This is a genomic window from Marinobacter shunpengi (assembly GCF_045449715.1).
Taxonomy (GTDB): domain Bacteria; phylum Pseudomonadota; class Gammaproteobacteria; order Pseudomonadales; family Oleiphilaceae; genus Marinobacter.
The window spans coordinates 1-113984 of sequence record NZ_JBJJLA010000015.1 but is presented as its reverse complement, the minus strand read 5'-3'; the positions used below and the strand labels follow the sequence as shown (position 1 = coordinate 113984).

The window sequence follows — 113984 nt, the reverse complement described above, 5'->3', positions numbered from 1 at the left end:
ATAGTAGTCGCGCCAGGTGCCGAACTGCCGGTAACCCAGGCGGCGGTACAGGGCGATGGCGCCGTGGTTGTCGGTGCGTACTTCCAGCCGCATGATGATACGGTCCGCCTCCGCTGCCTGCCGTTCCGATTCCCGGACCAGGGCCTCACCCAGGCCCCGGCCCCGCATGGTCGGTGCCACCGCAATGGAGTAGATCCGGGCCAGGCGGGTATTGGCCTTCATCAATACCAGGCTGTAGCCCACCAGCTCGCCTTCGACTTCTGCGAGGATCACCCGGTCCCGGGGCATGTCGATAAAGCGCCGGAAGCTGCGGCGGGAGATGCGATCCTCCTCGAAACAGCGGTTCTCCAGACGTACCAGGGCATTGGTGTCGGCCAGCGTGGCATTACGAAAGGTCAGGTCAGCCATATCCGTTTACAGCTCGGGCCAGTGGGTGGTGGAAGCGCGCTGATTATGGGGCAAGGGGAACCCGGAGGATAGCGCCCCGTCATGCGTAAAATCACGCACGTGCCGGTGATTGCCGACTTGGGTCCTTGACTATACTGTAGCGCGAATCCGGCGATCCTGTGGCCGGGTAACCTGTCTGGCCGGAGGGCCTTCATGTCACGTCTGCTGCTTGTGGTTGACCATGCCCGGGACTGGGCACCTTATTATCCCAGCGAGGATCTGCTGACCTTCGATCAGTATCTGCAGTTCTCTGCTCCGGCCAACAGTCGGGTACGGGTGATCAACCTGTGCCAGAGTGCCCGCTATCTCAGCCAGGGCTATTACTGCTCGTTGCTGGCGGAGGCCCGGGGGCATCATGTGGTGCCGTCGGTGATGACGCTCAATGACCTGGGGCGGAAGGGGTTGTTCTCCCTGCAACTGGATGAGCTGGATCCGGCGGTGATCCAGTGGCTGGACGGAGCTGCTTCCACTGGTGACAGCAAGGGTAATCGCAGTGTCCGGGTCATGACATTCTTTGGGCACGCGGAAGTCCCGGAACTGAAATCCGTGGCCCGGGCCCTGTTCGAGCGTTTTCCCTGTCCGATTCTGACGGTGGAGTTCCGTCACCGCAAGGGCAAGGGCTGGCAGATCGAATCCATGAAGCCGGCGGCCCCGGCCGACCTGACGGAAGCCCAGCAGGATGCCTTCGCCGCCGCCCTGGACCGGTTCAGCAGCGTTATCTGGCGCAAGCCCCGTACCCGACGTCGCTACCGGTTCGACCTGGCCATGCTGGTCAACCCGGATGAAGAAATGCCGCCCAGCGACCAGGTGGCGCTGGAACGATTTGAAAAGGCGGGCCGCAAGCTGGGCATCAATGTGGAACGGATAGGGCGGCGGGACTATATGCGTCTGCCGGAATACGACGGCCTGTTCATCCGCGAAACCACCGCCATTGACCATCATACCTATCGCTTTGCCCGCAAGGCGGAAGCGGAGGGCCTGGTGGTCATCGATGACCCGGTGTCGATCCTGCGATGCACCAACAAGGTCTACCTGGCAGACCTGTTGCGGACCAACCGGGTGCCGACGCCTAAGACACTGATCCTGTCAAAGGACCAGAAGGACGCGGTTGCCCAGGTGGTCGAGCAACTCGGTTTACCGGTGGTGGTGAAGATCCCCGACGGCGCCTTTTCCAAGGGCGTGCTCAAGGCGAAGGATGAAAAGGAGCTGAAAGAGGCCCTGAAAACCCTGTTCCGTCAGTCCGCGCTGGTGCTTGCCCAGGAATATCTGTACACCGACTACGACTGGCGCATCGGGGTCCTTGGTGGACGGGCAATCTATGCCTGCAAGTATTACATGGTGAAAGGGCACTGGCAGATCTACCAGCATGGCGAAGCCAAGCAGGTCGACAGCGGCGACTTCGATACACTGCCTACCTATGAGGTTCCCCGCAACGTGATCCAGGCGGCACTGAGCGCCACCCGCCTGATCGGTGATGGTCTCTATGGCGTGGACATCAAGCAGTCGGGTAACCGGGTGGCGGTGATTGAAGTCAACGACAACCCCAGCATCGATTCCGGGGTCGAGGACCGCTTCCTGGGAGGCGAACTCTACACCCTGATCATGCAGGAGTTCCTGACCCGGATGGAGGCCAAGAGGCGCTAGTGCGCGGGACGCCAGACTTTCAGGCTCCCAAGCCAGGTCGGGTGTCCGAGCTTCGCCATTATCCGCTCCGGGGAAGGCAAGTGAGTGTCGGGTTCCTCGGTGAACAGTTCCACATGCACCTGATTGCCCAGGTAGTGAAGGCGCAGGTGATGTTTGACGGCGTCCAGCTCCGGCAGGCTTTCCCGGAAATACCCATGGATTTCGCGGCGCGTGGGCAACTGTTGGGTGGTGATGGTGCCACTCTGGTCGTTTTCGGCATCGATGTGGAAATTGATCAGGCGGATGTGGGGCAGGGTGTCGCGCATCCGCCGGATCACCTGCATGCCGATCTGGTGGCCTTCGGAGACGCTGATCTCGGACTTCACCACCAGGTGCACGTCCACCAGTATGTCGCTGCCCATCCGCCGGCTGCGAAGGTCGTGGACATTGAGTACACCCTCGGTGTCGGCAGCCGCCGTCCTCAGGCGGTCGGTATCCTCGTCCGAGAGGCCGGTATCCACCAGCTCCCGAACGCTGGTCCAGGCTAGCTGCCACCCCACGTGAGCGATAATCACGGCGATAACAATGGCAGCCACGGCGTCCAGCCAGGGGAGCCCCGCCATGGCCCCGGCGGCGCCCACCAGCACCACAATGGAGGAGAAGGCATCTGTGCGGCTGTGCCAGGCGTTGGCCACGATCAGCTCGGAGCGGATGTGGTCACCCACGCGGCGGGTGTAGCGGAAGATCCATTCCTTGCTGGCCACGGACACCAGGGCGATGACCAGTACCGGCCAGCCGGGGACGGTCAGCGGCGTGCCCGACAACATCCGCCAGGTATTGTCCCAGGCCAGCGCGCCCCCGATGGCAATCAGGAAGCTGCCCAGGATCATTGTGCCGAGGGTTTCAAAGCGCTGGTGGCCGTATGGGTGGTCGGAGTCCGGTTCGCGTCTGGAGAGCTTCATGACGGCCAGCACAACCAGGTCCGAGATAACATCGGTAAAGGAGTGGATGCCATCCACCAACAACGCCTGGGAATGGAACAGCCATCCGCCGAGGCATTTCAGCACTCCCAGGAGGGCATCCAGTACCATGCCGATAATGGTGACCCGTGACGCGGCCCGGAACTCAGCGTCCAGGCGCTGCTGATGACTGGATGACATGTAAACTCCTGTTAAACGGCACGGAAGGTGTGGTTCGGATCACGGAATCCTGTTCGCTTTATGCACAAGAGTCGTGCATTGCCGGCGAATGACGAAATGGTAGCCTAACCGGGATTTTTATGCTTACACGTTTGCAACTTCATGAAAATAAAGAATAAAATAACTGATCAAAAAATGATCAATCTGCAGAGAGTGGCGTGAGGCAAGGGATCTGATCGGTTGAAAAGGGATTTTCAACAGAGTTATCCACAGATTTCGTGGAAAAGGTCACAAGAGCTTAACCATACAGTCATTTAGGAGTCACTGGTGTGCAACAGAAGCTACTGTGGAAAACTTCCGTTATACTCCCAGCCCCGATTTTTCGGCGCGGAATAATACCAGAAAACTTTCAGATTTAACCTTTGCCGGCGTTCTTTCCGGCAATGACTCCGGGGTTGCCTATGTATACGTTGCTTCGCAGGATTCTGTTCTCCCTGCCACCGGAAACCGCCCACCGGGTTGCCCTGAACGGGCTCGACCTGGCGGCGGGCAGCGGTTTGCTGAAGCCGTTTGTTCAGCCACCGGGGGATCTCCCGGTACGGGTGATGGGTCTGGATTTTCCCAATCCCGTGGGCCTTGCCGCGGGCCTCGACAAGAACGCCGATCACCTGCAGGGGCTGGGCGCCCTGGGCTTCGGTTTTATTGAGGTGGGCACGGTGACCCCTCAGCCCCAGCCAGGCAACCCGGCGCCGCGGATGTTTCGTCTGCCGGAGCACGGCGCCATTATCAACCGGATGGGCTTCAACAATGAGGGGCTGGATCACCTGGTAGGTAAGGTGGTCAACCGTCGTTATACCGGTGTGCTGGGCATCAACGTGGGCAAGAACAAGGTGACGCCGGCGGAGGAGGCGGAGTCGGACTACCGCAAGGGCATTGCCGCCGTGTACGACTATGCCGACTACATTACTGTCAACGTATCTTCTCCCAATACACCCGGCCTGCGGGACCTGCAGTTCGGTGATTCCCTGAAACGGCTGCTGGCCTCGATCAAGCAGGAACAGGCGGCCCAGCACCAGCGAAGTGGCCGCTATGTACCCCTGGCGGTGAAGATTGCGCCGGATATGGATGACGGGGAAATAGTCTTTGTGGCGAATGCCTTGAAGGAAGCCGGTATCGACGGCGTGGTGGCCACCAACACCACCATTGCCCGGGACCGGGTAAAAGGCCACCCCCATGCCGACGAAGCCGGCGGGCTCAGCGGGCAGCCGGTGCGGGAGGCCTCGCTCAGGGTCATTCAGGGGCTATACCGGGAGCTGGGCGAGGAGATTCCCATTATCGGCGTGGGGGGCATCAGCGACGGCGAGAGCGCGGCGGAGAAGATCCGTGCCGGCGCCAAACTGGTTCAGGTCTACACGGGCTTTATCTACCGGGGGCCGGCATTGGTCGGGGAGGCGGTGGAAGCGATCCGGGCACTGGAAAAAGAAAGGGCCCGCTGAGCGGGCCCGTGCGGGGAATAAACCCCGTGGCGACTTGACGTCTTTATGGTTCGGGTCGAGTGGACCCGATTCTGGGTTCCGGCGTTTGGTGGAGGGGGGCCGGTGCACCCCTGTACTCAAGCCAGATTGTCAATGGGTTTTGTCGTCCTGCTGACGACCTTCAAAGTGTCAGTGTTATGTGTCCGCCTGAAAGCGGTTCTGTCTCTGGTGTTGATCGAAAAAACATCCAATTAGAGACATTCTTCCAGCCCGGAGCACGCGGGGTTGGTATCAGGGCAGGTCAGGCCGTTCCGTTGGCGGCCAACCTGTGGATGCCGGAAACGCCGGTCATGCCTTCCCAGTTGTCGGTGCGTCCTTCCCGCCAGCCGCTGAGCCATTCCTGTCTGGCCTCTGGCTGGTCCAGCGGGCAGCTGTCCTTGGATTTTCCGGACACGCCGGCCTGGTATCCCCGCTTGAATGCGCGAGCGTACATGTCTCTTTTCTGTCTTTTCATGCCGTTCCTCACCTACATGGATTTACAGAACAAGCGTGTACACGTCTGTCGTTGCTGGTTTAACAAAATCCCTGTAAGAACAAACCGCTACGGGTTTGGGGATAATGTTCCCGCAAGAACAGTCAGGATCCTGAGATGGGGAAGAACCGAAGGTTTTCCCCTCAAATTTGACGCGTCAATTACACCCTATGATGAATCCGGTGACTGAGTACAGTATTTATTTCATCTATATGACCCGGCCTTTATGTTTATGTGAAATAACCCGCCGTCGGTTACCATGCGCTACCTTTTAAACAGGCGCGCAGGCGCGGGGTCGAACGTCCGGAGGATTTTGTGGCTGAGCAACATGAGTATTTCGTAACCTGCCCCCGGGGCATGGACAACCTCCTGCAGGAGGAACTGGTGTCCTTTGGCCTGCATCCCCTGAAGACGGCCCCGGCGGGCGTCTGGGTCCGGGGCGGGCTGGCGGAGGGCTATCGCGCCTGCCTGTGGTCCCGTCTCGCCAACCGCGTGTTACTTCACCTGGCCACGGTGGACGCACGGTCCAACGAGGCCCTGTATCAGGGCGTCTACGATATCCCCTGGGAAGAGCACCTGAAGGTGACCGGTAAGTTCCGGGTGGTGTTCTCCGGGACCAATGAGCTTATCCGCAACACCCAGTATGGCGCCCAGAAGGTCAAGGATGCGGTGGTGGACCGGTTGCGGGGCAAGGGCACGGTTCGCCCCAGTGTGGACCCCAAGGACCCGGATATCACCGTGTCCGCCCGCCTGCACCGTGGCCAGGTGGAGCTGGCTATCGACCTCAGCGGTGACAGTCTGCACATGCGGGGCTACCGCACCGAGAAGGGCATCGCCCCGGTGCGGGAGAACCTGGCCTCGGCATTGCTGCTGCGGGCCGGCTGGCCGGATATTGCCGGTGACGGTGGTGACTTTGTGGACCCCATGTGTGGCTCCGGCACGCTATTGATCGAGGCGGCCCTGATGGCCCTGGACCAGGCGCCGGGACGCTTGCGCAAGCAGTTTGGCTTCGAGCGCTGGCTGGGGCACCAGCCGGACCTGTGGCTGGAACTGCGCCAGGAAGCCGAGCGCCGTGCCTGGGAGGGCAAGCAGGGACGACTTCCCCGGATTATCGGTTATGACCAGGACAGCCGGGTCATCGCCACGGCCTGGCGTAATATCGCCCGGGCCGGGCTGGAAGGGCTGATTCATGTGGAAGTACGATCGGTGGAGGAGTTCCGCCGTGACGGCCAGTGGGCCAGTGAGGGGCTGGTGCTGGTGAACCCGCCCTATGGTGAACGCCTGAGCGAGCGAAAGGAGTTGGGAGCTCTCTACCAGCAGTTGGGGGAGGGTGTTCGGGAGCATCTCCAGGGCTGGCGGCTGGGGGTGTTCACCGGGGTGCCGGAACTGGGCCATGCCATTGGCCTGCGCAGTCATCGTCAGTACCGTCTTTTTAACGGCAAGATTCCGGCGCAGCTGCTGTTGTTCGACATCAATGACGACAACGCCGTGCGCCCCCGTGAGATGTCGACGCCTGGTGAGGTTCGCCCGAGAATCAGCCATCCCGAGCGTGCGAAGATGCTGGAGAACCGTCTCCGGAAGAACCTGAAATCCCTCGGGCAATGGGCCCGCAAGCAGGATATCCAATGTTACCGGCTCTACGATGCGGATATGCCGGAGTTTGCCCTGGCCATCGATATCTATGGTGACCAGGTGCATGTCCAGGAATACGCGGCCCCCAAGTCCGTCGATGAGAAGAGCGCCCGGGAGCGGCTAGCGGAGGCCATGGCAGTCATTCCGGAGGTTCTGGACGTGCCGGCGGACCATGTGGTCTGTAAGCAGCGTCAGCGCCAGAGTGGTACCCGTCAGTATGAGAAACAGGATGCTACCGGTGAGTTCATGGAAGTGGACGAGCTGGGCAGCCGTCTGAAGGTCAACCTGAGGGACTACCTGGACACCGGTCTGTTCCTGGATCATCGCCCGGTACGCCGGTGGATTCGTGATCACGCATCCGGCAAGCGCTTCCTGAACCTCTTCTGTTACACCGGGGCGGCGACGGTGCAGGCGGTTGCCGGTGGTGCCAGTCGTTCCCTGAGCCTGGATATGTCCAACACCTATGTAGACTGGGCCCGGGACAACCTGGCCCTGAACGGTGCCGATCCGAAGCGACATCTTGTGGAACAGGCGGACTGCACGGCGTGGCTGGCCGGGAAGCCGACCCCGGACCAGCGATTCGACCTGATTTTCATGGACCCGCCCACCTTTTCCAACTCCGCCCGCATGCGGGGCGTGCTGGATATCCAGCGTGACCACGGCAGGCTGATTGAGCAGGCCATGGCCCGGCTGACGTCGGATGGGGTGTTGGTCTTCTCCAACAATTTCCGGCGCTTCAAGCTGGATGAGAATCTGTCGGAGCGTTACGAGGTGAAGGACGTGACGGCCTCAACCCTGGATCGGGATTTCCAGCGTAACCCCAAGATTCACCAGTGCTGGCATATCCGTCACAAGGTGTGACAGTTCACCATTCGTCGGGCCCCTGGTCCGGTTCGACGATCAGGCCTTCCTGGCGGGCGAGCAGGAGCAGGGCGTAGACGCCGTTTTCCGGTAGCTGCGGTTCCAGGCCCTGTTCGAACATGAGGTTCCGCCGGTGATCTTCGAGGGTGTCCCGGTCAATGCCGGGCATCAGGTCTTCCAGGGGCGCGATCTCGAAGGGGACGGGCATATCGACGGCGTCAAAGATGAGGTCGACCAGGGTTTCGTCCGGGTCCAGTCCGTCGGTGTACACCTGCTGGTCGGGCAGGTCTTCATGGAGCGCCCGGGCCAGCTCGATCAGGGGCACGCCCTGTTCCCGGAGGTAGCGGAGTTCTTCCTCGGCCAGTTCGGCGTCGACGGGTAACCAGCTTTCGTCCGGTTCGATTACCACGGTTTTCATGCGGCCGTCGTCGAGGCTCCATGCCATGGCGGTGGGAAAGAACAGGTTGTCGTTCTGGTAGAACTCGATATCTAGAAAGTGGGGGATGCCCTGCGGCATACTGACTCCTAAGCGTTTAACGATCAGCGACTCTGAATGGAAAGTCTACACGAGAGTTAAGGCCCGGTATTGGGTCCCCTTTTCCGGGACCTTCAAAAACATGGGTGGAACGCGACAGCGTTTCACGGGCTGGCCATGGAAGGCCGGCCCTGGACCTTTACGGCGACGCAGGAGCAATTAGCCGTAAAGGTTTTTGAAGAGCGTACAGGGATGTATTTACCGCGTGTCCCGGAAAAGGGTACCCAATGGCGGGCCGCCAGGGTAGCACAGGGTTTGAGATCAAGGTCTGGTCTCAATGTATGTTGTTGGACTGCTAGTTGGGTGCCAGGGTCCAGGTGGCGGTACAATTTTTCGAGACACGCCGTGAATCCGTCCCTGGAGGCTCTTCAAAAACGTCCCTGTTTTTGAAGGTCTCGAAAAATCGTCCCCCCACCTGGCCCCTCCGACTGCAGAGTAGTTCTCGGTGTACTGATTTGAAGGCCCCGGACAATCATCCCGGCTCCAGGCCCTCTACCATCGGAGATAACTCGAATTTGGATCGCCGCCCGTCCCTTAAACCTTTGAGGGACTCGGGATACGCTAAAGCCCTCAGTAGAGAGGGCACCGGTTCTCGTGCGATACTTCAGCCAATTGAATTCCCGTTACGAGTCTTTGAGAACCTATGGAACACACCAGCTTCAACCAGAACCTGCTCGATTTCCTCTCTACCTCTCCGACGCCCTGGCATGCCACCGGGAACATGACCCGGATGCTCGACAAGGCCGGGTTTCAGGCCCTGGACGAGCGTGAGGACTGGAACCTGAAGCAGGGGCAGGGCTATTACGTGGTGCGTAACGGGTCCTCCGTCGTCGCCTTCCGCCCCGGAAAACGGTCGCCGCTGGAAGCCGGCATCCGCATGGCCGGAGCCCATACTGACAGCCCCTGCCTGAAAGTGAAGCCCAACCCCGAACTGCGTCGCAAGGGCTTCTATCAGGTGGGCGTGGAAGTCTATGGCGGGGTTCTGCTCAACCCCTGGTTCGACCGGGATCTGTCGTTGGCAGGGCGGGTCACGCTGTTGGACGGGCAGGGCAAGGTGCAGGATTGTCTGGTGGACTTCCGGCGTCCGGTGGCATTTATTCCCAGCCTGGCCATCCATCTGGACCGGGAAGCCAACAGCAACCGCTCCATCAATCCCCAGACCGACCTGCCGCCGGTGCTCATGCAGGTGGCTGACGATGACAAGACCGCCTTTACGGATCTGGTGGAAGCGCAGATCAAGAAGGAGCACCCGGAGCAGGGGATCAGCAGGATCCTGGGTTACGAGCTGAGTTTCTACGATGCCCAGCCGGCCAGCCTGTCAGGGCTGAAAGACGACTTCATCACCTCCGCCCGCCTGGACAACCTGCTTAGCTGCTACATCGGCCTTCAGGCATTGCTGGATGCCTCCGGCGACGAGCCGGCGCTGCTGGTCTGTAATGATCATGAGGAAGTGGGCAGCATGTCCGCGGAAGGCGCCCAGGGGCCGTTCCTGTCGTCGGTGTTGGACCGCTGGTGTGGTCCGGAAAACCGCAGCCGGGCGGTCGCCCGTTCCATGATGATTTCCGCCGACAATGCCCACGGGGTGCATCCGAACTACATTGACCGCCACGACGAGAACCATGGCCCGCTGCTCAACCAGGGGCCGGTGATCAAGATCAACCACAACCAGCGCTACGCAACCAACAGCCGGTCCGCGGCCCTGTACCGGCACATCAGTGACGAACTGGGCCTGCCCCACCAGAGTTTCGTAGTGCGCAGCGACATGGCCTGTGGCAGCACCATCGGCCCGCTGACGGCCGGTAACCTGGGTGTGACCACCCTGGACATTGGTGTGCCACAGTTCGGTATGCATTCCATCCGTGAGCTCTGCGGCACCCGGGATGGCTATACCCTGTACCAGGTACTCAAGGCCTTTATGGGCTGGCCGGAAGTCAATTAACCGGCCAGTCGGATCCGGGAGGAGAGTTCTGTCGCTTCCCGGGCCATGGTGTCCAGTTCCGGCACACGGCGCAGGTTTTCGTCAGCGCTTTCCCGCATCTTTTCGGCGGTTTCCGCCACGTCGGTGACGTTGCGGTTGATGTCATCGGAGACGTTGGTCTGTTCCTCCGCAGCGGTGGCGACCTGGATGGTGGCTTCGTTGATCTGCGCCATGCGATTGCTGATACCCGTCAATGTTTGCCGCACCGCCTCCACGGCTTCGGAGGTTTCGCTGGCGACGATCTCACTGGCCTTCATGAACTCGGTGGCGTCGTTGGAGCCCCGGGTGATGGTCTCCACGATGCCGTCGATCCGTGTGGTAGCTTCCTGGGTCTTGGCGGCCAGGCTGCGCACTTCGTCGGCCACGACGGCAAAGCCCCGTCCGGCCTCGCCGGCGCGGGCGGCTTCAATGGCGGCGTTGAGGGCCAGCAGGTTGGTCTGGTCGGCGATCTCGCGGATCACTCCCATGACTTCACTGACTTTGCGGCCGTCTCCGGCCAGCTTTTCGACGGTTTCCGCGGACAGGCGAATCTGCTCGCTCAGCCGGCCCATGCTGTGACTTGCCTGTTGGGTGCGTTCGTCCGCCGCCATTGCCTCAGTAGAGGCTTCACGGGTTTCGCCGGACACGGATGTGGCGTGATTCGCCACTTCCTGGGCGGTGGCCGACATCTCGTTCATGGCCGTGGCGATCTGCTCGATCCGCTGGTGTGATTGTTCCGAATGGTCTGCAACCTGCCGCGCATTGGTCTGCAGGGCCTGACTGGTATCGGATAGCTGCCCGGAGAAGCGGTTCATCAATGAGCCGGTTTCCGACAGGAATCCATGCAGGTTACGGGCGGCGTCGGCCAGGCGTCCCAGTTCGTCATTCCGTCTGAGGGTGGCCGGGCTGGAAAGGTCACCCTCACCCAGGCGGTAGAGCTGGTCGGTCAGGGTACGTACCGGGCGTACCACGGTGCGTGACAGTACCAGGATGCAGAGCAGGGTCCCGACCAGGATGGCGGCCAGCATGATGATGCCGATCAGGGTGGTATTCCGGGTGACGGATTCGTTCAACGACGATGCATCGGCAAGGGCCTGTTCGCGGATCAGCGTTGACGCTTCTTCAATCAGTTGCGCGGGCTCCCGGTCGATGCCCTGGACCGCCTGGTCGCCTTCCCGGTGGTCGTAGTCGGCGGCAACAAAATCCTCGAAGCCTGCGCGGTAGGCCTGCCCCATGCGCCGGTGGGCGTTCTGGAAGCGGCTCAGGAGCGATCGCGCCTCATTTTCGGGCAGTTGCGGAACAAGGTTGTCCAGAGCTTGCTGTATCTCGGCTTCCTGCTCCTGGAATTGCTGCCAGTAGTTGGCCCTCTGGTCATCGTCACCGCCGCGGATCAGCACATTCTTCCATTCCTGTACCTGGGTCTTGAACCGGTTGAGGACACTTTCGGCTTGCAGGGCGTGGACCATCTTTTCGCTGGCCAGGGCATGGTATTCGCGGTTGGAACTGAGGGAATGGCTGAAGTAGAAAATCGCGCAAATGGCAACCAGCAGGTTCGCGGCCAGAACAACGGAAAGCACACGGCCAAGGATGCTTCGGGAGATAAGATTCATGGGTGGATATTGGCTCCTGGTAGTGACAGGGGGTGTAGTGCGGTGACTGTTTATCGGCGATGGGGGGCGGTATTTGACGATTTTCGTATGAAGGTTTTATGACAGTCGCCGAGTCCAGAACTGCATGGGTTTTGCGGTCTGTTCCTGATCCCCAACATCCGTCCAGGCGTAACCGGTGGTCAGGCCCGGTACCAGCTGGTACCCGCGATGACTGAAGAACAAGAGGTAGAGAAAGGAGCGAAACACCTCAATCCGCAGTTGTGCCACATCGTCCAGGTAGGGCAGGATATCGTTGCCAGTGATCGGGAAAATCTGAATGGTCATGACTACTTCCATAAAAAAACCGCCGACCTTGTCGAAGGCGGCGGCTTTTTCGGAATATGGCTCCCCGAGCTGGGCTCGAACCAGCGACAAACGGATTAACAGTCCGTTGCTCTACCAACTGAGCTATCGGGGATTGGCGTCGAGATGGCGCGCATATTAAGGTCTTTGGGGGGGAGGGTCAAGCCCCTGAAAACACAGGAATCGAAAATCATCCATGTCTGAATCCGTGCTTCCTGACAGCGATAGCAATACCTTCGCCGATGACTCCATTGTGAGCGCCTACCGGGCGCCCTGGTGGCTCAGGAGTGGCCATGTCCAGTCGATCTGGCCGAGCCTTTTCCGGCAGGTGAGGATGGAAGAACCCGCCGTTGAATCCATCCCCACACCCGACAACGATGAGTTGTGGCTCGACTGGTACCGCCAGGGGGCGGATCGGGTAGCCGTTATCAGTCACGGTCTGGAGGGGCACAGCCGCAGGCCCTATGTACTGGGGTTGGCCCGGGCCCTGATGTCCGACGGCTGGGATGTGCTGGCGTGGAACTACCGCTCCTGCGGTGGCGTGATGAACCACCAGCCACGGTTCTACCACAGCGGTGCCACCGATGATCTCGACGTGGTCGTGGACCACGGACTGGCCCAGGGGTATCGGGCCATGGCCCTTGCCGGTTTCAGCATGGGTGGCAACCTGACGCTCCAGTATCTCGGGGAACAGGGGGAGGCGGTGGACAGCCGCATTGCCGGCGCGGTGACCTTTTCCGTGCCTTGCGACCTGGCCGGCGGGGCGGACGTCCTAGCCAGGCCCAGTCGCCGGCTCTACATGTCTCGTTTTATCAACGACCTGCGCGCGAAGATGGCCGAGAAAGCCCGTCTGTTTCCGGACCTGATCTCCATGGATGGTTTTGATGGCATCCGGCGTTTCCACGAGTTCGATGAGCGTTACACGGCGCCGCTCCACGGTTTCGAGGGCGCCCGGGACTACTGGTACCGGGCTTCGTCGCTATTCCGCCTCAAGTATATCCGGGTGCCTGCGTTGATGGTGAATGCCGCTGACGATCCCTTCCTGTCGCAGGACTGCTTCCCGGATTCCCGGGACCTGCTGGGGCCCTGGACGACCCTTGAAATGCCCCGTCACGGTGGCCATGTGGGTTTTGTCCAACGCCATGGTGACGGCTGGTACTGGTCCGATGAGCGGGCCGTGGATTTCCTGGCTCGCCTGGGTGCCTGAGGCTATGGGGAGTTAGTCAGACGTTCCCTGGGCCACGGTCTTGTTCAGTAGCGGTTGTAGATGCGGCCAGACATTCTCCAGCAATTGCGGCTGGGCCTCACCGGTGGGGTGGATGCCATCTCCCTGCATCATGCCGTCCCGGTTATAGATTCCATCCAGGAAGAAGGGAACCAATGCGGTGTCGTGGCGGTCGGACAGTTCCGGGTACAGGTTGGCGAATAGCTGTGTGTACCGGGGACCATAGTTGGGGGGGATCTGGATGCCCACCAGCAACACCCGGGCACCGGCCTTCTGGGAGGCCTCGATCATGGCTGACAGGTTGTCCCGGATGACTGTGGGCTGGAAGCCCCGCAGGCCGTCGTTGCCGCCGAGTTCCAGGATGACAATGTCCGGCTGGTGCTTCTCCAGCAGCTCGGGCAGGCGGCGGGCGCCACCGTCGGTGGTTTCACCGCTGATGCTGGCGTTGACCACCTGCCAGTCCCCGGTGTCCTGTTCGTCCAGGCGTTGGCGCAGGAGGTTGACCCAAGCCGTCTCGGTTTCCACGCCATAGGCGGCGCTCAGGCTGTCGCCCATGACCAGGATGGTGTTGGCCTGGACGGAGGCGGACGCCAGCAATGCCATGCCGGTGAGCAGCCAGAACACGAAAACCGTTGATCTCCGGCGGGAAAATACCGTACCAATAGGCATAGTGAACATCGAGTGTCCTCTTTGCAGGTGAAAAGTGCAGGTTAAGAGTGACAGACACTGAATCAGTTCCCGGAGCAGATGTGACTGACCTTTCAAGTGGACCCAACCAGCCTTCCGAACCGATCCTGACGGTAAGCAACCTGACCCAGCGTGTTGAGCTGGGCCATGAATCACTGACCATCCTGCAAGGGGTCAGCCTTGAAATCAAGCGGGGGGAATCGGTGGCCATTGTTGGCCGCTCCGGTTCCGGCAAGACCACCCTGCTGGGTCTGCTGGCTGGCCTGGATACACCCTCGGAAGGCGAGGTGGTGCTGGAGGGCAAGGCCGTCAGCCGGCTCTCCGAGGACGAGCGTGCGGCCCTGCGGGCCCGCCGGGTGGGCTTTGTGTTCCAGTCGTTCCAGTTGCTGCCGGCTCTCAGTGCCCTGGAGAACGTCATGCTTCCCCTGGAGCTGGCGGATTTTGCCGACCCTGAATCCCGGGCCCGGGACCTGCTGGAGCGTGTCGGCCTGGGCGACCGTCTGACCCATACGCCCCGGCAATTGTCCGGGGGCGAGCAGCAACGGGTGGCCATCGCCCGGGCCTTCGCCTGCGAACCGGTCATCCTGTTCGCGGATGAGCCCACTGGCAACCTGGACAACCAGACCGGGCACGAAATCCAGGAACTGATCATGGCCCTGAACCGGGAGCAGGGCACCACCCTGGTCATGGTTACCCATGACGAGACCCTGGCCGCCCGCTGCGAGCGCCGCCTGACCATTGACGCCGGTCAACTGGAGACGGACCGGGAGGTGCCAGCCTGATGTCAGCCAGCCGTAATCTGGGGTCCGTGGCGCGGGACTGGCGCCAGCGGGATGTCCGGGTGGTACTCAGCGCCCTGGTGATCGCGGTGGCGACCGTGGCCATCATCGCGCTGTTTGCCAGCCAGTTGCAGCGCACCCTGATCACCTCGGCCAGTTCCTTCCTGGCCGGTGATCGCCAGCTTGAGGCGGAGCACGGCCAGCCCATCCCGCCGGAATGGCGGGAGCAGGCCCGTTCCCGCGGCCTTGAAACCGCCCGGATGGTGGAATTTGCCACCATGATCAGTGGTGGCGAACGCTTCCAGCTGGTCTCCGTCAAGGCCGTCAGTGACGACTATCCCCTGAGGGGGCAGGTGGAGTACCAGCCGCATCCCGATGGTGAGCGGCAGGTGCTGGATCACGGTCCGCGCCCCGGTGAAGCCTGGCTCAACCCACGCCTGATGCGCCTGCTGGAACTCGAGGTGGGCGATTCCGTGGAGATCGGTAACCTGACGCTCAAAATCTCCGGGCTGCTGGTGCGGGAGCCGGACGGCGGCTTCAATATGGCCGGGCTGGCGCCCCGGGTGATGATCCATGCGGATGATGTAGACGCCACAGGGGTGGTCCAGGAAGGCAGCCGGGTGGAGTATATCAACCTGTTTGCCGGCGATGAGGCTGCGCTGAATGCCTTTCACCAGTGGCTCGAACCCCGTCTGGAGCCGTCCCATGAATGGGAGAGTATCCGTGACGGCGCCACCCTGTCGGAGTCCCTGGACCGGGCGGAGCGTTTCCTGCTGCTAGGCGGCAGTATCGCGGTATTGCTGGCCTCGGTCGCCGTAGCGGTTGCCAGCCGCCAGTACGCCGTCGGCCAGCGGGACACGGTGGCGTTGCTGAAAACCCTGGGGCTGTCCGGCCAGCGGATCGGGCGTATGTACCTGGCGCGGCTCGCCGTGTGGGGCGTTGTGGGCATGGCTGGCGGTCTGCTGGTGGCCCTGCCCGTGTATGCGTTCCTTAATAACCTGATGGAACAGGTGCTGGAGCAGGACGTGCCCTTCGTGGTGGATGTGCCTGCCCTGGCCCCCGCACTGGCCACAGCGCTGGTGTCCCTGTTCGCGTTTGCCTACCCGCCCATCCGCCGGTTGCGGGAGGTTCCGGCCATGCGCGTGTTGCGCAGCCAGCCGGGAGAACCGGACGGTCGGGCCTGGACCGATATTGCCATTGCCGTGGTGGCGATTTTCGGCCTGGTCTGGCTCTATGCCCGTGAGATCATGCTGGTACTGGCGCTGATCGGTGGCCTGGTGGCACTACTGGGCATCCTGGCGTTCCTGGGCTGGGTGCTGGTGATGGGGCTGCGCCGGGTAACCGGTGGTGGCAATGCCTGGCGCCTGGCCCTGGTGGGGCTGTATCGCCACCGTCGTTCCAGCCTGTCCCAGATTGCCGTGTTCGCCATGACCCTGATGCTGGCCAGCACCCTGGTCCTGGTGCGTTCCTCGCTACTGGCGGACTGGCAGGCGCAACTTCCTGAACAGACGCCCAACCATTTCCTGATCAACATCGCCCCGGAGGCAGTGGACGAGGTGGAAGCCTTCTGGGATGAACGAGGGCAGGTGCTGGATACGGTCTATCCCATGGTTCGGGGACGCCTTACCGAGATCAACGGCGAGCCGGTGCGCCAGGTGGTCAGCAAGGACGACAGCGTGAACGCCCTGAACCGGGAACTGAACCTCACCTGGATGGATGACCTCCCGGAGGACAACCGGATCGTGGACGGCGCCTGGGTCAACGACCAGCAACAGGAAGGGGTGTCCGTGGAGGCGGAACTGGCCGCCGAACTGGGCGTTGAAGTGGGGGATGTACTGGGTTTCACCGTGGGCTCGGACACCATTGCCGAGCCCATTACCAGCATCCGTACCGTGCAGTGGGAAAGCATGAAGCCCAATTTCTACATGGCCTTTCCGCCCGGCGGTGCGCTGGAGGGGCTGCCCGCCACCTGGATCACCAGCTTTTACCTGCCACCGTCCCAGAAGCCGGCGCTGAACGATTTCACGCGACAGTTCCCGACGGTGTCGTTGCTGGAGGTGGACCACATTATCGAGCGCATCCAGCAGATCGTCCGCCAGGTGACCCAGGCCATCGAGGCCATCCTGGCTCTGATCCTGGCGGCATCGCTGGTGGTGATGGCAGCGGTGGTGAGCGCCACATTGCAGGACCGGCAGCGAGAAGGGGCGCTGCTGCGGACCCTGGGTGGTCAGCAGTCCCTGCTGGTACGCAGCACCATGCTGGAATTCGGCCTGGCCGGGTTGATGGCGGGTATCCTGGGCGTACTGGCTGCCGAGACGGCGGTCTGGGCCCTGCAATACCGGATGTTCGGTGGCGAGTTCCGGTGGCACTGGGCGGTGGCGCTGCCAATTCCCCTGGTCAGTGCCGTGGTCCTGGCCCTGCTTGGACGCTGGCAGTTAAGGCCAGTGCTGCAGGTGAGCCCGATGCTATTATTGAGGCGTCTGGAATAGTTGCGGCGCCTGGAATAACAGCGGGCATGACGGGTCAGCGGTACTGGTCCAGTATTTCCTCCAGTTCACCGCTGGCCTTCATCTGCTCAAGCCGATTGTTGAAGGCCTCGACAAATGACGTCCAGCCGGGGCGTACCATCAGCCGATAACCGAACTCGCTGATCGCCCGTTCACTGTGTTTGAACTTGCCCTGCCAGTCGTTCTGGCGGATGATCCACTGGCCGACTGCCATGTCTGCCACACCGGCGTCGATGCCCTGACCAAACAGCAGGAAGGTAAAGATATCCCGGTCCTGGGATACCTCGTATCTTTCCAGGGCGCCACTGTCGAACAGGGGTTGCAGTTCGGGGTACTTGTATCCCAGGGGCGTCACCAGGGTCATGCCCCTCAACGAATGCTCTCCCTGGTACCGGAAGTCCGAATCGGCGGTACTGAAGAATACCTCCCGCACCGGAACAATGGTATCGGTGAACAGGAATCTGTCCGGTTCCGCAGTCCATTCACGGGCACGGGGGGTGGCGTCGATAAGGCCATCCAGCAACAGGTCGTCCACCCGCTTGCGGGGAATCTCGTGGGCCTGCACCCGATATCCCATCCGGTCAGCGATGCGGGTCACCACGTCATAGGCAATGCCGCTGTACTCATGGTCATCGGAGACGATCAGGTAGGGCGGATAGCCACCGGTGGACACATTCAGTTTGAGGACCGGCGCCTCGCTATCGGAGGTGGTTTCGCTGGTCAGGCCGGCAACGGGAAAAACGACGAGAGCGGCCATGACAAGACGGCGGATGGGAGCACACAGCATAGACAACAGAGACCCTGTGGAGGCGGTGGTTCATGTAATTGTCAGACATCCATGCCGCAGGGTTCGGACTGAATGCTCCATGCAAGACCGCCTACCCTGGTCAGCACATTATCCAAAAAATATGCCTGGAACGCATAGACCAAGGTAAGTTGGCTGATTGTCACTGGTTTCGCTATGCGAATCAACCCGGAAAGCGCTGAAAATCCCGGGACTCAGAGCGATTCCTGCCGCGCAGAGTACTAACCCCAGGCTTTTTCAAGTATGTTCTGTATATCTTTCAGTGAGGCCTCACGGGGATTGTAGATAATGGCACCATCATCCAGTGCCTGGCGGGCGATGGCGTCCAGTTGATCTTCCCGGATCTTGCCGGTCTCCCGGAGCGTTCGGGGAAGCTCACAACGGTGGTGCAGCTCATCCCGCAGGTGACGGATAGCGGATATGGTGGCTTCGGCACGTCGGGAGGCGGGCGTTGCGGTCCAGACTTCCGGCCCCTCCAGGTACAGCAGGAGTTCCGACAGCGGCCCGCGTATCTTCTCCAGGTTGTACTCCAGCACATAGGGCAGGTAGAGGCTCATGCACAGGCCGTGGGGCAGGTGGCAGAGGGCGCCGGTGGCATGCCCCAGGGCGTGGACCAGTCCCACCATGGAGTTGGAAAAGGCGATGCCCGCCATGGTGGAGGCTTCCGCCAGATCCAACCGGCCCTGCTCGTCCCTCGGGTTATTCATCACCGTCAGCAGGGAGTGACCGATCTTTTTGACCGCAGCGGTGGCATAGGCATCGCTGAGCGGGTTCTTGGCCATGCAGGTATAGGCTTCGGTGGCATGGGTCAGTGCATCCATGGCCGTGGCGGCGGTAATCTGCGGTGGCAGTGTCAGGGTCATCCGGGGGTCGATGATGGCGGCATTGGGCAGCAGGAACGACGAGGTGAATGGCAGCTTGACCGACCGCTCCCGGTCCGCGATCACCGCCACCGAAGTGACTTCGGAGCCGGTGCCTGCGGTGGTGGGGATGACGAAGAAGGGTCTGAGCGGCCGGGTGAGGACGCCCGCGCCGCTGTACTCGGCGATATCGTCGCCACCCTCGGACACCAGGATGTTGACGGCCTTGGCGGTGTCGATGGACGAGCCGCCGCCAATGGCTATCAGCGCGTCGCACTGTTGCTGGCGGTAGAGGTTGGCGATGTCCCGGACAATGGTGGTGGACGAGTCCGGGGGTACCTCGTCATAGATGGCGGCAATGGTGACGTCGCTTTCCTGACAGGCGGCAATCACCGGATCCAGCAGACCCGCCGAGCGGACGCCCTGGTCGGTCACGATCATGGGGCGGGTGGATGCAATGCCGGTCAGTTCGTAGGGCAGGTGCTCCAGGGCGGCCTGGCCGGCGATAACCTTGACCGGGCAGTAGAACTCGTAATAACGGCTCATATCGGCAGTGCCTCCTTTCTCAGATCCCGGATCATACCGGTGAGCACCCGGCGATAGATGCCGATGGCGCCAGGTACCTTCTCCAGCAAGCCAAGATCCGCCGGGTACTCCTTAACAGCCCGGCTGGCGATCAGTCTTGGCAGGATGATGGACTCCAGACGGTTAAGGATTCGTGTCATGCGGACGCCGTAACCGATATCCCCATCGACCACCATGCGGTCGTTGGCAAAGGCTTCCGTGGTCTTTTCCTGGAACGACAGCACCAGGAAGGCATGGGCCATGTGCTTGAAGCGGATGGACAGGTCCACCTTGCCATCATAGTCACCGCCCAGGTATCGCAACTCACCCTGGCCGGTATGTTCCAGCACCAGCGATGGACCGGATGGCAGCACCATCATCTGGAAGATAAAGCCTTCCGGCAACGGACGGGCGTCGTCGGTCACCTTCTGGTCACTGCGGGAAATGGCCTCCAGGGCGTGGCCCATGAACCGGAACATGGTCCGGACGTACTGTCGTCTGGCCCTGAGGGCGGCGGAACGGGTCAGCTTTGCAAGCATGGGCGGCACCTGTGCTTTGAGCCTGGGAAAGCCTTTGTCGGAAGAATCCACAGATTGACCGTGGCTTTTCCGACCTCTTACTGCCGTTTTAGAGTTATTGCTCTAACAAGTCAATGCCTGAATCAGGGACGGGGTGGGGATGAAAAAGGCCCGGCGGGGGATAGATTCCCGCCGGGCCCTCAGCGTCACGCAGTAGTTTAACGAATCACCCAGACGGGGCACTACGCCTGGTTACTGCAGGTTGGATAGCTTGCGACGGGCTTCTTCGCCGATCTCGCCCCCGGCCTTGGCAACTTCATTGTAGTAGGCGGCCGCCTTGTTCCGGTCACCCCTCTGGGCGGCGATATCCCCCAGTCTCAGGTAGGCGATGGAGGTCGGAACCACCTGGGCGGAGGCTTCCAGGTCCGCCTGCGCCTTATCGATGTTACCCTTGTCCAGTTCATTCAGGCCTCGATACAGGCGATAGCTGAACATCTCCGGATACAGCTCCACGGCGCGGTCGTAGTCTTCCGTCGCTTTCTCGGGGTTTTCCAGTGCTTCCTGGATCCGTGCCCGGGTGGCGAAGAACGCTGCCTCGCGGGGGGCCATCTCGATCGCCTCGTTGACCTTGGCGAGAGCAGCCTGGTAGTCCTCTTCGCCGGCCAGTTTCAGGGCTTCGTCGTGCAGCTCATAGGCGGGCTGTAGACGTTTGGCTTCGGCAATCCTGTCCTGATACTCCTCACGGCCCCGGTAGCCACCGGTGCCGTACTTCTCGGCCAGCTTGCGATTCGCGTCCACGCGGGCCTGGGAAGGCGGGTGGGTGGCAAACAGGCCATCGATAAAGCTGGACTGCTGTCCCTCGGACAGCTTGAGGAAAATCTCCTGAAGCTCAACCGCCGCCTGGGGATCGTAGCCTGCCTCCACCATGTATTCGATGCCATAGCGATCCGATTCCAGTTCGTGGGACTGGCTGTACTGGGCCAGGGCCATCTGGCTGCCGACGGCCGCACCGCCCATGATCAGCCCGCCCCACTCGTTGTCCCCGAGGGCCAGGCCAATTCCGGCCATGCCGGCACTCAGCAGCATCCCCTGTTGCATCCGTTGTACGCTGTGACGGGCGGCGGCATGAACGATCTCATGGCCCAGCACCGAGGCTAGCTGGGCCTCGTCTTCCAGCTTGACCAGCAGGCCCCGGTTGATGGCGATCTTGCCCCCGGGAAGGGCCCAGGCATTGGGCACGCTGCTGTTGAGTACGGCGAACTCGTAGGGCAGGTCGGGGCGATCGCTGACTTCGGCCAGCTTGTTGCCCACCTCCTGGATGTAGACGGTCAGTTCCGGGTCCAGGTAGAAGCGCCCGCCCTGGGTCTGGATGGTGGGCTGGTAGTTCTCCCGCCCCATCTGGTGTTCCTCACCCTCTCCAATCAGCGACAGTTGCGTCTTCCCGGTTACGGGATTGGTGGCACAACCGCTGGTCATCATGATCAGGGCGCTGATCAGAAATAGAAGAGCCATCCTGGCCCTGCTGGAATAACATGGTTTCACTGGGATCTCCTTGCCAGATTACGTCTTTGGTCCTGTAATGTTGTCCTGACCGTCCGGTTTTCCGGGGGCGGTGCCGGCCCTCGCGGAAAGTGCGGAACGGAACATTGTCAATGATAACGGAATCTGTAGCTGGAGCTAGTGTCCGTCTGGGTAATTCGTTGACCTACTGCGGGATACCAGGGGCAATGTTCAGGGGAAACCTGAAATGGGGTATGATCCCGGCGCGTTTTTCCGGTAAATCACAGGACTGCTATGACTGACAAAGACCTCGCGGACCGTGTCGAACGGTTCATCAACACCCTGAACCAGGCCCGGGAACTTGGCCTGACCGTGGTGGATGCCGCCCCGGGGCAACTGACGCTGAGCCTGCCCTACAGCGAACGGATCATCGGTAATCCGGAAACCGGTGTGATCCATGGTGGCGCCATCACCACGCTGATGGACACCACCTCCGGTTCGGTGATGATCTGTGGCCTGGACGATTTCGAGCTTTGCCCCACGCTGGACCTGAGGGTGGACTACATGCGCCCGGCGGAACCGGGCAAGCCGGTCCATGCCCGGGCGGAGATCCGCAAGATGACCCGCAACATCGCCTTCACCCGCTGCGAGGCTTTCCAGGAAGACGGTGAAGTCGTTGCCACCTGCGTTGGTACCTTCATGCGTATCGGCAAGGAGGCGACGCCCAAGGCCTTCCGTGACATGATCGCCGGGGTAGAGCAATGAACGGTACCTCAATGAACATGGCAGAGGTGCTGCGGCAAACCCGCGAAACCGGTAATTTCACTCCGTTGCTTGAAAGCATCCCTTACGCCGGCTACATCGGCCTCCAGTGCGAACGCTTCGGGGATGACCTGATCTTCCGCCTGCCCCGAAAGGACTCCAACCTGGGCAACCCGCTGCTGCCGGCCATCCACGGCGGCGTGATCGGTGGGTTCATGGAAGTGTCCGCCGCCATCTACCTGATGATGTCCCAGGACACCTTCCGGGTGCCCCGGATCGTGGACTTCTCCCTGGACTACCTGCGCGCCGGCCTGGACCGGGAGACCTACGCCGAGTGCCACCTGACCCGCCAGGGCAACCGGGTGGCCAACGTGATGATCAATGCCTGGCAGAAATCCCGCCGGGAGCCCATCGCCACCGCACGGGCGCATTTCCTTCTGGACCAGTAACGTCGGACGTCATCGCCCAATCATAAGCCTTGAAAAGCCCCGCCGGGCCCCCAAATTTAGCTCCACGTAATGGTTAACCGCGCCGTTTGCCCTGACTGAGGCAGGCGGCGCCTGTCGTATTCGTGTGTACAAGAAAGCAGGAGACACCCCACCATGACGGTTGAAACCCGCAAAGAAACCCTTGGCTTCCAGACCGAGGTGAAGCAACTGCTTCAACTGATGATCCACTCCCTGTACTCCAACAAGGAAATCTTCCTGCGGGAGCTGATCTCCAACGCGTCCGACGCGGAAGACAAGCTGCGCTTCGCGGCCCTGAAGGACGACAGCCTGTACGAGGGCGATCCGGACCTGAAGATCCGCCTGGACTACGATGCCGAGGCCGGCACCGTCACCCTGGCCGACAACGGTATCGGCATGACCCGGGACGACATCATCCAGAACCTGGGCACCATCGCCAAATCCGGCACCGCCGAATTCCTCAAGCAGCTCTCCGGCGACGAGAAGAAGGACAGCAAGCTGATCGGCCAGTTTGGCGTCGGTTTCTACTCCGCCTTCATCGTGGCGGACCGGGTGGAAGTGTTTACCCGTCGTGCCGGCAGTGACAAAAGCGAAGGCGTGCACTGGGAGTCCAGCGGTGATGGCGAGTTCACCATCGAGAACGTGGATCTGGACAACCGCGGCACCCGCATCGTGCTGCACCTGAAGAAGGACGAGAAGGACTTTGCCGACGGCTGGCGCCTGCGCAACCTGGTGAAGAAGTACTCCGACCATATCTCCTTCCCGGTCATCATGAAGGTCGAGTCCGAGGAAGAGGAGAAAAAGGACGAGTACGAAACCGTCAACGACGCCACCGCCCTGTGGACCCTGCCGCGTACCGAGATCAAGGACGAGGAGTACAAGGAGTTCTACAAGCACATCGCTCACGACTTCGAGGACCCGCTCACCTGGTCCCATAACAAGGTGGAGGGCAAGCTCGACTACACCAGCCTGCTGTACATCCCCAAGCGGGCGCCCTTCGACCTGTACAACCGTGAAGCGCCCCGTGGCCTGAAGCTCTACGTGCAGCGGGTGTTCATCATGGACGACGCCGAGCAGTTCCTGCCCCTGTACCTGCGCTTCACCAAGGGTGTGATCGACTCCAACGACCTGTCCCTGAACGTGTCCCGGGAAATCCTGCAGAACGACAGCACCGTGGAATCCATCCGCAACGCCATGACCAAGCGGGTGCTGGACATGCTGTCGAAGATGGCCAAGAAGACCCCGGAGGACTACCAGACCTTCTGGAACGAATTCGGCTCCGTGCTCAAGGAAGGCCCGGCGGAAGACTTCGGCAACCGCGAGAAAATCGCCGGCCTGCTGCGCTTCGCCTCCACCCACACCGGCGAGAGCACCCAGGACGTGTCCCTGGACGACTACATCGGTCGCATGAAAGAAGGGCAGAACAAGATCTACTACATCACCGCCGACAGCCATACGGCAGCTAGCAGCAGCCCCCACCTGGAAGTCTTCCGCAAGAAGGGCATCGAGGTACTGATCCTCTCCGACCGTATCGACGAGTGGATGATGGGTTACCTCAACGAATACGACGGCAAGCAACTCCAGGACGTGGCCCGTGGCGACCTGGACCTGGGCGAGGTGGAAACCGAGGACGACAAGAAGCAGCAGGAAGAGGCCGAAAAGGAACATGAAGGCCTGCTGGAACGCCTCAAGGCCGCCCTGCAGGACCGTGTCCAGGAAGTGCGCGTCACCAAGCGCCTGACCGACTCACCGGCCTGCCTGGTGGTGGGTCAGTTCGACATGGGCAATCAGATGAAGAAGATCATGGAAGCCGCCGGCCAGAAGGTACCGGACAGCAAGCCCATCTTTGAAGTTAACGTGGACCACCCGCTGGTCCAGCGCCTGGAAAGCGAGAAGGGTGACGAACGCTTCAGCGAACTGTCCGCCGTCCTCTTCGACCAGGCCACCCTAGCCAGCGGGGAACAGCTTAAAGACCCGGGTGCGTATGTGAGTCGGCTTAACCGGTTGTTGTTGGAGCTTTCAAACTAGCCCTGGATAGTTAAGGGTTTCCCCGTGATTCAGGGGTGCGACTCGGGATTATTTTATGGGACCTTCAAAAACATGGACGTTCTTGAAGAGCCTACAGGGACGTATTCACGGCGTGTCCCATAAAATGATACCGAGTCGCACCTGCCACCCAACGCAAGAAAAACCATGCAAGAAATCATCGTGGACATCCAGATCGGACCGGAAGAGTGGATCAAGCTCTATAACGGGGCGGCCAAGGATGTCCACACCACGGCCCGGGACGGACGCTCCGTCCGCTTCCCGGCCCGCATCCTCTCCCGCTTCTACCTCCGTGATGGCATTCACGGCAGCTTCCGCATCCTGTTCGACGACCAGGGCAAGTTCGCCTCCATTGAACGACTGTAATAGCCGGTCGCTATCCCACCCGTCATCCTGACTGTTATCGATAAATAAAAGCTTTCAGGAAGTTACTTTTAATCAATTTCATCTCTTGATGGTCCGCGGGCTATGGTGTGGTCGTACCGATCGGGAAGGAGTTGAGCCATGTCAGTTATCCAAGCGAAAGCGGTTGCCCCCTGGAAAGAGACGCTGACCATCCTGGTAAGTTACTGGGGCAACTATGCCATGGCCCAGTAACAACCTGACGGGAACCCAGCAACTCATGGAGCACCATAGCCATCCGCTATAACGGTGTTAGAAAAGCTTCAAGTCAATCAGGAAGCAGGCGCCCGAGGATGACCTATATTAAGGAGTGCTCTTGCCAAAGATGCCCTTTGCCAATGCAGTAAACAGGAGAGACCGATGACAGATAATAACAGTGGCGGTAAATGCCCCGTCATGCACGGTGGTAGCACTTCAGCAAGCCAGAACAACACCGCCTGGTGGCCGGAAGGTCTGAACCTCGACATCCTGCACCAGCATGACCGCAAGACCGACCCGATGGGGGAGGACTTCGACTATCGCGAGGAAGTCCGCAAACTTGACTTCGAGTCCCTCAAGAAAGACATGCACGCGCTGATGACCGACAGCCAGGACTGGTGGCCGGCCGACTGGGGGCACTATGGCGGCCTGATGATCCGCATGGCCTGGCACGCGGCCGGCAGTTACCGGCTTGCCGATGGCCGTGGTGGCGGCGGTACCGGCAACCAGCGCTTTGCACCGCTCGCCTCATGGCCCGACAACGTCAGTCTCGATAAGGCACGTCGTCTGTTGTGGCCGATCAAGAAGAAGTACGGCAACAAAATCAGTTGGGCCGATCTGATGATCCTGGCGGGCAATGCTGCCTATGAAACCATGGGCCTGAAGACCTTCGGTTTCTCCTTTGGCCGCGAGGATATCTGGCACCCCGAGAAAGACGTCTACTGGGGAGCGGAAAAGGAGTGGCTGGCGCCATCCGACGAGCGTTACGAGGACGTGGCAGATCCCAGCACTATGGAAAATCCGCTGGCGGCGGTTCAGATGGGCCTGATCTATGTGAATCCGGAAGGCGTCAACGGCAACCCGGATCCGCTCAAGACCGCCGAGCAGGTGAGAGAGACCTTTGCCCGCATGGCCATGAACGACGAGGAAACCGCTGCCCTGACAGTGGGTGGCCACACCGTTGGCAAGTGCCACGGTAATGGTGACGCCGAAGCCCTCGGACGGGAACCGGAAGCCGCCGACGTCGAACAGCAAGGCTTCGGCTGGCACAACCCCAACATGAGCGGCAGGGCCAGTAACGCCGTAAGCTCTGGTATTGAAGGCGCCTGGACCAAGGAGCCCACCAAGTTCGACATGGGGTACTTCGACATGTTGCTGGACCATGAGTGGGAACTCCGTAAGAGTCCCGCCGGAGCCCAGCAGTGGGAGCCTGTCGACATCAAGGAAGAAGACAAGCCCGTGGACGCCAGTGATCCGTCCATCCGCCACAACCCGATCATGACCGATGCCGACATGGCCATGAAGATGGACCCGACCTATCGCGCGATTCTGGAGGATTTCCGTAAGAATCCCGAAAAATTCCAGAATGCCTTCGCTCGGGCGTGGTTCAAACTGACCCATCGGGACATGGGTCCGAAGCCGCGTTACATCGGCCCGGAAGTGCCGGACGAAGACCTGATCTGGCAGGATCCGATCCCGGCAGGTAATACCAACTACGTCGAGGAAGTGGTCAAGGAAAAGATCGCCGACAGTGGTCTGTCCATTGCCGAAATGGTCAGCACCGCCTGGGACAGTGCCCGCACCTACCGTGGCTCCGACATGCGCGGTGGCGCCAACGGGGCCCGTATCCGCCTTGCGCCCCAGAAGAACTGGCAAGGCAACGAGCCCGAGCGCCTGGCCAAGGTGCTTAAGGTCTATGAGCAGATCTCCGCCGACACCGGTGCCAGCGTTGCTGACATTATTGTGCTCGCTGGCAGCGTGGGTATCGAGAAAGCCGCGAAGGCCGCGGGCCACGATATCCGCGTGCCTTTCCTCAAAGGCCGCGGTGACGCCACCGACGAGATGACCGATGCGGAGTCCTTCGATCCGCTGGAGCCGCTGGCGGATGGCTTCCGCAACTGGCTGAAGCAGGACTATGTGGTCAAGCCGGAGGAAATGCTGCTGGACCGCGCCCAGCTCATGGGCCTGACCGCCCCGGAGATGACCGTGCTGATCGGTGGCATGCGTGCCCTGGGCGCCAACTATGGCGGTACGAAGCACGGTGTGTTCACCGACCGTGAAGGCCAGTTGACCAACGACTTCTTTGTCAACCTGACCGACATGGCCTACGCCTGGAAGCCGACCGGCAATGGTCTCTACGAGGTCCGTGACCGGAAGACTGACCAGGTGAAGTGGACGGCCACCCGGGTGGACCTGGTGTTCGGTTCCCACTCCATCCTCCGGGCCTACGCCGAGGTGTACGCCCAGGACGACAACGAAGAGAAGTTCGTGAAGGACTTCGTGGCCGCCTGGACCAAGGCCATGAACAACGACCGCTTCGACGTCCAGTCCTGAAACTGACCCGGCGCCCTTCGGGGCGCCGGTTTTCCCGCCTGTTCACACTCCCCGAATTGCCTTACAATCCGTTCCCGTTCATTTCCTGACCATCGACCCCTATCGGGAGCATCCATGCGAATCATTCTGGCCCCCATGGAAGGCCTGGTTGACGCCCCCATCCGGGAAACCCTGACCGGAGTCGGAGGGATCGATCGCAGTGTGACCGAGTTTATCCGGGTCACCCATGGCATGCTGCCGCCACGAATCTTCTACAAGTACGCCCCGGAACTGCACCATGGCTGCGTGACCCGGGCGGGTACGCCGGTGGCTATCCAGTTGCTGGGTTCCAACCCGGAGATGATGGGGCGGCACGGTGTTCGCGCCGTGGAACTGGGGGCGGGGCAGGTGGATATCAATTTCGGCTGCCCCGCCAAGACCGTCAACAAACACAAGGGCGGCTGCGTGCTGATGCGCGAACCCGAGTTGATGCACAACATTACCGCCGCCGTCCGCCGGGCCGTGCCGGAGCACATTCCGGTCACCGCCAAGATGCGCCTTGGCTATGACGACCGCTCCATGGGCATCGCCTGTGGCCAGGCCCTGCAGGAAGCCGGTGCCGCCGAACTGGTCATCCATGCCCGCAGCAAGGTGGATGGTTACCGACCGCCGGCGTACTGGGAGGAGATCGCCCGGGTGAGGGAGGTGCTTGATATCCCGGTCATCGCCAACGGTGAAATCTGGACCGTGGAGCAGTACTGGCGCTGCCGGGACATCTCCGGTTGTGACGATGTCATGATCGGCCGGGGCCTGATTGCCCGCCCGGACCTGGCCCGGCGGATCAGGGCCAGCCAGGCAGGGGAGCAGGTTGTGCCCATGACCTGGCCCGAAGCCGTCGCGTTGATCGAGGATTACGCCGCCGCCCTGCAAACCCGTCTTGAGGACCGCTTCGTCACCGGTCGCATCAAGCAGTGGCTCAGTTACCTGCGCCTGGGTTTCACCGAAGCCGAGCAACTGTGGCCCCGAGCCCGGAAGCTCCGGGAAGTTGCCCCCATGCTGGCCTGCCTTGGCGCCTCAGGTAGTGACCGCAAAGTTGCCTGATCCTTCTCTGTCCTTATCGTAACCTTCGCCGAAGCTTTGGTCGTTATTGAGGTTTTACCGTAAACCCTGCCCCGGTGCCCTTGAAGTTATGGCGGCCCGGGTCAAGGGTGTTGGGTAGACAACCCGTTTGTCCAGCCGACGGAGGTAAGCCGATGACCACCAGCACGGTAACAGAACGCTCCACGTCCAACTCCTCTCCCGAGCGGCGCAAGGTCTATCTCGTGGATGGCGCCAGAACCCCGTTCCTGAAGGCCAGGGGCCGGCCGGGGCCATTTTCGCCGGTAGACCTGGCGGTGCAGTGTGGTCGCCCCCTGCTGATGCGCCAGAACATCCCCGCCGACGCCTATGACCAGGTGATCCTGGGCTGCGTGAATGTGGTTCCGTCAGAGATGAACCCGGCGCGGGTGGCGGCTCTGAGGCTGGGCATGGGGGAGGCCATGCCCGCCTTCACGGTACAGATCAATTGCGGTTCGGGAATGCAGTCCCTGGATACCGCCTACAAGTACATCCGCGAGGGCAGTTCCGATCTCATCCTGGCCGGGGGCACCGAAGCCCTGAGCCATGCGCCTATGGTGCTGGGACGGGATGCGGTGGACTGGCTGGCGGACCTCAACAGCGCCTCATCGCCCCAGGACTACGCCCGTCAGGTGGCCGACTTTTCCCCCACCGACTTCAAACCCCAGATCAGCCTGGAAAAGGGCCTGACCGACCCGGTGGTGGGCCTGAGCATGGGCCAGACTGCAGAAGTGCTGGCCCAGCAATTCAACATCAGCCGGGAAGCGGCGGACCGGTACGCCGTCACCAGCCATCAGCGCCTGGCCAGGGCCGTGGACGAGGGCTGGCTGGAGGGCGAGGTTATTCCGGCGGTGGCACCGGACGGCACCCTCCACCAGCACGACGACGGGGTGCGGCCCGACACCTCGGAGGATGCTCTGGCGGGACTCAAGCCGGTGTTCGAACCGCCCTACGGCAAGGTCACCGCCGGTAACAGCTCCCAGGTCACCGATGGCGCCAGCTGGATGATCCTGGCTTCCGAAGAGGCCGTGAAAAAGTACGGCCTTGAACCCAAGGCCGTGATTGTGGACAGCGAATGGTCCGCGCTGGATCCGAAGATCATGGGCCTGGGCCCGGTGCTTAGCGCCAGTGCCATCCTTAAACGCCATGGCAAGGGTCTGAACGATATGGACCTGTGGGAAATCAACGAGGCCTTTGCCGCCCAGGTGTTGGCCTGCCTGGAGGCCTGGGAGGACGAGGAGTTCACCCGGGCGGCCCTGGACCTGGATGAGCCCCTGGGGCGACTGGACCGGGAACGGCTGAATGTGGACGGCGGCGCCGTGGCCATCGGTCACCCGGTCGGCACCAGCGGTAACCGTATCGTCCTGCACCTGATGAACGCCCTTCGCCGCAAGGGCCTGAAACAGGGTATGGCCACTGAATGTATTGGCGGCGGACAGTCCGGCGCCATGATGATTGAAGCGCTGTAGCCGCTGTTCCATTCGTTTTCCGAAAAGCCCCTTGCAGGGAAAGGAGGACACCATGACCGGTCACATTCTTCAGATACTGGCCACCCGTGAGATGGAAAGGGGGCCGGAGCAGCCAACGGATAGCGCGGAATGGAGCCACTGGAAGCTGGCCCTGGACCAGCAGGGTGTTGCCTGGCTGACCTTCGACAAAGAGGATGCCTCTGCCAATGTGGTTTCCACGGAAGTGCTGGAAGAACTGGAAGCCGTCCTGCAACGTCTCGATCAGCAGCGCCCCGAAGGCCTGGTGATTCGATCCGTCAAGGCCAGCGGTTTCTGCCTGGGCGCCGATATTGGCGAGTTCAGTCAGTTGGAGTCCCGGAACGAAGCCGCTGAAAAACTTGCCCGGGCCCATGAAGTGGTCAATCGCCTGGAACAGGCACCCTATACCACCGTGGCGGTGATCCACGGCTCCTGCCTGGGTGGCGGTCTGGAACTGGCGCTGGCTTGCGACTACCGCCTGGCGATCCCCGGGGCCAAACTTGGTTTCCCGGAAGTGAAGCTGGGGCTGCACCCCGGGCTCGGGGGCACCGCCCGGCTGACGCGCCTGATTGACCCCATGGAAGCCATGACCCTGATGCTCACCGGCAAGACGGTTCCCCACCAGAAGGCCCGCAGGCTTGGCATTGTCGATCAGGTGGTGGAGGAACGTCATGTGGCGGCTGCGGTTGCCGCCGCCGTGAAAGGTGATATCGATCCCGCCGGCCATGGGTTGCGGGGCCGGGTGCTCAGTAGCGGGCCAGCAAGGCAGTTGGAAACCCGCCAGATGCGGTCAAAAAGTGCCGAGAAGGCGCCACCGGAACACTACCCGGCGCCGGAAGCCCTGATTCGCCTGTGGGAAAAGCATGGGGGTGACGACGATGCCATGCTCCGCGCGGAGGTGGACTCCTTTGCCGACCTGCTGATGACCGAAACCTCCCGCAACCTGGTGAGGGTCTTCTTCCTGCAGGAAAAAATGAAGGGCCTGACCCGTACCGATGCGGAACCGGTCCGTCATGTCCACGTGGTGGGCGCCGGCGAGATGGGGGCGGACATCGCCGGCTGGTGCGCGTTCAATGGCTTGTCCGTCACCCTGTTTGATATGGAACCGGAAAAGGTCGCCAAGGCGGTTGGCAAGCTATCGGGCTTGTGCGACCGGAAGCACCGCTCACCCGACCAACGCCGGGAGATCCTCGATCGCCTGATCCCCGACTTCGGCAATAACGGGGTTGAACATGCGGATCTGGTGCTGGAGGCGGTACCCGAGAAGGTGGAGATCAAGCAGAAGGTGTACGAAGAGGCCGAGGCGCGAATGAAGGATTCCGCCATCCTGGCCACCAACACTTCCAGCATTCCCCTGGAAACCCTCCGGGACAAGCTCAAGGAGCCCGGTCGGCTGGTGGGCCTGCACTTCTTCAATCCGGTGGCCATGATGCCGCTGGTGGAAGTGGTGAGCCATGACCAGGTGGACCAGGACCTGGTCCACCGGGCACTGGCCTTTACCGGCCAGATCGACCGCCTGCCGGCACCGGTGACCACGGCCCCAGGGTTCCTCGTCAACCGTGTGCTGACGCCCTACCTGATGGAAGCCATGGTCATGCTGGATGAAGGCATTGCCGCTGAAACCATCGACCGGGAAGCGGAAAAGTTCGGCATGCCCGTGGGACCGGTGGAACTGGCCGACCAGGTGGGACTGGATATCTGCCTCAGCGTGGCGACTATGCTCCGCGACCGGCTGGACACACCGATGCCACCTCCGCCGGCATGGCTTGAAGAGATGGTGGAAAACGGTGACCTGGGCCGGAAGACTGGCAAGGGGTTGTATCACTGGAAAAAAGGCAAGGCGGAAAAGGAAGACAAGGTGCCCAGCGCACCGAAGGACACCCTCGACCGCCTGCTGCTGCCCATGCTTAATGCCTGCCGGGCTTGCCTTAGGGAGGAGGTTATCGACAACGAGGACCTGGCAGACGGCGCCATGATCTTTGGCACCGGCTTCGCCCCGTTCCGGGGAGGTCCCATGGCCTATGCCCACCGGCGGGGAGCCGAGGATATCCGCCGCACTCTCGACACCTTGGCGCAACGCTATGGTGACCGGTTCAGTCCCGACCCCGGCTGGCCCCGGGACGACACCAGCGAGACCGAAGGTGTCCCCAGGCAGGCGAGCTGATCGCCCGCCTGCCTGGGTAGGACATCAGGCCGGCTCCGTGGCCTGTCCCTGACCCCTGAGCTGGACAACGTCGGCACGGGGTGGGGCACCGAACATGCGGCTGTACTCCCGGCTGAAATGGGACGGACTCTCATAGCCGACCCGATAGCTGGCAGTGGCAGCTTCCAGGCCCTCTGCCAGCATCAGCCGCCTCGCCTCGTGCAGGCGGAGTTTCTTCTGGAATTGCAGGGGCGACATGCGGGTCACCTGCTTGAACGTGTGGTACAGGGTGGATTCGCTCATGTTGACGGTCCGGGCCAGCTCACGAACCCTTAAAGGCCGATCGTAACGATCCTTCAGTGCCGAGATGACCCGGGAAATCCGGTGTGCCTGGGAGTCGGTGGCGGCAAACTTGCGCATGCGCGGCCCCATTTCCCCCATCAGGCTCCGGTAGATAATCTCCCGTCGGGCCAGGGGTGCGAGCACGGGAATGTCCGCCGGAGTATCCAGTAACCGCAGCAGCCGGTAGAGGGAATCCTGCATGGCCTCATCCATGGGTGACATGCACAGGCCGCATTCCACTTCGCTACAGATATCGCCGGCGTCATACCTGGGTACCTTGTCGCCCAGTTCCAGCAGCAGGTCCGCCACTTCCTCGGGCGGTACGGTCAGTTTTGCCGCCAGATAGGGGAGCTCGGGGGTGGCGTGCTCCACCCGCCCCAGTACCGGCAGGTGAACGGAGCTGGCCAGGTAGGTCAGGGGAGTGTACTCGATCCGCCGGTCACCGAACTCTATGGTCTTGGTGCCCTGAATGACGAAACACAGGGACGGTTCGTACACCGAAGAAGCGCAGCTGGTGGGCTGGTCACTGCGGATCAGCTCCACGCCTTCGATGGCGGAATCCTGTATACCCTGCTGGTTGGTCCATTGGCTGACCACACGTGCCAGCTGTTGTTGGGTAGTGCTAATGGGGCGGGTGGAAAATCCGGGCATGATGGCAGTCATTCGGCGCTCCTCCTTGTCGGCGGAAGTATAATCCTTCGCAGCCTGAATCGTACGTTTATTCAGGTACCCTTGCAGGATCAGGCAATCAACAGACAGAAATCGGCAACCCGTTCCTCCCCCCCCGTCCCAGCCATCAACGGGTAAGTGAAATGTGAAACAGGACTGCAACCGTACATTCACTATAACGGTTTTTCCCACCATTCAGCCCGGTTTTCATTACTGACAAGAGCCAGTTACAGAATCAGGCAATCTTCCGGCAGTAACCCGCTACCGCCATCATCCCTCGCGTCCTTATCTTAGATGATCTTCCGGGGTAACCGCCCTGGACCGGTCGAGGCCATGATAGGCCATAGCTATGACAATCATGAAAAAAGCCCTGAATGTCATGGTTGACCTCAAGTTAACTTGAGGAAATAGATTGGATGTCGAATCAAACCCCACCCAACCGACTTGTTGTTCGATCCAACCCGGATCATTCAGTGGACGGGAACGCCCAAAAGGCGGTCCGAAAGAAAATGCGGAGCGAGGAACCATGGAAAGTCTGACAGGAAGATATCTCAGCGGATTCGGCCGGGCGCTGGCCCTGGCTCTATTGCTGACAACGGCGCTGGCCGGATGCCGGGCCCAGAGTGAAGAGACCGCGGTCGCGCCACCGCCACCGGAGGTGGATGTGGCCGAAGTGGTGGTCCGGCCGGTGACCCTGTGGGAGTCGTTTACCGGCCGTGTCGAGGCTGCGGAAACGGTGGACTTGCGGCCCCGGGTCAGCGGATATATCCAGGAAGTGGCCTTTGAGGAGGGGGAACTGGTGGAAGCCGGGGACCTGCTGTTCCAGATTGACCCACGTCCCTATGAGGCCCGGGCCCAGGCAGCACGGGCGGATCTGGCCCAGGCCAGGAGCGGGCTGGAGCTGGCGAGCAGTGAGGCCAGGCGCGCCAGAACCCTGCTGGAAAGCCGGGCCATCTCCCGGGAGGAGCATGACCAGCGTCAGGCGGCACTGATGAACGCCCGGGCGCGGGTGGATGCTGCAGAAGCCGCCCTGGATACCGCCGAACTGGACCTTCAGTACACCCGGGTAATCGCGCCGGTCAGTGGCCGCACCGGTCGTGCCCTGGTAACCCGGGGCAATCTGGCCAACGCCGACCAGACGCTGTTGACCACGGTTGTGTCGGTGAACCCGGTGCACGTTTACTTCCAGGCGGATGAAAAGACCGCGTTCGAGAGCCGGCAACTGATGGCTAGCGGCCATGCCCAGGCCCTGCGTATTGATCTTGGTGGCGGGGACGGCGAGACGTACCGGGGCCAGCTCGACTTCGTCGACAACCGGCTGGATCCCGGCACCGGGACCCTGCAGTACCGGGCGGTACTGGACAATCCCGACGGCCTGATCCGGCCTGGCCAGTTTGCCCGGGTGGAAATGCCGGTGGCAGAGCTTGACCAGGCGCTGCTGGTGACCCGCAAGGCGGTCCTCACCGACCAGGACCGACGGTTCGTGTACGTGGTGGATGACAGCAACCGTACGGCGCGCCGACAGGTCACCACCGGTCGGCAGGTGGATGACCTGCTGGTGATCCGTGACGGGCTCAGCAGCGGAGACCGGGTCATCGTCAATGGTGTGCAGAAGGTCTTCGGGGCCGGGATGGAAGTGAACCCGCAACGGGTTGCCATGGAAGCACTGGACACACGCCAGGACGACACCATCGCGGTAGTCCAGCCCTGACCGCAGCCCGGCCGTAAACCGGCCGGGCTGATATCCGGCACATTAACGAGTAAACCCGACGAGCCAACCAGGGTCGTCGTCCAGGAGTTATTGCCATGAATTTCTCCCGATTTTTCGTGGATCGGCCCATCTTTGCGGCGGTCCTGTCCATTATCATCTTCGCCATCGGCCTGATATCCATCCCCAACCTGCCGGTCAGCGAGTACCCGGAGGTGGTGCCGCCGTCGGTGGTGGTGCGTACCGTCTACCCCGGCGCCAACCCCAAGGAGATCGCCGAAACCGTGGCAACGCCGCTGGAAGAAGCCATCAGCGGGGTTGAGGACATGATGTACTTCAAGTCCGTGGCCGGATCGGACGGCGTGCTGCAGATGACCGTAACCTTCCGGCCCGGTACCGACGCCGAGGAGGCCACGGTGCGGGTGCAGAATCGCGTCAGCCAGGCTGAGGCACGGTTGCCGGAGGCGGTGCGACGCCAGGGAGTGACCACCCAGAAACAGTCGCCCACCTTCCTGATGGTGGTGCACCTGACATCACCGGATGCCACCTACGACACCCTGTACCTGCGCAACTATGCGCGGCTGCATGTGCGGGACCGGCTGGCCCGCATCCAGGGGGTAGGGGATGCCCAGATCTTCGGTGGTGGTGACTACGCCATGCGCGCCTGGCTGGATCCGGAGCGAATCGCCGCCCGGGGGCTGACCGCCAGCGATGTGGTCCGGGCCATGCGGGAGCAGAATGTGCAGGTGTCCGCTGGCCAGATTGGCGCCGAACCGGTACCGGACAGCGATTTCCTGACCCTGATCAACGCCCGTGGACGCCTGGAAACCGTCGAGGAGTTCGGGAATATCGTCCTCAAGCGGGGCGATAACGGCGAACTGCTGCAACTGGAGGACGTGGCCCGTCTGGAGATGGGGGCCGGCGACTACACTCTCCGTTCCCAACTGGACGGCAAGGACGCGGTGGCCATCGGCATCTTCCAGGCACCCGGCGCCAATGCCCTGGATATCCGTGAGCAGGTCGTTGCTACCATGGACGAGCTGGAGACCCGGTTCCCCGACGGGGTGGAGTACGAGGCCGTCTACGACACCACCATCTTCGTGAGTGATTCCATAAAAGCCGTAGTCGCCACCCTGCTGGAAGCAGTATTGCTGGTGGTGCTGGTGGTCACCCTGTTCCTGCAGACCTGGCGGGCCTCGATCATCCCGTTGCTGGCGGTGCCGGTATCCGTGGTGGGTACCTTTGGTGCGCTCTTCCTGCTGGGCTACACCATCAATACCCTGACCCTGTTCGGGCTGGTGCTGGCCATCGGTATCGTGGTGGACGACGCCATCGTGGTGGTGGAGAACGTCGAACGCAATATCGAGGAGGGCCTGAGCCCGCTGGCGGCGGCCCACCAGGCCATGAAGGAAGTATCCGGCCCCATCATCGCCATCGGCCTGGTGCTGTGTGCGGTGTTCGTGCCCATGGCCTTCCTGTCCGGCGTCACCGGCCAGTTCTACCGGCAGTTCGCGGTGACCATCGCCATCTCCACGGTGATCTCCACCGTCAACTCGCTGACCCTGTCCCCGGCGCTGGCGGCCATGTTGCTCAAGCCCCACAGCGCCCCCAAGGACCGGCTGCAGAGGGTGATCGACTTCCTGTTTGGCTGGCTGTTCCGGCCCTTTAACCGCTTCTTCAACGCCAGTGCTGAAAAGTACCAGGGGGGTGTGTCCCGGTCCCTGCGCCGGCGTGGCGCGGTATTCGTGGTCTACGCCCTGCTTCTGGTTGGTACCGGCCTGATGTTCAGGACGGTGCCTCCGGGCTTTATCCCGGTCCAGGACAAACTCTACCTGATGGCCGGGGTGATCCTGCCGGAAGGGGCCTCCCTGGACCGGACCGACGAGATGCTGCAACAGGTGACCGACATTGCCATGGAGACGGAAGGGGTGGAGCATGCCATCGCCTTCCCGGGGCTGAACGCCCTGCAGTTCACCAATACGTCCAATACCGGGGTGGTGTTCTTCCCCCTCAAGCCGTTTGACGAGCGCAGCCTCAGCGCGGAGGAGATCAATGCCCGGATCAACCAGCAGATCGGTGGGCTGAAGGAGGGCTTTGCGTTCTCGTTCATGCCGCCACCGATCCTGGGGCTGGGTAATGGCTCCGGCTATCAGCTGTTTATCGAGGACCGTGGCAACCTGGGCTACGGCGCCCTGCAGGATGCGGTCAACCAGTTTCAGGGGGCCATCAGCCAGACACCGGGCATGGGTTACCCTATCAGCAGTTACCAGTCCAACGTACCGCAACTGGATGCGGAAGTGGACCGGCTGAAGGCAAAGGCCCAGGGCGTACCGATGACGGAGCTGTTCGCCACCCTGCAAACCTACCTGGGGTCCACCTATGTCAACGACTTCAACCGCTTCGGGCGTACCTGGCAGGTGATCGCCCAGGCCGACGCCCCCTACCGGGACAGCGTCGAGGACATCGCCCGGCTGCGCACCCGTAATGACCAGGGTGAGATGGTGCCCATCGGGTCCATGGTGGACATCCGTCAGACCTTCGGGCCGGACCCGGTGCTGCGCTATAACGGCTATCCGGCGGCGGACCTGGCCGGCGAGGCAAACCCCAGGGTGCTGTCCTCGGCCCAGGCCATGGACACGCTGAGGGCCCTGGCGGAGCAGACGCTGCCGGCTGGCATGGCTTTCGAGTGGACGGACCTGAGCTACCAGCAGGCCACCCAGGGCAATGCCGCTCTGGTGGTGTTCCCGCTCGCCATACTGCTGGTGTTCCTGGTGCTGGCGGCCCTCTATGAGAGCTGGACCCTGCCGCTGGCGGTCATCCTGATCGTGCCCATGTGCATGCTCTCCGCGCTGATCGGTGTCTGGTTCGGTGGTGGCGACAACAATATCTTTGTCCAGGTGGGCTTGGTGGTGCTGATTGGCCTCGCCTGCAAGAACGCCATTCTGATCGTGGAGTTTGCCCGGGAACTGGAACTTCAGGGCAGGGGTGTGGTGGAGGCGGCGCTGGAGGCCTGCCGGTTGCGGCTGCGGCCCATCATCATGACCTCCATCACCTTCACCGCTGCCGTGGTGCCGTTGGTGCTGGCCACCGGTGCCGGCGCGGAGGTCCGAGAGGCGCTGGGCACTGCCGTCTTCGCCGGCATGATCGGGGTCACCCTGTTCGGATTGTTCCTGACACCGGTGTTCTACGTGGCCCTGCGCAAGCTGTCCGGTAGTCGTCCACTGAAGAGCCACCACACATCCACCCTGTCACCTGGCGAGGGTGAGGATACGGATCATCAGGATGAAAACGCATTTCCGGGAGGTAGCCATGCTTAAGGCCGTCACCATGACCTGTCTGCTGATCCTGCTGGCGGGTTGCGCCGTGGGGCCGGACTACGAGACGCCAGCGACGCCGGAGCTGACAGAGTTCGAGGCTGGTCGCCAGACGGTGGACGGAGAGATGAACCCGCAGCGGTTCTGGCAGGGGTTCGATGATCCGTTGCTGGCACAACTGATCGAGCAGACTCTGGAGGCCAACCATGACCTGGCCGTCGCCGTGGCCCGTTACGACCGAGCGGCGGCCCTGCTGTACGGCGCCGAACGGGACCAGTGGCCCAGCGTAACGGCCAGCGGATCAGCTGCCGAGCAACGCCTGGCGGACATAGAGCAGTCCCCGCCCGGAACCGGTCCCGATCGGATCCAGCGATATCAGGTCGGGGTGGCCGCCGAATGGGAACTGGACCTGTTCGGCCGGTTGCGCCGTGCCACCGAGGCCCAGAGGGCCGAGCTGGAGGCTGCCGGCGCCGACCTGGGAACCGTCCAGGTGGCGCTGGTCGGTCAACTGGCCAGCAGCTACTTCGAGCTTCGGGGCCTGCAACAGCAGTACCGGGTGGCGCAGCAGAGTGTGGAGTTGCAGCAACAGTCCCTGGACATTGTCGAGGCTCGCCTCGACGCCGGCCGTGGCACCGACTTTGACGTGGTACGTGCCCGTGCCCAGGTGGAGCGCACCAGCGCCGAGCTGCCCCGGCTGCAGGCCGGCATCCGCGCGGCCATGCACCGTATCGCGGTGCTGACCGGCCAGCCGCCGGTGGCATTGGTGGAAACCCTGTCACTCGCCGTGGGCCTGCCTGAAGCCCTGCCGGAGATTCCGGTGGACACCCCGGGCAACGTGTTGCGACGTCGTCCCGATATTGCGGCGGCGGAGCGACGGCTGGCGGCCGCCACCGCCCGTGAGGGCGTGGCCACCGCCGACCTGTTTCCACGCTTCACCCTGGCCGGGCTGCTGGGTTCCGTGGCAGCGGACACCAGTGACCTGCTCAGCGGTCCGGCGGAGTCCCGCCGCGTTGTCCTGGGCATCGACTGGACCTTCCTGGACCATGACCGGGTCCGAGCCCGTATCGAGGCGGCCGGCGCCGACAGCCGGGCGGCTCTCGCCGGCTACCAGCAGGCGGTTCTGGTCGCGCTGGAAGAGGCGGAAACCAGATTGGTTCGATACCAGCAGGCCCAGGAACGGGAAGGGCGCCTGCAGCGGGCCATGACCGATGCGGGAACAGCGGTGGAACTGGCCCGTACCCGTTATGAGCAGGGGCTTATCGGTTACTTCGAGCTGCTGGCGGCGGAGCAGGAGTTCACCACCACCCGGGACCAGGCGGTGCGCAGCCGGACCGAGGTAATCCTGGCCATGGTGGACGTCTACCGGGCGCTGGTGGGGGCGCCGGGGTAGGCCTGTTGGCCACAGAGGTATGTGGTCACGGCGTTTGACAGCAACGATGGAGGCAATGAAAACTACATGGAAATCTGCAGCCTGGCCGGTTGGTGACGACGGTTACCCAGGCCGCTGGATACCTCCCGGTACTAACCGATGGCCTGCGTAGAGTGAAGGAGCCGCCATGACCGACCCGAACGTCGACCAACCGCTGACCATCAGGATTGGCCACGAGGAACTGGTGATCCGTCGTCGCTATGAGCTGCTGAGCATCACCAACGACTTCCTCATCGCGATCTGGTTCCTGGTGGGCAGCATACTCTTCCTGTTTCCGGAGTATGAGACGGTGGCCATCTGGCTGTTCATCATCGGCAGCTTCCAGTTCCTGATTCGCCCCACGATCCGGCTGGCCAGTCACATCCACGTTCAGCGGGTTCCCCCGAGCCACTGGGACAACTGACGCGCATTAATGTCTGCGCGCAGGGCAGTTCCTGTACGGCGTAGTAGTGGGGTATGCTGGGCCGTTCAGGTGCCTGGACAATCTTGAAAAGGAGTGACAATGAAGGTTCTGGTGGCGTTAATCCTCGGGGTGGGAATGATCGTGTCGGCATCGCTGCTAAAGGATGGCCTGACGAAAATGCGCACCGGCGATCGGTACGTAACCGTAAAGGGCGTAGCCGAGCAGGAGGTTAATGCGGACCTGGCGCTCTGGCCCATACGCTTCGCCGCCACCGGTGAGACCCTGGAGGAGGCCCGGGAGAAGGCCCGTAGCAGCCGCGATGGCGTGATGGCCTTCCTCAAGCTCCAGGCCATCGACGAGGACGCGGTGGAACTCCAGCGCATGGACGTGGTGGATACCCACGCCAATCCTTACCAGCCGGATAACGGCGCCCGCAAGTTCATCATTACCCAGGTGCTGATGGTGCGCACGGAGGCGGTGGACAAGGTGCGCCAGGCCGCCCAGGGCGTCAGCGACCTGGTGGACTCCGGCGTGATCCTGTCATCGGATTATGGCCCCACCGGTCCAACCTACCTGTTTACCCGCCTCAACGATATCAAGCCGGACATGATTTCAAAGGCCACGGCGGCAGCCCGGGAATCCGCACAGCAGTTTGCCCGGGATGCTGATGCCGAGCTGGGTGGCCTGCGCCGGGCCAACCAGGGGGTGTTCCAGATCCTCGCCCGGGACCAGGCCCCCGGTGTGACCGCTGAACAGCAGCCCGTCAAGACGGTGAGGGTGGTGTCCACCTTCGACTATTATCTGGAATAGCTCTTACCTGCGAATAACGCTCTCAACTCAACGAATCGAGGGACTCGCCGGCATAGTTCTGTTTGAGCAACGCCACGGCGGCCTCGCCGAAGTGATCGAACCAGAACTCCCCCAGGGCCTTCAGGTTGCTGATGTTCTTGGGGGAAATATTGTCCATGTCGTCGGCCACGGTGAGTTGGAAGCCGGGCATCCTGGCCAGGGGCGAATTGACCCGGATGTATTGTCCCGGTCGGCAGAAGGTCATGGCCTGATAGGCGGATACCTGTTCATTGCCCAACAGGTTGAAAATCTTGCCGTGGCCAATCCAGCCCAGGGCTCCCCAGGTCGCTGAATCCTGACCCGGAACAAACCGCGTGGGTTTGCCGGTACCCACTGAGAGTACCTGGAGGTTTTCCAGGGTGGCGCCGTCGCAGTGGCGAAGCGCCTCGGCCATGGCACAGACGCTGGGATTGTTGCTGATCACGCCCCCGTCAACCAGCCAGTCCTCGTCTCCGCTTTCCAGGTAACGCACCCGCTTGGTAGGGAAATAGGTGGGGGCGGCGGAGGAGGCATCCACCACATCGGCGGACTTTAGCTTGCGGTATTCCGGTTTGGTGCTCTTGAGCACCACCGGGTGATTGCACTCCACCCCATGGGCAACGGCCAGCACGTGTTTATTGCCAGGCACATCATCAAGGGTGTGGTCGCCAAAATACTCCCTGAGCACCTTGGTCTTGCCCTTGCCTTCGTATTTGGGGGCGTTGATTCCGTCAAGCTCGAACCAGCCTCTGTTCTCCGAAAAGATCATCCTCGCGGTCTTCACGTTATACAGTTCCGAGATGTGTTCCATGGTCAACTCGGTGGTGGCCAGGGCCACCGCGATAATGGCCCCGGTGCTGGTGCCAGCCCAGAGATCCACGGTTTTCCTGAGGTCCAGGTTGTCCTTCTTCAGTTCCTTCTCCACCAGTGTGAGGAAGCGGGCAGTAGCGGCACCGCGTATGCCGCCGCCGTCCAGCGAGAGGATGGTTTTTTTCATGGGTCTGCTCCTTGCTATGCGCCCTCCGGCGCGGGCTGGTCAGGCGGCCCGGCTCAGGGAGTGGCGGTCATTTTTGAACCGGACACCGGCCAGGTAGGTCAGGCTGAAGAACAGGAAGGTCAGGTCGTTGATATAGCCGGGCGGAAGACCACTGAAGCTACCCCATTTTATAACTCCCCTTAAGGACCTGCTTCCTGCAGACGCAGGGTGTCCCTGAATGGAGGGCATAATACGTGCCACTGCGCCTTAATGAATAAAAAATCAAGTAATAACAGTTGAGTGGCGCGATTTCGTTATGGGAGGCTTAATACCCCCGGTTGATTCATAGATATTGTCCCTGCACGGCGCTGGTCGGCAGGTTTCCACATCAATCTGATTTTCATGAAATAATTCCGCATTATAGTAGCGCGTTATGTGTGGTTGCTATTTATGCAGAATGATCTGTTAATTCAGTCGACGCTAAAAACCCTTTCCTCTAACGACAAATATATCCATGACTGACGGAGTTTATTAAAAATGTCAGTAAGATAGAGACTGGGTGCCGGTAGATATTTCAGCAAAATTAATGATTTGCAATGAAATGTGGCGGCCATGCCAGCAACCACTGAGCCAATGCGAGAAGCCAGGACTGACCAGCTCTCCCCATCTGCACGGGTGGTAAGCAAACTGACATGAACCGAAAAACCTGTCGAACTGATGGCAGCCGCCACGGTCGGGCCATTGCTTTCGGCCATGGCGGACAGCCCCTTATATCGTGGGCTGGTTCCCAGACTGTTAGGATAATCGGCGTTTTCGCAGATATCCGCCCGGAGAGCTCCCATGCCCGACATCGACACTCCCGCCATCTATCTGGCCGGCCCGGAAGTCTTCCTCGATGAGGATACGCGGACGGCCATCATCACCGAAAAGCAGTCTATTCTGTGGCGTATGGGAATGTACGGCCTGGACCCGATGGACAATGAGCTGTGGCTTCCCGATGACACCCCGCCAGCGGAGAAGGCACTGGCGATCTACCAGGCCAACAAGGACCTGATGGACCGGTGCGACGGTGCCCTGGTCAACCTGACCCCCTTCCGTGGCCCCAGCGCCGATGCCGGTACCGTGTTTGAGTCCGGCTACCTCGCCGCCCGGGGGACGCCAATGATCGGCTACACCCTGTCCGCCGAGGACTACCAGCAGCGCGTTCCCCAACCAGGCCTGTCGGGTGTGGATGACCAGGGCAGGGCGATCGAGCAGTTCGGGCTGATGGACAACCTGATGATTGAGGCCGGCATCCTCGGTACGGGCGGTGAGGTCTTCCGGGGCACGCAAACTGGCATCAGGCATGGTGAGTTGTTTGATGCGGTCCTGTTTGAGACGTCAGCCAGGGCGTTGTGGTCCCTGCTGGAGCGCTAGGGGATAGCGAGTTAGCTACCGTGTCTGTTCCCCAGAGGCTACCCAAGGTTACCAACCGTCCGGGAAGCCGGTGTTGGGCTAACTTGCTTAACGTTTCTATCATAAATTGTTACAAAAATCATGTATTTTGAGAGTATCTTTTCGGTCGTCCTGACCCATACTGAACGGGTTGTCGCAGAAGCCAAGGGGAAAAGGGATGTTGTTCGCGCTGAAACGTTCGGAAAAAATTGCTGCAAATGAACCCGAGACAGAGAACCGGGACAGGGAATTCGAGGCGATCCGTCACAACATCGGTTATATCGAGTTTACACCGGACGGTCGTATCCTGGATGCCAATGACCTCTTCCTGGGCGTGGTCGGCTACGCACGGCACGAGATTGTCGGGCAGCATCACCGGATGTTCTGCAAACCGGAGTATGTCCACAGCGATGATTACCGGCGGTTCTGGGAGAGCCTGGCCAATGGTGAGGGCCACAATGGTTCCTTTGAAAGGCTGAACCGCGACGGCGAAGTGTGCTGGCTGCAGGCCTGCTACTTCCCAGTCACGGATGTCGACGGCCAGGTGGTCAAGGTCATCAAGCTGGCGGCGGATATCACCCAGGAACGCAAGGCCCTCCAGGACCGGGAGGCCCGCATTGGCGCCCTGGACCGCTCACTGGCGGTCATCGAGTTCGAGCCGGATGGCACCATACTCTGCGCCAACCGTAACTTCCTCCAGGTGATGGGCTACGATCTCGACGAGATCAGCGGCCAGCACCACCGCATATTCTGCGATGGCGCCTTCTATCGGGAGAATCCGGACTTCTGGCGCAAACTGGCCGCCGGTGAGTTCTTTTCCGGCCAGTTCGAACGGCGGGACCGCTCGGGCAATCCGGTATGGGTGGAAGCCACCTATAACCCCATCTTCAATGACGATGGCCAGGTCTACCGGGTCATCAAGTTTGCCTCCGACATTACCAGTCGCGTCAGGGCCTTCCAGCAGACCATGGCGGTGGCGTCCACCACATCCGACGAGACGTCCGCCATCACCGGTCAGGCCAAACGCTCCCTGGACGCGGCCGTCGCCAGCACCGATGATATCGCCAGCCAGATCGCCTCCGCCAGTGAGAGCAGCGACCAGCTTAACCAGCAGGCCGGCAATATCACCCGGATCGTGTCCACCATTTCAGCCATCGCCGAGCAGACCAACCTGCTCGCCCTGAACGCCGCCATTGAAGCGGCCCGGGCCGGCGAATCCGGGCGAGGGTTTGCCGTGGTAGCGGACGAAGTTCGCCAGCTTGCCAAACGCACTGCCGAAGCCACCAACGAGATTGGCACCGTAGTCGAACAGAACGCTGGCCTGATCCAGACCATCCACGGCCAGATGAATGCCATCCGCGAGGGCTCCGAAGTGGAGAAGGAACGGATTGCCAGTGTTACCACAGGGCTTAACGAGCTGGATGCAGCGGTGGAACGCATGACCGACGCGGTCCGCGCCCTGGGCCGGCAGGAATAAGGTTACCGATGGCCAGGCCGGAAACGCCTGGCTTTCCTCGGCCCTGTTGCGTTATGCGTGCTCCATTTACCGTAACCGAATGACGTCACGAAACGCAGTTATTCTCAAGCCTCATTGACGTGTGTCACGAGACGCAATGCACTTTGCTGCATGATCATATCCGCCCGTTTGTTTGGTAACTCTCCGGAATTCTGGCTGAATGCGCAGCGATCTGTTGATCTTTGGACGGCGGCTCAGTCGGTCAAGGAAGAAGTGGATCGGATCAAGCCGCTAAATGCTGCATAATCAGGCCATGAATAGGATTCCAGAATCTCTGCATCGCGGCTTTGGTTCCGTTCCGCAGCCGCGCGTGCGGAGCGGTGGGATACGCATAGGCTTTCGAATTGTCATAAGGAGTGCGGCCGATGGGCCTGAGGGTTGCTGCCAGGCAGGATTTACCAAGGATCGTCGAGATCTACAACGCCGCGATTCCGACTCGCCAATCGACAGCGGATACGGAAATGGTCACGACGGAGGCCCGCCTTGAATGGTTTGAGAAACACCAGCCAGAACGGCGACCACTCCTGGTCTACGAAGAGGAAACCGGGATTGTCGCATGGTTAAGCTTTGAAGATTTTTACGGCAGGCCGGCGTACCAGCATACGGCTGAGCTAAGCATTTACATTACGCCTGAGCACCAAGGTCGCTCGGTAGGGAAGATTCTGTTGCAGGCGGCTGAAGAGATGGCGCCGCGACTGGCCGTGCACACGCTTGTCGGTTATGTCTTCGCTCACAATACGCCGAGTATGCGCCTGTTACAGGTTTTCGGGTATCAGGAGTGGGGGCGAATGCCGGATGTGGCGACGATGGATGGCAAGGAGTACAGCCTCTGCATCATGGGCAAGCGTCTTGTGAGTCGTTCCGGTACCGAACAATCCCCTCCAACCGACCGCTAGATCGCTGCGCACTTTACCGGCGACCAGGCTTCATCGTCATGTACACACAAAAACGAGGAATCACGGATTAATTCGAGCCATATTTTCTGGCCAGTGTTGGCCCAGGTGTTCCTGACATTGACTATGTATATCGTGCTCGGGGTGAGGAAGGCCAGGGCTCCTACATCGAATCCGGATGCTGTTCTTGCGCGACATACCAGTACTAGGAGCCAGATGGCCGGAATCACGCATCTGGCCCTATAAAGAGAACTTTTCACCATGCCAGACGTTCAACATATCAGCACCTACATCCATCGTGCCCCGGAGGATGTCTATGCTTTTGCTTCCAATCCCGAAAACCTGCCTCGCTGGGCAGCGGGATTGGCCAGCTCTGAAGTTAAAAGGGATGAGGGTGTATGGGTGGCGGAAGCCCCCTTCGGTAAGGTGAAGATCCGGTTTGTGGAAGAGAACACCCTGGGTGTTATGGATCATGATGTTGAGCTGGATTCGGGGGTGGTCGTCCATAACCCCATGCGGGTTGTGCCCAATGCTGAAGGAAGCGAGTTCATCTTTACCTTATTGCGTCAACCTGGAATGTCCGACGCGCAGTTCGCAGAAGATGCGCGGTCCGTTGAGAAAGACCTCCAGACCTTGAAAGAACTTCTTGAGAGCACTGCTGAATGATCTATCGTTGCTCCACTCGTTGAGCCCCAGAATAATGCCAGGCACGGATTGGACTTCCCCCCGTCGCCTGAAGCGCCGGGGGTTACCTCGTTATCCGTGTAGTTCGTCGGTAAGGACAGGGATATTTCGGGCATCCGTCGATGGCTGCGGGGCGCTGGACGTCGTAAATACCAGCGTCTCCCCGTCATTTGGCACCCGTAGCCGGGCGCCCAGGTTATCCCGCTCGCCCATGGCCCGGATCTGTTCCCGGGTCACCGGGCAGTGGTCCAGGGATTCGAGGTGGTTGGCCACCACGATGCCGGTGCTGATCCGGGCTACCGACCGGACATCTTCAACCCCCATGATAATTTCCCCGCCAATATCGAAGTTGGCACCGCCTGCGGGCACCACACACACATCCGGCTGGTTCTGCAGGATGCAGCGGCGGACGTCGTCGGTGAGGATGGTGTCCCCGGCGATGTATACGCTGGGCTCCCCGGGAAACTCCAGGAAGTAACCGTGGCCATGGGCCATGAACCGACCCACCAGCCCGCGACCGTGAAGGCAGGGCACCGGAGTCAGCTCGCCTCCCAGGAAGGCCTGGCGCAGCCCCGGCTGTAGCGGCACCACCGACAGGCCCTTGCGCGACAGGAAGTCGGCGTCCTCCGCCATGCAGTACACGGGGATGTCATGCTGGCGCAGCCACTTTGCCCCGGCCCGGTCCAGGTGATCAAAGTGGCCTTTCTGGCAATGGGTGATCAGGCAGTGGGTGACGGTTTCCAGTTCCGCACTGGTGTTTACGGGCAGCCCCACCAGTGGGTTGCGGCGGCGTGACCGGGTGGCGTACTTCAGGGGTGGAATGGCGCCCATGGGAGCCAGCATCGGGTCCACCAGGATGTGGTGACCGCCGATCTCCACGATGATGGTGGCGTTTCTTAACTGCGTGATGTTCATGACGACCTCCTTACTTCAGACGTCATCATTGTGCGGTGACTGGCCGGTGGTTAGTATGGCATTTAACGACATAAATAATGCGGATAACGCCATATGAACATCGGTCTGCTGCTTTACCGGGATTGCCTGCCCGCCGGGCTGTTTGGTTTCTCCGACCTGGTGACGGCGGTAAACCAGCGGGCAGGCCGTGAGCTATTCCGTTGCCAGTGGGTGAGTGAGCCGGGTGGCCCCTTGCCGACTGCCAATGGCATTACTCTGGCCACCGAACGCCTGGGTGAATCCAGACTGGATGGTGTACTGGTACCCGGTGCGTGGCGCGATGCCGGCAATGCCGTGACCGATGCCGATGATGGCCTGGTGGAGGTCCTGGCTCGATTGCCGGCATCAACCCGGTTGTGGAGCTACTGCACTGGGGTGTGCCTGGTGGCCCGTACCGGTCGCCTGGATGGCGGCCCGGCCACCACGACCTGGTGGCTCCGGGAGCTGGCCGGAAGCCGGTTCCCCCGGGTTGACTGGCGACCCCATCAAACCCTGGTTCGCACTGGCCATGATGATACCGCCGCAGGCGTTAACGGTTACCTGCCACTGGGGCTGGCGCTGCTGGAGGAGCAGTGCGGTGGCCAGGCGGTGGAGGAGATCCGCCGGCATATGGTGCTGCCTCGGCCGGAGGACCACCACACGCCCCTGCAGGACGTTCCGGGCCTGTTCCGGCAAAGCCTCTGGTTACGTGAGGTGATCCGTTGGGTGGAGCAAATGCCCGCCCACAGCCTCATCATTGACCGGCTGGCCGAATTCATGCACACCTCGCCCAGGACCCTGCAACGTCGGGTGCTGAAAGAGAGCGGCCACCGGTGCGGCCAGTTGATGCGGCTGGTGAAGCTCAATCAGGTGGGGGAACAGCTCATCAGCACCGACCGGCCCCTGGCGGCCATCGCCGACGGGCTCGGCTTTCCGGATGAGGCCAGCCTCCGGCGCAGCTTCCGGCAGGTATCCGGTATGACGCCACGAGAGTACCGGAAGCATTTCGGGCGATAGGCCCGCCCGTTGTCGATTCGTGACTCGACGTCTCACACGCCATTGTCTGCCTGTAGTTCCGGAAACAGGTCAGCCAGCGACTGGCGCATGCGTTTTACATGGGAGCCCGGCCAGTAGATACGGCTGCAGCCGGGGCATACCAGGAAAGGACCCGGGAGTGCGCGGGATCGTACAGGCACCAGGGCAGTGATCTCGTCGGTGGTGGCCGCCCGCAGGCGGCTGTTACACATCAGGCAGCGGTTGAACAGGTCGTCGGTGGGCGATAGCCCGAAGGTCCGGGCCACCCGGTCGAGCTGGGTGAGGGGGCGGCCGAACGTGAGCAGCAGTCCCTGATCGGGTCGCAGAAAGGTGATCAGGTGCCGGTCGCGGGTCAGCAGGATCCGTTGTTCACAGTTGGCAAGGGCGACCAGGTCGTGGTCGTCGATGTCAGGACTGTAGGTGGTGTCAAAGCCCAGCGCCCGAAGCCATCGGGCCAGTCGCCCGAGCATGGCGTCGACGGCAAATCGCGGTGTCGATTCCGGCTGTTCCGTCATCATGTTGGTCCGCCATATCGGGTGACAGAGCCGTTCCTTTCTCGTAGTCATTCATGCGGCGGTACCCGTTGGGCCGCCGCACAAGGGGCCGTGTTGCCTAGCCGGCTTCTTCGTCGTAATGCGGGTAGGAATGCTTGAGGGTTGCGTGGTTCAGCAGCATCTCCGCCTTCAGGTGCTCGCCGGTGGCGTCATAGATACGGGAACGGACCCAGTAGGACTCGGTGCGTTTGCTTTCCGACAGGGCAACGATCTCACGACGGATCAGGTAGTCCTCGCCCACAAACAGGGGGCCATCGATCATGCGGATTTCCTGGTCGGCGAACAGGCCAACGGCCGGCTGTTTCACCGGGAACTTAGCGGTCTTGCTGGTGTACTCGGCAAGCACGCTGACCATCTCCAGGGGGATGATTGCACGGCCCCAGGGGGAATCGGCGCCGTCGCTGTACCAAGGCGAGCGCTCGGTAATCCGTTCCAGCTTCTGGTTCAGCGAGAAGGGGTAGAGGTTACCCATGTGCTGGTCGGCGTCCATGCGCACCGGTTCATCCTCCGCACCAGTCATGCCGACCTGGAGATCGGACAGGATCACCAGCTTTTCCGGTGGCCGTAACCTGGCCATACGCTGCTCAAGCAATGTCTCGCCGCCTTCGGGACCCAGGCTGGCACTGGCTTCCAGAACCGGTGTGCCATCCGCCTTCTCGGCCCACGCCCGGACCCGTTTCGCGCCGGGGGCGGGTTGCTCGACAAACGCCCGCACGCTTTCACCTTCCACCACCATGTTCTGGAAATGGGCGGAGAAGCAGCCACGCTCATACCACTCTTTTCCCCAGATTGCTTCAAGCAGGGGCGTAAACTGGCTGAAATGGGTCGGGCCTTCGATGGGCCCGGCCTGAAAGCCGAGTTTTTCCGCCATGCTGTCGTCGTGTATGGAGGAGTGGCCGCTGTATTCCTGGTCCGCCAGCATCTGCCGGGGTTGTCTGAGTGGGCCACACAGGTGGATCGGGGTATCGAAACTCATGGGCGTGTCCTTGATTGTTGTAGGGAAACTCGCCGCGTTATTGTACCCGATTTCACAGGTCCAACTCATGATTGAACAGGACATTGCCCAGCCCCAGCACGATGCGATCTACCGCGTCTTCATCGGAGGCGGCGGGGGCCGGGTTTTCCCTGCGGACCGAATGAAGCAGGTCCAGCAGTCTTATCACCAGATCCACCGGCGCGAACTGGTCCGGCGCGGTGGCGATGGACTGATGGCTGTAGGTGAGGGCATGGTCCACGATGACGGCCCGGGACGTACCCAGGCCGACGGTGTCCAGTTCCAGGCAGGACTGGTACCGCTCTTCCCGTTCCAGTCGCAACGCCTCCTGGCAGATCTCACGGGACTGCTCGGGGGAGGCGTGGTCCCGCATCAGGGCGGCCAGTCGTAACTCCACGGTGCCTTCCTGGCACTGTTCTTCGTATTCGTGCTGCACCGTATGCCGCGCCTGGGGCAGGAACTTGCGCACGGCATTATGCCGGGCCTGGTCGATTGCCGGTTGCTCGGCGGTATTGATCAGCGTGGACATCAACCGGGTGCTGTGGGTCAGGTAGGTCCAGAGTTCCGGTGGAATGGCCTCCGGCTCGGTCGGCAGTACCCGGCATATGGACCTGAACTCAAAGTAGAGGCTGGTGACTTCGTGCTCGGGAAAGCCGGAGCAGTGGACGATACGGGACAGGCCCACGCGGTCCATGTCTGCCAGCAACTGGGGCGCCAGCAGCAGGATGTAGTGTTGGGCACCTGGTGAGAGTGGCTTGTCGATAACGGATACCTCTGGGGTTTTCCAGCGCGTCCACCGGTACGCTTCCGTTTCAGTCTATACCCGGAAACCTCACCGAGAAAGCGAAGCCCGAACGGAAAGTTCCGAACAGGTACGCAAATACGGAAACCCGAATGACTCGAACGACGTGATTGCGGAGATCCTGAATCCCGGGTTACCTCAGTGGTGGGGCGCGGACTGGTACACGGTTAAGCTGCTGGCCGGGTCTGGTTACCTTGTAGCCGGTTTCCTATCTGTCGTTCTGAACATGCTGTCGGGCAGAAAACGCGAATGGAGTGGGCGGGCCAGGAGGGTCCGGTCGCTCCGGCAAACGTGCGGGGCAGCCATGGTGGTTAACGACTGCCCCGGACGGGCCGTAGACAACCACAACAAATGGAGTCCCGATAATGAAACCTTCTGTAATTGTTCCACTACTGGCTGCGGTTCTCTCGACGCAGACAATCACGGCGATGGCGATCGACAACGGTCGCTATGCCATCATCTCCCGCCACAGCGGCCTTGCCCTGGATGTGGACGGTAACAGCACCGCCGATGGCGCCAATGTGGTCCAGTGGGAATACACCGGGGACGAAAACCAGCAGTTTAACGTCACCAACCTTGGCAATGGTTACTACACCATTCGCCCGGTACACAGCGACAAGTCTCTGGACGTATGGGAATGGAGCACGGAGCCGGGCGGAGAAATCCGCCAGTGGCAGTTCAGCGGCGGCTACAACCAGCAGTGGGCCATCGACAACGCCGGCAACGGCTACCACACCATCAGCTCCCGCCACAGCGGGCTGCCGCTGGACGTCTGGACATGGAGCACGGCCAATGGTGGCGATATCCGCCAGTGGTCCTCCACTGGCGCCGTGAACCAGCAATGGCGCTTCCAGCCGGTGGACGGAGGTGACGATGGTGACGATGGTGGTTCTGGCTCGAACCCCGGCGGTCCCGTTGGTAAAGGATCCAGCTGTGAATCCACCGGCAGCCGTTTCGTACCCGAGACCATCGTGGTCAACGGCGGCACCTTCGACGGCCAGTGCCAGACTTTCAACGCCAGTTCCGCCCTGGGCGACGGTGGCCAGAGCGAAGGCCAGGACCCGGTATTCCGCCTGGAGAACGGGGCCACCCTCAAGAACGTGATCATTGGCCAGAATGGCGCGGATGGTATCCACGTCTATAACGGCGGCACCCTGGAAAACATCCTATGGATGGATGTGGGCGAGGACGCCATGACCGTCAAGTCCGAGGGCAACGTCACCGTCCGCAATATAGAGGGCTACAACGGCTCGGACAAATTCCTGCAGGTGAATGCCTCAACCAACCTGACCGTGTCCAACTGCGTTGTCGACAACATGGGCAAATTCCTGCGCCAGAACGGCGGCACCGGATTCGAGATCAATGTCACCGTCGACAATTGTGATATCTCCAACATGAGTGAGGGCATCTTCCGGACGGACAGCTACAGCTCCACCGCCCATATCTCCAACAGTCGCCTGCGTAACGCTGGCCGGGTCTGCATCGGAAACTGGGCGAGCTGCACCAGCTCCGGCCTGTCCAACTTCTGACCGGGTGGCGGAACTGCCGGGGGGCGAACACTGCCCCCGGCAGTCATGATTGGAATCAGTCCTCAAGCCAGTCCCCGATGGCCGGCACCACAGACTCGTCCGTCACGATACCCAGGTGCGAGGCACCGTCAATCACTCGTACATCCCCTTCCGTATACCGGTTCACCACCGGCCTGAACTTCTCCGGATAGAAGAGCCCGTCATCGCTTCCAACCAGCACCAGTAGCGGTTGTTTGATGGCAGAGAGCGCTTCCGTGTAGTCCCGGGGGGCATAGCCGGTGTTGAGGCGGTAGGAGTAGCTCAGCGTCTCGGTGCCGTCCCGCACGTCCGCCGGCATGTTGAACCGGATCACGGGCAGGTTGTTGAGTGCGCTGATGCCCAGGTTGTTCAGCAGGGTCAGGCCGATAATGCGTCGTGTGTAGGGGGTGGCCCAGCCGGAACCGTCGGGGCGGATGGTGGGCGCGTTGTATTGCAGCCAGGGCGCCAGCAGCAGGTAACCATCAGCCTGTTCGCCATAGCGGCTGCCGGCGAATCGCAGCGCCAGGCCGCCACCGGAGGAGTGGCCGCCAATCACCAGCGTGGCTTCCGGCCGGTCCCTCCGCACGTGATCGATCAGGTCCGCCAGGTCGTCCACCAGTTGATTGGTGTAGTCGATATCGCCCCGGCGTATCGGGGCGGGGCCATGCCCCCTCAGATCCGGCGTTATCACATTGGCATAACCGCCAGCGCTGATCCGGCGGGCCATTGGCGCCAGGTATCGGCTATGCCAGCCGGAGCCGTGCAGCAGTATCAGCACGTGCTCGGAGTCGGAGGGGTAGAGTCGGTAGGAGAGGGTGTTGCCGTCACGGGCCTGGTAGCCTTCCAGGGGCGGCAGTTCACCGATATCACCGGTCAGCGCCCCGAAGGACAAAGGCTCCTTGCCGACGGGGGGTGCACGATGGGAATCGCTGATGATCAGCCCCATGGCGACGAGCAGGTAGATCATCAAAGATACCAGGACGGACAGGCCGACCCTCACTGCAATCGTTCTCACCGGTGACCTCGTTCAGGCGGTTCATGCTGGTGCAGGACACGACACTACCAGTCAACCTGCTCCACCTGATACCCCCGGTCTTCCAGCAGGGCCAGGACACCGTCGTCTCCGACCAGATGCAGGGCCCCGAAAAGGACCAGCTCAATGTCCCCGGTGCCCAACAGGCGTTCGATCTCCGGTATCCAGTCGCGGTTACGGTCCACCAGGATCATGTCGTACAGGTCCGGAAACCGGTCTACCCAGCGTTCCAGGCCCGCGGCCGCCAGTTTTCCCGTATCGCCGTTACGCCAGGCGGTGCGGATGGATTCCATGTCCCGGGGGAGTTGCTTCATTTCCAGGATGGTATGCCGGATCAACTCGTCTTCCTGCCCCTTGCCCATATCGACCAGGAACTGGATCTGCTGGTCCGGGGATTCCAGGTAGCCAAGTTCCTTGCCGTCGTTCAGCGCCTGTAGCCGGAAATACTGGTCCACCCCCGCCTCAGTAAGGCCAAGTTGCTGAAGTTCGAGTACGGATAGCGTCATCGACAGCATGCCGGGTTTTAGCCGGAAAAGCGGGGCGGTGGGTATGTTTCTCTCTTCCAGGTAATCCCTGAGCAGGTCGACGGTGTCATCGGAAAGGTGCTGGAGCACACTGTTGTCACCGGAGTAGGTGGTGGCCATCAGTATTTTCCGCTGGTACTCGGTGGTCTGCAGGGCCGCGATGTCGGTTTCCAGCACGACCATGTCCGAGTCCTGGTAGGCGCTGGTGAAGCCGTCGGGAAGGGGATAGTCGTCCTTGCTCAGGAGGTGGATGGTGCCGCCGACGTAGAGGTAGTGGTCGCCTTTCGTGACCTTCCAGACCGATGTGTCGGCGTGGGCGGAAAGGGCCATTGTCCAGAGCAGGGTGCCTGTCAGAAGCAGGGCGATAGGGGCCAGCCAGTGCTTTTTCATGGTGATTCCTTGTGGTTGTTTCCCTTGCGGCCAGTTTACCTATACCAGTCTTGATCTCGATACCATCCGGCCCCAGATCCTTTAATAAGGCAAGACAAAAAACTGGTCAATCAAGGGAGGCGGCCATGTACTCCAGGATTTTGGTACCTGTTGATCTCGCCCACATCGACAAGCTTGCCAAGGCGCTGAATACGTCCATCGACATCGCCAAGCACTATAATGCGGCCCTGCACTACGTCACGGTGACCAACCGGACACCATCGTCCGCAGCCCACAGTACCCGTGAGCTGGAGGACGAGCTGCGGCTGTTTGCGGAGGAGCAGGGCAGGGACCATGGCATCGATACCAGCTACTCGTTGATCGAGTCACCGGATACGGTCGTTGAGCTGGAAAAGCGGCTGGTTGAAGCGGCCGACGAGACCGGGGCAGACCTGATCGTCATGGCTTCTCATGTGCCTGGCATTGGCGACAAACTCCATTTCATCCGGTCCAATGCGGCCAACCTGGTGCGGGATGCGAAGATCTCGGTGTTTGTGGTGCGTTGACAGAGACGGGGCAGGGTGAAGGTGGTTCCTCTGTATCCCGGTCATGGGAACACAGGCGTGGCCGGAAACGGGAAATTCCCGGCCACGTCAGGGGCAGGTTCAGCGACTAATCTTCACCAAGGGCCCTGAACTGGTCGACATAAGGCCTGACGACCTTGATGTCCTCCTGCGAGGCACGGTCGGCGGCGGCCAGCATATTCCTCATGTTCCTGGCCATCTCATTCATACCGCGCTGTGTGGCTTCATGGGCCTCGGGGTCGATGTCCGGATTGGCCATGGACTCAACCATCTTCCGCTGCTCCGGGGGCATGTCCTGGATCGAGATCGCCATGGTTGCGATAAACACACGGTCCCCTACATCTGCCCATTGCTCGATGTTGTCAAAACCGTGGTCTTCCACAATCTCTTCCAGGCGATCCCTGGCTTCCGGGGAGTCGTCCAGGGTGCTCAGTGAACTGGAGATGGGACGACCCATATCATGGTTTTCGGGTTCCATCTCGGTGTCCAGTTCCGGAAATTCCTCCCGTAGCTTTTCAGTGTCGTGCATGCTGTCGATAAACGACTGCACCTGGTCCTCCGTGAGGGACGCGGCCTGGGCGAGGCCGGAGAGCATCAGGCCGAAAAGCACGGCGGTGCAGAAACGAAGGGTGGCGGAAAGAGTGGGCGTAAAATCAGTCTGGGTTTTCATACGGGTCTCCTTGTGTCACGTCTTCGGCTCTTCCTCCCTGAAATGGGAACAGGCTGAGCCGACCCGATAAGGACCATACCACGAGTGGCAGAAAAAACATCAACTGACTACAACCGGAACCCTGTCAGCCAGGTCAGGACCGTATCCTCGTGTGTCTGGATCCACGTGGCCGCAACCACCTCAACGGGTGTTCCGCCTTGTAGCTCCCTCAACATGTCCAGCAGTTCCGGGTTGCTGATGACGAAATTGTCCAGCAGTGTCGCGAGCTCCCTGGAGGTCTCAGCCAGGTTGCTCCGATAGGCGACCCTCAGTCGAACTTCGGGCCAGGAAGTGCCCCGGTCGGGCAACTCCGATTGCCGGGCACTGATGATCTGTTTCCAGAGCGCCTTGTCGTGGGCCGGCTCGTCAACCAGGCGGATATCCGGGTTGGTGAAGAGGGCGTCGGGGTAGTAGCAGAAGAATAACGTTGGCACGCCTTGCCGGCTATTGCGGTCCAGCAACATCTGTTGGACATCGCGATCGAAGACGTGGAACTGGTAGAAGCGGTCCAGCCCGTAGGCCTGTAACCGCCGGCGCTCGATGTCAACGGAAGTCCAGCCGTCGGTGCCGATCCAGATATCCCCCTTGCCATCTCCGGTCATATCGAACCGGCTGGCCATGGTTGGTGAGTTCAGTTCTTCCAGGGATAACGGTTTGCCGTTACCCGCGTTGCCCGCTGTGTAGCACAGTCCCTGTTTGCCGGTGACGGACTGCTGGCCGAGGCTGACACTGCCAAAGGCACGGACGTAGCGACGAATCAGGTCATGGTTGTTTTCCTCCCAGATCTCCGGGTGAATACTGATGCCACCGTCCTCGTCATCCATGGCCACGAACGCCTGCTCGGTGGGTACCGGTGAAGCGATACGGGCGCGGAACTCGGTATGCTGATCAATGATACCCGCCAGGATGTGTGCCTTGAGGCGGGCTGATTGCCAGTTCGGAGCCACCACATGGACGGCTTGGGTGGGATCATCGGTACTGGCCATGAGTGGCGAGTTCTCTGCCGTTGGCGGACGGTTCAGGGAATCGTACATCAGGCCATAGCCAAAACCGCTGAACAGGAAGACAAAGATCCCGAAGATCCAGTAGGAGCGGCCGCGGCTGTGGAGGGATTGTGCCCGCTCATCAATAACGGTCTGGATGCGGTCCTGGACGGCCCGGACCTGGGAAGAGTCCGCATTGTGCCCGGCGTGGCTATTGAGGTAGTCCAGCATATGGGAGCAGGCCTGGCCGTGGTCGTGGCGCACCTGGGCGTACTTGTCCCGTTCGTGAATGATCAGCAGCAGGTAGATCATGGAGGTGGCCACGATCAGCGCAAATATCCCGGCCGACAGGCTGTCCGGTCGAAAGACCAGGGAAAAGAATACGTTGGTGGCTCCCAGCAGTATCAGGATGATCATCTCCTCTGCGGGAATTCGGTCGCTCTCCAGGGTCATCAGTTTGTCACCGACACGGAACAGCGCCAGCAGGTCAGCCCGCGCAGCCTCGTCACGTCTGACCAGCGGCACCAGGGCATACTTGAGTTTTTCCACGTGGCCCTGGGTGTCTGCCAGGGCAGAAAGGCTGGTAAAGGCCCGCAGGAAGCTGTGCATGTGCCAGAGTGCGTACTGCCGGATATGTCCGAGGAAGGTCTCGCGGTCCCCGCCATCAGCGGTGACGGAGGGGCGCTCCAGGACTGCCAGCAACTGCTCGTGGAACTCCCCCAGCAGGCTTTCCCGTTCCCGGTTCAGGGATGTGGTGCGCTCCAGGGCGAAGGAGGCCAGCAGGACAAAGAACACTGTGGATACCGCCAGCAGGTCATAATAATGGTCGATGGTGAACAGGGGGGCGAACAGCAACCAGATCCCGATCAGACAGACGGAAACGAACAGGACAAGCAACGAGGAACGCAGGGGGTAGCGCAGTCCCAGGAAGATGTTGGAGGAAACGATCAGTACCGATGCGATGGCCTCGTACTGATTGAGGAATCGCCCCTGCATGAGGGCCAGGATGATCACCGCACCCACCGGCATCAGGTACCAGAGGGCGCTAATGGAGGCGTTCTTGGCATTGAACACCGACAGGTCGTAGAGCAGGCTGCCTACACCCAGAATAACGAAACCGACGAAACCAAGCAGTAACAGGTCTGACGTGGTGGCTTCCGGTACCGGATCGCCCGATAACAGGAAGGCAGCGATGAGTAATGGCGCCGCAACGGTACGCACGCCAGTTTCCGTCAACAGGCCCAGCCTGAAGCCATCAAGCCCCAGACTGCGATCTTCCGACAGGGCCTGCCAGGCATCCATACATTTCATGCGGAAGAAGCAGTTAACCGCCATGGCCAGGCCGCCCAGGCCGGCAAGCCCCATGGTATTCAGCATCGGGCTGTCCAGCAGCAACCAGTCCGCGACATCGAAGTTTGGTGTGGTGAGTACCAGGAATCCGGCAAAGGCCGCCCCGGAGAATATGTAGTCGTTGATGGAGGTTTTCCGCCGGTCCCGGCGCAGGGCGCTATCGATGTAGAAAAACAGGATGGGCCAGGTTTCGAACACCAGGATGGCAATGACATCGAAATCGGTTGTCACCTCCAGCGCAAAATACAACAGCAGATGATTGGCGCAGATCAGGAAGCCGGACATGAGGGTCGGCAGAGACACCCGGCGGAGGTTACTCCGCTCCAGGAGCTTCGGGACAAGTCGCCGGTCCTGGCGAAGCAGCACTACTGCGGTAAAGGCCAACATGCTCAGCGCAGCCAGCGTATGGGCCACGGCCGCGACGTAGAAGGTTCTGAGCTGGTCAACCAGTTCGTTTACCAGCGGTGGGTATAGCATCCACAGGCCTACGGCCACGATCATGAGCGTTAATGGATGGCGGAAAAGACCGCTCAGGATGTGGGGCACGTCGCCTGTCCTCCTGACAGTAGGCTATGACTAAAAGCGCCTATCATACCGAAACTGGGCCGGGGATCAGTGGGCACTTTGTAAAACGAGGGCATCTGGTGGAAAGGTCATGATCAGTTTCCGCCATCCGGTGAGATGGAAGCTGGTGTCAGACAGGGTGAGTAAGGGATGGGTAGCCAGGCACCGGGAACGGACGGCGCCATGCCCGGTGTAGGGCATGACGCTCGTCGGGTGCCTGGATCGGACAGGTATTGCCGGGCTTACGCCAGTCGGGCGTAGGCGTGGCCACCGTCCACGGCGATGGTGTCACCCACCACATAGTCGCCGGCCCTGGAGGCCAGGTAGATAGCAGCGCCGGCCATGTCTTCGTCGTTACCCACGCGGCCCGCCGGTGTCTTCCTGGCCACTTCGTCGGCCTCGTCCCGGGCGGTGCGGTTCATCTCGGACGGGAAAGGCCCGGGGGCGATACCGGTCACCACAATGCCATCATTGATCAGCCTGGCGGCAATACGACGGGTCAGGAAGATCAGGCCGGACTTGGAGGCATGGTAGGAATAGGTTTCCCACGGATTCAGCCGGATGCCGTCGATGGAGCAGATGTTGATCACCTTGGCGGGCTGCCGGTCGGAGGCGCCGGCCTTCAGCATGCCGTGCAGGGCCTGGGTCAGGAAGAACGGAGACTTCAGGTTCAGGTCCATGACCTTGTCCCAGCCATGCTCCGGGAATTCCTCGAAATCCGCACCCCAGGCGGCGCCTGCATTGTTCACCAGGATATCCAGGTGATCCTCCCGGGACTTGAGTTCTTCGGTCAGCGCCTTGCAGCCATCGACGGTGGACAGGTCCATGGGCAGGGAAATGCAGCGCCCGTTACCCTGGGACAGTTCCTCGGCGGCGGCGTTGCACTGCTCTGCCTTGCGGGACGAGATATAGACCTTGGCGCCCTGGGCGATAAAGCCGGCGGCGATCATTTTCCCGATCCCCCGGGAGCCGCCAGTGACCAGGGCAACGCGGCCTTCCAGTGAAAACAGATTCTCGAACATGCCTGTAACTCCTTGGTTTGGTTGTTGATTTGAGCGTTATTCGCAGGGAGCCTGTATGGTCAGGGCCAATTTGTAACCTTCGCCTGGCCCTGAGTTCTCCATTGTTGTAGCGGGACAGCATAGCCCAGGACAGGCTATTATTCGAGCGGTTGCTCGCTTTTTCTGCCTCCGGTGCTTCGCTTCGGGTAGAGGGGGCGTGATAGATAGCCTGTAGTGTTCCGGCCAAGGTCGGGAACGGCGAATTTCCGGCGGTAGGCACCGGGAGTCACCCGGGCGATCCGCTTGAACAGGCGACGAAATGCTGCCGGGTCCTGGTAGCCGACGTCCCAGCCAATCTGGTCGATGGCGGCATCGGTCTGTTCAAGCCGTCGTTTGGCCTCCTCGATGCGAACACGCTGCACGTAGTCGATAGGAGAATAGCCGGTGGCCCGTCTGAACCGACGCTCCAGGGAACGGGGCGACAGGTTCGCTATGGCGGCCATTCCTGCAACGGGACCTGCGTCCGTGAAATGCGTTTCCAACCAGTGCTGGGCCGCCCGGATCAGTGAGTCGCCATGCTGGACCGGGGGCAGAAACGGGAGGTAGGGCGCCTGGCCTTCGGCATGCTGCTCAAGCATTTCGAACTTCGCCATGGCCCGGGATGCGCCCGGGCTGACAAAACGGCCAATCAGGTAGAGGACGAGATCCTGCCAGGATGCCCCGCCGCCAGACATGACCAGTTCCTCTTGCTGTCCCGCGGTCAGGAGCACTTCATTCAGGCACAGTTCCACCTCGGGGAAACAGGCCCTGACAACGGGCTCTATGGCCCAGTGCGTGGTGGCCCGCTGGCCATCAAGCAGGCCGGTCTCCGCAAGGATGACCAGCCCGGTGCAGGCTGAACAGAGCACGGTGCCGGTACCATGCATGGCCTGTAACCACTCCACCAGTTCGGGATGCCGGCCTGGCCGCCAATTCTGGTCGACCGCCATGGTCGGTACGATGACGATATCGGTGCTGACGACATCACGGAACGCACGCTGGATGGTAATCGGCAAACCGCTGGCGGCTGCCATGGTGGTCTGTTCAGCTCCAACAATCTCCACCTGGAACGGGCTGACCTCCGGAATGTCATCATAGAAGCTGGCAAGCACGGGAAAGGCGTTCAGCACCTCGTAAAGGCCGGCAACCGGCATCGACAGGGTGCCCGGAACGGCGACCAGGGAGACATGGAGTGGTGCCCCGGGTGCCATGTTTGTGCTCCTTTGACGGAAATGGACCGGTCTGGACGAGTTTGGCACTTCCTGATCGAGGCCTCAATGGCCACGATTATCAGGGAAAGGCGCCAACAGGCACTCCCTGCTCCGGCGCCGGATGAAATCGGCAGGAGGAAACCGACATGAAGGCAATCAATGACGCCAAACTCGACCAGTTCGTACAGCAGGCCATTGGTGACCTGGCCGCCGGCTTCGGTGGCGTGATGGTTAGCCTCGGGCATAAATGCGGTCTTTACAGGGCCATGCACAATGCCGGCCCCCTGACCGCCAGGGCACTGGCCGAACGTGCAGGCTGCGCCGAACGGTATGTGCGGGAATGGCTCAACAGTCAGGCTGCAGGCGGATACGTTGAGTATGACAGCACCGGAGAGACCTACGAACTGCCCCCCGAGCAGGCCATGGTCCTTGCCGACGAGGACAGTCCCGTGTTTGTGCCGCCAGCCTGGGAGGTACCGGCTTCGGTGTGGTTCGACGAGGACAAACTGATCCATGCCTTCCGCACGGGGGAGGGCATTCCCTGGGGGGAGCATCACCACCGGCTATTCTGTGGTAGTGCCGCCTTCTTCCGGGCACCATACCGGGCCAATCTGGCGTCCAACTGGTTACCGGCGCTGGATGGGGTGACCCAGAAGCTTGAAGCCGGCGCCAAGGTGGCCGATGTGGGGTGTGGATATGGCCATTCCACCATCATCATGGCCGAACATTATCCGGACTCCAGATTCGTCGGCTTTGATGCGCACCCGGATTCGGTTGCCGCCGCCCGGGAAAATGCCAGGAAGGCCGGTGTGGATGACCGGGTGAGCTTTGAGACGTCCACCGCCAAAACGTTTCCCAAAGGCGGCTACGACCTGGTGTGCTTTTTTGACTGCCTCCATGACCTTGGTGATCCGGTCGGCGCCGCCCGCCACGCGGTTGATACGCTGGCGGAGGACGGCACGGTCATGCTGGTTGAGCCCTTCGCCCACGACAGGGTAGAGGACAATCTCAATACCGTAGGCCGTCTGTTCTACTGCGGCTCGACCACAATCTGCTGTCCCCATTCGCTCTCGGAGGACGTCGGGCTGGCGCTTGGTAACCAGGCGGGAGAGACCCGTATGGCGGAGGTTTTCAGGAACGCCGGCTTCAGCCATTTCCGTCGTGCCACGGAAACGCCGTTCAACATCGTTTACGAGGCAAAGCGATAACCAACAAGGAGTTAAGACCGGTCAGCGGCCCTAATCGGGGACACTATCACTGATCTGGTTTTTCAGGGGCAGGACCTTGCAGCGTCCTGCTCTGACCAGCCCTCTCAATAATGATCGTCTGTTCTTCGCCTGTCCTGGCCTGCCCCATGAGTTGCAGGGCGTGGCGGTGGTGCTCCACGTCAGTTCCATTCCAGGACACCAGGCGGTCCCCCCACTGAAATCCGAATTCCGCAGCGGCCGATGCCGGTTGAACCCCGATGACAAAGGTCTGTTGCTCATCGTTGGTGGCAGTGGACAGCCCCCAACGAAGCTCACGCTTGGAATGGGGGTAGCCATTGCCGTCCAGACGCCAGTCCATAAAGGCAAACCGATAGCGATGAAACACCTGGCGCCGGAAATGCCAGGTGTTGTCACGGCCAAAACCAATCGCCTGCTGCAGTACGGTCAGGTCGAGTTTCCAGCCATTGCCGGCGTTCTGAAGAAACCAGGGGGAGCACTGGCGTTCATCCATGCCGTACCGGAGCACCGCAAACTGCCCGTCAGTGGATGTCAGTACCTCTCCTTCGCTACAGGCTCGATAGGCGCGAACCACATTGTCCATCTGGGCCGGCGTCATGGTCCATTCGGCGAGCATCCTGCGGGTGGCCCCGGTGTAGATTGGCAAGTCGGGGTTATCATTCCGGTTGTCCATGGCGTGGAGATAGGCGTCGACAGTCTGCCTTGGTCCGCCCTGGGGGGCTGCCATGCCTGATGGTTGCGTAGTGTCTGACGAAGGCCGGCCCTTGCCCAGATCGGCGTCCACGGTCGCGCCCGCGCCGCCGGTTGCCGCGGGCAGGGTAGAGGGATCAAAGGCCTGGTTGGCTTCAGCCTCCTGGGCGCGGGTCACGATCAGTTCGGTGGTGGCCACGATACCGTCGGCAACACGTCCATCGCGGAAAAAGGGCACCATCTGCCGGTGTTCGAGGTAGCTGATCAGGGCGTCGGGATAGACACCTTCAAGGGCCTGGGAAACTTCAATCCGTACCTGGTCCTGTTCGGGGTCCAGCAACAGCAGAAGGCCTTTACCGTTCTCGCTGCGACCACCCACCGCAAGATTCTCAAACCACTCAACGGAACGTCGGTTAATGTCGGCGTGGCCGTCTTCAATCACCACGCGGTAGTCGATGCCGTGGTCCTCCAGCAGATGTGCGTGGTAGTTCTCCAGATAGGCGGCCTGGCCTTCGCTCAGCAGGCCGGTATGGTCTTCAAGCCACGAATCAGGCCGGGAACAGGCGACAAGCAGCAGTAGCGCCAGGGCATTAATCGAAAACCGGAGTAACGGCATCCTCTGCCTCCTCATCGGCTTCAAAGTAGGCCTTGCGCTGAAGCTGCCCAAGGCTGGCCCAGAGGTTACCCGGTATCCGACGAATGGCGGCGTTATAGGCCTCCACGGCATCGTTGTATCGCATGCGGGCAACGTTGATGCGGTTTTCCGCGCCCTCGATCTGCGCCTGAAGGGTAAGGAACTGGTCGGAGGAGTGTAGTTGCGGGTAGTTCTCCACCACCGCCATCAGGTGCCGGGACTGGACAGAAAGTTGTGCCTGGGCCCGGGCGATACGCCGCAGCGTTTCCTCATTCTTCGGTGCCTCGCTGGCAGAGGTGGCGGTGGCCTCTTCGGCGGTCGTGCTGGCGCTGTTTACAGCCTCCAGTATCCGGGAAACATTGGCATTGGCCTGCTGCGCCCGGCCTTCCACGACGCCCTGCAGGGTTTCCTGCTCATGTTCGAGATAACGGGAGACGGTGGCTACCAGTGAGGGGATCAGGTCATGGCGCCGCTGGTAATTGCTTTCCAGTTGCGCCCATGAGGAGTCCACTGCTTCTTCCTTGCTGATCAGTTGGTTATAACTCCAGAGAAGTCCGGCGACGATCACGATTGCAAGCACAAGCATGATGATCGGTTTGAGATCCCTCGATCGGTTACGTTCCATGAATCCGGTCGCTCCGTTATCAGAATTTTTGATAGCGATAGCCTATCTGATCCCTGTCCCCATAGTCCATCGGGGCATCGCTCTGCGACATGGAGCCTGATGGTACTTGGTCAGCCCCGGGCCGCCCGCGCCGCATGCAGCTTCTTGTAGCTGTCGATCAGCCGCTGGTGTTTCTCCAGCCCTTCAAGCTGCATGTTGGTGGGTGTCAGTCCATGGAAGCGAACGGTGCCGTTCACCGATCCCACCACCGCGTCCATGGTATCGTCACCGAACATGCGACGCAGGTTGACGATGAAGTCGTCCAGCTCCAGCTCGTCATCCAGGGCGATCTCCAGCACCGCGTTCACTGCCTGGTAGAACAGGTTGCGTTCCACGGTGTTGTCGTTGAACTGCAGGAAGGCTTCCACCCGTTCCAGGGCTTCCTCGTGCTGCCCCAGCGCCAGGTTGATCAACAGCTTCAGTTCCAGGATGGTGAGCTGGCCCCACACCGTGTTTTCGTCGAACTCGATGCCGATCAGGGTGATGATGTCCGTGTAGTCGTCCATCTGGCTTTCTTCCAGACGCTCTACCAGGTCATTGAGCTGGTTATCGTCCAGGGCGTGCAGGTTGAGGATGTCCTCGCGATAGTCCAGGGCCTTGTTGGTGTTGTCCCAGATCAGGTCCTCCACCTCGTAGACCTCGGAATAGCCCGGCACCAGGATGCGGCAGACCGGCGCGCCCAGGTCATCATGGACCATCATGTAGGCTTCCTTGCCCAGGTCGGCGAGGATGCCGAACAGGCGGTCCGCTTCCTCCTCGTTGGTGCCTGAGAAGTCCCAGTGGCTGAATTCGATATCCGCCCGGGCACTGAAGAAGCGCCAGGACACCACGCCGGTGGAGTCGATAAAGTGCTCCACGAAGTTGTTGGGCTCGGCCACCGCCTGGCTGTTGAAAGTGGGCGGCGGTACGTCGTTCAGGCCCTCGAAACTGCGGCCCTGCAACAGTTCCGTGAGACTGCGTTCCAGGGCCACCTCAAAGCTTGGGTGTGCCCCGAAGGAGGCAAACACACCGCCGGTGCGCGGGTTCATCAGGGTGACACACATCACCGGGAACTGCCCGCCCAGGGACGCATCCTTCACCAGCACCGGGAAGCCCTGCTTCTCGAGCCCGCGGATGCCCTCCAGGATTGACGGATACTGCTTCAGTACCTCCAGCGGCACATCCGGCAGGACGATCTCCTCCTCGATGATCTGTTTCTTCACCGCCCGCTCGAAGATCTCTGACAGGCACTGCACCTGGGCTTCATGGAGGGTGTTGCCGGCACTCATGCCGTTGCTCAGGAACAGGTTCTCGATCAGGTTGGAGGGGAAGTACACCACCTCGCCATCGGACTGGCGGACAAAGGGCAGGGACACAATGCCACGGTCCGCCCGACCGGAGTTGGTATCGATCAGGTTGGAACCGCCCAGTTCGCCGTCCGGGTTGTAGATGGCCAGGCAATGGTCGTCCAGGATGCCCTTGGGCAGTTCATCATCCGGCCCCGGCTGGAACCATTTCTCACTGGGGTAGTGGACGAACTCGCTGTTGGCGATCTCCTCCCCGAAGAACTGGTCGTTGTAGAAGAAGTTGCAGCTCAGCCGCTCAATGAACTCGCCCAGGGCCGAGCACAGGGCACTCTCCTTGGTGGCGCCCTTGCCATTGGTGAAGCACATGGGCGAGGCGGCATCGCGGATATGCAGTGACCATACGTGGGGCACGATATTACGCCAGGAGGAAATCTCGATCTTCATGCCCAGCTCCGCGAGGATGCCGGTCATGTTGGCGATGGTCTGCTCCAGGGGCAGGTCCTTGCCTTCGATAAAGGTGCGGTGGTCTTCGTCCGGCTCCTCCATCAGCAGGGCCTGGGCCTCCTCGGCCAGGCTCTCCACCGGTTCGATCTCGAACGTCGGGCCGGTCTGTACGACCTTTTTCACCGTGCAGCGGTCGATGGAGCGCAGGATACCCTGTCGGTCCTTGTCGGAGATGTCCTCCGGCAGCTCCACCTGGATCTTGAAGATCTGGTTGTAGCGATTCTCCGGGTCAACGATGTTGTTCTGGGACAGCCGGATGTTGTGGGTCGGAATGTCCCGGGCCTTGCAGTACACCCGCACGAAATACGCCGCACACAGCGCCGACGATGCCAGGAAATAGTCGAACGGGCTGGGCGCCGAGCCATCGCCCTTGTAACGGATAGGCTGGTCCGTAACGACGGTAAAGTCGTCGAACTTGGCTTCCAGGCGGAGGTTGTCGAGGAAGTTGACGTTGATTTCCATGGTGAAAGATCCGGAAATTGGAGAATGTTGGCGAAGCGGTGCCATTAATGGCGGCCATTATCCAGTTTTTGGGGCCTTCCGTCTTGTGGGGTTGTGCGTAGAAAAGCCTGTTGGCACAGGGCCCACGTAGAAACCACCATGTCTCTTGACGGTACCGTGGCGCGGCCTCAGACTGATTTCACTTACCCGGAATACCGTTATGAGCGCAATCGGAACCCGCAACTTGCCCCGATGGCAGTCCCTGCCCGCAGGGATGGCCGTGGCGGCGCTTGCGCTGGTTTTCCTGTGTGCCATCACCCAGGCCAGTGCCCGGCCCACTGATACCGGGCCAGCCTTCTCTCACCAACTGCATCACCTGGCGGTTGCCAGCCACAGCGCCCTCCTGAGTGTCACCGAGCCGGATAAACTGGCCAGCGATCTGCTGGACAACGACCAGATACCACCGATGTGGGCGCCAACGCCGGATATTCGTCCGGGTTCCAGGTTGGCATCCCCTGTACCCGGGGGAGCAAGTCCTGGCCTGCTGGCCAGCCCAGACTATCTCATTCCCCCGCTCAGGGCCCCGCCCATCGGGTAATCCTTCGTCGTTACCACTCGCCTGCCTGGCCCCGGCCTGGCGGCGTCAACACGCTTGAATCAGGGATTACCCATGAAATCGTTACGCTCACGGGCCGTTGTCTACGGCCTGGTGATCGTGCTCGGGCTTCTGAGCGCGATCCCGAACCTGCTGCCGGCTTCCCTGGCAGAAAGGGTGCCGGCCTGGTACCTGGATAACACTGTCTCCCTGGGACTCGACCTCCAGGGCGGTTCCCACCTCTTGCTGGAGGTGGATGACCGTGAATTGCTCGCCGCCAACCCGGACCTGCCCCCGGAGGAGGTCACCCGGGATGGGGTGGAACGCAGCCTTGAGGTGGTACGGCGACGGCTGGACGAAACCGGTCTGGTGGACCCGACCATTACCCGCCAGGGCCACAACCATATTCTGGTGCAGATGCCGGGCGTGGCGGATCCGGCCGAGATCCGGGAACTGCTGGGTACTACCGCGAAGATGAGTTTCCATTGGGTGACCAGCCGTACCGGCGACGACACAAGCTTCATGGTGCCGGACACCACCGGCGAGCGTGAGTACCGTCTGGAAAAGCGGCTGGCCATGGCTGGAGAACACATTCGGGATGCCCGGATGGCTTTCAACCCCGATACCGGAGAGCCCGTGGTGAATTTTCGGCTGGACGGTGAGGGCGCCCGGCAGTTCGGTGCCATGACCCGGGACAATATCGGGCGTGCCCTGGCGGTGGTACTGGACGGCCAGGTTATTACCGCACCGGTGATTCGGGACGTGATCCCGGGGGGCAGCGGAGAGATCAGTGGCGCCTTTACTCCCACCGAGGCCACTAACCTGGCACTGTTGTTACGGGCCGGCGCCCTGCCGGCACCTTTGCATGTGATTGAGGAGCGCACTGTCGGTCCCGACCTTGGCAGCGACGCCATCGCCATGGGGGTAACCACCGGGCTTGCCGGAGCCACCCTGGTGTTCGCCTTCATGGTCGTCCTCTACGGCCGCTGGGGGCTGATCGCCTGCCTCGGGCTGACGGTCAACGTGGGCCTGGTGTTCGGTGTGCTCAGCCTGCTGGGCGCCACCCTGACGCTGCCCGGTATTGCCGGCATCATCCTTACCGTCGGCATGGCGGTAGACGCGAATATCCTGATCAATGAGCGGATACGTGAGGAGTTGCGCAGGGGACGGCCCGCCTGGATGGCGCTGCGGGAGGGCTTTGCCCGGGCCTACGGCACCATCATCGACTCCAACGTGACTACGTTGATCGCGGTCAGCCTGCTGTTTCTGTTTGGCAGCGGACCGGTCCGTGGTTTTGCCCTGACCATTGGTATCGGGCTGGTGACCTCGCTGTTCACGGCGGTGGCCTTTACACGGCTGGTCATGGAAGGGTGGATTCGCGGTCGCGAGCGTGAGCCTCTGGCCATGCCGGGCATAGCGGCCCTGGAGCGGCTCAGCGAGCGGGGCGTCAATGTCATGCGCGGCCGGTATCTGGGGCTGGCGCTATCAGGGATATTGTCGCTGGCTTCGGTGGTACTGTTCTTCCAGCCCGGGCTGGACTACGGCGTTGATTTTACCGGCGGCACCCTGGTGGAGGTGAGCGCCCCCGGCGTGGCTGTGGAGGACCTGCGTAATACCCTGCAAGTCCGGGACCTGGGGAGTGCCTCCATCCAGGAGGTGGGGGGCGAAGGCCGGTTCATGGTGCGGCTGCCGGTGGAGGAGGGCGGTACGGAACGGATCACCCACCGGGTGGATGAGGTGAAGCAGGCGGTTACGCAGGTGCAGCCGGATGCTGGGTTCCCGAAAGTCGACATGGTAGGTCCCGAGGTCAGCGGCGGATTCAGTGACGCCACCATACTGGCCGTCCTGCTGGCGGGTGTTGGTATGCTGGGTTACCTGTGGGTGCGATTCGAGTCGCACTTTGCCGCGGCCGCCACCCTGACCATTGCCCTGGACCTGACCAAGACCATTGGCTTCTTTGCACTGACGGGCGTGGAATTCAACCTGACGGCGGTTGCCGCGCTGCTGGCGCTGATCGGTTACTCGGTCAACGACAAGGTGGTGGTGTTCGACCGCATCCGGGAAAACCTGCGTGAGCACCCCGATATGCCCATGCTGGACCTGCTCAACAAGAGCATATCGTCCACGTTGACCCGCACGGTGTTCACGTCGGTGACCACGTTCCTGGCGATCCTGCCCATGGGGATAGCCGGCGGTGCCGCGGTGTCCAGCTTTGCCCTGCCCATGCTTTTTGGCATCGTTATTGGCACCAGCTCGTCGGTGTTTATCGCCTCGCCGATTCTGTATTACTTCAGCCAGAGACGCGCCCGCCGGGGCCTGCCCCAGCTTCGTCCGACGGCGGAGGAAGTGCGCCGGGAACTGGACCTGATTCCCTAGTAACTTTCTGATCTCCTCATCACAAATGGACGGGCCGGATGATGTATTGCCTGTAGGTAATGACCAAAAATGTGGTAAAACACCGGCCTGGACGTGACTGATGTTGCCTATCCCGGTTTTCTGTTGGGCGGGTAGCCCGACGTCTCTACCCATACCTGGTGCGGTATGAAAAATCATGCAAGGAGAGATAACCATGAGCCATGAAGGAACTGCCTTCTCACCCAGGCCGCTGGCCAGGGCCATTCACTTCGGATTGCTTGCGGGCAGTGTCGCCGGCATCGGCCTGCTGGCGGGCTGTACCGACGGCGGTAGCGGACGCTTTGTGGATGCGGACAAGAACACGATCGGTGATCCGGTCAAGGGCGAACTGACCTCCGGCAGCGAGATCAACCTGAAGGACGGTTCCCGTCATGGCCGCCACTGGATGTGCGGCGGAGATAGCGACGCCGGCGTACTGTACCAGGTGAAGGCGCCGTTCCTGTCACAGGTCTCGCTGTACGATGACAACGGTGACTGGCTGGGCAGTGCCCGCTCCGAGCTGGAGGGTGAGGCCGGGCTGCTGCTCAGCGCTGACGAGGGATGCGTTCTCGTGGTGATCAGCGGCGAGGACCAGAACGACTATGGTCCTTATGCCCTGGAGCCGGAAAAGGCAGCAGCGAGTGATGAGCTGGCGGATGGCCGGACGATTGCCGGAACCGCCGGGGAGGAGTCCCGCCATGCCTTCACGGTGGAGGAGGCCTCCCAAGTTGCCCTGCGTCTTACCGGTGGCGGCAATGCCACGGTGACCCTCGGTAGTGAGGGGCAGGCTGCCAGGGCCTATCGCTGCGGCGACAGCCAGCAGACCCTGACCACCTACCTGGAGCCGGGTGCCTATGAAGCGGTTATCTCCCCGGACGGGCGCAGGAAACTGCCGATGGATGAGCGCTGCGAGGATACCTTTGCCAGTACCGGAGACGGCTACCGCCTGTCACTGGACATTTCCGGCCTGGCCAAGGGCGAGCGTAACGGCGGCCCGTTGCGGGGCGGAGATCAGATTACCGGTACCCTGACCGGACCTTCGGCCGTCAACGAATACACATTGGATATCGAGGAACCGACCCAGGTGAACCTGCTGGTGTCCTCCCTGGAATTCGACGCCATGCTGAAACTCTCGGGTGGCGAAACCAACATCGAGGTGGACGATACCGATGGCAGCACCGATCCACTCCTCAACACCTTATTGATGCCGGGCAGCTACCGGGTGCAGGTGGCTGGCTTCGATGACGAACACGGTGCCTATTCCATCGACCTGGCCACGTCGTCCTTTGACGGTGAGTTCAGGAACGGCGGTGAACTGCCCGTTGGCGAGACGCTGCACGGCATGGCCGACGGCTCGGGGGTGAACGCCTACACCCTGACTCTGGAGCAGGCGTCCGACCTGAACATCGGGGTCTTCTCCTCTGCCTTCGATACCATGCTGAGCCTGTCAGGCCCCGGCGTGTCCGTCACTGATGATGACGGCGCGGGCGATACCAACTCACGGATCTCCACGGTTGTGGGGCCGGGTGAATACCGTGTGGAAGTGTCCAGCTACGCCGGCAATGCCTCGGGCGCGTTCCGCCTGGAAGCCAATGTCACCCCCTATGACGGTGAGATCAGCGAGGGCTGTGAGGAAAACCAGGAAGGCGTCTGCACCCTTGAGCCGAACACCACCATCCGAGGGGTGCTTAACGATGGCAGCCAGCAGTACGATTTCGTGCTGGAGCAGCCGTCACAGGTGGTTGTCAGCATGGATTCCAGTGCTTTCGATACCCTGTTGGCCCTGGAGGGTGAGGGCACCAGACTGAGCGACGATGATGGCGGCGGCATGACCAATTCCCGGATCAGCACCATGCTGGAAGTCGGCACCTACCGGATCACCGCGGACACCTACGATGGTGTGGGGCCCTATACGCTGAGGCTGCAGTCTACGCCAGCACAATAGTGGTGTGAACGGGCCTGGCCAGGTGCGTTTGATGGCGCCTTGCCGGGCTCGACTTTTCCATCCATCGGGCGCATTTGCCTCAGCGGGTGCGCCCCGGTTCCCGAACCTTACTTCCATGCCTTAGCCGGTGCAGAAGTGGCTCCCGAAAGCGGCGTTAGCCCCCGTTGGCAGCAGGCATCGCCTCATCCGGGCTGCTACTCAGGATTGCCAGCACCTTCTGAACATGCTCCGCCGTCTCATTCCCCAGCGGGGTGAGATATCCGCCATCCCTTTGCGTAATCAGGCCTTTCCGGTAAAGACGTTCCGCCGCGTCCACCAGCTCCAGTGGGGCGGAGTGCTGGTGCACTTTGATACCTTCCCGTGAGGAAGCACCGTCAAACATGGCCAGTAGATTGAGTTCGCTGAGGTGGTCGTTGTTAAAGGGCATAGCGATTTCCTTTTACTTGTTGTTTTGGCGACGAAAGTCGAGCCAGGAACAGGCCATTGGCTGGCACTGCCGCCTTCCGCAGTGTCGTCCAGATGCGACTTTTTGTCCATGGGAACTCACAGCCCCAGAGCGCCCCGTCGCAGCCAGTCGTGTACAAACGCCAGTTTGTGACGGGCATGCTCCGACAGCACGAACGGATAGAGATCCGATAGCCCCATGGACCGGTTGACATGGTTGATACCCACTGCCAGCGCTGCGGCAATATGGATCAGCCGCTGGGCGTCCGGTTCTGAATAGGGGTCCCAGTCCGGACCTGGTATCTGGGCGGATGACAGGCCGGTGGCCACGAAACTGTCGGCAATGTCGGTCAGGTGCAGCAGGTGCGCGGTGGTTTCTGCCCAGTCCTCATGAGGGTGGGCGGAAGCGTAACTGGTCAGGTAGAAACGCCGCCATTCCGCCGGAGGGCCGTTTTCATAGTGATACTGAAGGGCAGCCGGATAATCGATCCGCTCATCACCGAACATGGCGCGGAAAGCGTCCAGGAAATCGTCCCGCAGGCTCAGGCGCCACCAGAGCATATGGGCAATCTCGTGGCGCATATGGCCTATCATGGTGCGATAGGGCTCCTGTAGTGCCTCGCGGCGTGTCGTCACCAGAATGGGATCCACCTCGGCCACACTGATAGTGACCACGCCCTGAGCATGTCCCATGGGGACCGGGGTTGGCCCTTCCGCCAGCAGGTGAAACACGGGGCGGGCACCTGGATCTTCCGGGCGGAACCAGTGCCAGCGCCCAAGATTGTCCAGGGCCCACCGCTTGGCTGCCTCAGTCAATGCCCAGTTGGGGACGGCGTTCTCGATGGTAGGGTCCGGTGCCAGGGCGGTCATCGCACAGGAACGGCAGAAGGCACCGGCTTCCGGCGCGATCCAGTTACAGGCGATCCGGTCGCGATTGGCACAGAACGGCGGTGTGGGCAGGAAGGCTCGGGCCTGGGGATCATACGCGACCGGCGTACCATCGGCCGTCGCCAGGTTATCGAACCAGAGGGAGCCTGAACCAACGGGATTGGCGAAGATGCGCATGGTGGTCGCTCCTTGGGGGCTTCAACCACCATACTGCGGGACAGCCGCGCCTGTTCACAAGCCACCTCTGCAAAAGATTCATTGCATGATGGACAGGAACGGCGTCCAGGGGGCGCCTGGTCTTCAGGCTACAGCGCTATCCCGAGGTTGCGCAGATAATCGTCGTAGGTGCCGCTGAAGTCGGTGACGCCGTCCTCTGACAGTTCGATGATCCGGGTCGCCAGGCTGGAGACGAACGCCCGGTCGTGGCTCACGAAGATCAGCGTACCTGCGTAGTGCTCCAGGGCGAGGTTCAGGGCCTCGATGGATTCCATATCAAGGTGGTTGGTGGGCTCGTCCATGACCAGCACGTTGGGTTGCTGCAGGATCAGTTTGCCGAACAGCATGCGACCCTGCTCGCCACCGGAGATGACCTTTACCGGTTTGATAATGTCATCGGCGGAAAACAGCATGCGTCCCAGGGTGCCCCGCACCAGTTGCTCACCACCATCGGTCCATTGCGACATCCAGTCATACAGGTTGTCATCGCTGGCAAAGTCGTCGCCGTGCTCCTGGGCGAAATAGCCCACCTCGGCGGCGTCCGCCCATTTGACGGTGCCGGTCCGGGGCGCCAGGTTATCCACCAGCGTGCGCAGCAGGGTGGTCTTGCCAATACCGTTGGGGCCGATGATGGCCACCCGTTCGCCGGCTTCGATCTGCAGGTTGAGGTTACGGAACAGGATGTCCTCCTCGAACCCCTGGCTCACCTTGTCCACGACCACCGCCTGACGGTGCAGCTTGCGGCCCTGGTCGAACCGGATAAAGGGACTCATACGGCTGGAGGGGCGGATTTCCTCAAGCTGGATCTTGTCGATCTGACGGGCCCGGCTGGTGGCCTGCTTTGCCTTGGAGGCATTGGCGGAGAACCGGCTCACGAAGGTCTGCAGCTCGGCGATCTGGGCCTTCTTCTTGGCGTTGTCCGCCTGGATCCGCTCCCGGGCCTGGGTGGCGGCCGTCATGTACTCGTCGTAGTTGCCCGGAAACTGACGCAGTTCGCCATAGTCCAGGTCGGCCATGTGGGTACACACGCTGTTCAGGAAGTGCCGGTCGTGGGAGATGATAATGATGGTGCTGTCCCGCTCCATCAGGATCTGTTCCAGCCAGCCGATGGTGTTGATGTCCAGGTGGTTGGTGGGCTCGTCCAGCAGCAGGACGTCCGGGTCGGAGAACAGGGCCTGGGCGAGCAGCACCCGCAGTTTCCAGCCGGGTGCGATCTCGCTCATGGGGCCATTGTGCTGTTCCAGCGGAATGCCCAGCCCCAGCAGAAGCTCCCCGGCCCGGGACTCAGCGGTGTAGCCGTCCAGTTCGGCGTACTCATTCTCCAGCTCACCGACGGCCATGCCGTCCTCTTCGGTCATCTCCGCTTTGGCGTAGATCCGCTCCCGCTCGGCATGCACCCGCCACAGCTCCTCATGCCCCATGATGACGGTATCCAGCACGCTGTAGTCTTCATAGGCGAACTGGTCCTGGCGCAGCTTGCCCAGACGGATACCCGGCGACAGCATGACCTGTCCGCTGCTGGGCTCCAGCTCCCCACCGAGTATCTTCATGAATGTGGACTTGCCGCTGCCATTGGCGCCGATCAGACCGTAACGGTTGCCCCCGCCAAACTTGACGGAAACGTTCTCGAACAGGGGGGTTGCCCCGAATTGCATGGTGAGGTTCGCGGTGGAAATCAAAAGAAACCGTCCTGGGGGAAGGAGGGCAGCGCCGCCCGTTGAGCGCGACGTTGCCCGAAAAATTGGGCGCACAGTGTACAGCGTGGCCGACCGGAGTCATAGCCTGCCGGGTACGTACATGCCCAATCCCCGCATGGGTGTCCGGGCAACAGTGACATTGATATAGGCACCAACGTGAGGACGGTTCATGGTCATCATGAAGGACGGGGCCCTCGACAAGAACATGCTTCGATAAACCGGACTGTCTTGTCATTCCGTAGATCAGGTCTCGAAAACTACCTATGACATTATTTTACAATCATTCGCCTGTACTGAATGTAATGTGGCGCGTCTGCCATCCGGCCATCGGCCGATGGATGGATGCGCTACCGAAGGATCAAATTGACGGTCCGAACGGACAGCAGGGGAATACGATAGTGAACGTTGCGATGGAACAGGCCGACAATATCAATCTGGATAGCTGGAGTCTGCCAAGCTTTGACGTACAGCGCCAGAGTTGGGATGTACCGCCAAGGCAGGAATGGCGCATTGAGAGCAAATTCCGCCAGACCTGCGCCCGGGCTAAGACCAGCGCCCTGTTCAGACGCTTCAACGGCCATTACCTGGCGATACAGACTCACCGCCGCAAGCGGGAACTGCCTGAGCAGGTCATTGACCTGACCTTCGTGGAGTCGCAACCGAGGGAAGTGAAGGATCATCGCTACACACTCTGGTTCGTGGCCACATGCCTGCTGACCATACCCGCGATCATCTACTCGCTGGTGCCGTTCTCCCCGTTATGGCTCGGGGCGCCGGTGGTTGTGGCACTATTGCTGATGGTGGCGGCCGTAGGGCTGAGGAAACACCACTTCGATTTTCTTGCCCTCAACAGCGATGTTGTACTTTTCCGTGTCGATGCCCTGAATTCCGACGAAGAGAGGGTGAAGGCCTTTATCGAAACGGTCTGCGCCGGGATCGAGCGGGGGCAGCGTGAACTGCCCGAGGGCAAGCAGAGGCTTCCGCTGGCGGTGGCGGAAATGCGCCGGCTGTCCAGGGATGGCGTGATTACCGTTAATCAGTACGAGGCTATCAAGCGGCACTGGTTTGCGTTGTAGTCACTAGCCACAGGCTTCAAGAAGAAAACCCCGACCATCGGGCCGGGGTTTTCCAGGGGAAACCGGACGCGCCGTTTACATCATGCTATCCACGCGCTCACGGGTTTGCGGGTTGCTGCTGTAGGCTGCGGCAATCTCATTGTAGGTCCGGACATTCAGGTCTTCGTCCTCAATGACGCCAATCATTTTTTCGTTGGCTTCCTGTTGCAGTTTCTGGGCCTGTTCCTGATCACCGGCGGACTCGATCTTGGCCATGTACTCGTCCCGGATGTCGTTGATACCGTCCTGGGCTGAAGCAAACTTCTGCAGCTCAGCGTCCTCAAAGTCAGCGGCAGCGCCCTGCTGACTTCCCATGGTGGTACCACCCTGCTGTTGTCCGCTTTGCTGCTGGGTTTCCTGAGCGAGGGCAGGGCCCGCAGCGAGCAGTGCCATGGATGCGGCTAGGGAGGTCAGAAGCTTGGTCATAGTAATCTCCTTAAAGAGTGTTTGTGCAATTCTGGGTACGAAAATTTGGGACGTCCCAAAAATGATTGCACCTGGCTACCTACAAACCCTGTGCCAGTTTGCACGGTCACGGAAATTCTTAATTTAATGCATAAAAATCAGATAGATAAGTAGAATTTGGTATTAATCACCCTTAATGCACTCTGTGTCATTCTGCCACATGAGGCGGTTATGGTGTGGCATCGGGGCAGTTGGTACTCGGGCGCCGGCGACAGTAGCCGGTTACGTCACGTACTGCACCTCTGAAATCCCCCTGTCTTAAAAGTGTCGACATTATTTACACTTGTGAGATGAAAGGGACTGGAGAGATGTCGGGATCTAGGGTAGACAAGGCTTTCGGGGGACTGGCGTATTATTTGCTTATTGTGCCGCGTCAGGGCGGACGTCTCCGTCTGACTTTGCATGGTGATAAAAAGCTATAAGGAGATAGTATGAAAAAGTCTACCGCATTGCTTGCAGGCTGCCTGATGTCATTTTCGGGTATGTCGAGCGCGGCATTGATTAACTTCACCGGGTCAATTGACTACCACAACGACGTTATTTACACCTATTTTTCATTGGACGCTGACGCCACTGATGTCAGAGTCTGGACCGATTCGTTCATGGGAGGGGCTAACTTCGACCCGATTACGGCACTTTGGGAGAGCGATGGCACCCTGATCAACGAAAATGATGACAACGACGATATTGATCCTGCCACCCAGACTCATTATGACTCGGGTTTCAGCCTCGACTTTCTGAGTGCGGGTGACTACGTTTTCACTGTGGCCACCTATAACAACTGGGCAAGCGGGAACAACCTCGCGGATGGTTTCAGTTTTGATAATGAAGCACCGATAGCTCTCAGTGACTGGACTCAACCTGCTAACAGCTCTGACATGGGACCAAACTGGAGTGTCTGGCTGGATGGCGTTGATCGTGCTACCAATCCTTCCGATCCCTCTGATCCCGCGGCAGTTACTGAATCCAGTTCGCTTGCGCTGCTGAGCCTTGGGCTGCTGGGTTTGGGTGTACGGCGGTTGGCTAAAGCTAAAGCCTGATTATTGCCTGGAATAATACGAAAGCCACTACGCTGAACAGGTGTTGTGGCTTTTTCTTACTTTGTTTTTAGCGGGTTACCCGAGAGGCGTCTGCTTTTCGCCCGTACCACTTCCGTCAGAAAATCCATCAGGGCGTGTATCCGCACTACGCCCCGCAGGTCCGGATGCATCAGGAACCACAGGCCGTATTCCAGCTCAGGGATGGGGGAGGTGAGCTGGACGATGTCCGGGTCCATGTCTGCCAGATAGCATGGCAGTACCGCCAACCCCATGCCAGATCGGATAGCGCTGAAGATACTGACCAGGGTATCGACCCGGTAGACACAGGAAGCCTTCAGTTCATTGTTGTCCATCCACTGATCCACTGCCGAGTCCTGCAGTCTTGGCCCGGCACCAATCCATGGTTGGCTGGCGAGGTCCTGGATGGGCGCTCCCGGGTTCAGGCCAAGGCTGCGGTGACCATAGACGGCCTGGCCAATCTTGGTCAGTGGTCGCCCGATCAGGTTCTCCGGCGGGCGGTTTGAAGGGCGGATGGCGACGTCGGCTTCCCGGCGTGTCAGGTTGAATAGCTGGTTGGAGACGGCAACGTCCAGCACGATTCCCGGGTACCTGTGCCGGAAGGCCGTGAACATGGGCGCCAGCACTCCCATCAGCAGGGAGTCAGTGGTGGTGACCCAGATTTCGCCACTGGGTTCCAGGTCACGACCGGCAACCTTACGCTCCGCAGCCAGGGCGGCCTCATCCATAATCCGAGCGGTAGCCGCCAGTTCCTCTCCCGCCAGCGTGGGCTGGTAACCGGTACGACTCCTCTCGAACAGGGTAACGCCCAGGCGTTGCTCGATATCACCCAGCCGGCGGAAGATCGTGGCATGGCTGACGCCCAGGGCACGGGCCGCACCGGACAGTGAACCGCCGGTCACGATGGCCAGAATGACCTCGAAGTCGTTCCAGGCAAGGTGACTGCGGGCATTATCGTTCCGTGCGTGTGGTTGACGGGCCTGATTGGTTGTTCGTTTTTGCAAAGTTCGTCTTCACCTTTAGGGAATAGTTTGCAGTTATGAAGCATATTAGCATGTGTCTGAACCCATGAGACAACCACGACGTCCGAAGGGACGGCGTGAAGGAGGGCAGGGCCATGATCATTTCAGCTGAGGTACAACACGTTTATCCGGGCAGCGCGACGATGCGCAGGGAGAACGAAGCGGAGAAGCGTCCCGTTGACAGTGTGCCTGGTGACACCATCCCGCCCCGATACCGGGACGGGCGGGGAGGCGTAGCACTGGAACGGGTCCAGAAGGACCGGCGGGAAGCGAGGCGACAGGTTGTGCGGGCTATGATGCGTCGCCTTGGGGACGTGTGGGGTTGATCGCTATCCCGGAGGGAGTGAGAAGAAGTTGCCGTGAAAGCCAAACGGCACCGCGTGTGGCACCTTGATCCGCGCCAGCTCCGTGAAATCGGACGCATCCAGTACCAGCAGGATCGAATGGCCGGCTGTGGTGTCCAGCACCAGGGACAGGATCACCCCGTCATCCTCGTCCCGGGTGCCTGGCCTCGGAACGAACACCGGCTCACCAGGGTAACAGCCGACTTCAGACCAGGTGTCGGTTTCACCTGTCTCCAGGTCGATCTTGTGCAGGGTGTCGAAGAAGGATGCCCCGGGACTGGTACCCGCGGCATACACATAACGGTAGGCCTGCCCGGCGCGCCCTCGGTAGTCAAAGCGGGGCAGTTCCACTGACGCCTCAGCCAGGGTATGCAATGAAACCGCGCTATCACCCGCAAGATCGACAGTACAACGTGTCAGCCTGCCGGTCGCGGTGATGGATGCCCCCGACCTGAGATGGTCCAGATAAAGCTGGTTAACCACCGAGGCATCGGGAAAGGCGATCAGGTCCACGTTTAGCTGGCCGTCCTGCTCAAAGGCATTAACGTGGTGAAAGCTGAAGAAGGCGTCTGCCTGTGCGGTTTTCACCACCTCACCGGTATCCTTGTCGATGATGTGGAAGCGTGTTCCCCGCTCCGGCTCCCATCGATAGTTCTGAATAAAGGGACGGTTGCGAAGCAGGAAGCTGAGTGGATTGGTGACCAGCGGGAACTCGGTCAGTATCAGGTAACGGTCACTCATGCCGAACGAGTGCATATAGGCGGGTCGTTGGATGTCGATGGCGGCAACCACCTGAGCGTCCGTCGACCCCACATCAATCCGGTACAGACGGTACCGGCTGACCCGACCGAACTCCAGCAGATAGTTATACTGGCACTGGCGCCTGGCATCGAAGTGGGGGTGCGCCGTAGTGATCTGTCCGGGCAGGGAGGGCTGCAACGCCTCGCTGTCCAGGGTGGCCAGACTGTCCGGATCGAAGGCGACCGGATGGGGCGTTTCCGTCAGCGCCACGGTATGGTCGCCGATCCGGCTGGTGTTGACGTTGCCGTTGTCGCCGGACTTAGGTCTGGAAGACAGCCGGAGCGTCTGTAGCATTGTTGGCCGCGGGTTGGTGGCAAACTCAGGCCGCCGGATGGTGCCGGCGGCCCCGGCCTCCCGGTAGGCGTTGCTGCGCAGGTAGCGGTTGGTATACACCACACGGCCGTGGTGGAAACGGAACCGGTGCAGCATCGCGAGCCCGTCAAACCAGTGCTTATAGGAGGCTTTTCCCACCTCGAACCGTGCCGGGCCCGTGCGAAGCAGGTCGCCTTCCAGCCATTCCGGTAGCTGTCCGTGGCAGGGCAGTTCCGTCTCATCCAGTTCCTGATCCAGCGTGCTGAATCCCAGGGCACTTCCGGTTGTTGTCATGATCCTGTCTCCTGTTAATCACACGGCACACTAAGGGCTGGTGGTTGGCGTTTGGTTAAGTGGGGTTGACCTGTCGAAGGGCCAGCGCAGGATGCCCGCGCTGTACAACGCCCACCAGACGGCCAGTGGCTGGAAGGCGAGCCGTAGCCAGTAATACCACTGACTGCTGGGCAGGCCGTCGACATTCAGCCCCTGAACGGCGTTATGGACATTGGCTGGGAACACGGCAATGAAGTACACCGCCAGCAGCAGTCCTGCCCATCGTCGCAGCGCGGGAAGCAACAGCCCCAGGCCACCGGCTATTTCGCAGAGTCCGGTCAGTGCTATAACCACCTCCGGCCACGGCATCCAGGTTTCAATCATGGCAAGATACCGCTCAGGGGTGAGCAGGTGATCCACGCCAAAGAAAACCAGTGCGATGGCCAGTGCGAGCCTCATGCAGGCGCGGCCGTCACGCAGGGATGGGACGCCCAGCTGACCGAAGAGCCAGGCAAATCCGGTCAGAACAAGCAGGGAAAGGAAGAAGATCATGGTTGATTCCGTATAATGTAGACACCGTAAACATAAATCCGAAAAGTAGGCACTGTCAACATTGAGCTCTAAAAAGACTGACTATCATCACGGCGACCTTCGTGGGTCGCTATTGAACGCGGCTCGGGAGACACTTGAACAGAAAGGTGTCAATGCCCTCAGCCTGCGTGAACTGGCACGCCGTACCGGGGTGTCCCACGCGGCGCCATACCGGCATTTCGCCAACCGGCAGGATCTGCTGGTGGCATTGGCGGCGGAAGGCTTTAACGAGCTGGCCCGTCGGTTACGGGCGGAGGAAGGGCAGGGGGATTCCCTTAAGGCCATGGGGCAGGCCTACGTCCGTTTTGCCGTCAGCAACCCATCGCTCTATAAGCTGATGTTCAGCCCCGAACTGGACCGCAAGAAGCCTGAATTACTGGCCGAGGCCGCCGGGGGCGCTTTCGGGCTGTTGCAGGACCATACCGCCACCAGCGAGCAGGACCCGAGCGGTACGCTCGCCGCCTGGTCCATGGTCCACGGCCTGTCACAGATCCTGATTGACCGCCTGATTGCGGATCATCTGCTGGAGCCGGACCAGCTACCGGCGCTGGTTGAGTCTGTGCTCGGGCACCTGGAGATGCCCGGGTAGGGACGAGCGCATTTTCATCGCTTCACCCTGTCGAAATCCCCTCTGCTGATTCGACCAGTCAGTAGGAGCATTGGCTGACCACGATAAAAATGCAGTGGCAACCGATGTCCGGGTCCATCGATAAAGGAGCGTAAACCATGACCACCGAATCCCACCCCGTTGTGTCACAGGAAGAATGGTGTGCTGCCCATGCCGCCCACCTGGCCCGTGAAAAGGCGCTGACCCGCCAGCGGGACGCGTTGCGGGCCGAACGCCGGGCGCTGCCCTGGATGAAGGTCGACAAGGCGTATGTATTCGATAGCCCCCATGGCGAGAAACGCCTGGCGGATCTGTTCGAGGGCCGCAGCCAGCTGATCATCAAGCACTTCATGTTCGGCCCGGGCTGGCAGGAGGGCTGTGTTGGCTGTTCCTTCGAAATGGACCACATACAGGCAGCGCTGCAGCACCTGGAGCAGCACGATGTAAAATTTGCCGCGGTATCAAGGGCGCCGCTGGCCGAAATCCTGCCGTTCAAGGAGCGCATGGGCTGGCACTTTGACTGGCTGTCGTCCTACCGCACTGACTTCAATTACGACTTCCACGTGTCCTTTACCGAGGAACAGGTGAAGGTGGGCAATGGCTACTACAACTTCACCGAGACCGACATTCCGGTGGGGGAGCTGTCCGGTTTGAGTTGCTTTTTCCGCAACAGCGCCGGCGACGTCTTCCATACCTTTTCCGCCTACGGCCGTGGTGCAGAGGAAGTGCTGGGCACCTATATGCTGCTGGACATGACGGCTAAAGGGCGCAACGAAACCGGCCCCAACTTCAACCTGACCGACTGGGTACGGCACCACGACCGGTACGATGCCGGCGGCCATGTTGATGAGACCGGACGTTACCGAAGCGAGGTGGGTTGTTGCCACGAGAGTGAGTAGAAATGGCCAGGATCAAAAGCCCACCATGGCCGTTGTTGGCAAGTGGCGGGCGAGGTTGGAGCCTGATTAGGCATCCTGTTGATCTGCTCTACTGCTCATCACCAAACGCCGAGCGATGAAACTCGGCGGCCGCCTCAACTTCCTGGACGCCGGGTTCCTTGAGTATGGGGGCCTCTCCGCCGGCGAGCACCTCCAGGACCGCATGGACGCCCCGGCTCAGGGATGTCAGGTTGTACCCACCTTCCAGGATGCAGGCCAGCCTGCCCCCGCAGTGCTTGTCGGCGATGTCACGGACGATGCTCGTCATGGCCTTGAAGCCGTCATAGGTGACGTTCAGGGCCATGTCATTGCGATGGGCGTCAAATCCGGCCGATACCAGGACAAGATCGGGTTGATAGTAATCGGCGGCGGGCACAAGGATGTTCCGGAAAACTTTCTCGAAGGCAATGTCTCCGGCGGTTTCCGGTAGCGGTACGTTGATGGTGTAGCCCTCGCCAAGACCGACACCCACGTCCTCCAGGTGCCCCGATCCCGGATAGAAAGGCGCCGCGCAGTGAGTATCGAAAAACAGCACGTTGGGGTCGGCCCAGAAGATATCCTGGGTACCGTTGCCGTGGTGGGCATCCCAGTCAATGATCAGAACGCGCTCACAGCCGAGCTTGGCGTGGGCATGGGCAGCCGCCACCGCGACGTTATTGAGCAGGCAGAAACCGCGGGCACGAACCGGCTCGGCGTGGTGACCGGGTGGTCGTACCAGGGCGAAGGCACTGTTCGATTCGCCCGCTACCACACTCTCCACCGCCGCGATGGCATTGCCGGCCGCTGCAGTGGCAGCTTTGATGCTGTCTGGTGACACGGCGGTTGTGTCCCTGTCCAGCCAGGCCCGCTGGCCTGCAAGGGAGAAAAGATGGTCCAGATAGGACGTGGTGTGGACCCTGGCGAGCTGTTCGTAGCTTGCCGGAGGCGATCCGTATCGAAACTGGACGCCGGCCACCGGGTGGCTGTCCAGGTAGGCTTTCAACTCTGACAGCCGGCCGGGGTGCTCCGGGTAAGTCCACTTGAACTCCAGCTTCTCGAGAATCGTGCGGACACGCTTCTCCACCCGGCTGGGCATGAAGGGCAGCTCTACCTGGGGGTCGTGCCCCAGCATTACCTCGTCGTAGAAGACACTGACTGTACGGTCACCGATCACAGGCCCCCCTTTTAGGCGTACTTTCTATCTATCTCTCATGAGACTAGCCGCAATGGGACTGAAATGGGAGGAATTGGCGCGTTTACGTTATTCTGCTGCCCCGGTTTGTACCTACCAAATAAATTAGGTGATTGGGCCGGAGTAGGTTACTGTGCAGGGGTAGAAAAGATTCGTTACGAACTTAAAAAATATGACGCTTATCTGGTAGTTGTTGGTAGTACACCGTCCTGTTTTCGAGTCCTCTTATTTTTTCCGCACAGCGCTGACCAGCCATCATTCCGATGACCTGGCGGCAACCAGAATGATTGATCTCAGGATATCTTGATATGTCTAACACTACCGGTACGGTTAAGTTCTTCAACGAAGCAAAAGGCTTTGGTTTCATCACTCGTGAAAGCGGCCCGGACGTATTCGTCCACTTCAGCGCCATCCAGAGCAGCGGTTTCAAAACCCTGGCAGAAGGTCAACAGGTTGAATTCAGTGTCAGCCAGGGCCAGAAAGGCCCCCAGGCGGACAATGTTGTTGCTATCTGAATAGCGACGGCATGACCAGAAAGGCAGCTTCGGCTGCCTTTTTTTGTTGCCATTTCAAGAGAGCCGCTACTGGCTGATTGAGGCAACAGCCTGCTCGACCCGTTCGGCGCCTGCGCTGATCCGGCGGACAATATCCTCTACACTGGCCACCTCGGCCCTGCCGGTTTCCGCAACCCCGGCGACCTCGCTGATCTTGCTGACGACTTCCGAGGTCAGGGTCAGGTTCTCGTTCACCACTTTCTCGATCTCGGACGTGGACTCACCGGTACGGGCCGCCAATTGCCTGATTTCATCAGCGACCACGGCAAAGCCGCGCCCCTGATCGCCGGCCCGGGCCGCCTCGATGGCGGCGTTAAGCGCCAGCAGGTTCGTGCGATCCGCCACTGACGCGATGGTGCCGATGATCCGCTCAATGCTCTTGGACTGGGCATCGAGTTTTTCAATGACCGCTGTCGCTACCCCGATCCGGTCACGGATGCGGTCCGAGGTTCTCAGTGATGCAGCCAGCGACTCGGCTGCCTGCGCGGCATTACGGGAGGTTTCGGTGGCCGTGGTGGATGCCACTCCTGCGGCATTGCTGGTGCGTTCTGCCTGTTCAACGTGGTCGGTGATGTCGCTGGCGAATTTGACCACCTTCCAGACGTTCCCATCTTTATCGAGAATCGGGTTATAGGAGGCTTCAAGCCAGAGCGTCGAGCCATCCGCCCGCACTCGCTCGAACTTGCCCGATTTGAATTGGCCCTGGCGAAGCTGGGCCCAGAAATCCGGGTTCTCCTGGTAGAAATCCGGTTTGCAGAATATCCGGTGGTGTTTTCCCCTTACGTCATCCAGCCGATAGCCTACCGCATTGAGAAAGTTGTCGTTCGCTACCCGGATTTCACCATCGGGGGTAAATTCGATCACCGCCATTGAACGGTTAATGGCGTTGAACACGGCGGCCTGGCGGGTGGTTTTACGGTGCTCCGCCGTCACGTCATAGGCCAGCTTGATGATATGGGAAACGCGATTCTCGGGGTCCCGTATCGGGAAGTAGCTGGCCTGCAGCCACAGCTCCGCTCCGGTTTTGCTCTTACGCGGGAAGGTCCCGGTCTGCTTCCTGCCCTCTGCAAGCTGATGCCAGAATGACTGGTACTCCATGGTGCTGGCATGGTCCGGATCGCAGAATATCCGGTGGTGACGGCCCTGGATCTCTTCCAGTTCATAGCCGACCACATCAAGAAACAGTGCATTTGCCCGCAGTATGGTGCCATCGGGCTTGAAATGAATACAGGCCACGGAATCCTCGATGGCGTCAATCGTGGATTCCAGTTTCTGTATCCTGGCTTGCTGGACTGCTAGTTGCTGCTTACGGCGGTTCGCGAACATCTACGGGTTACCTGGCGCGGTTGGGGCTAAAGAGAGTAAGGGGGTAGAGGAAACAGGGGTGATCCGTTCTCTCGAGGCAAGCATTACGCTGCTGGTAGCTCGTTGGTTCGCCCGGAATTGTCAAGCTTTGTCATATGTTCGCAAGGCGTTTGGCGCAGGTGGCAACGGGCCCGATCTGGTCAACCCGTTGCTTCCTGCCTGCTACTGGCACCATGGCCAGACGTGACTCTAGAACCCGTACAGGGCCTTCAGGTGCGCCATGAACTGACGGCGGTCTGCGGCGGCGTCCGCACGAACCTTCTTCACATGGGGACGTTCCTCCATGCGTGCACAGTAGGCATCCAGCCCGGGCACGTCCGATAGTGGATCCCGGTCCAGGAAGGCCTTGCCGACGTTACGCACAATGGGCAGGTTCAGGATCGCCGCGATATCCGCCAGGGTGAACTGGTCGCCATAGGCAAACTGTTCAAAGGTCGACAGCTTCGGCAGCGCTGCGGCGGCCTTGTCCAGGCTACTCTCCACTTCCTTCAGCACCACCGGGTCGGGAGTGGAGCCGGTCAGCAGGTTGGGAATCAGGCGGCGGGCCACCAGCTCGAAGTAAAGCTCGATGAACTGGGACAGTTCCTGCACCTTGGCAATATCAAAGGGCGAGGCTGGTAGCAGGGAAGGTTCCGGGTAGGCCCGTTCGATGTAGTCCAGTATCGCACGGGATTCGCTGATAAAGCCTTCGTCGGTTTCCAGTGCCGGCACCTTGCCCATCGGGCTTTTGTCCAGGTACTCGGGCTTGTACTTCGGACCGACGCCGGTATAGGAGAGCACCTCTTCGAACTCGATGCCCTTCTCGAGAAGAGCGAGCTTGGGGACGTTGTAGTAGTTGCTGGCGGAGAAGCCGTGGAGTTTGAGCATGGTGGTTTCCGTTATTGGTGTTGGCAGGTTGTCGATTGAAAGGGCACAGCATAGCAGGCTTTTGGTGACCGGGCTCAAGCCCTGTCAAATCGTTCCGGGCGGAAAGGGGCGAGGTCGACGGCCGGGGTTTCCTCGTCCAGCAACTGGCCGATGACTTCCGCAGAACCGGCCGACAACGTCCAGCCGAAGGTGCCGTGGCCGGTGTTGAGTAGCAGGTTTCCCTGCCGCCCCCAGCCCAGCAGGGCAGGGCCATCGGGAGTCATGGGGCGGAACCCGGTCCAGGGCTCTGCCTGGCCAAGGTCGGCGGCGCCGGGAAAGCGGGAGGTGAAGGCTTCCCGCAGTACTTGCAAACGCCTGGCTGGAATCCCGCGATTGAAGTCGGCCAACTCCACAAAACCGGTCACCCGAACCCGGTTCCCAAGACGGGTCATGGCCACCTTGTAGCCATGATCCACCACGGTGGACAGGGGTGCCTTCGCAGGATCATCTATGGTGCCGGTAAGGGAATAACCTTTCACCGGATAGATGGGCAGGCTGAGGCCAAGGGGCCGGGCCAGATCGCGGGACGCGCAACCGGCACAGAGCACCACCTGGTCGGTTTCCTGGTAGTGTGCAGGTGATGGGGCTTCTTTCTTACCTGCCCGGTGCTCCTCGGGAGCTCTTTGCACCCAGGCGCCCCGTATGCGCCCATCGCGCAGGTCCCAGTCCTTGATAGCGGTGCGGTATTGGAACTCTACGCCACGGGATTCACAGGCCCGGGCCAACGCCTGCGTAAAGCGGTGGCAATCGCCGGTGCCATCACCGGGCATTCGCAGACCTCCCGTCACGGGCCCCGGGCCCTGCATGCCGGGCTCCTGTTGCCGGACCGCCTCGGGGCTGAGCCATTCATGGTCAACGCCCAGTCTATCCAGTACCTGGGCTTTCTGGCGCAGGGCCGTGCAGGCGGCCTGATCATTCGCCACTTCCATCAGGCCTTCATGTTGACCATCGAAGCTTCCTTCGGGGGGCTCCTCCAGCGCCTGGAAACAGTGCCGGCTGTACTCGGCCAGCTCCAGCAGGGCTGCATGGCTCTGGTTATAACGGTGATGGCTCAGGCTGCAGCGGGCCGTCATGGCCAGGAATTGCAGGGTGCGCGGCGACCAGGGCGTGGTGATCTTGAAGGGGCCGTACTTGCTGAACAGCCCCTTCAGGGCCTTGCCCACCATATCGGGCGCGGCCCAGGGATACACATAACCGTAGGAACGCTGGCCGGCATTGGCCCGGCTGGTTTCCAGGGCCGCGCCTTCCAGCGGATCGACCACGGTGACCCGGTGCCCCCGTTGGACCAGCGACCAGGCGGTGGTCACACCGACCACACCGGCGCCGACGATCAGTACGTTCATTGGACTTCTCCTGATCCATCGAAAGGTGGATTTGGCTGGCTGTCCGGATCACCTGGGAGGCGATCAGACACAGGTGGTCAGTTGCCAGTCATTATGGGTCAGGGGCACCGCTTCCCGCTCGCCCACCAGCACGGTATTGCTCATGCCGATGCCCCATTGGCCGGGCAGGCGCAAAAATACAGCCGCGATGTCGGTGTGACAATACCGTTGATGGCTTCATGCCGAGCATGGTGCGAAAGGTATTGGAAAAGTGGGATGAATCGGTAAATCCTGCCGCGATAGAGGCTTCCGTCAGCGAGTTACCCTGGGCCACACCCACCGCAGTTACATATAGCCTGTGCCATTGACGGTAGCGACGAATCGGCACCCCCAGGTGCTTCTTGAACAGTTGCACCAGGCGGGGTACCGACAGGCCGACCTCACCTGCCAACTCCGTCAAAGACAAGTTGTCCGCTACCGACGACTTGATCCGTTGCACCACCTGTTCCACTCTCGGATCCACGGGCGATTGGTTGGCCGTATCCTGGGGAAAGAGCTGGTCCAACAGGGCGTAGAGTGCTTCAGGTGTCGGGGGATCTCGGAGCACATCGGCAAAAGCCCCCTGGAAGGACTGCTCCTCCTGAAGGCAAACATACATACCATCCTGAACCTCCGTCATCACCGCTGCCAGGTTGGCATAGTCCTGCCCAAAAGGATCCAGATAGCACAAAGCGATAACCCCATTGCCCGAATCAGTGCATACCTGTTGTCCCGACCTGAAGAGCACACTGTGGCAAACGATGTCCACGCCACAATTCTCAGCCTGCACCCGCATAGGCTGATCGAGACTTACCGCCAACATCGGAGCAGCCTGGGAAGCCTGGCGTGGCTCTGGCAGGACCCCGAGAAAGAACGTTCTTCGATCCCAGAGGTACAGCAAACTCCCGGACAACGGAGCATCCATAACAACACCCTTCTGACTGAGCACCGGCACAATCGATCTATGTCCTTCAGGCAGAACTGCAAAGCTGGACAGGCCTGTCCGTCGATTGTTGCACTCGCATCTTGTTTTTATAAGTGAGTCCACTAAGGAATCATAGAACCTGCATGCCGAAACGTCCTATCCGGATCCCGCTTTCGTGACTACAGGCTCATACACGCTTACAAACCGAGCCTGCCATCAGATCTTTCAAGTAACTTGAGTATGAGTCTGTGTAACTTTTTGGGCGCCTGCAGAGCCGAAACTCACGATAAACGCGGTGCAGGCACCTACGTTTTGCGCGGTATCCAAAACAACAATGATTCAACAGGTAAGGAAAACCCCATGAAAAAGTTACTCATACCGGCGGTAGCAGCGTTAATGCTATGCGGCACAGTGTCTGCCCAGGCCGGCTGGCTCGATTTCTGGAAGAAGAATGAATCGCAAACCAGGCACCCGATTGTGCTCGTCCCCGGGATTTTCGCGTTCGACAGCATCGCTGGCGTCGATTACTGGTACAAAATCCCTGCCGCACTGGAATCTCAGGGCGCCACAGTGTTCGTACCGAAAATCAATGCCTTTGACAGTTCCGCAAGGCGCGGAGAAAGGCTGATAGAACAGCTGGAAAATATCCGGGCCACATCGAACGGCAAGATCCGGAAATTCAACCTGATGGGGCACAGCCAGGGGGGAATGACTGCACGTTATGTCATGAACGTGCGTCCGGACCTGGTGGCTTCTGTCACCACAATGCATACCCCGCACAAGGGTTCGCCACTTGCCGATGTGGCAACGGGCATCGCGGAGCCCGGCACGCTGCAAGGAGTGACTTTTGAAGTGTTCTCCAATGCACTGGGTGATCTCGTCAATCTGATGTCCGACAACAAGCAGGATAAGGCCGATATCAACGCCATGCTGGCGGAGTTCAATAAAGCCGGTGCCGCTGCGTTCAACAAGCGCTTCCCGGTGGGCGTGCCAAGCACCTCCTGTGGCCAGGGACAAGCCAGCGCCACTGTGAACGGCCACACTATCAGGATGTATTCCTGGAGCGGCACTGCGACCGTGACGTCAGGTCTTGATATCTCCGATGGCCTTTTTGCGGTTACTGCCTCCGCTTTCGATGAGCCTACCGACGGTGTCACCGGACAATGCTCGAGTCACTTTGGCCAGGTTCTGAAAGACGATTACCGGATGAACCACATCGACGTGAACAACCATGTATTGGGACTGGTGTCGCTGTTCGAAACCAAGCCAGTAACCCTGTTCCAGAATCACGCCAATCGCCTGAAAAACGCAGGCCTCTGATCAAAACCTCCTGTTTCGCCTGGTGGCGGAACGGGAGTCTCCCCTCGGGAAGATGTTGTCGCCAGTACTTATCCAAGGAAAACATATGTCAGTGTCTCGCCGTCGTCTTATGTGTTGCGCCGCCGTCGTTGCGGTATTTGCCGTCATAGTGGGCGTGCAACTTCTGATTCAACCAGACCAGCACACCGCAGCCACCTCCGAAGTGGCAACTGTATCGAATCCGACTGCTTCCACGACAGGTTCCAAGTTGGACACCAACAACGACCAGGTCCATGCCAGCGCTCTGACTCAACGTTCGGAACTGGGTCCGCTACCGGCCTCTCTACAGGGTGCTGAACCCAGTGTGGTACTTACAACAGATGAGCAGGGCAACTTAGTGCCGGAGCATGACTTGCTTATCCTGTTTGATTTCTATTTGTCCGCGCTAGGCGAGGAACCACTCGATCTGTTGTTGTCGAGAATTCGACAGTCACTGGGTGATCGCCTGGAAGGTCAGGCCCTTGCTCAGGCACAGGATCTATTGCGCCGCTATGTGGATTATCGAATAGCACTCGGAGAGATCGAAGGGAGCTCCACACCGGTCACATCAAACGGCATGGCTCCCGTCTCAAACTTACGCGAACGTTTTCAACAAATGACGGCCCTGCGTCAGGAACTGTTCTCCCAAGCGGAAGGCGAAGCGTTTTTTCAGCTAGACAACGTGCAGGACGAGTACATGCTGCAACGTTTAACGATCGAACAAAACCCTTCCCTCAACGACCAACAGCGGCAGCAAGCGATAGCGTCTCTTGATCAAACACTCCCGGACGAAATCCGTGCCGTGCGCCAGCGCGTGACTCGTGATGCGGAACTCTACGCCACCATTGAAAGCATGCAGAGGACCGGTGCGGGAGAGGAAGAGATTTATAAAGTAAGGGCCGAAACATTAGGCCACACAGCGGCCGCCAACCTGGCGGCGTTGGATCGCAAACGGGAGAAATGGGATCAACGACTTTTCGAGTACGCCCGGGAACGGGATGCCATTCGCGAGTCCGGCCTCAGTCGTGCCGACCGTGAAAGGGCATTGGATACGCTAATCGAAGATCGCTTTAACGCGCTTGAGGGTAAGCGGGTTCGGGCATTGGATCCAGAGCTGTAAGGAATCGAGCCACTATGACGAGCTTCAATCAAAACAACAAAAAGCACCAGACCATGCAAAAAGGGCTGATTATCATGTTGTGCCTGTCACTGCTCGCGGTGGCGAGTGCAACCACCAGTCACGCTGCTATTTCCCAGAGCCAGGCTAACCGCCTGGGTAACAGCCTGACCCCCTTCGGCGCGATCCGGGCTGGTAATTCGGAGGGCACCATTCCCCGCTGGACAGGTGGTGATACCGGCATACCGGAAGATTATGAAGGTAGCGGAGACCATCACATCAATCCCTATCCAGATGACGAGCCGCGCTATACGGTGACGGCCCGGAACCTGAACGAGTACCGCGAAAAAGTGTCGGATGGCGCGGCGGCGATGTTCATGGCTTACCCAGAAACGTTCAAGATGAAAGTCTTTCCTACTCGCCGGAGTCACGCCGCCCCAGACCATATTGCGAATAATTCCCGCAAAAATGCAGTCCGGGCCGATTTGGTCAACGGCGGTAATGGTATCCAGAATGCTTTTGGTGGACACCCCTTCCCGATCCTCCATGGTTCCAGCGAGGAGCAGGCTATGCAGGCCATGTGGAACCATCTAACCCGCTGGCGGGGGCGTCACACCGAGTCGACGTTTGCGGACGTGATTGTAGCAGGCGACGGTTTCAGGCTCATCACAATACGCCAGGAGCTGTTTTTTAACTGGAACCGGGAGGACGGCAGTCCAGAGAGCCTCGACAACATTCTCTACTACTATCTGTCTTCCGTGCTGGCACCGGCGCAGTACGCCGGTGGTGGCATTCTGATCCACGAAACGCTCGACCAGGTCAAGGAGCCTCGCAAGGCCTGGGGTTTCAGTTCGGGTGAAGTCCGGCGAGCGCCAAGTCTGGCCTATGATGCCCCTATTGCCTCATCCGGTAATCTGCGGACCGTGGACGATACAGGAATCTTCAGTGGTGCACTGGATCGTTATAACTGGCGCTACCTGGGTCGCCAGGAGATGCTGATCCCCTACAACAACTATCAGTTGTCCAGTGACCAGCATGATTACGATGAGGTGCTCGATGATCATCATCTGAATCCCGAGCTGACCCGCTGGGAGTTGCATCGGGTGCACGTGGTAGAGGCCAGCCTTCGTGAAGATGCCCGTCACCTGTACCACAAACGTGTATTCTACATTGACGAGGACAGCTGGAACATTGCCCTGGCCGACCAGTACGACGAAGCGGGCAATCTCTGGCGCGTTACCATGGCCATGCTCAAGAATTTTTACGACATGCCCGGCGTCTGGGTTGACCTGGCGGCCTACCATGACCTGAAAGTCCGTCGATACCACGTTCAGGGGCTGGTTAACGAAACCGACGGTTCGAGGACGTTCAAGGACGATTTTCCGGGTAAGCGGTATTACTCTCCCTTCACTCTCCGCAGGCGGCTGTCCGAATGACCGAGGCATCGTAAATTACTGTGAAATGAGCGTGAATGTTAAGGGAGGCGATCAGACACAGGTGGTCAGTTGCCAGTCATTGTGGGTCAAGGGCTGGGTCTCCCGCTCACCTACCAGCACGGTATTGCTCATGCCGATGCCCCATTGGCCGGGCAGGCGCAGGCACAGTGGCAGGTGAAACACCATGCCCGGGGCGAATTGCCGTTGCTGCCCCCGGGCAATGTAGCCCGTGCCCTCGACCCAGCTGGGTGGAAACTGCGCGCCCACGGAGTAACCGAACACGCCGGAGAAGAACACCTCACCGGCCACAGGTGCCAGTGCTGCTTCCGCCGCCTGGGCAGCGTCGTCAAAACGGTTGCCGGGGCGCATGGATTCCAGCAGGGCATCATGAAGACGGCGACAAACGTCCCGTAAACGAAGCATCTGATCGCTGGGCTCGCCGGCCACAACCGTGCGCATCATGGGCGCGGTATAGCGCTGGCGGACGGCACCGAATTCCAGGAACACCGGGTCGCCGGGCTGGATGACCCGTTGCTGGTGGTTCAGGTGGATCACGCTGATGCGCGGGCCGCTGGTGACAATGGGCTGCATGCTCATGAACTCGCTGCCCGCCGCCAGCATGGCGCTGGCACCAGCGGCGGCAATGGCATTCTCGTCCACTCCCGGGCGGATCATGGCAATGGCGGCCTGGAGGCCAGCCTCGGTGATACGGGCACTGTCCCGCAGGCACTCGATCTCGGCTTCCGTCTTGATCAGGCGGACGCCGGCAAGCAGGTCGCCACAGGCCTCAAATCGCTCCCGGCCCAACTGGGCGATCAGTTTATCCATCACCCCATAACGCAGTCCGGCATTCCAGGGGTCAATGCCTATGTGACGGCAACCGCGTAACTGCGAGACCAGGGGTTCGACCACGGATTCGATGTCTTCCCACTGATACCCGGAAATCTCATCCACCCAGGCCGTGGTGACCGCCGGCCCGGTCTCAATGGACGGGACCTGCAGGAAACAGTGGTTGGCACGAAACACCAGGGCGGCATGGACCGAGACCTCGAAGGTCCTGTAACCGGTCAGGTAATTCAGGCTGGCGGGGTCGGTCACCAGCAGGGCATCCAGTCCTCGCTCGGCCATGGCCTCGGCCACCCGGCGACGGCGTTCGGTGAACTCCTCCGGGGGGAAGAAACGCTCGGTGCCGGCGCTGGATTCGGTCAGGGCGGTGCGGTAGGCATTGTGGTCCATCAGCAGGACTCCAGTCGACGCGGGCCTGATGACACACTAGCGCAGATTTCGGTAGTTCGGGAAGCAGTGGACGGCATAGGTCCCGAACATTCCAGAATCCCTGTTGTGTGGGCGGCGATCGTAGTGACGGGCTCGCGTCTTTCCAGATTCAGTTGGACTGAAAATCCCAGTCCGAGAACAGGGTGGGCCCACGCACCTCCAGGCCCAGCGCCCGCAGCCAGTCGGCGGTGACCTCATTGGACTGGTGCAGGAACCAGTAATCCTGGGGGTAGGGCACGAACTCAAGCTCATAGATCGGCTGGTACTGGCGCGTTTCCGCATTATCGAAATGATCGTCAAGGCGTTTACGTAACGCGACAACGCGAATTTGGCTGACCTGGAAGGGGATGGCTTCGATATAACCTTCGGGTATGCCCGGGACCGGCCCGCCACCCTCAGGGGGACGACTCAGGATGCCGCGGCCGATGGCAGCCCGGGTTGGCCAGAGGATCGCCTGCATCGCGCGAAATGGTCCCGTTTCGTCAAGTGCATACCAGCGCCATTCGCCATGGCTGTAGCGCCTCCACTGGCCGTCCGGGTCAGGCAGCACAAGGCTGGCATGGCGACCATGGTTCACCAGATAGGCCCGGGTTGGAGACGTCGGGTCTTCCGGTACCGTCACGTGGTTGGCGCAGCCGCTGGTGACCGCAACGAGGATCGCCAGGGACGCCAGCAACACCAACCGGACCCCGCGGGCCACGGTTATCCCCACACCACCTGGAGGGGGAACATCCGGTCTGTTACTGGTGATAGCGGCGGTAGGCTTCAGATCCGCCCAGAATCAGAGTTGCGAGTGCGCCCAGGGCGCCGATCGCCAGTCCGGTCTTGGCAGCGGTGGAGACGTGATCATCCCGGAAATGGCCCCGCACCCGCTTCAGCTGGCGGTTGGCTCCACGCCTAAGGCGTTTCGTTCTGGTGGGGGACTGCTCCTGATAATACCAGACACCGGCGATAAGCCCGATAACGCCCAACACGAGCGTTGAAATGCCCACGGTCTGGGCGGAGGGTTTGTGAAAGTGACGGGTATCCATGCGACGTCCTCCTGATGAGTAAACCGAATGCATTGATGGATGGGATTGTCGGTACAACGGCGCAGTTCTTTCCTGGGAAGTGGCTACCTACTAAACGTAGGACTGCACCCCGGTCTTGGCAAGCATCGTTGCACTCGTCGTCAATCTCCCTCAACACCCGGTGCTGGCAGACAACCAAAGCTGGTCGTTGCCCAGGCGCTACAACTGGATTAAAGCCATGAAGCCGGATACATCCAGATGACCTGGCGGTGAGGCTGTGTCCGGAGCAGGGCAAGGACTGGACGGCTGGTGGATCTGAGCCTCTACCTCAATGGGCCCATTTCAGCCATCTTTCAGGTTGATCTGCTTTGAACCGGTAGAGGCTTCCCGTCCACTTTTACCCTTGCCTACATACTCAACCGTACCGCCGGCTTTCAGAAAAGCGTCAGTCTGCTCCTTGATCATGGCGGTCGTTAAAGTGGCTTTCTCGGGTTTTTTGCTCATGACGTTCTCCAGGTTAACGGTTGGCCTATTCGCCAACTTCAAGGATCCATGATATCCGAACCAGGAATAAATTGTTGGAGTAGCTTCCTGGGGAGTGCCTTTTTATGATGGTAAATTAGCATCCTATCAATAAGCATAAAATCATGACGAAGTTTTAATATTAGTGATTCTATATCGAACGATCGATAAGAATCATGGCTGTACCGCCGAGACCTCACTGCAAAGTCTCTGTCAGGGGATAGAACCACTCAAGCACCCCCCATTCCGCACAGTACTAACGTCAGATTTTCTGCCATTCTGATTCAAGGACTCGCTGGCGCATGACAAGGTATATAGGTCACACGCTATTCGGTTGCTTTCAAAACACAGCCGTCGTTGTTGGAACGGTGCCTGTATGAATGGAGGGAACCCATGTTTAACAACACAAATAGTACCTGGATACTTGTCGTTGTCGCCGCGCTTTTAGGCTCACCGAATACCGCTTCCGCGCAATCACCTCAGGAGCTGAACCGCACGGTTTTACCGATTGCTGAACCGGAACCGCCGACCTACGAAGAACTGGACGTGCGTAACACGCAACCACCACCGCGCTTTGAGGTAAAAGCGCCGGACAAGGCGCCTAACGTGTTGATCATCCTGATCGACGATCTCGGCTTTGGGGCCACATCCACCTTTGGCGGGCCAATCCCCACACCCACCCTAGAGCAACTGGCGCAGGGTGGTTTGCGCTATAACAACTTCCACACAACCGCACTGTGTTCACCCACTCGCGTCGCGCTCAAGTCAGGCCGTAACCATCACACGGCGAACGCCGGTTCCATCATGGAAACGTCTACCGCCTACCCGGGCAATACCGGGCGCATTCCGAACCGGGTTGCCCCGTTGGCCGAGATGATGCGCCTGAACGGGTACAGCACCGGTGCGTTCGGTAAGTGGCACGAAACCGCGGCCTGGGAAACCAGCATCTCCGGGCCTTTTGACCGATGGCCCACCCGCCAGGGTTTTGACAAGTTCTACGGATTTATCGGCGGTGAGACCGACCAGTGGTCGCCATTGATCTTCGACGGTGTAAAGCGTATCAATCCGCCTCGCCGGGAAGGCTACCATTTCACCGAAGATATGACTGATCAGGCAATCAACTGGATGAAAGCCCAACAATCCATGACGCCGGACAAACCTTTCTTCATGTATTTCGCGACGGGTGCGACACACGCACCTCACCATGTCCCAAAAGAGTGGATTGCAAAGTTTGAGGGCGAATTCGACAACGGCTGGGATATGGTGCGACAGGCAAGTTACGAACGGCAGAAGCAGTCAGGCATCATTCCTGCCAACACTCAGCTGGCACCTCGCCCTGATGACATCGTTCCATGGGACACGCTGTCCGATGATGAGAAAAAACTGTTCCGGCGCCAGGCCGAAACCTTCGCCGGCTTTGTCGCCCATACCGATCACCATATCGGGCGTCTTGTCGATGCTATAGCGGATATAGGCGAAATGGATAACACCTTGATCTTCTATATTGCCGGTGACAATGGCACCAGCGCAGAGGGCGGTATGGTCGGCATGTTTAATGAGATGACCTACTTCAACGGTGTGCAGGAGAAGGTCGAAGACCTGGTGCTGCTGATCGACCAATGGGGCAGCCCGGACACGTTCCCCCATATGTCTGCGGGCTGGGCAGTGGCTTTCGATGCGCCCTTTACCTGGACCAAGCAGGTAGCCTCCGATTTTGGTGGCACCCGCAACGGCATGGTGGTGCACTGGCCTGATGGAATAGAGCAGGGTGGAGGACTGCGCAGCCAGTTCAGCCATGTTATCGATGTGGCGCCAACAGTGCTGGAAGCGGCGACACTACCTGAACCCGGTGAGGTTAACGGCACATCGCAGATACCGATGGAGGGCACCAGCATGCTCTACACGTTCAACAACGCCGACGCGGAAGATCGCCATACTGTCCAGTACTTCGAGATATTCGGTAACCGGGCCATTTACAGCGATGGCTGGTTTGCACGCACCATCCACCGCGCTCCCTGGCAAACGGGCAAACAGACACCCCTGGAAGACGACGTGTGGGATCTCTATCAGGTCGAGGAAGATTTCAGTCTCACCAACAATCTTGCGGGGGAGCACCCGGAGAAGCTGGAGGAACTGAAACGCCTGTTTATGACCGAGGCAGCCAAGTATCGCGTGCTGCCCATTGATGACCGCACGATTGCCCGCGCCAACCCAGCCGTTGCCGGACGCCCTGACCTTATCGGCGACCGTACCTCGCTGACGTTGTACGAGGGGATGGACGGAATGCTGGAGAACACCTTTATCAACGTGAAAAACCGCTCCAAGACCATTACCGCCGAGATTGAAATCCCCGAAGAGGGGGCCTCGGGCGCGCTACTGGTGCAGGGCAGTCGTTATGGCGGTTGGTCGCTGCACCTGCGCGATGGCAGGCCCGCCTATGAGTACAACTGGCTTGGACTGGAGCGCTTCGTAGTCGAGAGCCCGGCCCCGCTAGCACCGGGACCTGCAACGGTAGTGTTGAATTTCGACTACGACGGTAACGGCAGTGGTAAGGGGGGTAATGCCTCCTTGTTGGTCAACGGAGAAAAGGTTGCTGAAGGGCGTATCGGGCGTACTCAGCCTAATGTTTTCTCGGCGGATGAAACCGCTGATGTCGGACTCGACAATCAGACCCCCGTTGCCCAGGGTATCGGGTATGGACCTGAGGAAACCCGGTTTGCCGGCAAGATCCACCAGATCGTGGTTGAGGTCCGGTAAGCAGAAAGCGGGACAGAAGAAACGGGTTCGGGTGGCCCTCCTGGACCACCCTCCTGAGACACCTCGTTTGTGGTGGCGATCTCGCCACCTACGTGGCTGTCCAGAATCATTGAACCACTAAATACAATGTCCCGTGATAGAACATGGACCGATGCTTGGGCCAGGCGCCTAAAAGTCGAACTTGAGATACGCCAAGGCACCGTCATACTGCCAGTCTATGTCTCCCTGGAAGTTGTCTTTTGAAACACCTACGTCGAGTTTAACGCTGTTAACGCCGACGCCTATTGCGATGGTCTCCGTGACGCTGAAATCGAGACCGGCGAAGAGGTCATACAAAGAGCCCTCATAGTCCCCATAATCGACGGCAAAAACTTCCCCGCTGCCGCGAAGTGACCACCTGTCGGCAAACCGGTATTCCCCGCGAAGGCCGATAATGGGCAAGGGCGCTGTGAGGTCATCGGACTCTACACTGCCGCCCCCGGATGTGGACAGTTCTGCGCCGATGTCCGCTATGTACAGGCCCACTGTCGCACCAAGAAAGCTGCGATTGCGTTTAAGAAACATCCAGGTATATCCCGCCTTGTAGATCGTAAGGTCGAGATCGGCTTCCACTGTACTGTTGATGGGGTAGGTCGTATCGTTCCAGACGATTTCCTTATCGATCTGTTTCGTTGAGGAGCGGGAAAGGTCGAACGCGCTAAAGTCAAACCGATGCTTCTCAGCGAAGCGCCAGTAGCCATCCACGCGAAAAACCGTATCCGATTTCGTGAGTCCGAGATCATCCTCCAGGTCTACATCCGTTCCCCGTCCCGCTTCACCGTCGATTCTGGTCTGGCTTTCACGGTCCGTGAAAAAAGCGCCGACGCTGATACTGAATCTCGGGTCATCCTGAGCGCTGGCCGTGTTCGTGACCGCCAACAACATAAAAAGCCAAGTGCCTCTCATCGCTCCCTCCTTGCAAACGACCTTTGCTGTCAATGCCGTTCTGCAACAGTCGCTCCGGCACCTGATGCTTTACATGACTCACTGGCTGCGGGATAGACATTTTCCGCTGCCTGAAAGCGGATCTGAGGCTGGCTTTGATGCGAGGGGTTGCCGGACACCCCGTCCACCGGGCGCTCCTTCCGACTACTTAACAGGCTCGATTAAACATAGGCTAGCCGCCAACGCACCGCCAGAAATATTTCCCATAACCCGGATGTTTCATAGTCTGTCGACAAGTCTTGCAGGGAGTGGGGAGTGCCCGTCTGTGGTTTCCGTGGTCATTCAAACCGGAATCTCACGTTGCCTTGCTCAGCCGTAATGCTCTCCATTTTGCGTCGCAACTGGCGATATTGAGCAAGGAGCCCAGTTCGATCACAGTTTATGGCTGGATACCCAACCTGGAAAGGATTCCCAGGCCCCGCCCCCGCGAGCAGGCGCTTTTGAGCTGCATGGCCTATGTGAACCTGAATCCGGTGAGGGCGGCTATGGCGGAAACGCCGGAAGCTTCGGATTACACCGGCATCAGGGAAAGACCGACACCTTAGTTCGATCTGGCACAGGCTATTCAGAATCAACTGGATTCCGGGTATCTGCGCCAGTTTCCCGTATCCCTGAAACCACTACTGAACTTTGAGGGGAACGAGAGGAACGAGGTACAGCGCGGCATCCTGTTCAGCCTGCGGGACTATCTGGAGCTGGTGGACTACACAGGTCGCATCATTCACCCCGCCAAACGGGGAGCTATTCCCGAGACCATCCCTCCCATACTGACCCGCCTGGAACCCTCTTCGGACGAGTGGCTGCAGGAAGCCTGCGAATTCGAAGCCCGTTACGCTCAGAACCATTGGGTGGAGCAGGGCAGGCGACGACGAGCGGCCTGATCCGAAGACTCTCTCCCCGGAGAACACCGCTTATTGGCACCAGGCCAAGGGATGCGCTTGACCTAAATTCGGGAAAACGGGCCCGGAATCTGATGAATTGGCCAAACCTTGATCAATTCAGGTCAAGCGGTGATGTCCGCGCTGCAGTTTGCCGGTTACCGGCTTGGGACTGGAGGTTCTCTCTTTAGGAGTGCCTTTCCACGGTTTCTCGTCCACGGTTTCCCCGCCTTGACCAGTCGTAAAAGTGCCCCAGAATCCTCCTGGTTAACGTCCGGATTAACGCCCCTTTCAGCGATACCATGAAGGTCATGACGATGATCGGGTGCCAATGAGGACATCCCTTGGGCCGTCGTGGTTTCCGGTGTTATTTGTTTGTGGATTTACCAAACAGCACCAGTTCAATACCCGTCACCGCAGAACCTGCCAGCGCGGCCATTGCGCCCAGGAACAGAAGCCAGGCGGTAGCGTCATTGAAGCGTCCGGTAACGGTATGGGCCATGTCACCGCCTGGATCCTGGGAGAACTGATATCCGAAGAAAATCAGGACCAGACCCACCGCAAGCAGCACAAGCGCCAGAATTCGATGGCTGGCCATTTGGGTGCCTCCCGACACGGTTTCATCCCTATCAACAGGCTGTCCAGCTCCCGTGATGCTCTTCGTGCGCTGATAGCTGGCTACCCTGTCAGCAACCTTTTTGATGTTCCGGTTCTCATCCTCGTAAACTTCCATGAGCTGATCTCCAGGTTCGCCCCCTCCGGTTCCTGCCTCTTACCATGAGCTCAGGTATAAGCAGGCTGAAGTTCCGAAAATAAAGGAAGTGACGGCTCTGGTCGGTGCGTTGTCGAACGTAGGCCAGCGCCGGGTTATTCAGCCACGGTCAGCTTCGCTTGCCCGCCTTTCTCAGACAGCTGCCTTTAGTGGTGGCACTTCCTGATGCAGAAACCATTTCTCTGTCACAACTTTGCGGGTAAACCAGTGGGAACGCATCAGTGTGCCGGCCAGTGGTGTCCTGACCCAGTCCGGTAACTGCCAGCGGTTGTCCTGTGACGCTGCGCGGCTGCCGAAACGTTGGGCGATGGCGTCGCTGTATGGCTGAAGGGCTGTGGCTGAACAGCGTGTCGTGGCCCGGATCACCTCCGCGGCCATCAGGGCCGATTCGATGGCGGGCCGTATGCCTTCGCCACTCTGGGTATAGGCAAGACCGGCGGCATCGCCCAGCAGCATCAGCCCGTCGTCCACCAAGGGGCGGTGGGCGTGGTCGTAGAGCAGGTAGGCGTGCCCCTTGAAGCGGCCGGGCAGGTCGGGGGGAATGTGGCCGGTGTGTTTCATCTCCTCGACAAAGTGGTGCAGGTGATCCGACAGTCTGTGATTGTCCTCCCGGCCCAGTCCGATATTCAGATAGTCGCCCTTACGGAAGATCCAGGCATAACCTTTCAGGTCGCGGCAGAACCAGAGTTCCGGGGTGTCGCCGCTGGCCCTGCAGGTCTCTGCCTGCTCCGGTGTCATTCTGAACTCCACTTCCTTGGCCGCCACCACCGTCTCATGACTGCCGGGGCCATCCCCCAGCAGACGGGCAACAGGGCAGAAGTGACCACCGGCACCAACCACCAGGGGAGCCCGCCAGCGGCCGTTAGCCAGCCAGTCGCCATTCTCACGCTCGATGGATTTCACTGGTTCCCCGAGCACCTTGTCACAATCGGTTCGCTCCAACAGGTAGTGGTCAAACTCACAGCGGCGGATGCCATAGCTGACAATCTCGCCATGGTCGTTTTCCACCGGCGCCTGTCCCATCATGCCGATGCGGAAGCGGCGGATAGGTTGCAGGGTGCGGCCGACCCCGTAGTGCTGGGGGTCAATGGAAAGGCTGGTCATGACTGCGGGGGTTACCCAGCCGGCGCAGGTCTTGTCCCTGGGAAACGCCTGTTTGTCGAGCAGAAGCACCCGTTTGCCGCTGCCTTCGAGTGCGGTGGCGAGTGTGGACCCTGCCGGGCCGGCGCCGATGATGATCAGGTCGTAGGTGTCCATCAGGCGTCCTCCGGTGTTGCAGGGGCGGTATACAGATCCTGCCGACTGCGGGGGATATGGTTGTTTTCCCCATGGCTGAAAAGCACCTGGAACAGTTGCAGGGAGCCCGCGCGGAAGGCACCGATTGAGCCGGACAGGTACATGCGCCAGGCCCGGGTGAAATGCTCGTCGTACATTTCCGTAACCCTGCCTTCGTTCTGATCGAAACGCTCTTTCCAGTGGGTCAGGGTCTGGGCGTAATGCAGTCGCAGGTTTTCCACATCCATCACCGAGAAGTCGTTGGCTTCGCAGATGCCCATGAACTCGCCGATACTGGGCGGGTAGGCCCCGGGGAAAATCCGTTTCTCGATCCAGGCATTCATCAGCATGGGCCGGTTGCGGCCTATGCTGTGGAGCAGGGCGAGTCCGTCCGGCTTCAGGCTGCGCTTGATCAGGTCGGACAGCGCCCGGTAGTGCTCCTTGCCAACGTGTTCGAGCATGCCGATGGAGACAAAGGCGTCGTATTCGCCGCTGATATTGCGGTAGTCGTCCTCCACGTAGTCGATTAGGTGGTCCAGGCGCTGCCGCCTTGCCTCTTCCCGGGCATAGGCAATCTGCTCCCGGGAGATGTTGTAGGCGTGGACGTTAACGCCGTAATGACGGGCCATGTAACGTGCCAGTCCACCCCAGCCGCAGCCGGCTTCGACCACGGTCATGCCCGGCCGCAGGCGGAGCTTGCGGCAGACGTGTTCCAGCTTTGCCAGTTGGGCCTGCTCAAGGGTGGCGTCTGGTGTTTCGTAATAGGCACAGGTGTACTGCATTTCGGCCCGGTCGAGCCACAGGCGGTAGAAATCGTTGCCCAGGTCGTAATGGTGGTGGATATTCTCTTTGGCTTCGTCGATGCCGGTGGAACGGGGCGCATGATTCTGCCACAGCGTCTCAAGCCACCTGGGCCAGTTCTGCATGGCCCGGTGTACGTGCCGGTAGAGCGTCTCCAGCAGATCCGGCAGGTCGCCATCCGGCAACTGCAGCCGACCGGCACTGTACAGGTCACCAAAAGCCAGGTTGGGGTTGGCGGCCAGGGACCGCAGCGCTTTGGGGTCGGTCAGTTGCAGGGTGAACTCTGCCGGGTTTCCCTCCGGTTCTATGGTCTCGCCGTTCCACAGCAGGAACCTGACCGGAGGAGACCCCGCCATACGCAGGAGTTTGGCAATCATCCAGCGCTCGTAACCGTGCGGCTCACGATTCACCTGCAGGTCTTCCAGCGGCAGGGTCAGCACATGTCCCTGGCTGTTGGTGGGTTGAAGTGGTGTCTGGTCGTTGTCCCTTGCGGTACTGTCACTCATGGCTACTCTGCTCCCTTGTCGTGCTGTCGTACATGAGCCCGTCTTCGTGAGGTACGGTTATCTTGTCAGCTGAAGGGGCGCGTCCCGATTGCATGGCTGAGAATCGCCAGTCTTTTTCAGTATAAAAAATAAACAGGATTTGTCATCCATACCAGGAGAGGGCCGGTGTCCTATGGCAGGCCGGGCACCGGCATGGAGAAGTGTCCGGTTTGGTGAGTGTCTGTTTCCGTTCTCTCGAGGGGCGCTACTAAATGTGGGCTATTCTGGATAAGCACTCGGTATATTCACGCGTTGCTTGCCCCAGGTCTATTTGCCCGAATTCAATCATGGTCTCTAAACCTTCCAGTTTTGCATCATTCATTCGGGCTTCCGAGATCTTCCCCGTTAAGTCATTAAACTTTAATAGCCCATTGGCGATCACCGTTATCATCGACATAAGGCTTGCCAGCAAACACAGTACTTGCCACAGCGGTAAATCCAGAGATTCGGACACTTTGATCTGACCAACAAACCCGTCACCCCCAAAACCCGGGCCCGCCGTAAAGGCCGCCGCCAACGCGCCGCACACAATGGAAGTGGTCATCAGCATTGTGTTCCTGGGTTCCGCTTTCCCAAGGTACCTGGCCAGTTCTTTGCGTTTCGCAGCTATTTGTTGTTGTAGTCTGTCCTTTTCATTGCGGTTTTCTGTCATCGAAGCTGCCCTCCCTGTGTTGAAAGCGTGTTCGTATGGACTAACTCCGGTGCAATGGACACTGTTAGTCTATGAGAGAAGCATAGAGGAATAGACAGGAGCGGCCAACGTTGCCCCCCTGATCCGTCTGGATTGTCCATGGTCCCTTTATGGATGTGTCGATATTGTTTACACCCCGTTATGAGGCCCGAGGCCAGTCGTTTGAATCAGAACGCTAATTGCTGTTGGCGTTAATAATGCTTTGGTTTTGGTGGGTTTAAATCTATGGGGAATCGGCAATGGTTAATCGATCCGGTTTGTCTGTTATCAACCTGGTAGCGTTACTCTCTCTGCCGGCGCGCACGTACAGGCGATGCCAATCGATCATCCCAACCACTGGGAGTGATCTGACTGTATAAATAATTCGGGACTGGAAAACAGATCTGTCCCTGTTATGGGTCCCTGTTATGGGTATGGGCTTCAATTTTTGAAGCCAAATAAGGCAGTTGCTAAAGGAGATGGCTATGAAAGTGACATTGACGGTTGGGGCCATATTCCGCCCCTTGATACTCGTATTGTTGCTTGCAGCCGGCATGGCTGGCTGCAACACCATGGAAGGGTTCGGCAGGGACGTAGAATCAGCAGGAGAGAAAATAGAAGAGCAGGCGGATTAAGGTCCGACCGGTTACGCTATCAAAAAGATGAGCTGTGAACGTATTTCTGTGATGACGAAGGGTAGGAAGTCACCCGGAGGTTAACCATGCCCTTCGTCAGCCAGTACGGCTGAGTCCCCACGCCCAACAGATCGATGAGGCCAGCAGGTAGAGCAGGGCAGGCGACGACGAGCAGCCTGACCTGAAGGCTTCCCTCAATAGAACACCGCTTATTGGCGTCGGGCCAAGGGATAGGTTTGACCTGAAATCGGGAAAACGGGCCCGAAATCCGATGATCTGGATAAGTGTTGATCAGTTTTGGGCTCGGTGATGTCCGCAGTGCAATTTGCCGGGTATCGGCTTGGGATTGGAGGCTCTCTCTTTGGGGCGCCTGTCCAGTTTGCCATTCACAAGTCACGTGCCAGAACCTGGCTCGTCAAATCTTTACCGAAGCTGTGGTATGGCTCCTCCTCAATCAACTGGAACCCGGCCCGGTCATAAATTCTGCGTGCGTCAGTCAGCTCACTGTTAGTCCAAAGGACTATCCTCTGGTATCCGATTTGACGCGCGAACCGTAGACACTCGTCCACGAGGCGACTTCCGATTCCAAGACCACGGGCGAAAGGGTCGACATAGAGCAGGCGCAGTTTCGCGGTGCTCTCATCCTGGCGGACGATGAACACGGAACCGACCACCTTGCCGTCTTTTTCCGCTATCCAGCATCGCTCGGAAGTCGGATCGAACTGTCGCAAGAATTTCGCGACGATCTCAGCGGCCAGTGCCTCGTACTCGTTGTTGTAACCATATTCCTGTGCGTACAGGGCAGACTGCCGGTAGACAACCCAACCCATATCGCCCGGCTGAGGGTCTCTCAGGATGTAGCTTTGCGATGGCTCGCCCAGCACGCTTCGGATTCGGCCCATTGCATCGACCAGTTCCTGTTGGGCCGGCTCGGACAGCTTGTTCAACATGGCGCTGACCTCGCGCCGCGATGCATCGTTCAATGGCTTGAACGTCGCTAGCCCCTTGTCCGTAAGTTTCAGTTGAGTCGCCCGAGCATCGGTTGGGGAGCGAGACTTGGTGATCAGCCCTTTCTTCTCAAAACCCGAAACTACACGGCTTACATAGCCTGCGTTAAGACCGAGCCCGCGGCACAGGTCGGAGCTGGTGAGCATCTGGCAATGGGCCAGTTCATACAGGATGCGGACCTCTGTGAGCGAAAATTCGCTATCCAGCAGGTATTCATGGAGCACGCCAATCTGACGAGTGTAGAAGCGATTGAAACTGCGGATTTGCTCAGCACGGTCTTCATACCGGTTGAACGACATTTGGGAGCCCCTTATATGTTTGCCTAAGGCAACAGTATCAATGCCAAAGGCAAGCAATGCAAGAGTATGGTCAGCCCTTCGAAGGGTCGTGCTGCTATCAAATCTCCTGTGGCCTCAACAAGGAGTTCATTTTATCGGAAGTTGCTGATCCAACCGTCAATATCGCTTGGCCTTATACGTTTTTTCGAGTGCCTGTCCATGGTTTCTCGCCCCGCTCACCGTTCCCGGCTTCGTTTCCTACCGGCGGGCTTTCCGGCGGTCCATCGCTGCGGCAATGTCCTCTTCGTACGCCTCGCCCCAGTTGCAAAGCGGCTCCATGGCCCGCACCAGACTCGTACCGAAGGGCGTCAGCGAGTAGTCGACGCGCAGCGGGATCTCCCCATAGTCGGTTCGCTGGACGACGCCGTCGGACTCCAGCTCCTTCAATTGCTGGATCAACATTTTGTCGCTCACGCCCCGGACGCTTCGTTTGAGCTCGCCGTAACGCGTCGGGCCCTTGTTTAAAAAGAACAGAATCAAAGGCTTCCACTTCCCGGAGATCACGTGCAGCGTCGCATGCAGGCCGCAAATGAAACGTGGGTTTTCTGAGTTTTCTTTCGCCATAACGGGTACTTACCAAAAGGTGCATACTTGAACATTTGTAAGTGTTTTATATATCGTGAAAGCGAATCGAGTCAACACACACGGAGACCCAACCATGAGTCGGCTAAACGGTAAAATCGCACTGATCACAGGCGGAGCCAGCGGCATCGGCCTGGCTTCGGCCCAACGCCTCATCGACGAAGGCGCCTTCGTCTTCATTGCCGGACGGCGCCAGGACGTCCTCGACAAAGCGGCTGAAACACTGGGATCCAACGCCCGGGGCGTCCAGACGGATGTGACGAAACCGGAGGATCTCGACCGCGTCTTCGAAACGATCCAGAAAGAAAAAGGGCACCTGGACGTACTGGTGGCCAACGCGGGCGTCGGCGAGTTCGCCAGCCTGGGACAGATCACCGGGGAGCACTACGACTACATCTTCGACATCAACGTCAAAGGCACCCTCTTCACCGTCCAGAAGGCCCTGCCTCTGATGAAGAACGGCGGCTCCATCATCCTCACCGGTTCCACGGTGGGCAGCATGGGGACCCCCGCCATGAGCATCTACAGCGCCTCCAAGGCGGCCGTCCGAAACCTGGTGCGCAGTTGGGCGCATGATCTCAGGGGCACCGGCATTCGCGTGAACGTCATGTCTCCTGGCCCGACCAAAACAGACAAGGTGATGGAACTGCTCCCTTCCGAAGCCCTGAGTGAGATGAAACGGACCGTACCGCTTGAGCGTCTGGGCGATCCCAGGGAAACCGCGGGCGCGGTGGCATTCCTGGCGTCCGACGACAGCAGCTTTATGACGGGGAGCGAGGTGTTCGTTGACGGGGGCTACGCGCAGGTTTAGGGGTTAGGCGGGGAACGGTGGGGTAATTGGGACAGGGTAACGTTTTCCTGCCCCTTCTGGTGCCTCGGTGTCCTCCTGCGCTGCAGCCAGACACCAAGTACGCCAGTACTCAGCAGTAGCAACGGTGCCGGCTCGGGTATATCGCGGATGAGAAGTTCAGCACTGCTGCCCACGATGTTGAAACCGGCCCCAAACCCATTGGGCGTAAAGACGCCCTGGCGATTCGTGTCGAGCAACATGTCTCCGAGAGAGTTAGATGAGGCAAAACAGAGGAGGGTCAGGCCTCGCTCTTGCGCCACCAAAGGCCTGCACCCGGAAAATCCAGGACAGGTCCTTGTACAATGGTTAGACCATCCGTTGAAAGACACCGTCTTTGCGCAGCAAATGACGCAGGGCTGCCGCGATATGGCCGGCAATGAGTACGCCCAGCGTTATCGCAAGCCACCCATGTATGTAAAACAGGCGGGAGGCGAGTGCCTCGTCCTGGCCTACAAAAGGCATCGCGGGCAGACTGAAATCGCCCACTATGGTCAGAGCCGGAAACGCTGTCACACCGGCCCAGCCAAATAACGGTGTCAGCACCAGCAGTAGGTAGATGAGGTGATGTACGCTCTTGGCCGCCATTTGTAAGGTGCGTGGCATTGATTCCGGATAGGGCGGGGCTTTCATTCGGAATTTCACCAAGATCCGAACAATGATCAGCAATAGCACGGTGAAGCCAACGGCTTTGTGCACACTGTATAAGGTGTTCGTCAGTGCCCCCCAGATGTCCGCTTCCGCACGGGAAGCCATCCAGAGGCCAACGGGTATCAGCGTCAGAACCATCAGGGCCATTACCCAATGCAATACCCGCCAGCCAGCGGGGTATTTCTGGATTTGTGGCATACGCTCTCCCTCTGCAATCGTTTACCGCCGCTACAGCGAGTCCGTTTAGGTGGCCAACCGGGCGTAGGTGTCGTCCGAGGCAAAAACGTCTGCGCCTGGCTCAAGCTAATGGGGGACTGAGTCCGGATTCACCCTAGACCGGCGCATTTCACCCGTATCAATATTGAACCGGTGTTCGACAGTAAAGAAGTTAAAGAAGTGCTTGTCCATCATCTGATTGTCTTGCCCGTCGCAAACGGCCATTCCCAAGTGCCTGTCCACGGCAGATCCATCTTAGAGCTTGAGTCGGCCGGGAAGGCATATTGCGGTTACTCTTCTGCTTCTTTCTGAATGTCTTCACCAGCAGCTAAAAGAAGAGAGGGTTTTCTTTGCCCCGGACGTGTACTCTGGCAACTTTCTCGGGCACCTACACTGCTGCAAAGGTTTTTTATGGCGCGTTTTGATCAGATTGGCACCGCAACCATCCCTGGCAAGGGCACCCAGCTGCGCCTTTTGAGGCGCAATGACGAGTTCTCTATCCGCATTGCTGGCAGCTCCGGTGAGCTGATGAACAGCCGCCTGCATGGATCCGAGGATGCCCTGGCGACCCTTGCCTGCGAGCGCCTGGCTGACCACGCGGCCCCCCGAATACTGATTGGCGGACTGGGTATGGGCTTTACACTGGCAGCGGCGCTTGCCTCACTGGGGCCCAATGCCGAGGTGGTCGTGGCCGAACTGGTGCCGGAGGTTGAAGCCTGGAATCGCGGGCCTTTGGGGGAGGCTGCGAGTTATCCGCTGCGTGACCCCAGGGCAAAGGTCCATATCGGTGACGTAGCTGAACTGATCCGCTCATCGCAGCAAAGCTGGGATGCGATTCTGCTGGATGTCGATAATGGGCCAGAGGGCCTGACCCGTAAAGAAAACGACTGGCTCTATACAACGGCCGGCATTGCGGCGGCCCAGGCGGCTATCACGCCAGAGGGTGTGTTGGCCTACTGGTCTGCGGGACAGGACCCGGCCTTTACCGAGCGACTCAGGCGGGCGGGGCTGTCGGTGGATCCGGTAACGGTAAGGGCCCACCGACCGGGCAAGGGCGCCCGCCATGTTATCTGGCTGGCCTGGTAGGGTGGCGAACTTTTGTTACTAGTCCTCGTCGTCCTGCTGACGTTCCCGGCGTTCCTGCTCTTCCTCTTTGGCCGCGTCGATGACGTCCATGATTTCGTCCACATTGGCGGCGGTTTCGTCGTGCTGGAACAGCCCCGTCAGCGGGCTGTCAGGATGCAGTTTACCGGATTCGTAAAGGTCCCAGATCTCGCCAGCGTAGTTGGTATTCATCAGTTCCGGAGCGAAGCGGCCAAAATACCGACGCATGTTGTTCACGTCGCGCTGGAACATGCGCTCGGCGTTGTTGTTGCCGGCCGCATCGACCGCCTGGGGCAGGTCTATAATCACCGGCCCCTGAGGATCCACCAGTACGTTGAACTCTGACAGGTCACCATGGACCAACCCGGCGCACAGCATACGAACCACCTCGTCGATAATACGACGGTGGTAATCGATGGCCTGTTCGTGGCTGAGCGTGACATCGTCGAGGCGAGGCGCTGCTTTCCCGGTCTTATCGGCAACCAGTTCCATCAGTAACACCCCATCCACGAACCCGAAAGGCTCGGGAACGCGGACTCCGGCGGACGCCAGGCGGTAGAGTGCATCAACCTCGGCATTGAGCCAGGCATCTTCCTGTTCCTTCTGACCGTACCGGGTTTTCTTGCCCATAGCCCGGGCCCGCCGTGTATTGCGGACCTTGCGTCCCTCCTGATATTCCACGGCCTGCTTGAAGCTGCGTTTCTGCGCCTCCTTGAAAACTTTGGCACACCGCAGGGTGTCACCGCATCGCACGACATAGACCTGCGCTTCCTTGCCACTCATCAACTGGTACAGCACGTCGTCCACCAGGCCGTCGTCTACCAGGGGTTGTAACCGTTTTGGAACTTTCATAATGCCTTATGGGTAGCTGTGGTTGGCCTGGCAAGGCTTGCGGCAGGTCCTATTGACACTGCCCAAGCGGTGTTGGCTGCCGAGGAGCAGTCGGCAGTATAGAGCTCTGTGGCGATAAAAGGCAGTTTCAGGTCAAAAGGAGGTGTAACCGCGCCATTTTTAACCGCTCCCTTCCGAGACCGACTATTTCCAGAGTCAGCGACAGAGCATGGCAGGCAACGACGAATGGCCTAATTCCCTTGGTTCGTTGAAGTTTTCTTACCTGCGAGGTAGCCTTGCATGGGTCATTCGCAGCGGTTCATGGAGGGAAGCGCTTAACATTTCGATTCCTTCCCTCCTGACGATGTGCGACCAACCAAACACTATTATCCGTTCTGGTCTCTCGACGGAAAACATCTCTGGCAATAAATGCTGGTCGCATGGTGGCATGCAGCACGTTTTACTTGCCGAAGATCTGGCTCAATGGCTTAGCAAAGCCAGCATCAACGGGATGGGGCAGCGAGAGGAAATTGATCCCGCGACATTCCAGGATGACCTTGAAGGGAGAACTGGCATCGTATTTTTCAAGGACTATTGGTCAAGGGGCAGTGAATCGGACGCGAATCGAAGTGGCGACCATATTGATTTATGGAACAAGAACGAAATAACCAGCTCTTCGATGTTGTATCGATCCTTCGCCGAATTTTTCGGTATGGTGTCAGATTTGAATAAAAGTAAGAAGATCTGGTTCTGGGAGGTGAAGTGATGTCACAAGGAAAGTGGGCGTTATTTTCTGCTGGTTTTGTCACGATCATCACACTCGTGTCCAGTTTCCTGGTCTTTCTGTATAGCTATAATAGTATTACTGGCTCAGTTTTGACGGATGAACAGCGGCTGGAAGGATCGAAATTCGTTTTCTCTGTCACGTTGCCCAGCTATCTCGCAATTTCCGTTCTGATTGGTACGGTTGTGTTTTTATTGATGAGGCGTACAAAGTAACCAGACGAAAAGAGCCTTTCCACCTCTGTAGCACAAATCCGGGTCAGCAAAGTAGGCCTGTCCCGGTTCCTCCTCAACCAGATATCGCCAGCACTGGTTCCGATCAGCGAGTTCTGCGCCACTTCAGACACTGCTCATCTTGGGGATCTTTGCAAGTGAAACGCTTCAGGGATAGTGACTTTATGAAGACTCTTCCGGAGTCGATATCGGACATCCTGCTTCAGGTATTCATGCTTGGGGGTGTGGTGGTGGCCCTCGCGGCCTGGTCTTATGTGGGTAACTGGTTGGCGTTCCCCATTACTTGGTGTGCTGTGATGGTGGCGTACTTCCTGATTGATCGGCTCCTTCTCCGCCGTCGCCCTCAATGAGGGGGTGACAACGAGGGTCTCTCATGAATTAGGCATCCTTGATCTGCGGGGCAGGTCAGGATTTCTTAGTGCCTGTCAACGGTGATCGGCTGGTGAAAGGGACGGCGTTCCGGCGGGCATACGCATTGCGTCAAAGCAGGAAATTGCGGCATTCTTTCCCGTCATGCTGCGTAGCCTTCTACTGATAAGCCCAATAACAAATCACGGGAGAACAAGCCCATGAAGACCGTAAACCCGACTTCCCGCGCCATTTCCGACGTCCTGGCCAGTACACCAAAAGACAAACCGGTGGTGATGCTCAACCTGCTGCAGTTCCGTGATCAGGCCAACTACGAGGATGGACGAAGCGGCATTAGCGGCCGTGAGGCGTACAAGGAATACGGCAAAGGCGCCATTCGCTGTATTCACGCCGTTGGTGGTGACCTGGTCTGGTCCGGTGAGCCGACCGGACTGTTGATCGGCCCGGAGGACGAACACTGGGACGAGGTACTTCTGGTACGTTACCCCTCGCTGGATGCGTTCCTGAAGATGATTGACAGTCCTGAATATAAGGCCATCGTTCACCACCGCACGGCGGCGATTGAGGATTCGCGACTGGTGCCTACGTTGGAAGTCTGACCGGGGAGGAAACAGACAGGAAAGGAAAGTTTCTCGGCACTACTGGGTGTCCACTATTGGATGCCCGTCCACCAACCGCACCAATGTCGCACAAGGCGATATTGAGCAGATGGGGTTGTTGGCTCATAGTTCCTGATCGGATTCCAACCTGGAAAGGACTTCCATGCCCCGTCCCCGTGAGCAGTTGATTGCCATTAGCGACACTCCCTATTACCACGTGGTTTCACGCTGCGTCCGCCGCACGTTCCTGTGTGGGTACGATCGGGAGACTGGCAAGAGCTATGAACACCGGCGCCAGTGGATCGAAGACCGGATCCGGTTGCTGTTTACCGAAAACGACTGACTGACCTGAGTTGGTTCATGAAGTGTCTGAACGAACCGATCGCACGAGAGGCGAATCGAGAGGACGATTGTACCGGCCATTTCTGGGAATCCCGCTTCAAATCGCAAGCTCTTTTAACCGAGCAGGCGCTTTTGAGCTGCATGGCCTATGTGGACCTGAACCCGGTGAGGGCGGCTATGGCGGAAACGCCGGAAGCTTCGGATTACACCAGCATCAAGGAAAGACTGACACCTCAGTTCGATCTGGCACAGGCTGTTCAGAACCAACTGGATTCCGGGTATCTGCGCCAGTTTCCCGTATCCCTGAAACCACTACTGAACTTTGAGGGAAACGAGAGGAATGAGATACAGCACGGCATCATGTTCAGACTGCGGGACTATCTGGAGCTGGTGGACTACACAGGCCGCATCATTCAACCCGCCAAACGGGGAGCTATTCTCGAGACGATCCCTCCCATACTGGCCCGCCTGTGTAAACATCCCTGTTTCAGTTGCACCGCTGATTAGAGTTTTCCGCCCGTTGGTGTTTCGCCAGGTATTCCCATGGCGTCAGGTCTTCCAGTGAATCGTGGGGACGCTCATCGTTGTATTCCGTTATCCAGGACTCGGTCAGTTCTCGGACTTCGGTGAGGTTCCGGAAGACATACATGTTCAGGATCTCGTCCCGGTAAGTTCGGTTGAAGCGCTCCACGTAGGAGTTCTGAGTCGGCTTCCCTGGCTTAATAAACTCCAGCGATATGCCGTGCTGTTCCGCCCAATCTGCCAGGGCGATGGAGATGAACTCCGGGCCGTTATCCATTCGCAATCTGGCCGGGTAGCCTCGCCAGGCGATGATGCGCTCCAGAACCCGGATGATCCGTGGGGCCGGCAAATTAAGGTCGATCTCGATGGCCAGTACCTCCCGGTTAAAATCGTCCACCACGTTGAAAGTGCGGAACCGGCGACCACAGAACAGACTGTCGTTCATGAAATCCATCGACCAGCACCGATTAACGGTGACTGGTACGCTCAATGGCTCCGGGTTTCGGGTCGGGAGTCGTTTCTTACCCCGTCGTCGTTTATTCAGGTTGAGTGCACAATACAGCCGGTGTACCCGCTTGTGATTCCATCCGTGACCCCAGCGTCGCAGCACCTTGAACAGTTTGCTGAAGCCGTAGGCGGGATAGCGTTCAGTCGCGCTCTGAAGCGCTGCAATCACTGGTTCATCCCGGGAAGTATCCGGCCGATACCGGTACACAGAGTCACTGATGCCAGCGATTCGACAGGCTCTGCGAATGCTGACGCCGTGAGCCTGCTTGAGGTAATCCACCAGTTCTCGTCGAACGGCTGGCTTTACAGCTTTTTTTCGATCACATCCTTGAGCAGTTTGTGATCCAGGCTCAGCTCCGCGTACATCTGCTTCAGCCGGCGGTTTTCCTCTTCAAGCTCCTTGAGGCGCTTCACATCAGAGGCTTCCATGCCGCCGTACTTGGATTTCCAGTTGTAGTAGGTCGCATCGGAGATGCCGTACTCCCGGCAGACTTCCTTGACCAGGCGACCGCCCTCGACCTCCTTCAGGATCTTGACGATCTGGGACTCGCTGTACCGTGATTTCTTCATGTCGTTCTCCGTTTGCCTCATTGTAGGCCGGAGAACTCTAATTACGCATGCACCGATTTTAGGGGATGGTTACA

104 protein-coding genes and 1 tRNA gene (1 of these 105 running past the window's edge) are annotated in these 113984 nt (G+C 59.9%); 50 read left to right on the top strand and 55 right to left on the bottom strand.

Annotated features, from left to right (window positions below; all coding sequences use genetic code 11):
* A protein-coding gene (locus ACJO3T_RS08565; protein WP_406978303.1) for a GNAT family N-acetyltransferase/peptidase C39 family protein crosses the window boundary here: on the bottom strand, positions 1–408 show its 5' end (the start). 711 nt of this gene lie to the left of the window's left edge; the window shows 408 of its 1119 coding nt (coding positions 1–408); the start codon lies at positions 406–408; its stop codon lies beyond the left edge, outside the window.
* Positions 409–600: 192 nt separating this feature from the next.
* On the opposite strand from ACJO3T_RS08565, the gene ACJO3T_RS08560 reads away from it, so the two are divergent.
* Entirely contained in the window at positions 601–2091 is a 1491-nt protein-coding gene (locus tag ACJO3T_RS08560) for a RimK family ATP-grasp domain-containing protein (protein WP_406978302.1), read from the top strand.
* On the opposite strand, the gene ACJO3T_RS08555 is transcribed toward ACJO3T_RS08560, so the two are convergent.
* Complete coding sequence (locus ACJO3T_RS08555) at positions 2088–3230, bottom strand: cation diffusion facilitator family transporter (RefSeq protein ID WP_406978301.1); 1143 nt, start codon at positions 3228–3230, stop codon at positions 2088–2090. The two genes, ACJO3T_RS08560 and ACJO3T_RS08555, sit on opposite strands and share 4 nt — an antisense overlap.
* 440 nt (positions 3231–3670) lie before the next feature.
* On the opposite strand from ACJO3T_RS08555, the gene ACJO3T_RS08550 reads away from it, so the two are divergent.
* A complete protein-coding gene (locus tag ACJO3T_RS08550) occupies positions 3671–4705 on the top strand; it encodes a quinone-dependent dihydroorotate dehydrogenase (RefSeq protein ID WP_406978300.1) in 1035 nt (344 codons plus the stop codon).
* A gap of 280 nt (positions 4706–4985) precedes the next feature.
* Here ACJO3T_RS08550 and rmf read toward each other — a convergent pair whose 3' ends face one another.
* A complete protein-coding gene (rmf, locus tag ACJO3T_RS08545; protein ID WP_328188620.1) occupies positions 4986–5198 on the bottom strand; it encodes a ribosome modulation factor in 213 nt (70 codons plus the stop codon).
* Between the two features lie 333 nt (positions 5199–5531).
* On the opposite strand from rmf, the gene rlmKL reads away from it, so the two are divergent.
* Positions 5532–7709, top strand: a complete 2178-nt coding sequence (rlmKL, locus tag ACJO3T_RS08540; RefSeq protein WP_406978299.1) for a bifunctional 23S rRNA (guanine(2069)-N(7))-methyltransferase RlmK/23S rRNA (guanine(2445)-N(2))-methyltransferase RlmL — start codon at positions 5532–5534, stop codon at positions 7707–7709.
* Positions 7710–7713: 4 nt separating this feature from the next.
* On the opposite strand, the gene ACJO3T_RS08535 is transcribed toward rlmKL, so the two are convergent.
* Positions 7714–8226 carry a hypothetical protein gene (locus ACJO3T_RS08535; RefSeq protein WP_406978298.1) on the bottom strand — a complete coding sequence of 171 codons (513 nt, stop codon included), beginning with the start codon at positions 8224–8226 and terminating at the stop codon, positions 7714–7716.
* A 661-nt stretch (positions 8227–8887) separates the two neighbouring features.
* Between ACJO3T_RS08535 and ACJO3T_RS08530 the strand changes: the two genes are divergently transcribed.
* Entirely contained in the window at positions 8888–10183 is a 1296-nt protein-coding gene (locus ACJO3T_RS08530) for a M18 family aminopeptidase (RefSeq protein ID WP_406978297.1), read from the top strand.
* Here ACJO3T_RS08530 and ACJO3T_RS08525 read toward each other — a convergent pair.
* From ACJO3T_RS08525 to ACJO3T_RS08515, 3 genes are all read right to left on the bottom strand, one after another.
* Positions 10180–11811, bottom strand: a complete 1632-nt coding sequence (locus ACJO3T_RS08525; protein ID WP_406978296.1) for a methyl-accepting chemotaxis protein — start codon at positions 11809–11811, stop codon at positions 10180–10182. The genes ACJO3T_RS08530 and ACJO3T_RS08525 overlap by 4 nt on opposite strands.
* A 96-nt stretch (positions 11812–11907) precedes the next feature.
* A complete protein-coding gene (locus ACJO3T_RS08520) occupies positions 11908–12135 on the bottom strand; it encodes a hypothetical protein (protein ID WP_406978295.1) in 228 nt (75 codons plus the stop codon).
* A gap of 57 nt (positions 12136–12192) precedes the next feature.
* Positions 12193–12268: transfer RNA gene (locus tag ACJO3T_RS08515), tRNA-Asn, on the bottom strand.
* Positions 12269–12349: 81 nt separating this feature from the next.
* Here ACJO3T_RS08515 and ACJO3T_RS08510 point away from each other — a divergent pair.
* On the top strand, positions 12350–13360 hold the full coding sequence (locus ACJO3T_RS08510) for a YheT family hydrolase (protein ID WP_406978294.1): 1011 nt from the start codon (positions 12350–12352) through the stop codon (positions 13358–13360).
* 12 nt (positions 13361–13372) lie between these two features.
* Here ACJO3T_RS08510 and ACJO3T_RS08505 read toward each other — a convergent pair whose 3' ends face one another.
* The gene (locus ACJO3T_RS08505) at positions 13373–14047 is read right to left on the bottom strand and encodes an arylesterase (protein ID WP_406964787.1); all 675 of its coding nucleotides are present in this window, start codon (positions 14045–14047) and stop codon (positions 13373–13375) included.
* Between the two features lie 80 nt (positions 14048–14127).
* Here ACJO3T_RS08505 and ACJO3T_RS08500 point away from each other — a divergent pair, with 80 nt between their 5' ends.
* Together ACJO3T_RS08500 and ACJO3T_RS08495 are read left to right on the top strand one after the other, a co-directional pair.
* A complete protein-coding gene (locus ACJO3T_RS08500; protein WP_406964667.1) occupies positions 14128–14847 on the top strand; it encodes an ABC transporter ATP-binding protein in 720 nt (239 codons plus the stop codon).
* The gene (locus ACJO3T_RS08495) at positions 14847–17333 is read left to right on the top strand and encodes an ABC transporter permease (RefSeq protein WP_406978293.1); all 2487 of its coding nucleotides are present in this window, start codon (positions 14847–14849) and stop codon (positions 17331–17333) included. Before ACJO3T_RS08500 ends, ACJO3T_RS08495 begins: the two co-directional genes overlap by 1 nt.
* A 34-nt stretch (positions 17334–17367) precedes the next feature.
* Here ACJO3T_RS08495 and ACJO3T_RS08490 read toward each other — a convergent pair whose 3' ends face one another.
* The 4 genes from ACJO3T_RS08490 to ACJO3T_RS08475 all read right to left on the bottom strand — a co-directional run bounded on the left by ACJO3T_RS08490 (position 17368) and on the right by ACJO3T_RS08475 (position 21610).
* Positions 17368–18108 carry a substrate-binding periplasmic protein gene (locus ACJO3T_RS08490; protein ID WP_406978292.1) on the bottom strand — a complete coding sequence of 247 codons (741 nt, stop codon included), beginning with the start codon at positions 18106–18108 and terminating at the stop codon, positions 17368–17370.
* A 269-nt stretch (positions 18109–18377) separates the two neighbouring features.
* The gene (locus ACJO3T_RS08485) at positions 18378–19562 is read right to left on the bottom strand and encodes an iron-containing alcohol dehydrogenase (RefSeq protein ID WP_406978291.1); all 1185 of its coding nucleotides are present in this window, start codon (positions 19560–19562) and stop codon (positions 18378–18380) included.
* Positions 19559–20119 carry an SCP2 sterol-binding domain-containing protein gene (locus ACJO3T_RS08480; protein WP_406964672.1) on the bottom strand — a complete coding sequence of 187 codons (561 nt, stop codon included), beginning with the start codon at positions 20117–20119 and terminating at the stop codon, positions 19559–19561. Before ACJO3T_RS08480 ends, ACJO3T_RS08485 begins: the two co-directional genes overlap by 4 nt.
* 231 nt (positions 20120–20350) lie before the next feature.
* Positions 20351–21610: a M48 family metalloprotease gene (locus ACJO3T_RS08475; RefSeq protein WP_406978290.1), complete on the bottom strand. Its 1260-nt coding sequence runs from the start codon at positions 21608–21610 to the stop codon at positions 20351–20353.
* A gap of 282 nt (positions 21611–21892) precedes the next feature.
* Between ACJO3T_RS08475 and ACJO3T_RS08470 the strand changes: the two genes are divergently transcribed.
* From ACJO3T_RS08470 to ACJO3T_RS08435, 8 genes are all read left to right on the top strand, one after another.
* A complete protein-coding gene (locus tag ACJO3T_RS08470; protein WP_406964675.1) occupies positions 21893–22363 on the top strand; it encodes a PaaI family thioesterase in 471 nt (156 codons plus the stop codon).
* A gap of 11 nt (positions 22364–22374) precedes the next feature.
* A complete protein-coding gene (locus ACJO3T_RS08465) occupies positions 22375–22809 on the top strand; it encodes a PaaI family thioesterase (protein WP_406978437.1) in 435 nt (144 codons plus the stop codon).
* 153 nt (positions 22810–22962) lie between these two features.
* A complete protein-coding gene (htpG, locus tag ACJO3T_RS08460; protein ID WP_406978289.1) occupies positions 22963–24855 on the top strand; it encodes a molecular chaperone HtpG in 1893 nt (630 codons plus the stop codon).
* A 165-nt stretch (positions 24856–25020) separates the two neighbouring features.
* The gene (locus tag ACJO3T_RS08455; RefSeq protein WP_406978288.1) at positions 25021–25239 is read left to right on the top strand and encodes a DUF2835 domain-containing protein; all 219 of its coding nucleotides are present in this window, start codon (positions 25021–25023) and stop codon (positions 25237–25239) included.
* Positions 25240–25635: 396 nt separating this feature from the next.
* Positions 25636–27807, top strand: a complete 2172-nt coding sequence (gene katG, locus ACJO3T_RS08450) for a catalase/peroxidase HPI (protein WP_406978287.1) — start codon at positions 25636–25638, stop codon at positions 27805–27807.
* Between the two features lie 114 nt (positions 27808–27921).
* Positions 27922–28887 (top strand): tRNA dihydrouridine synthase, encoded by a 966-nt coding sequence (locus ACJO3T_RS08445; RefSeq protein ID WP_406978286.1) that lies wholly within the window; start codon positions 27922–27924, stop codon positions 28885–28887.
* 152 nt (positions 28888–29039) lie between these two features.
* Positions 29040–30371: an acetyl-CoA C-acetyltransferase gene (locus tag ACJO3T_RS08440; protein ID WP_406978285.1), complete on the top strand. Its 1332-nt coding sequence runs from the start codon at positions 29040–29042 to the stop codon at positions 30369–30371.
* A 52-nt stretch (positions 30372–30423) separates the two neighbouring features.
* Complete coding sequence (locus ACJO3T_RS08435; RefSeq protein WP_406978284.1) at positions 30424–32553, top strand: 3-hydroxyacyl-CoA dehydrogenase NAD-binding domain-containing protein; 2130 nt, start codon at positions 30424–30426, stop codon at positions 32551–32553.
* 24 nt (positions 32554–32577) lie between these two features.
* On the opposite strand, the gene ACJO3T_RS08430 is transcribed toward ACJO3T_RS08435, so the two are convergent.
* Positions 32578–33537: an AraC family transcriptional regulator gene (locus tag ACJO3T_RS08430; RefSeq protein ID WP_406964685.1), complete on the bottom strand. Its 960-nt coding sequence runs from the start codon at positions 33535–33537 to the stop codon at positions 32578–32580.
* A gap of 532 nt (positions 33538–34069) precedes the next feature.
* Here ACJO3T_RS08430 and ACJO3T_RS08425 point away from each other — a divergent pair.
* The 5 genes from ACJO3T_RS08425 (at position 34070) to ACJO3T_RS08405 (ending at position 41207) form a co-directional block, all read left to right on the top strand.
* On the top strand, positions 34070–35254 hold the full coding sequence (locus ACJO3T_RS08425; protein ID WP_406964687.1) for an efflux RND transporter periplasmic adaptor subunit: 1185 nt from the start codon (positions 34070–34072) through the stop codon (positions 35252–35254).
* A gap of 95 nt (positions 35255–35349) precedes the next feature.
* A complete protein-coding gene (locus ACJO3T_RS08420; protein ID WP_406964688.1) occupies positions 35350–38568 on the top strand; it encodes an efflux RND transporter permease subunit in 3219 nt (1072 codons plus the stop codon).
* Positions 38561–39955 (top strand): efflux transporter outer membrane subunit, encoded by a 1395-nt coding sequence (locus ACJO3T_RS08415; RefSeq protein WP_406978283.1) that lies wholly within the window; start codon positions 38561–38563, stop codon positions 39953–39955. The genes ACJO3T_RS08420 and ACJO3T_RS08415 overlap by 8 nt, the downstream gene beginning before the upstream one ends.
* Before the next feature lie 166 nt (positions 39956–40121).
* Entirely contained in the window at positions 40122–40397 is a 276-nt protein-coding gene (locus ACJO3T_RS08410; RefSeq protein ID WP_406964690.1) for a YrhK family protein, read from the top strand.
* 99 nt (positions 40398–40496) lie between these two features.
* Positions 40497–41207, top strand: a complete 711-nt coding sequence (locus ACJO3T_RS08405) for an SIMPL domain-containing protein (protein ID WP_406964691.1) — start codon at positions 40497–40499, stop codon at positions 41205–41207.
* A 22-nt stretch (positions 41208–41229) separates the two neighbouring features.
* Here the strand turns inward: ACJO3T_RS08405 and ACJO3T_RS08400 are convergent, their stop codons facing one another.
* Both ACJO3T_RS08400 and ACJO3T_RS08395 read right to left on the bottom strand, forming a co-directional pair.
* Positions 41230–42222 (bottom strand): patatin-like phospholipase family protein, encoded by a 993-nt coding sequence (locus tag ACJO3T_RS08400; RefSeq protein WP_406964692.1) that lies wholly within the window; start codon positions 42220–42222, stop codon positions 41230–41232.
* Positions 42223–42671: 449 nt separating this feature from the next.
* Complete coding sequence (locus ACJO3T_RS08395) at positions 42672–42956, bottom strand: hypothetical protein (protein ID WP_406964693.1); 285 nt, start codon at positions 42954–42956, stop codon at positions 42672–42674.
* A gap of 85 nt (positions 42957–43041) precedes the next feature.
* On the opposite strand from ACJO3T_RS08395, the gene ACJO3T_RS08390 reads away from it, so the two are divergent.
* The 4 genes from ACJO3T_RS08390 to ACJO3T_RS08375 all read left to right on the top strand — a co-directional run bounded on the left by ACJO3T_RS08390 (position 43042) and on the right by ACJO3T_RS08375 (position 46710).
* Positions 43042–43617 (top strand): nucleoside 2-deoxyribosyltransferase, encoded by a 576-nt coding sequence (locus tag ACJO3T_RS08390; protein ID WP_406964694.1) that lies wholly within the window; start codon positions 43042–43044, stop codon positions 43615–43617.
* A gap of 196 nt (positions 43618–43813) precedes the next feature.
* Positions 43814–45112, top strand: coding sequence for a methyl-accepting chemotaxis protein (locus ACJO3T_RS08385; protein WP_406964695.1), 1299 nt, complete (start codon positions 43814–43816; stop codon positions 45110–45112).
* 404 nt (positions 45113–45516) lie between these two features.
* Entirely contained in the window at positions 45517–46047 is a 531-nt protein-coding gene (locus ACJO3T_RS08380) for a GNAT family N-acetyltransferase (protein WP_406978282.1), read from the top strand.
* A gap of 258 nt (positions 46048–46305) precedes the next feature.
* Complete coding sequence (locus ACJO3T_RS08375) at positions 46306–46710, top strand: SRPBCC family protein (RefSeq protein ID WP_406978281.1); 405 nt, start codon at positions 46306–46308, stop codon at positions 46708–46710.
* Positions 46711–46800: 90 nt separating this feature from the next.
* On the opposite strand, the gene ACJO3T_RS08370 is transcribed toward ACJO3T_RS08375, so the two are convergent.
* Positions 46801–47643 carry an MBL fold metallo-hydrolase gene (locus ACJO3T_RS08370; RefSeq protein ID WP_406964699.1) on the bottom strand — a complete coding sequence of 281 codons (843 nt, stop codon included), beginning with the start codon at positions 47641–47643 and terminating at the stop codon, positions 46801–46803.
* Positions 47644–47736: 93 nt separating this feature from the next.
* Between ACJO3T_RS08370 and ACJO3T_RS08365 the strand changes: the two genes are divergently transcribed.
* The gene (locus ACJO3T_RS08365; protein ID WP_406978280.1) at positions 47737–48678 is read left to right on the top strand and encodes a GlxA family transcriptional regulator; all 942 of its coding nucleotides are present in this window, start codon (positions 47737–47739) and stop codon (positions 48676–48678) included.
* 32 nt (positions 48679–48710) lie between these two features.
* Here the strand turns inward: ACJO3T_RS08365 and ACJO3T_RS08360 are convergent, their stop codons facing one another.
* From ACJO3T_RS08360 to ACJO3T_RS08350, 3 genes are all read right to left on the bottom strand, one after another.
* Positions 48711–49214 carry a Mut7-C RNAse domain-containing protein gene (locus ACJO3T_RS08360; protein WP_406978279.1) on the bottom strand — a complete coding sequence of 168 codons (504 nt, stop codon included), beginning with the start codon at positions 49212–49214 and terminating at the stop codon, positions 48711–48713.
* A 94-nt stretch (positions 49215–49308) separates the two neighbouring features.
* Positions 49309–50226 carry a hypothetical protein gene (locus ACJO3T_RS08355; RefSeq protein ID WP_406978278.1) on the bottom strand — a complete coding sequence of 306 codons (918 nt, stop codon included), beginning with the start codon at positions 50224–50226 and terminating at the stop codon, positions 49309–49311.
* Between the two features lie 52 nt (positions 50227–50278).
* On the bottom strand, positions 50279–50950 hold the full coding sequence (locus ACJO3T_RS08350) for a hypothetical protein (protein WP_406978277.1): 672 nt from the start codon (positions 50948–50950) through the stop codon (positions 50279–50281).
* Positions 50951–51411: 461 nt separating this feature from the next.
* Between ACJO3T_RS08350 and ACJO3T_RS08345 the strand changes: the two genes are divergently transcribed.
* Positions 51412–52575 (top strand): pectate lyase, encoded by a 1164-nt coding sequence (locus ACJO3T_RS08345; RefSeq protein ID WP_406978276.1) that lies wholly within the window; start codon positions 51412–51414, stop codon positions 52573–52575.
* A 55-nt stretch (positions 52576–52630) separates the two neighbouring features.
* Here ACJO3T_RS08345 and ACJO3T_RS08340 read toward each other — a convergent pair whose 3' ends face one another.
* Together ACJO3T_RS08340 and ACJO3T_RS08335 are read right to left on the bottom strand one after the other, a co-directional pair.
* Complete coding sequence (locus ACJO3T_RS08340; protein WP_406978275.1) at positions 52631–53608, bottom strand: alpha/beta hydrolase; 978 nt, start codon at positions 53606–53608, stop codon at positions 52631–52633.
* A gap of 44 nt (positions 53609–53652) precedes the next feature.
* Entirely contained in the window at positions 53653–54540 is an 888-nt protein-coding gene (locus ACJO3T_RS08335; RefSeq protein WP_406964706.1) for a TraB/GumN family protein, read from the bottom strand.
* A gap of 125 nt (positions 54541–54665) precedes the next feature.
* Here ACJO3T_RS08335 and ACJO3T_RS08330 point away from each other — a divergent pair, with 125 nt between their 5' ends.
* A complete protein-coding gene (locus tag ACJO3T_RS08330) occupies positions 54666–55085 on the top strand; it encodes a universal stress protein (protein WP_406978274.1) in 420 nt (139 codons plus the stop codon).
* 106 nt (positions 55086–55191) lie between these two features.
* Here ACJO3T_RS08330 and ACJO3T_RS08325 read toward each other — a convergent pair whose 3' ends face one another.
* The 4 genes from ACJO3T_RS08325 to ACJO3T_RS08310 all read right to left on the bottom strand — a co-directional run bounded on the left by ACJO3T_RS08325 (position 55192) and on the right by ACJO3T_RS08310 (position 60960).
* The gene (locus ACJO3T_RS08325) at positions 55192–55773 is read right to left on the bottom strand and encodes a hypothetical protein (protein WP_406978273.1); all 582 of its coding nucleotides are present in this window, start codon (positions 55771–55773) and stop codon (positions 55192–55194) included.
* Positions 55774–55880: 107 nt separating this feature from the next.
* On the bottom strand, positions 55881–58691 hold the full coding sequence (locus ACJO3T_RS08320; RefSeq protein WP_406978272.1) for a glycine betaine ABC transporter substrate-binding protein: 2811 nt from the start codon (positions 58689–58691) through the stop codon (positions 55881–55883).
* A gap of 260 nt (positions 58692–58951) precedes the next feature.
* Complete coding sequence (locus ACJO3T_RS08315) at positions 58952–59731, bottom strand: SDR family oxidoreductase (protein WP_406964712.1); 780 nt, start codon at positions 59729–59731, stop codon at positions 58952–58954.
* A 137-nt stretch (positions 59732–59868) separates the two neighbouring features.
* Entirely contained in the window at positions 59869–60960 is a 1092-nt protein-coding gene (locus ACJO3T_RS08310) for a GlxA family transcriptional regulator (RefSeq protein WP_406978271.1), read from the bottom strand.
* A 155-nt stretch (positions 60961–61115) separates the two neighbouring features.
* Between ACJO3T_RS08310 and ACJO3T_RS08305 the strand changes: the two genes are divergently transcribed.
* On the top strand, positions 61116–62168 hold the full coding sequence (locus ACJO3T_RS08305) for a class I SAM-dependent methyltransferase (protein WP_406978436.1): 1053 nt from the start codon (positions 61116–61118) through the stop codon (positions 62166–62168).
* Positions 62169–62214: 46 nt separating this feature from the next.
* Here ACJO3T_RS08305 and ACJO3T_RS08300 read toward each other — a convergent pair whose 3' ends face one another.
* From ACJO3T_RS08300 to ACJO3T_RS08290, 3 genes are all read right to left on the bottom strand, one after another.
* A complete protein-coding gene (locus ACJO3T_RS08300) occupies positions 62215–63492 on the bottom strand; it encodes a TPM domain-containing protein (RefSeq protein WP_406978270.1) in 1278 nt (425 codons plus the stop codon).
* Positions 63467–64135, bottom strand: coding sequence for a LemA family protein (locus tag ACJO3T_RS08295; protein WP_406978269.1), 669 nt, complete (start codon positions 64133–64135; stop codon positions 63467–63469). Before ACJO3T_RS08295 ends, ACJO3T_RS08300 begins: the two co-directional genes overlap by 26 nt.
* Positions 64136–64245: 110 nt before the next feature.
* Entirely contained in the window at positions 64246–66426 is a 2181-nt protein-coding gene (locus ACJO3T_RS08290) for an OsmC domain/YcaO domain-containing protein (RefSeq protein WP_406978268.1), read from the bottom strand.
* Positions 66427–66625: 199 nt separating this feature from the next.
* On the opposite strand from ACJO3T_RS08290, the gene ACJO3T_RS08285 reads away from it, so the two are divergent.
* The 3 genes from ACJO3T_RS08285 (at position 66626) to ACJO3T_RS08275 (ending at position 71339) form a co-directional block, all read left to right on the top strand.
* Positions 66626–67003, top strand: a complete 378-nt coding sequence (locus tag ACJO3T_RS08285) for a hypothetical protein (protein ID WP_406978267.1) — start codon at positions 66626–66628, stop codon at positions 67001–67003.
* 72 nt (positions 67004–67075) lie between these two features.
* Positions 67076–69376, top strand: coding sequence for a protein translocase subunit SecD (secD, locus tag ACJO3T_RS08280; RefSeq protein WP_406978266.1), 2301 nt, complete (start codon positions 67076–67078; stop codon positions 69374–69376).
* Between the two features lie 193 nt (positions 69377–69569).
* Entirely contained in the window at positions 69570–71339 is a 1770-nt protein-coding gene (locus ACJO3T_RS08275) for a hypothetical protein (protein ID WP_406978265.1), read from the top strand.
* A gap of 154 nt (positions 71340–71493) precedes the next feature.
* Here the strand turns inward: ACJO3T_RS08275 and ACJO3T_RS08270 are convergent, their stop codons facing one another.
* The 3 genes from ACJO3T_RS08270 to ACJO3T_RS08260 all read right to left on the bottom strand — a co-directional run bounded on the left by ACJO3T_RS08270 (position 71494) and on the right by ACJO3T_RS08260 (position 74566).
* Positions 71494–71766, bottom strand: a complete 273-nt coding sequence (locus ACJO3T_RS08270) for a TIGR02647 family protein (protein ID WP_406964724.1) — start codon at positions 71764–71766, stop codon at positions 71494–71496.
* A gap of 116 nt (positions 71767–71882) precedes the next feature.
* Complete coding sequence (locus tag ACJO3T_RS08265; protein ID WP_406964725.1) at positions 71883–72848, bottom strand: zinc-binding metallopeptidase family protein; 966 nt, start codon at positions 72846–72848, stop codon at positions 71883–71885.
* A 128-nt stretch (positions 72849–72976) separates the two neighbouring features.
* Entirely contained in the window at positions 72977–74566 is a 1590-nt protein-coding gene (locus ACJO3T_RS08260; protein WP_406978264.1) for an ABC-F family ATPase, read from the bottom strand.
* Positions 74567–74982: 416 nt separating this feature from the next.
* Here ACJO3T_RS08260 and ACJO3T_RS08255 point away from each other — a divergent pair, with 416 nt between their 5' ends.
* Entirely contained in the window at positions 74983–75660 is a 678-nt protein-coding gene (locus tag ACJO3T_RS08255; RefSeq protein ID WP_406978263.1) for a hypothetical protein, read from the top strand.
* Positions 75661–75735: 75 nt separating this feature from the next.
* Here ACJO3T_RS08255 and ACJO3T_RS08250 read toward each other — a convergent pair whose 3' ends face one another.
* A complete protein-coding gene (locus ACJO3T_RS08250) occupies positions 75736–76125 on the bottom strand; it encodes a DUF4168 domain-containing protein (protein WP_406964728.1) in 390 nt (129 codons plus the stop codon).
* 470 nt (positions 76126–76595) lie between these two features.
* Here ACJO3T_RS08250 and ACJO3T_RS08245 point away from each other — a divergent pair, with 470 nt between their 5' ends.
* Positions 76596–77204: a DVUA0089 family protein gene (locus ACJO3T_RS08245; protein WP_406964730.1), complete on the top strand. Its 609-nt coding sequence runs from the start codon at positions 76596–76598 to the stop codon at positions 77202–77204.
* Between the two features lie 56 nt (positions 77205–77260).
* Here the strand turns inward: ACJO3T_RS08245 and ACJO3T_RS08240 are convergent, their stop codons facing one another.
* Positions 77261–78226 (bottom strand): LysR family transcriptional regulator, encoded by a 966-nt coding sequence (locus ACJO3T_RS08240; protein WP_406978262.1) that lies wholly within the window; start codon positions 78224–78226, stop codon positions 77261–77263.
* A 113-nt stretch (positions 78227–78339) separates the two neighbouring features.
* Between ACJO3T_RS08240 and ACJO3T_RS08235 the strand changes: the two genes are divergently transcribed.
* Positions 78340–78570 (top strand): hypothetical protein, encoded by a 231-nt coding sequence (locus tag ACJO3T_RS08235; protein ID WP_406964733.1) that lies wholly within the window; start codon positions 78340–78342, stop codon positions 78568–78570.
* A gap of 3 nt (positions 78571–78573) precedes the next feature.
* Here the strand turns inward: ACJO3T_RS08235 and ACJO3T_RS08230 are convergent, their stop codons facing one another.
* Together ACJO3T_RS08230 and ACJO3T_RS08225 are read right to left on the bottom strand one after the other, a co-directional pair.
* Positions 78574–79995 (bottom strand): carotenoid oxygenase family protein, encoded by a 1422-nt coding sequence (locus tag ACJO3T_RS08230; RefSeq protein WP_406978261.1) that lies wholly within the window; start codon positions 79993–79995, stop codon positions 78574–78576.
* A gap of 30 nt (positions 79996–80025) precedes the next feature.
* The gene (locus tag ACJO3T_RS08225) at positions 80026–80526 is read right to left on the bottom strand and encodes a DoxX family protein (RefSeq protein ID WP_406978260.1); all 501 of its coding nucleotides are present in this window, start codon (positions 80524–80526) and stop codon (positions 80026–80028) included.
* Positions 80527–80587: 61 nt separating this feature from the next.
* On the opposite strand from ACJO3T_RS08225, the gene ACJO3T_RS08220 reads away from it, so the two are divergent.
* Both ACJO3T_RS08220 and ACJO3T_RS08215 read left to right on the top strand, forming a co-directional pair.
* The gene (locus ACJO3T_RS08220; RefSeq protein WP_406978259.1) at positions 80588–81154 is read left to right on the top strand and encodes a TetR/AcrR family transcriptional regulator; all 567 of its coding nucleotides are present in this window, start codon (positions 80588–80590) and stop codon (positions 81152–81154) included.
* Between the two features lie 137 nt (positions 81155–81291).
* Entirely contained in the window at positions 81292–82071 is a 780-nt protein-coding gene (locus ACJO3T_RS08215; protein ID WP_406978258.1) for a DUF899 domain-containing protein, read from the top strand.
* An 88-nt stretch (positions 82072–82159) separates the two neighbouring features.
* Here ACJO3T_RS08215 and ACJO3T_RS08210 read toward each other — a convergent pair whose 3' ends face one another.
* A complete protein-coding gene (locus ACJO3T_RS08210; RefSeq protein WP_406978257.1) occupies positions 82160–83263 on the bottom strand; it encodes a histone deacetylase family protein in 1104 nt (367 codons plus the stop codon).
* Positions 83264–83589: 326 nt separating this feature from the next.
* On the opposite strand from ACJO3T_RS08210, the gene ACJO3T_RS08205 reads away from it, so the two are divergent.
* A complete protein-coding gene (locus ACJO3T_RS08205; RefSeq protein WP_406964740.1) occupies positions 83590–83796 on the top strand; it encodes a cold-shock protein in 207 nt (68 codons plus the stop codon).
* A gap of 66 nt (positions 83797–83862) precedes the next feature.
* Here the strand turns inward: ACJO3T_RS08205 and ACJO3T_RS08200 are convergent, their stop codons facing one another.
* From ACJO3T_RS08200 to ACJO3T_RS08185, 4 genes are all read right to left on the bottom strand, one after another.
* A complete protein-coding gene (locus ACJO3T_RS08200; RefSeq protein WP_406978256.1) occupies positions 83863–85161 on the bottom strand; it encodes a methyl-accepting chemotaxis protein in 1299 nt (432 codons plus the stop codon).
* A 228-nt stretch (positions 85162–85389) separates the two neighbouring features.
* Positions 85390–86067: a glutathione S-transferase family protein gene (locus tag ACJO3T_RS08195; protein WP_406978255.1), complete on the bottom strand. Its 678-nt coding sequence runs from the start codon at positions 86065–86067 to the stop codon at positions 85390–85392.
* Positions 86068–86141: 74 nt separating this feature from the next.
* The gene (locus ACJO3T_RS08190; protein WP_406978254.1) at positions 86142–87449 is read right to left on the bottom strand and encodes a D-amino acid dehydrogenase; all 1308 of its coding nucleotides are present in this window, start codon (positions 87447–87449) and stop codon (positions 86142–86144) included.
* Positions 87450–87540: 91 nt separating this feature from the next.
* Positions 87541–88392 carry a helix-turn-helix domain-containing protein gene (locus ACJO3T_RS08185; RefSeq protein WP_406978253.1) on the bottom strand — a complete coding sequence of 284 codons (852 nt, stop codon included), beginning with the start codon at positions 88390–88392 and terminating at the stop codon, positions 87541–87543.
* A gap of 360 nt (positions 88393–88752) precedes the next feature.
* Here ACJO3T_RS08185 and ACJO3T_RS08180 point away from each other — a divergent pair, with 360 nt between their 5' ends.
* The 3 genes from ACJO3T_RS08180 (at position 88753) to ACJO3T_RS08170 (ending at position 92283) form a co-directional block, all read left to right on the top strand.
* Positions 88753–89712: an esterase/lipase family protein gene (locus tag ACJO3T_RS08180; RefSeq protein WP_406978252.1), complete on the top strand. Its 960-nt coding sequence runs from the start codon at positions 88753–88755 to the stop codon at positions 89710–89712.
* Positions 89713–89797: 85 nt separating this feature from the next.
* Entirely contained in the window at positions 89798–90850 is a 1053-nt protein-coding gene (locus ACJO3T_RS08175) for a lipase secretion chaperone (RefSeq protein ID WP_406978251.1), read from the top strand.
* 53 nt (positions 90851–90903) lie between these two features.
* Positions 90904–92283: a DUF1329 domain-containing protein gene (locus tag ACJO3T_RS08170; RefSeq protein ID WP_406978250.1), complete on the top strand. Its 1380-nt coding sequence runs from the start codon at positions 90904–90906 to the stop codon at positions 92281–92283.
* Between the two features lie 51 nt (positions 92284–92334).
* On the opposite strand, the gene ACJO3T_RS08165 is transcribed toward ACJO3T_RS08170, so the two are convergent.
* The 4 genes from ACJO3T_RS08165 to ACJO3T_RS08150 all read right to left on the bottom strand — a co-directional run bounded on the left by ACJO3T_RS08165 (position 92335) and on the right by ACJO3T_RS08150 (position 95072).
* Complete coding sequence (locus ACJO3T_RS08165) at positions 92335–93519, bottom strand: M24 family metallopeptidase (protein ID WP_406978249.1); 1185 nt, start codon at positions 93517–93519, stop codon at positions 92335–92337.
* 148 nt (positions 93520–93667) lie between these two features.
* Positions 93668–94258 carry a hypothetical protein gene (locus ACJO3T_RS08160; RefSeq protein ID WP_406978248.1) on the bottom strand — a complete coding sequence of 197 codons (591 nt, stop codon included), beginning with the start codon at positions 94256–94258 and terminating at the stop codon, positions 93668–93670.
* Between the two features lie 40 nt (positions 94259–94298).
* Positions 94299–94589: a hypothetical protein gene (locus ACJO3T_RS08155; RefSeq protein WP_406964748.1), complete on the bottom strand. Its 291-nt coding sequence runs from the start codon at positions 94587–94589 to the stop codon at positions 94299–94301.
* 321 nt (positions 94590–94910) lie between these two features.
* Positions 94911–95072: a PFL_1563 family small protein gene (locus ACJO3T_RS08150; RefSeq protein WP_406964749.1), complete on the bottom strand. Its 162-nt coding sequence runs from the start codon at positions 95070–95072 to the stop codon at positions 94911–94913.
* 411 nt (positions 95073–95483) lie between these two features.
* Here ACJO3T_RS08150 and ACJO3T_RS08145 point away from each other — a divergent pair, with 411 nt between their 5' ends.
* Positions 95484–97847: a sulfatase-like hydrolase/transferase gene (locus ACJO3T_RS08145; RefSeq protein WP_406978247.1), complete on the top strand. Its 2364-nt coding sequence runs from the start codon at positions 95484–95486 to the stop codon at positions 97845–97847.
* A gap of 168 nt (positions 97848–98015) precedes the next feature.
* Here the strand turns inward: ACJO3T_RS08145 and ACJO3T_RS08140 are convergent, their stop codons facing one another.
* Positions 98016–98792: a hypothetical protein gene (locus ACJO3T_RS08140; protein ID WP_406978246.1), complete on the bottom strand. Its 777-nt coding sequence runs from the start codon at positions 98790–98792 to the stop codon at positions 98016–98018.
* A gap of 737 nt (positions 98793–99529) precedes the next feature.
* Here ACJO3T_RS08140 and ACJO3T_RS08135 point away from each other — a divergent pair.
* Positions 99530–99712: a hypothetical protein gene (locus ACJO3T_RS08135; protein WP_406978245.1), complete on the top strand. Its 183-nt coding sequence runs from the start codon at positions 99530–99532 to the stop codon at positions 99710–99712.
* A gap of 364 nt (positions 99713–100076) precedes the next feature.
* On the opposite strand, the gene ACJO3T_RS08130 is transcribed toward ACJO3T_RS08135, so the two are convergent.
* From ACJO3T_RS08130 to ACJO3T_RS08115, 4 genes are all read right to left on the bottom strand, one after another.
* A complete protein-coding gene (locus ACJO3T_RS08130; protein WP_406978244.1) occupies positions 100077–100442 on the bottom strand; it encodes a DUF3185 family protein in 366 nt (121 codons plus the stop codon).
* Positions 100443–100613: 171 nt separating this feature from the next.
* Entirely contained in the window at positions 100614–101738 is a 1125-nt protein-coding gene (locus ACJO3T_RS08125) for an NAD(P)/FAD-dependent oxidoreductase (protein WP_406978243.1), read from the bottom strand.
* The gene (locus ACJO3T_RS08120; protein ID WP_406964753.1) at positions 101738–103063 is read right to left on the bottom strand and encodes a class I SAM-dependent methyltransferase; all 1326 of its coding nucleotides are present in this window, start codon (positions 103061–103063) and stop codon (positions 101738–101740) included. Before ACJO3T_RS08120 ends, ACJO3T_RS08125 begins: the two co-directional genes overlap by 1 nt.
* A 247-nt stretch (positions 103064–103310) precedes the next feature.
* Positions 103311–103754, bottom strand: coding sequence for a hypothetical protein (locus ACJO3T_RS08115; RefSeq protein ID WP_406978242.1), 444 nt, complete (start codon positions 103752–103754; stop codon positions 103311–103313).
* A gap of 503 nt (positions 103755–104257) precedes the next feature.
* Between ACJO3T_RS08115 and ACJO3T_RS08110 the strand changes: the two genes are divergently transcribed.
* A complete protein-coding gene (locus tag ACJO3T_RS08110) occupies positions 104258–104407 on the top strand; it encodes an entericidin A/B family lipoprotein (protein ID WP_406964756.1) in 150 nt (49 codons plus the stop codon).
* Between the two features lie 386 nt (positions 104408–104793).
* On the opposite strand, the gene ACJO3T_RS08105 is transcribed toward ACJO3T_RS08110, so the two are convergent.
* Together ACJO3T_RS08105 and ACJO3T_RS08100 are read right to left on the bottom strand one after the other, a co-directional pair.
* A complete protein-coding gene (locus tag ACJO3T_RS08105) occupies positions 104794–105714 on the bottom strand; it encodes a bifunctional helix-turn-helix transcriptional regulator/GNAT family N-acetyltransferase (RefSeq protein ID WP_406978241.1) in 921 nt (306 codons plus the stop codon).
* 237 nt (positions 105715–105951) lie between these two features.
* Positions 105952–106317: a winged helix-turn-helix transcriptional regulator gene (locus tag ACJO3T_RS08100; RefSeq protein WP_406964759.1), complete on the bottom strand. Its 366-nt coding sequence runs from the start codon at positions 106315–106317 to the stop codon at positions 105952–105954.
* A gap of 94 nt (positions 106318–106411) precedes the next feature.
* On the opposite strand from ACJO3T_RS08100, the gene ACJO3T_RS08095 reads away from it, so the two are divergent.
* Positions 106412–107146: an SDR family NAD(P)-dependent oxidoreductase gene (locus ACJO3T_RS08095; RefSeq protein WP_406964761.1), complete on the top strand. Its 735-nt coding sequence runs from the start codon at positions 106412–106414 to the stop codon at positions 107144–107146.
* Here ACJO3T_RS08095 and ACJO3T_RS08090 read toward each other — a convergent pair.
* Positions 107143–107385: a PEP-CTERM sorting domain-containing protein gene (locus tag ACJO3T_RS08090; protein ID WP_406978240.1), complete on the bottom strand. Its 243-nt coding sequence runs from the start codon at positions 107383–107385 to the stop codon at positions 107143–107145. The two genes, ACJO3T_RS08095 and ACJO3T_RS08090, sit on opposite strands and share 4 nt — an antisense overlap.
* Positions 107386–107491: 106 nt before the next feature.
* Positions 107492–108031 (bottom strand): cytochrome b, encoded by a 540-nt coding sequence (locus ACJO3T_RS08085; RefSeq protein WP_406978239.1) that lies wholly within the window; start codon positions 108029–108031, stop codon positions 107492–107494.
* Between the two features lie 429 nt (positions 108032–108460).
* Between ACJO3T_RS08085 and ACJO3T_RS08080 the strand changes: the two genes are divergently transcribed.
* The gene (locus tag ACJO3T_RS08080; protein WP_406978238.1) at positions 108461–109135 is read left to right on the top strand and encodes a polyamine aminopropyltransferase; all 675 of its coding nucleotides are present in this window, start codon (positions 108461–108463) and stop codon (positions 109133–109135) included.
* An 18-nt stretch (positions 109136–109153) separates the two neighbouring features.
* On the opposite strand, the gene ACJO3T_RS08075 is transcribed toward ACJO3T_RS08080, so the two are convergent.
* Complete coding sequence (locus ACJO3T_RS08075) at positions 109154–110005, bottom strand: PA4780 family RIO1-like protein kinase (RefSeq protein WP_406978237.1); 852 nt, start codon at positions 110003–110005, stop codon at positions 109154–109156.
* 208 nt (positions 110006–110213) lie between these two features.
* Between ACJO3T_RS08075 and ACJO3T_RS08070 the strand changes: the two genes are divergently transcribed.
* The 5 genes from ACJO3T_RS08070 to ACJO3T_RS08050 all read left to right on the top strand — a co-directional run bounded on the left by ACJO3T_RS08070 (position 110214) and on the right by ACJO3T_RS08050 (position 112818).
* Positions 110214–110750 carry a T6SS effector amidase Tae4 family protein gene (locus ACJO3T_RS08070; RefSeq protein ID WP_406978236.1) on the top strand — a complete coding sequence of 179 codons (537 nt, stop codon included), beginning with the start codon at positions 110214–110216 and terminating at the stop codon, positions 110748–110750.
* Between the two features lie 415 nt (positions 110751–111165).
* Positions 111166–111351 carry a hypothetical protein gene (locus ACJO3T_RS08065; RefSeq protein ID WP_406978235.1) on the top strand — a complete coding sequence of 62 codons (186 nt, stop codon included), beginning with the start codon at positions 111166–111168 and terminating at the stop codon, positions 111349–111351.
* Positions 111352–111570: 219 nt separating this feature from the next.
* Positions 111571–111969, top strand: coding sequence for a DUF1330 domain-containing protein (locus ACJO3T_RS08060; protein ID WP_406978234.1), 399 nt, complete (start codon positions 111571–111573; stop codon positions 111967–111969).
* A 163-nt stretch (positions 111970–112132) separates the two neighbouring features.
* Positions 112133–112312: a hypothetical protein gene (locus tag ACJO3T_RS08055; RefSeq protein WP_406978233.1), complete on the top strand. Its 180-nt coding sequence runs from the start codon at positions 112133–112135 to the stop codon at positions 112310–112312.
* Between the two features lie 17 nt (positions 112313–112329).
* Complete coding sequence (locus tag ACJO3T_RS08050) at positions 112330–112818, top strand: hypothetical protein (RefSeq protein ID WP_406978232.1); 489 nt, start codon at positions 112330–112332, stop codon at positions 112816–112818.
* Here ACJO3T_RS08050 and ACJO3T_RS08045 read toward each other — a convergent pair.
* A protein-coding gene (locus ACJO3T_RS08045) for an IS3 family transposase (RefSeq protein ID WP_406977608.1) occupies positions 112799–113910 on the bottom strand; the annotation gives its coding sequence in 2 pieces (ribosomal slippage) (positions 112799–113649 and positions 113649–113910; 1113 coding nt in all). The two genes, ACJO3T_RS08050 and ACJO3T_RS08045, sit on opposite strands and share 20 nt — an antisense overlap.
* Between the last annotated feature and the right edge of the window lie 74 nt (positions 113911–113984).

Coding starts and splice junctions, on each gene's coding strand:
- ACJO3T_RS08560 (WP_406978302.1), top strand. CDS start 601: ATGTCACGTCTGCTGCTTGTGGTTGACCATGCCCGGGACTGGGCACCT.
- ACJO3T_RS08555 (WP_406978301.1), bottom strand. CDS start 3,230: ATGTCATCCAGTCATCAGCAGCGCCTGGACGCTGAGTTCCGGGCCGCG.
- ACJO3T_RS08550 (WP_406978300.1), top strand. CDS start 3,671: ATGTATACGTTGCTTCGCAGGATTCTGTTCTCCCTGCCACCGGAAACC.
- rmf (WP_328188620.1), bottom strand. CDS start 5,198: ATGAAAAGACAGAAAAGAGACATGTACGCTCGCGCATTCAAGCGGGGA.
- ACJO3T_RS08535 (WP_406978298.1), bottom strand. CDS start 8,226: ATGCCGCAGGGCATCCCCCACTTTCTAGATATCGAGTTCTACCAGAAC.
- ACJO3T_RS08530 (WP_406978297.1), top strand. CDS start 8,888: ATGGAACACACCAGCTTCAACCAGAACCTGCTCGATTTCCTCTCTACC.
- ACJO3T_RS08525 (WP_406978296.1), bottom strand. CDS start 11,811: ATGAATCTTATCTCCCGAAGCATCCTTGGCCGTGTGCTTTCCGTTGTT.
- ACJO3T_RS08520 (WP_406978295.1), bottom strand. CDS start 12,135: ATGACCATTCAGATTTTCCCGATCACTGGCAACGATATCCTGCCCTAC.
- ACJO3T_RS08510 (WP_406978294.1), top strand. CDS start 12,350: ATGTCTGAATCCGTGCTTCCTGACAGCGATAGCAATACCTTCGCCGAT.
- ACJO3T_RS08505 (WP_406964787.1), bottom strand. CDS start 14,047: ATGCCTATTGGTACGGTATTTTCCCGCCGGAGATCAACGGTTTTCGTG.
- ACJO3T_RS08495 (WP_406978293.1), top strand. CDS start 14,847: ATGTCAGCCAGCCGTAATCTGGGGTCCGTGGCGCGGGACTGGCGCCAG.
- ACJO3T_RS08490 (WP_406978292.1), bottom strand. CDS start 18,108: ATGGCCGCTCTCGTCGTTTTTCCCGTTGCCGGCCTGACCAGCGAAACC.
- ACJO3T_RS08485 (WP_406978291.1), bottom strand. CDS start 19,562: ATGAGCCGTTATTACGAGTTCTACTGCCCGGTCAAGGTTATCGCCGGC.
- ACJO3T_RS08480 (WP_406964672.1), bottom strand. CDS start 20,119: ATGCTTGCAAAGCTGACCCGTTCCGCCGCCCTCAGGGCCAGACGACAG.
- ACJO3T_RS08475 (WP_406978290.1), bottom strand. CDS start 21,610: ATGGCTCTTCTATTTCTGATCAGCGCCCTGATCATGATGACCAGCGGT.
- ACJO3T_RS08470 (WP_406964675.1), top strand. CDS start 21,893: ATGACTGACAAAGACCTCGCGGACCGTGTCGAACGGTTCATCAACACC.
- ACJO3T_RS08465 (WP_406978437.1), top strand. CDS start 22,375: ATGAACATGGCAGAGGTGCTGCGGCAAACCCGCGAAACCGGTAATTTC.
- htpG (WP_406978289.1), top strand. CDS start 22,963: ATGACGGTTGAAACCCGCAAAGAAACCCTTGGCTTCCAGACCGAGGTG.
- ACJO3T_RS08455 (WP_406978288.1), top strand. CDS start 25,021: ATGCAAGAAATCATCGTGGACATCCAGATCGGACCGGAAGAGTGGATC.
- katG (WP_406978287.1), top strand. CDS start 25,636: ATGACAGATAATAACAGTGGCGGTAAATGCCCCGTCATGCACGGTGGT.
- ACJO3T_RS08445 (WP_406978286.1), top strand. CDS start 27,922: ATGCGAATCATTCTGGCCCCCATGGAAGGCCTGGTTGACGCCCCCATC.
- ACJO3T_RS08440 (WP_406978285.1), top strand. CDS start 29,040: ATGACCACCAGCACGGTAACAGAACGCTCCACGTCCAACTCCTCTCCC.
- ACJO3T_RS08435 (WP_406978284.1), top strand. CDS start 30,424: ATGACCGGTCACATTCTTCAGATACTGGCCACCCGTGAGATGGAAAGG.
- ACJO3T_RS08430 (WP_406964685.1), bottom strand. CDS start 33,537: ATGACTGCCATCATGCCCGGATTTTCCACCCGCCCCATTAGCACTACC.
- ACJO3T_RS08425 (WP_406964687.1), top strand. CDS start 34,070: ATGGAAAGTCTGACAGGAAGATATCTCAGCGGATTCGGCCGGGCGCTG.
- ACJO3T_RS08420 (WP_406964688.1), top strand. CDS start 35,350: ATGAATTTCTCCCGATTTTTCGTGGATCGGCCCATCTTTGCGGCGGTC.
- ACJO3T_RS08415 (WP_406978283.1), top strand. CDS start 38,561: ATGCTTAAGGCCGTCACCATGACCTGTCTGCTGATCCTGCTGGCGGGT.
- ACJO3T_RS08410 (WP_406964690.1), top strand. CDS start 40,122: ATGACCGACCCGAACGTCGACCAACCGCTGACCATCAGGATTGGCCAC.
- ACJO3T_RS08405 (WP_406964691.1), top strand. CDS start 40,497: ATGAAGGTTCTGGTGGCGTTAATCCTCGGGGTGGGAATGATCGTGTCG.
- ACJO3T_RS08400 (WP_406964692.1), bottom strand. CDS start 42,222: ATGAAAAAAACCATCCTCTCGCTGGACGGCGGCGGCATACGCGGTGCC.
- ACJO3T_RS08395 (WP_406964693.1), bottom strand. CDS start 42,956: ATGGCCGAAAGCAATGGCCCGACCGTGGCGGCTGCCATCAGTTCGACA.
- ACJO3T_RS08390 (WP_406964694.1), top strand. CDS start 43,042: ATGCCCGACATCGACACTCCCGCCATCTATCTGGCCGGCCCGGAAGTC.
- ACJO3T_RS08385 (WP_406964695.1), top strand. CDS start 43,814: ATGTTGTTCGCGCTGAAACGTTCGGAAAAAATTGCTGCAAATGAACCC.
- ACJO3T_RS08380 (WP_406978282.1), top strand. CDS start 45,517: ATGGGCCTGAGGGTTGCTGCCAGGCAGGATTTACCAAGGATCGTCGAG.
- ACJO3T_RS08375 (WP_406978281.1), top strand. CDS start 46,306: ATGCCAGACGTTCAACATATCAGCACCTACATCCATCGTGCCCCGGAG.
- ACJO3T_RS08370 (WP_406964699.1), bottom strand. CDS start 47,643: ATGAACATCACGCAGTTAAGAAACGCCACCATCATCGTGGAGATCGGC.
- ACJO3T_RS08365 (WP_406978280.1), top strand. CDS start 47,737: ATGAACATCGGTCTGCTGCTTTACCGGGATTGCCTGCCCGCCGGGCTG.
- ACJO3T_RS08360 (WP_406978279.1), bottom strand. CDS start 49,214: ATGATGACGGAACAGCCGGAATCGACACCGCGATTTGCCGTCGACGCC.
- ACJO3T_RS08355 (WP_406978278.1), bottom strand. CDS start 50,226: ATGAGTTTCGATACCCCGATCCACCTGTGTGGCCCACTCAGACAACCC.
- ACJO3T_RS08345 (WP_406978276.1), top strand. CDS start 51,412: ATGAAACCTTCTGTAATTGTTCCACTACTGGCTGCGGTTCTCTCGACG.
- ACJO3T_RS08335 (WP_406964706.1), bottom strand. CDS start 54,540: ATGAAAAAGCACTGGCTGGCCCCTATCGCCCTGCTTCTGACAGGCACC.
- ACJO3T_RS08330 (WP_406978274.1), top strand. CDS start 54,666: ATGTACTCCAGGATTTTGGTACCTGTTGATCTCGCCCACATCGACAAG.
- ACJO3T_RS08325 (WP_406978273.1), bottom strand. CDS start 55,773: ATGAAAACCCAGACTGATTTTACGCCCACTCTTTCCGCCACCCTTCGT.
- ACJO3T_RS08315 (WP_406964712.1), bottom strand. CDS start 59,731: ATGTTCGAGAATCTGTTTTCACTGGAAGGCCGCGTTGCCCTGGTCACT.
- ACJO3T_RS08310 (WP_406978271.1), bottom strand. CDS start 60,960: ATGGCACCCGGGGCACCACTCCATGTCTCCCTGGTCGCCGTTCCGGGC.
- ACJO3T_RS08300 (WP_406978270.1), bottom strand. CDS start 63,492: ATGCCGTTACTCCGGTTTTCGATTAATGCCCTGGCGCTACTGCTGCTT.
- ACJO3T_RS08295 (WP_406978269.1), bottom strand. CDS start 64,135: ATGGAACGTAACCGATCGAGGGATCTCAAACCGATCATCATGCTTGTG.
- ACJO3T_RS08290 (WP_406978268.1), bottom strand. CDS start 66,426: ATGGAAATCAACGTCAACTTCCTCGACAACCTCCGCCTGGAAGCCAAG.
- ACJO3T_RS08285 (WP_406978267.1), top strand. CDS start 66,626: ATGAGCGCAATCGGAACCCGCAACTTGCCCCGATGGCAGTCCCTGCCC.
- secD (WP_406978266.1), top strand. CDS start 67,076: ATGAAATCGTTACGCTCACGGGCCGTTGTCTACGGCCTGGTGATCGTG.
- ACJO3T_RS08275 (WP_406978265.1), top strand. CDS start 69,570: ATGAGCCATGAAGGAACTGCCTTCTCACCCAGGCCGCTGGCCAGGGCC.
- ACJO3T_RS08270 (WP_406964724.1), bottom strand. CDS start 71,766: ATGCCCTTTAACAACGACCACCTCAGCGAACTCAATCTACTGGCCATG.
- ACJO3T_RS08265 (WP_406964725.1), bottom strand. CDS start 72,848: ATGCGCATCTTCGCCAATCCCGTTGGTTCAGGCTCCCTCTGGTTCGAT.
- ACJO3T_RS08250 (WP_406964728.1), bottom strand. CDS start 76,125: ATGACCAAGCTTCTGACCTCCCTAGCCGCATCCATGGCACTGCTCGCT.
- ACJO3T_RS08245 (WP_406964730.1), top strand. CDS start 76,596: ATGAAAAAGTCTACCGCATTGCTTGCAGGCTGCCTGATGTCATTTTCG.
- ACJO3T_RS08235 (WP_406964733.1), top strand. CDS start 78,340: ATGATCATTTCAGCTGAGGTACAACACGTTTATCCGGGCAGCGCGACG.
- ACJO3T_RS08230 (WP_406978261.1), bottom strand. CDS start 79,995: ATGACAACAACCGGAAGTGCCCTGGGATTCAGCACGCTGGATCAGGAA.
- ACJO3T_RS08225 (WP_406978260.1), bottom strand. CDS start 80,526: ATGATCTTCTTCCTTTCCCTGCTTGTTCTGACCGGATTTGCCTGGCTC.
- ACJO3T_RS08215 (WP_406978258.1), top strand. CDS start 81,292: ATGACCACCGAATCCCACCCCGTTGTGTCACAGGAAGAATGGTGTGCT.
- ACJO3T_RS08205 (WP_406964740.1), top strand. CDS start 83,590: ATGTCTAACACTACCGGTACGGTTAAGTTCTTCAACGAAGCAAAAGGC.
- ACJO3T_RS08200 (WP_406978256.1), bottom strand. CDS start 85,161: ATGTTCGCGAACCGCCGTAAGCAGCAACTAGCAGTCCAGCAAGCCAGG.
- ACJO3T_RS08195 (WP_406978255.1), bottom strand. CDS start 86,067: ATGCTCAAACTCCACGGCTTCTCCGCCAGCAACTACTACAACGTCCCC.
- ACJO3T_RS08190 (WP_406978254.1), bottom strand. CDS start 87,449: ATGAACGTACTGATCGTCGGCGCCGGTGTGGTCGGTGTGACCACCGCC.
- ACJO3T_RS08185 (WP_406978253.1), bottom strand. CDS start 88,392: ATGGATGCTCCGTTGTCCGGGAGTTTGCTGTACCTCTGGGATCGAAGA.
- ACJO3T_RS08180 (WP_406978252.1), top strand. CDS start 88,753: ATGAAAAAGTTACTCATACCGGCGGTAGCAGCGTTAATGCTATGCGGC.
- ACJO3T_RS08175 (WP_406978251.1), top strand. CDS start 89,798: ATGTCAGTGTCTCGCCGTCGTCTTATGTGTTGCGCCGCCGTCGTTGCG.
- ACJO3T_RS08170 (WP_406978250.1), top strand. CDS start 90,904: ATGCAAAAAGGGCTGATTATCATGTTGTGCCTGTCACTGCTCGCGGTG.
- ACJO3T_RS08165 (WP_406978249.1), bottom strand. CDS start 93,519: ATGGACCACAATGCCTACCGCACCGCCCTGACCGAATCCAGCGCCGGC.
- ACJO3T_RS08155 (WP_406964748.1), bottom strand. CDS start 94,589: ATGGATACCCGTCACTTTCACAAACCCTCCGCCCAGACCGTGGGCATT.
- ACJO3T_RS08150 (WP_406964749.1), bottom strand. CDS start 95,072: ATGAGCAAAAAACCCGAGAAAGCCACTTTAACGACCGCCATGATCAAG.
- ACJO3T_RS08145 (WP_406978247.1), top strand. CDS start 95,484: ATGTTTAACAACACAAATAGTACCTGGATACTTGTCGTTGTCGCCGCG.
- ACJO3T_RS08140 (WP_406978246.1), bottom strand. CDS start 98,792: ATGAGAGGCACTTGGCTTTTTATGTTGTTGGCGGTCACGAACACGGCC.
- ACJO3T_RS08130 (WP_406978244.1), bottom strand. CDS start 100,442: ATGGAAGTTTACGAGGATGAGAACCGGAACATCAAAAAGGTTGCTGAC.
- ACJO3T_RS08125 (WP_406978243.1), bottom strand. CDS start 101,738: ATGGACACCTACGACCTGATCATCATCGGCGCCGGCCCGGCAGGGTCC.
- ACJO3T_RS08120 (WP_406964753.1), bottom strand. CDS start 103,063: ATGAGTGACAGTACCGCAAGGGACAACGACCAGACACCACTTCAACCC.
- ACJO3T_RS08115 (WP_406978242.1), bottom strand. CDS start 103,754: ATGACAGAAAACCGCAATGAAAAGGACAGACTACAACAACAAATAGCT.
- ACJO3T_RS08110 (WP_406964756.1), top strand. CDS start 104,258: ATGAAAGTGACATTGACGGTTGGGGCCATATTCCGCCCCTTGATACTC.
- ACJO3T_RS08105 (WP_406978241.1), bottom strand. CDS start 105,714: ATGTCGTTCAACCGGTATGAAGACCGTGCTGAGCAAATCCGCAGTTTC.
- ACJO3T_RS08100 (WP_406964759.1), bottom strand. CDS start 106,317: ATGGCGAAAGAAAACTCAGAAAACCCACGTTTCATTTGCGGCCTGCAT.
- ACJO3T_RS08095 (WP_406964761.1), top strand. CDS start 106,412: ATGAGTCGGCTAAACGGTAAAATCGCACTGATCACAGGCGGAGCCAGC.
- ACJO3T_RS08090 (WP_406978240.1), bottom strand. CDS start 107,385: ATGTTGCTCGACACGAATCGCCAGGGCGTCTTTACGCCCAATGGGTTT.
- ACJO3T_RS08085 (WP_406978239.1), bottom strand. CDS start 108,031: ATGCCACAAATCCAGAAATACCCCGCTGGCTGGCGGGTATTGCATTGG.
- ACJO3T_RS08080 (WP_406978238.1), top strand. CDS start 108,461: ATGGCGCGTTTTGATCAGATTGGCACCGCAACCATCCCTGGCAAGGGC.
- ACJO3T_RS08075 (WP_406978237.1), bottom strand. CDS start 110,005: ATGAAAGTTCCAAAACGGTTACAACCCCTGGTAGACGACGGCCTGGTG.
- ACJO3T_RS08070 (WP_406978236.1), top strand. CDS start 110,214: ATGGCAGGCAACGACGAATGGCCTAATTCCCTTGGTTCGTTGAAGTTT.
- ACJO3T_RS08065 (WP_406978235.1), top strand. CDS start 111,166: ATGAAGACTCTTCCGGAGTCGATATCGGACATCCTGCTTCAGGTATTC.
- ACJO3T_RS08060 (WP_406978234.1), top strand. CDS start 111,571: ATGAAGACCGTAAACCCGACTTCCCGCGCCATTTCCGACGTCCTGGCC.
- ACJO3T_RS08055 (WP_406978233.1), top strand. CDS start 112,133: ATGCCCCGTCCCCGTGAGCAGTTGATTGCCATTAGCGACACTCCCTAT.
- ACJO3T_RS08050 (WP_406978232.1), top strand. CDS start 112,330: ATGAAGTGTCTGAACGAACCGATCGCACGAGAGGCGAATCGAGAGGAC.